The sequence below is a fragment of the Verrucomicrobiia bacterium genome, assembly GCA_026414565.1.
In the GTDB taxonomy this organism is placed as follows: domain Bacteria; phylum Verrucomicrobiota; class Verrucomicrobiia; order Limisphaerales; family Fontisphaeraceae; genus Fontisphaera.
On sequence record JAOAIT010000009.1, the window covers coordinates 1 to 114,761 of the forward strand.

The following is a 114,761-nucleotide window of genomic DNA, read 5'->3' on the forward strand; positions in this document are numbered from 1 at the left end:
GGTGTATTTTACGTTTTATGATGGGAATGGGAACGTGATGGGGTATGTGCGGGGGGCGGATGGCTTGTTGGTGGCGCAATACGAGTACGGCCCCTTTGGCGAACTCCTCCGCGCCACCGGCCCCCTCTCCCAGACCTTCAATTATCTCTTCTCCACCAAATACCACGACTGGGAAACCGGCCTCTACTACTACGGCCATCGCTACTACAATCCCACCACTGGGAGGTGGCTAAGCAAGGACCCGGTGGAGGAACGAGGTGGTCTGAATCTCTACGGCTTTGTCCATAACGATCCTGTTGATTTCGTTGATATCTTTGGACTTTGGAAGAGCAGACCCTGGGGGCCTCAGCACATGGACCTTACTGTAAACGCTCTCAACACAGCATTAGCTTCCATTCGGGATAAGCCCAACGCCAGTTGTAAGGACAAAATGGCGAAGATTCTCGTTGAAGCGAACGAAGGCCAGGACAGTGGAGATGGGTACAGTGACTTCGCCCGACATTTCAACCATCAATATTTCAAAGGAGAAACAGCACAACAGGCCCAGCAAAGGAGTACTGCTTCCCGTAATGCCTACACTACCTATTTGGCAAACGAGGAGATTAGCTTCTATTTCATTCCAGAATGCTGGGAGCGTCTGAAGGCGCTCGGCAGGCTCAGCCACAGTTGGCAAGACTTCTACGCTCACGGTATTCACACGTCTCGTGGTTTTGTGGACCCGATGAGCGGCTCTCCGTCCAATCCCGGAGAGTTTTGGCCTTCCAGCTACAATTCCTGGCAGGGGTGGGACCAGGGAGAGCATCCAAACCGCGAAGAGCCAGTGGCGGTCACGTCACAGCGGTATAGCCAGGCCGAGGCTTACACTGCACTTCGCTTTCGGAGAATGCTCGATAACTGGTTGGCATCATGCAAATGCCTATGCCAATGAAAACGGTGTCCGCACTTCGAATGTGGCCGGCGGGACTGTTTTCCTTGCTCGGAGCGGCAGCCGCCGTGGTTTTGTGGACAGCGTCACAGCTAATGGGGGCTGGCGGACAGGGCATCGGCATCGGCTTTACGCTATCCTTCCCGTATAGCGAGGTCCTGCACCGCATTAACCCGGTGGTCCCCAACTGGCTCTTCCTCTTGGTCGGGTGGGGGCAATGGCCGTTGTATGGTTTTATTATCGGGCTGGCGTGGAGCAAGGGGGTGCGCACTCCTGTCTGCTTGGCTATTTTAGCCCTGCACGTGCTGGCGGTGGCGTGTTGCTTCTTGCCTCAAAAATTCTACGAATCATTCTGGTAAGTTAGGACACTGCCGCCCCGCGTCAGCCAGCCCTTCCCTCACGAAGGGAGGGCGCTAACGGCCTATGTCCTGGGGATAAATTTTTGGGTTTGTCCCCGCGCACCTGCATTTTGGTTTTTGGCCGTGAAGGTGCGGTGGGGGTTTTTGTCGTAGTATGCCAGTAACCCGTTGGACTTGGAACGCAATGCGCGGCGGCAGGGTGGGGGCTGGTTTTGACAAGCTTTTGGCGTGCTATACAAGCCAAAACCAAACCTGAGGGGATCACCCAAGAGAGCTATACTCACCTTCACAAATTCGCCTGCGACGCTCCCGCTTTGCATTTTTCATTTTGCACTTTGCATTTTGCATTTCCCTATTCCCCTAAATGGCCTTGAACGAAAAGAGGTTTTGATGGATATTGGCTTCGGGTCAGCCGTAAACAAATGCAAGCGTGGGGAACCATAGGCGCGTTTGATGCAACGGAGGAGGCAAATACCATCCCGCAGAATTCCTCACCTCTGAACGATGCTTGTAACGAGGGCGAGTTGTTGGCGACGGTGATTCATAACGGCCCCAATGCAGGGGTGTATTTTCCGTTTTATGATGGGAATGGGAACGTGATGGGGTATGTGGGGGGGGCGGATGGTGTGTTGGTGGCGCAATACGAGTACGGCCCCTTTGGCGAACTCCTCCGCGCCACCGGCCCCCTCTCCCAGACCTTCAACCATCTCTTCTCCACCAAATACCACGACTGGGAAACCGGCCTCCTCTCCTACGGCCACAGGTATTACAACCCTTCCACCGGAAGATGGCTAAGCAGAGACCCCATCGAAGAGAAAGGTGGACTCCTCCTCTATGCGTTCATCAACAACAACCCGGTGAACGGCTATGATGCCGACGGAAGAGTTCCACAAATAGTCGGCGGGGCAATCGTTGGCTGTGCGGTTAATGCCGGTTGGTCTTTGTTCACGAGCTTCTTGAGCGGTGACAATGCTTGCCAATGCACCTGCAAAGCGTTCGGGTCTTGTGGCGTAGGCGCGATTGCTGGAGCAATAGCGGCAGCCAATCCAGCTTGGTCGAAATGTATGATTGGCTTCGCATCAGGGGTGTCGTCAAAATTTGTTGGTGATGCCTGCAATAAAGCCTGTGGCAAGGCCGATCCTGGTAAGCCGATCTGCTCCCTTATTTCTGGGATTGCCCAAGCAATAATGGGATGTGCAATGCCAGGGAGCGGTGACGTATCGGCAGTTGAGCGAACGCTCATGGAAATCATCGTGAAGGTGGGTGGTTCAGACCTCAAGCAGTTCTGCAAAATTGTGCATCCGTGACGCGAGAATGAAAGCGATCCGAAAACTCACCCTCGCTGGCGGCGTTGCGGCACTTGCTTTTCCTGTGTTCATGCTTGTTCTGTATTTGGATTCAAGACTGTCCACGAAAAGCTTCGGGACGCTCACGCTGGTGTTCATGGTCCTCTACTTTCTGGTGTGCTTGTTGATTCGGCGTTTCAGCAAATCAGGAACGTGAACGCCGGTGTCCCGCTAAAAGGTGAAAGGAAAATCAGCCGCGCTCAGACGGCGCGGGAGGAAGGTTGGCCGACCGCGCGCGCGCCAGAGCGCTGGTTTCGCGGTGCGTGATAACGGTGATGAACTGGGCTGGGGCGAAGGTGAATCAACGGCAAGTTGGTGGCGGGGAGGGAGGCTTCGGCGGGGGCCGTAGTCGGCACGCGGGACGCGTGCGCTCCCCGAGATCGAAGGGAAGAATATGGCATGATGCCATTCGGGGATGGGTCTAGGCTTCAGCGGGGCCGATGGCGGCACGGGGGGGAGGCTGGCGGTTTCCGAAAGCGAGGTGATGCGTGCGTCACCCGTGATTGCCAGCGGTTGGAGCGCTAATGAACTGGTTCACTGACTGCATTTGGCTTGAGAGGGGGCAGCCGGTAAGGTTATTTTCAGGTGGATGTTCCGGTTACTGGCAACGGTTTTGGTTGGCTTTGGTCTGGGCGTCGTGCTGTTCGTGGGCCGTGCGCTGGCGGCTCCCGAGGTGTTGCCGGAGAATCTCGCGCTCAAGGCCAAGGTCTCGGCCAGCTCGGAGCACAGCGCACAGTATCAGGCGCGTTTCGCTTGCGATGGCAAAGTTCCGAGTGCCGGTTCGCAGCAGGATGTGAATGAGGCATGGTGCGTGAAGGGGCAAACGCACCGCCAGGGGGCGGAGTTTGTGCTGGAATGGCCGGCGCCGGTGACGGTGGCGGAGGTGATTTATTACGCGCGCACGGCCTGGTTTGCCGAGGAGGGATGGAAGGATTACGAGGTGTGGGCGGAAGGGGCGGCGGCACCCGCGCACCGGGGCCAGTTGGCCATGGGGCATGGGCCGCAGCGCATCACCTTGCCGGCGCCGGTGCAAACCCGGAAGTTGCTCCTGAAATTTACCAGCTCGTACGGCGGGATGAATCCCGGCGCCTCGGAAATTCAGGTGTTTGCCCGCCGTGTGCCGGAGGCCGCGCTGGGCCGGTTTCATCCGCTGCCGCCAGGACGGCCAGAGCTGCTGGCTGAGGACGTGGTGGAGTCGCCTGCGCTCAAGGCGCGGTTGGCGCGTGGGGAACTGGGCTTTGAGCGCCTGGTGGTGATCCAGCGGCGCGAGCTGAATCCGAGCCACGTTTACACCTACCATGTGGAGGGTTTTGGCGCGGGGGGCGGGTTGTATCTGTTCACCCCGGCCACAGGCGAGCTGCGGTGCTTGGTGGAGTCGCCACAGGGGCAAATTCTGGATTGCGACGTATCCTACGACGGGCGGCAAATCCTGTTTAGTTGGCGGCGCGAGCAGGCGGCGGGGTATCAGGTGTTTGTGATCAACGCCGACGGCACGGGCCTGCGGCAACTGACCGACGGCCCGCATCACAATTACAATGCCTGCTGGCTACCGGATGGCGGCATTGCTTTTCTATCCACCCGCGCCTCGCGGTTTGCGTATTGCTGGGTGTCGCCGGTGGGCATTTTGTATCGGATGGAGGCCGATGGCCGCCAGGTGCGGCGGTTGTCGGCGAATATTGTCAATGATTTCACCCCCAGTGTGATGGAGGATGGACGGGTGATTTATTCGCGCTGGGAATACGTGGATAAACCGGCAATTCCCATTCAAAGCCTTTGGACGATTCATCCTGACGGCACCGGGCTGGCGGGATTTTTTGGCAACCGTGTGCTCAGCCCGGCCACGTTCATGGAGGCGCGGAGCATTCCCGGCACCACCAAGGTGTTGTGCACGCTGACCAGCCACAACGGTCCGGCGCGCGGGGCGGTGGGGATCATCAATCCCGCGCTGGGCAACAACGCGCAGGCCGCGATTGAGAATCTTACGCCGGAGGTCAACATCGGGCGCGTGGACCGCGGCGACGGCAATCACATTCGTGGGCCATACGAGAATCCTTTTCCGCTGGATGACCGCCATTTTCTACTGTCCAAGCGGGGGACGGTGGTGGTGCGTGATTATGCGGGCACGGAGCAGGCGGTGGGGCTGGGGCCGCGTGGGAACCTCGGTTTTTACAGCCCGATGCCGTTGCGGGCGCGGCCGCGGCCGCCGGTGCTGATGCCGCTGGGCGAGCCGCGGGTGACTTCGGAGGACTATGAAACGCTGGAATGGGCCACGGTGGTGCTGCAAAATGTGCAGCGCGGCCTGGAGCCGCATGTGCAGCCCGGGGAGGTGACGGAAATATGCGTGGTGGAGGAAGTCCACAAGCCGGTGCGCACGGATGTGGCCAACCGCGCCTTTGGTTTTCAATTTCCGGTGATCTCCTGCGGGGCCACGTACGCCGCCAAGCGCGTGTGGGGCTTTGCGCGGGTCAGCGCGGACGGCTCGGCCTGCTTTCAGATTCCCGCGCGCCGGCCGATTTATTTTCTGGCGCTCGACGCCCAGGGCCGCGCGGTGCAGCGGATGCGCACATTCACCCACTTGATGCCGGGCGAGGTGCAGGGTTGCGTGGGCTGCCATGAGCCGCGCCAGCAAACCACGCTGGCGGTGCATCAGCCCCTGCGCCATGCCGCGCCGCAACCGCTGCGCCCGCCGGAGTGGGGCCAGGGGGTGGGGTTCGATTACTCGACCATCGTGCAGCCGGTGCTCGATCGCTATTGCGTGGCCTGCCACAGCGGCAATCAACCGGCGGGCAACGTGGACTTGTGCGGGGATAAGACCGATTTCTTTAACGTGTCCTACGAAGTTCTGGCGCGCGGGCGCAAACGCGCCGGCGAAGCGGAATGGGACAATCCGTACACGAGCTGGATTCCCACCTATAACGGGATGGAGCAGAACATTCTGCAGATTACGCCCAAGGCTTGGGGTTCGCCCGCCAGCAAATTAACCGAGCTGTTGATCAGCGGGCATCCGGGCACCAATGGGCAGCGCCGGTTCACGATGGATGCCGACAGCCTGCGGCGGATTTTCATGTGGATAGATTTGAACGTTCCTTACTACGGCACCTCGGAGACGGCGTACCCGGAGAAGAAAGGCTGCCGGCAGTTGTATCCGGCCGATTTGGACAAAACCCTGGCCGAGGTGGCGGCGCGGCGGTGCGCGTCGTGCCATCAAGAGGGGCGGGTGCCGCGCGCATTTTGGACGCGCCTGCAGAATCCGCAGCGCAACTCGTTTTTGCTGGCGCCGCTGGCGGTGGCGGCGGGCGGCTGGGGCCGGTGCGGCATGGAGGTATTTGCAGATACCAACGATCCCGATTATCAAGCGATATTGCGCACGTTTGATCCGATTCTTGAGCTGATGCAAAAACGTCCGCGCATGGACATGCCCGGGGCACGGCCGGCGGAGGTGGATCGGTCCTGTCTGGGCAGTGTGCCGTAACAGGCGGCGGCGGTTGGAGGAGATATTTTCTTGGACATAAACCTGGCGAACATATTCCGTCCAGGCAGGCCAGTTTATTTGGCTTCTCGTGGACAAGGGCGCGCAAAGGCGGGGGGTAGGATGGTAAAACAAGGCTAATAAGTGGTGCCCCGGCAAGGACTTGAACCTTGAACCAACGGATTAAGAGTCCGCTGCTCTACCATTGAGCTACCGAGGCACGATCTGCCGTTGCGGCAAGGGCCGATTGGTTAGCGCCATGGCCTTAAATTGTCAAGAGCTTTGGCGCCTTGCGGCCGTGCAAGTAATGTGCCCAAGCGCGGGCGGGGGCGCAAGTGATTTGTACTCCGCCCGCTCCGCACGAGTCAGGGAGGAGCGAGGCCGGTTTTGGCTAGACCAGCTCCTCATTGCCCAAGGGGGCGGGAGGCACCTTGGGGGCAGGGCCGAGGCGATAGCCGTTTTGCTTGATTTCCGCGGGGGTCAGATCGAGCTGGGATTCATTGAGGACAAAGTCCCAGGTGACCGGCTGGCCGCTATAGGCGCTCATGCGGCCCATGATGGCGGTGAGGGTGGCCTCGGCCACGGTGCGGCCTTCATTCAGGGGCTGGCCTTTGCGGATGCTGGCGATGAGATTGGCGTGCTCCTGTTCGTAGGCGTTGACGGACGGGCCGTCATATTTGAAGGCGTTGGCGCCAGTGATGTTGCCGGCGCTGGCCCGGCCTTTGGTGCCGATGACCAGCTCGGACACGTTGGGCTTGGTTTTGTCTATCTGGCGGGCCATGGAGATGACGATGGCGCCGTTGGGATAGCGGTAGCGGACGGCAAAGTGGTCATAGATGTTGCCAAACTGAGGCTCCGTGCGCCACTGGCGGCCGCCCACGGCAAGGGCCTCGACGGGAGTGGCGCCCATGGCCCAGTTGATGACGTCGAGGTTGTGGACGTGTTGTTCGACGATGTGATCGCCCGAGAGCCACGAGTAGAAGTACCAGTTGCGGAGCATGGTTTCGAAACCGCTCCATTCGGGTTTGGGTTCGTGATAGAAACCGTAATGGCGGACGCAGCCGCCGTTCCAGTAACATTCGCCGGCCAGAATCTCGCCGATGGCGCCTTCGCGCACGCGGCGCATGACTTCGATGTAGGGGGGATGATGGCGGCGCTGGGTGCCGGCCACGATGGCGAGGCCCTTCTGTTTGGCCAGGTCACTGGAAGCGATGATGGAGCGGATGCCCACAGGGTCCACGCCGACGGGTTTTTCCATGAAAACGTGTTTGCCGGCCTCAATGGCGGCTTTCAGGTGAGCGGGCCGGAAATGGGGCGGGCCGGCAAGAATGACCAGGTCCACCCCGGCAGCGAGGACTTTCTGATAGGCGTCGAAACCGCTGAAGCAGGTTTCCGGCGTGGCGGTAACACGGTCGGCCTTGGTCCAGGCGGCGGTCGCGCTCCAATCCTTGCCGGCGTTGTTGTCTTTGAGGCGTTTGAAGGCGGCCTGCACACGATCGGGGAAGATGTCGCCGAGAGCGGCGATTTCGACGCCGGGACTGGAGTCCACGCAATTCATGGCCGCGCCGATGCCGCGGACACCGCAGCCGATCAGGCCGACGCGGAGGCGGTCGGTGCCGGCGGCAAAAACAGCCAACCGGCTGCTGCTCAGGGCGGCGGCGGTGAGGGCGAGGGTGGTGGTGGAGGCCGAAGTTCGCAAAAAATGTCGTCGGTTCATGGGTCAGTTTATTTGCTTATCAGTAATAGCGAGGTTTGCCGGAGTTTTTAGCCCGACGGGGTAAAAAACTCAACCGTTTTTACGAGATGGACAATGATTCAAGATTTGTGTAACTACTAAACAGACCAGCCAAAGATTATGAAGACTGATGTTGAGCCGCGTGAACTGCCTCGTTTTTCGGCCTCGCGCCGTGTTTTTTTACGATTTACCGCCCAGGCCGCGTTGGCGGCGGCCTGGTGGCCGGCTCTGGCCGCGGGAGCCGGAGCCGCTGAAACCCCGCTGCGCCCCACCGGGCCGGGAGCGCGGTATGTGCCGCGGGTCAAGGCGGCATTTGTGCGGCGGAAGGGAGATTATGGCATTTTGTGGCCGGGGGCCATCTATGATGGGGAGACGGCCATGCGGCAATATCGGCGGGAGATCGAAGCGGCGGAGAAAAGCCTGGGGATGAAGATCGAGCTGCGGCCGGAGCCGCTGTACTCGCTGGATGAGGCGCAGGCCTGGCTGGCGGCGGCAAAGCAGGAGGCGGTGGATGGTTTGTTAGTGGTGGTGATGGACCGGCAGCAACATGCCTGGCCGACAGTGGCCAAGGCCGTGGAGAGCGGCCTGCCCACCGTGGCTTTTTCGCCGGTGGGCACTTCCTTCACTACCAACACGGTGACGGTGGCGGAGAAGCCGGGGGTGTTTGTCGCGTCCACCAGTGATTTTGCGCAGGCGCGCTATGGTTTGAAGATGCTGCGGGCGGCGGCGAAGCTGCGGGAGATGCGCTGCCTGGTGATCAAGGGCAACCAGCGGCTGGATACGCGCGTGGAGCAGTTTGGGACGCATCTGCGCTATGTGCCGGCGCAAACTTTTCTGGAGGAATACCAAAAGACCGCCACGGACAAGGAAATTCAGGCGCTGGCGACGGATTACTTGCGGCGGGCGGTGAAAATCGTGGGGGCGGCGCGTGAGGATCTGGAGAATGGCATCAAGAGCTACGTGGTGGCGCGGCGGTTGTTGGAGCGCGAGGAGTGCGATGGCATTACAATGGATTGTTTGGGGGCACTCGGGAAAACCAAAGTCAGCCTGCCGTGCATTGCGTGGTCCAAAATGCTGGACGTAGGAATCCCGGCAGCCTGCGAGGCGGATCTGGGGGCGATGGTGACCCATGCGCTGGTGCAATTGTTGTTTGACCGGCCCGGCTTCCAACAAGACCCCGTGGCGGAGACAGCGCGGGAGTGTCTGATTGGGGCGCATTGCTCGTGTCCCACCCGTTTGCGCGGTTTTGACCAGAAGCCGGAGCGGTACGCCATCATGCATCATCACGGGGCACGAGATGCGGTGCCGCGGCCTTACTGGCCGGTGGGCCAACGGGTGACGATTGCGGACGTGGTGCTGTCCCAGAAACAGGAATACACGCGGGACATGGTGGTGCAGCGCCCGCGGCTGGTAATTGGCACGGGCACGGTGGTGGACAATGTGGCGGTGCCGCCGGCGGGTGGCTGTGTGGTGTCGGTGATGGTGAAACTGGACACGCAGACCAATCTGCTGACCTATCCGGGATTCCACCAATTATTTTTCTACGGCGACTTCAAAAAGGAATTGCTGGCCTATTGCCAGTTGTTCAACGTCGAGCCGCTGGTGGCGTGAGGGGGGCGCCCGCCGCCGTTTTTAGGGGCCAAGGAGTTCGTCCTGTACCAGAGCCAGGGCGGCGAGGGCGGCGGTATCCACGCGGAGCACGAGGCGGCCCAGGTTGATGGGGCAGGCGCCGCGCCCGCGCAAGGCCTCAACTTCGGCGGGGGAGAAGTCCCCCTCGGGGCCGATCCAAATTCCCACGGAGGCAGGCGGGCGGCCGTGCGTTTGGGTGAAGGCGATAAAGTGATCGCGCACGCGGGCGAGGCGGTGGCTCAGCAAACCGGCCAGATGCAGCTCGCAGTCCGGCCATCGTTGCAAGGCCTCCTCCCAAGGAAGCGGTCCCAAGATTTCCGGCAGCCAGGGCTGGCCGCATTGTTTGCAGGCCTCGATCGCCGCCTGCTGCCAGCGGGCGCGCTGGCGCTCCTGGCGGTCGCTGGAAGCGTGGGGGACGGTGTGCTCCGTGAGGACGGCAACGATACGTGAGACGCCCAACTCCACGGCTTTGGCGAGCAGGGCATCCCAAGTTTTATGTTTGGGGAGGGCCTGGAAAAGGGTGATCAGGGCGGGGGAAGGGGGCGCCGTTTCCTCGCTCAACACCGCCAGCTCCACGCGGTCGGGAGTGATGGCGGCCACCTGACAATGCCACAGGCGGCCACCACCGTTCAGCACCGTGACCTGCTCCCCCCGACGCACGCGGAGCACCCGTGCGGCATGATGGGCCTCGGCGCCGGTGAGTTGCAACGGGCGGCAGGCGCATGCTTCCGTAGGCAGAAAAAAACGGTGCATAGCATCGCGGCTAGCAGCCAGCTTAACGGAAAAAGTCTTTGGCCTTCTCGAAGAAGCTGCGGCTGATGGGGTTGACATCGTTGCCGCACATGGCGGCGAACTCCTGGAGTTTGGCCCGCTGGGCGGCGTTAAGTTTGGTGGGCACCTCCACCTGGATGCGGACAAGCAAATCGCCCGTGCCTTCGCCATGCAGGTTTTTGATGCCGCGGCCCTTGAGGCGGAAGAGGGTGTTGGGCTGGGTGCCGGCGGGGATTTTGATACTGGCCTTGCCGGAGAGGGTGGGCACTTCAATCTCACCGCCAAGGGCGGCTTGGACGAAGCTGATGGGCACTTCGCAAATTAAATCGTCGCCCTCGCGCTGAAAGATGGGATGCGGTTTGACGTGCACAACCACGTGCAGATCGCCTGCCGGACCGCCGCGCACACCGGCCTCGCCATTGCCGCGGGAGCGCAGGCGCACGCCGGTGTCCACACCGGCGGGGATGGCGATGCGGATGGTGGCAGGTTTTTCACGGCGTCCTTCGCCGTGGCAATGACGGCAGGGGCGGTCCAGAACGTAACCTGCGCCTTCACAGCGGGGGCAGGTTTGGCGGATGCTGAAGATGCCGTGGGAGGCAATGACCTGGCCATGGCCGCCGCAGGTGGAGCAGGCGCGGCGCTGCGCGCCCGGCTCGCCGCCGGAGCCGTCGCAATGTTCACAGACTTCCAGGCGGGTGAGGCGGATTTCCTTTTCACAACCGCGGGCGGCCTCCTCGAGGGAGATTTCCAGGTCGTAACGCAGGTCGGAGCCGCGTTGGGCGCGGCCGCTCTCGCGCCGGCCGCCGCCGCCAAACATTTCCTCGAAGATGCTGCTGCCCCCGAAGACCTGGCTGAAGATGTCGAAGGGATCGTGAAATTCGCCGGACCATCCGCCGCGGCCGGCGGCGGCCGAGGCGGCGCGCGCCCGGGGATCGAAAGCGGCGTGGCCATGCTGGTCATAGGCGGCCCGTTTTTCCGGGTCGCTCAGGACTTCATACGCTTCGGCCAGCTCCTTGAATTTCTCCTCAGCGGTTTTGTCGCCGGGATTTTTATCCGGATGGTACTTAATCGCCAGTTTGCGATAGGCCTTTTTAATGTCCTCCGCCGAGGCGTTTTTATCCACCCCCAGGACCTCGTAATAATCCCTTTTGGCCATAAATGTATCAGGCTTTGGATGCCGCAGGCGCCGGCGGCACGGCGACGACAACACTGGCGGGGCGCAGCAGGCGTTCTTTCAAGCGGTACCCTTTGCGCAGTTGTTTCACGACCTGGCCTTCCGGCGCTTCGGCGGTGGCCTCTTGAGCCACGGCTTCGTGCAGTGATGGATCGAAGGTTTTGCCCAGCGCATCAATTTCCTCCAGCCCGGCCTCGAGCAGGAGCTGGCGCAACTGTTGATAGACCATGGTGATGCCCGCCTGCAAGGTTTGGGTGGCGGCGGTGTTGCCGTTGGCCGGTTGCGCGATGGCCGCCAGCGCCATTTCAAAATGGTCCATGACCGGCAGCAGTTTTTCCAACAGGCCGGCGTTGGCGAATTTGATGGCTTCCTGTCGCTCGCGGGCGGCGCGCTTTTTGAAATTGTCAAAGTCGGCTGCCAGGCGCAGGAGGCGGTCGTAATATTCTTCGGCTTTGGCGGCTTTCTGGCGCAGCTCCTCCAGGGCGGCGCCCTGAAGAACTTCCGCCTCAAACGGCGCCTCCACCGGAAGGGGGCCCTGATCCTGTCGTGCCGCTTCCGGGTTGGGTGAGGCCTCGGGAGGCGTCTGATTGTGCATTTCTTGCTCCATAATCTGCATCATCCCTTTGTTACCACTCAATAATCCTTAAACTAAAAAGCTAGTGTACCAGAAAAAAAGCCGCTCGGCAACCGGTGCGAAGCGGGACAACAGGCGGCCGGTGGCCGGAAGGGGGGCGGTGCAACCCCGGCTTGCCAGCGCCGGGGCCGCATGGCATCGTGTTTTCCATGAACACCGAGCAGCACGTTCTCCAATTTCGGCAATCCTTTGCGGCGTTGCAGGCGGAGATTCACAAGGTCATTGTGGGGCAGCGGGATATTGTAGAGCTGACGCTGACCGCCATTTTTGCCGGCGGCCATGTGTTGCTGGAGGGGGTGCCGGGGCTGGGCAAGACGTTGCTGGTGCGCACCCTGGGGGAGGTGCTGGACTTGTCCTTCAATCGCATCCAATTTACGCCGGATTTGATGCCGGCGGACATTCTGGGCACCAATATCGTCATGGAAACCAGCGGGGGACGGCGCGAGTTTCAATTTCAACGCGGGCCGATTTTCGCTCATTTGATCCTGGCGGACGAGATCAACCGGGCCACACCCAAGACGCAGTCGGCCATGCTCGAGGCCATGCAGGAGAAAAGCGTGACGGCGGGGGGGGAGATTCGGCGGCTGGAGGAGCCGTTTTTTGTGCTGGCCACGCAAAATCCGATTGATCAGGAGGGCACGTACCCGCTGCCGGAAGCCCAGTTGGACCGGTTTTTTTTTAAGATTTTGGTGGGTTATCCAGCGGCGGCCGAGCTGAGCGAGGTGCTGAATCGCACCACCACGGGCACGGAAAACAAGGTTCAAAAAGTCTTGGACCGGGAGCAGTTGCTGGGCTTCCAGAAGCTGGTGCGCCAGGTGCCGGTGGCCTCGCACGTGCAGGATTATGCGGTGCGCCTGGTGCTGGCCACCCATCCCAAGACGGCCAGCGCTCATCCGCTGGCCAATCAATATCTGCGCTTTGGCAGCAGTCCGCGGGGGGCGCAAACACTTCTGCTGGCCGGGAAGGTGCGGGCGTTGGCCAGCGGGCGGTTTAACGTCAGCTTTGCCGACCTGAAGGCGATGGCCCTGCCCGCGTTGCGGCACCGGCTGATACTAAATTTCGAAGCGGAGGCCGAGGGCATCACCACTGATCACATTCTCACCAAAATGTTGGAGGACGTGCCGGAAATGGCCACTGCGGCTGCGGCCTGACATGACATTGGCGGGCGTATGCAGCTTTCATCCATGCAAAACGGGACCCGGTTTTTGGGCCGGCAGGGATGGGCCTTCGGCCTTGTTCTCCTGCTGGTGTTGGGGGGGTGGGGGAGGGTCGGCGGAGCCGTGAATCTCACGGTGGACGTGGCGCACACCAACGGAATCATCCGCCCGTTGCACGGGGTCAATCTGGGGCCCTTGTGCTACCGGGGCATGGTGGATTTGACGGCGTATCACCGCGAGCTGGCCGTGCCCTACACGCGGGTGCACGACGTGGTGTGGGTCAACGCGCAGGCGGTGGATGTGAGCACCATTTTCCGGGATTTCCGGCAGGATCCCCGCGATCCGGCCAACTACGATTTTGCCTGCACGGATGATTACCTGGCCGCCATCACCAATACGGGGTCGCGGATTATTTACCGGCTGGGCGAGAGCATCGAGCACACGCCGCGCAAGTATCGGGTGCATCCTCCGCCTGATCCGCAACGGTGGGCGGAAATCTGCCTGGGCATCATTCGTCATTATAATGAGGGCTGGGCCAACGGCTTCCGCCACAACATTGAGTATTGGGAGATCTGGAATGAGCCGGACGTGCGGCCGGCCATGTGGACAGGGACGGAGGAGCAGTTTTTCGAGCTGTACGCCACCACCGCGCGCGCCATCAAACGCGCCTTTCCCCGCTTGAAGGTGGGCGGGCCGGGGTTGGGGGGGACGGGGGATTTTGTGGGCGAGGCCTTTCGCCCTGCGGACTTTGCCACGCGGTTTCTAGCTTTTTGCCGGGCGCAGCAGGTGCCGCTGGATTTCCTGTCATGGCATCGGTACACCAGCGATCCCTGGGACATTCCGCGGCGGGCGGCGGCAATGCGGCGGCTGCTGGATGAATACGGGTTCACGCGCACGGAGAGCCATTTTAATGAATGGAATTACCTGCCCCGGGATGACTGGCGGCCGATGTTCAAGGAGGGGCAGGGGCCGGAGCGGGAGGCGTGGTTTCGGGAAATGAGCGGCCCGGCGGGAGCGGCTTTTGTGGCGGCCGTGCTCAGCCTGCTGCAAAGTGCGCCGGTGGAGGTTGCCAATTTTTACACCGGTGAGATTCAGGGCTTTGGCCTCTTCAATTTTCACGGTACGCCCCAGAAGAATTATTATGCCATGCTGGCCTTTCGGCGGATGTTGGACACGCCCGAGCGATTGGAGACGGAGGGCGGCGTGGCGGGGATGACGGTGCTGGCGGGGCGCCATCTGGCGCGTCAGGCGGTGCAGGTCATGGTCTCGCAGTTTCGTTCTCCGCAACGGGAGATAACGATACAAATCCGCGGTCTGCCGTGGAGCGGGCCGACGGAGTGGGAGTGGCGGGTGGTGGATGCGGCGGCCAGCCTGGAGCGGCGGGCGCAGGGCCGGCTGGTGGAACGTGGGGCCTCCCTGCAACTCAGCCTGCCCGCGCCCGGGGTGGGTTTATTGACGCTGCAGGGGCGGTAGGCCGGTGAATACGAGGGGGAGATAAAAAAAGCCGCCCCGCATCGCACGGGGCGGCATGTTTGACCTGGGCGGCTTGCGCCGGTCAGGCCTCGAAACTCTTGCCGCAGCCGCAGGAGCTGTGGGCGTTGGGATTCTTGATCTTGAATCCGCCGCCGGTCAGCTCGTCGCTGTAATCAATCACGCTGCCTTTCAAATAGCTGGCACTGAACGGGTCCACCACCACGGCGACGCCGTCAAATTCGGCACTCAAGTCGTCCGGTCGTTTTTCATCAAACGTCATCCCGTACTGGAGGCCGGAGCAGCCACCGGCTTCCACATAAACCCGCAGGGCCTTGCCGGCATTTTCCTTCTCACTGTCCAAGATGCTCCGTACCTGCCGGGCTGCACTGTTGGTCAGGGTCACCACGGGGGTGGTCTGTGTTTCTGTGCTCATAAAAGTTATCGGTATGTCTTCAGCAACCTTAAGTCCTAATCGAGCTGTTTTTATCAGCTAATGCAAACGTAGGCGCGGCCGGGGGGAATGTCAAATGCCAGCCGCGGCCAAAAAAATCGCCCGGCCAGAGGCGGCCGGGCGATGGCTTCGGAAAAAATCCCACCGCGCTTACTTTTTCCAGGGCGCAGGGATGTAGTGGAAGTGCGGCCCCCAACGCTCAAAGGCGGCCTTGTCGAGCATTTCGCGGTGATTGGGGTGGGCAATGCTGATGATCAGCCGGGCGCGCTCCTGCAGGGATTTGCCGTAGAGATTGACGGCACCGTACTCGGTAACGAGCCAGTGGATGCTGGCGCGGGTGGTAACCACGCCGGCGCCGACTTTGAGGGTGGGCACCAGCTTGCTGATGCCCTTGTCCGTCTGGGAGGGCATGGCCAGGATGGGTTTGCCGCCCTTGGACAGGGAGGCACCGCGCAGGAAGTCAATCTGCCCGCCCACGCCGCTGAAGTGCTTGGTGCCGATGGAGTCGGCGCACACCTGGCCGGTGATGTCCACTTCGATGGCGGAGTTGATGCTGGTGACCTTGGGGTTGCGCTTGATGACGTCGAGGCTGTTGGTATAGCCCACGTCCATCATCATGACCTCCGGGTTGTCGTGGATGAAGTCGTACACCTTGCGCGAGCCCATGAGGAAGGTGGCCACGATGCGCCCGCGGTCAATGGCTTTTTCCTTGCCGTTGATGACGCCCTTTTCCACGAGCGGCAGAACGCCGTCGGCAAACATTTCGGTGTGAATGCCCAGGTTTTTGTGGTTGCCCAGTTGGGCCAGGACGGCGTTGGGGATGGCGCCGATGCCCATTTGCAGCGTGGCCCCGTCTTCCACCAGGGCGGCCACATGCTTGCCGATGGCCTGCTCAATTTCGTTGGGCTCGGCAAAATTGGCCTCGTACAAGGGGGCATCATCCTCACACCAGATGTCAATCATGTCGGACTTGATCATGGCATCGCCGAAGGCCCGGGGGATGTTGGGGTTGATGGTGGCGATGACGGTGTCAGCACATTCCACCGCGGCCAGGGTGGCTTCGACGGACGTGCCCAGGGAGACGTACCCATGCTTGTCGGGGGGGGAGACGGAGATCAGGGCGACATTGACGGGGGTGTAGCCTTCGCGGATCAGGCGTTGCGTTTCCCCCAGAAAAACCGGGATGTAATCTGCATAGCCCTCCTGGGTGGCCTTGCGGACGTTGTGGCCGACAAAGTAGGAGTTGAGCTGGAACACCCCTTCCAAATCCCGCTCCACGTAATGGGCCGGCCCTTCGGTGTGGAGGTGCCGGATGGTGACATTTTTGATTTCGCCGGCCCGGCCGCGGTCCACCATGGCCTGCACCACCTTGTGGGGCACACAGGCAATGGCGTGAATATGCACGCAGTCGCCGGATTTGATGACTTTGACCGCTTCCTGGGGAGAAACAATTTTCATATCCGTAATTCGTTCAAACCATTGTGCTCAAGATTTCGTCCGATAAAAACAAATCGGTGGCCAACCCCGCAGTACCCACGTAGGCAAAACTAATGCACGTTGGCGCGTGATTAACCGCAACTGATGGGCATCTTTCCCAGCCCCCGGCCCTTTGTCAACCGCTTTAAGGCTAAAGCCAAAATCTGAACAAACTTGGCCAAATCCCGTTTATTGGCGGTTGTCCGGGGGGGCTTTGCAGAGCATAATAAGGGCATGGCGGTGTCGGATGCTCTCAGAGCCAAACTGGCGCAACTGCCGCACAAACCGGGCGTGTACCTGATGAAGGACCGCTTTGGGACGGTGATTTATGTGGGCAAGGCGCGGGATTTGCGCAAGCGGGTCAGTTCTTACTTTCAGCCCTCCCGCCGGCTGGCATGGGATTTGAAGTTGAATGCGCTGGTGGAGGCGATCCACGACCTGGATGTGCATGTGGTGCGCAGCGAACCGGAGGCGTTGTTGCTGGAGGGGCGGCTGATCAAGGAGTTCAAGCCGCGCTATAACATCAGTTTCCGCGATGACAAGCGCTTCCCCCTGATCAAGGTCAATCTGCAGGATCCCATTCCACGTTTCACGCTCACCCGCCTGCGGACGGAGGATGGGGCGCGGTATTTTGGGCCGTTTCCCAGCGGGCGGGCATTGCGGACGACGATGACGCTGGTGCGGCGCCAGTTCAACCTGCGGGGGTGCCGTCCGCTGCACCCCGGCCCGGCGGATTACAAGCACTGCCTGTATGGTCATCTGAAGTTCTGCACAGCGCCCTGCATTGGCAATGTGACGCTGGAGCAGTACCGCGCCCAGGTGGCGGCGGCCTGTGATTTTCTGGCCGGCCAGTGCGACGAGCTGGCGACCAAGCTGGAGCAGGAGATGCGCGAAGCGGCGCAAAGGCTGGAATTTGAGCGCGCCGCCGAGCTGCGGGATTTGTGGACGGCCCTGCGCGAGACCACGCGCAAGACGCGCACCTTTGTGCGCACGCCGCACAATCTGCCGGTGGCGCTGAATCCGGAGGCGGATCTGGCGGATCTCGCTGCCGCGCTGGGGCTGCCGGAGCCGCCGCGGGTGATCGAGGGGTTTGATATTTCCAACATCAGCGGCACGCTGGCGGTGGCTTCGCTGGTGCGGTTTCTGGAGGGCCGTCCGGAGCGGGCGCGATACCGGCGTTACCAAATCAAAAGCGTTACGGGCCAGGATGATTTTGCCTGCATGGCCGAGGCGGTGCGGCGGCGCTATACCCGGCTGCTGCAGGAGGGGGGGACGGCGGATCTGCCGCACTTGATCCTGATTGATGGCGGCAAGGGGCAGTTGAACGCGGCAGTCAAGGAATTACAGGCCCTGGGGCTGGGGCATCTGCCGGTAGTTGGTCTGGCCAAGGAGTTTGAGGAGATCTACCGGCCGGGGGAGGCGGAGCCCTTGCGGCTGTCCCATGAGCGGGGCGCCCTGAAACTCCTGCAGCGGGTGCGCGATGAATCGCATCGGGTGGCCAACACGTACAACGCCCAGTTGCGGCTGCGGAAGATTTCCGAGAGCATTCTGGACGAGTTTCCCGGGATTGGCGAGCAGCGCAAGATGGCGTTGCTCAAGAAATTTGGGTCCGTGCAGCGACTCCGCCGGGCGACGGTGGAGGAAATTGCGGAAGTGCCCGGCTTTGGAGGAAAGATGGCGGCGGATTTGGTGGCGTTTCTGGCGGCGCGGGATCCGCGGGGGAGCGGCCCAGGCTCGTGACTTCAGGGTTTGCTGGTGATTCGCTTCCAATCCCTTTTGTGCCGCTGGGCATAGGCGGCAAAGGCCTTCTCGTTCTGAATGAGAGCGGCCCGCACCACGCTGGAATCATCTGCGTGGCCGAGGGTGGCCATGAAATCGGGGATGATGTCCACCTTCTTGTGGGCATACATGAGCGCAAACAAGGCCTCGGCCACAGCCACGTAGGGCAGTTCCTTGTCGGCGCCCTCGGCAAAGTCCTCCACCGCATCCACCAGGAATTCCAGTTGGGTGACCAGATGGGGGTACTTGGGCGCCTGGATCTGGGTGAACTCAATTTTCCACAGGGGAAGCTGCCGCAACACCTTTTCCATGATGGCCGGCGTGATCAAACGCGCCCCATGGCTCACGTAATTTGCGATCTCTGGCATGGCGGCACCGTACCAAAATCCGCGGCTCCGGCCAAGCGGAATATGGGCGGGGCGCTTTTTGGCTTGCCTCCGGCGGTGAGATTTTGAGAATCAGCCCGCCATGAGATCAAAGGCCAAAATTATCTCGGACATCAATTTTCTGGGAGTTGTGGCTGTCATTCGCGCGGAGCAGCCGGAGCAGGTGCTCCCGCTGTGTGAAGCGCTCATCCAAGGGGGCGTCAGCATCCTCGAAATCACCATGACGGTGCCGGACGCGGTGAACGTGATGAAGAACGTCATCAAGTCCGTGGGGCAACATGCCATTGTGGGGATGGGCTCGGTGCTGGATGGCGCGATGGCGCGGGCGGCGCTCGACGCGGGGGCGGAGTTTATTGTGTCCCCCATCACCAAGGTGGAGGTGGCCGCCGCTGCGCGGGGCGCCCAACGGGTGTGCATGTTGGGGGCCTACACGCCCACCGAGGCCCAGTTGGCCCACACCTCGGGCGCGGATTTTGTTAAGATTTTCCCGGCGGACAACCTCGGTCCCGTGTATCTCAAGGCGTTGCGCGCGCCCATGCCGCATTTGAAGATGGTGCCCACGGGAGGCGTCACCCTGCAGAACGCAGCCGAGTTCATCAAGGCCGGCGCGGCGGCGCTGGGGGTGGGATCTTCGCTGATCAGCAAGGAGATTTTGCGCGATTCCAACTGGCCGGAACTGACCCGGCTGGCGGGCGAATACGCCCGCATCGTGCGCGAGGCCAAGGCCGGACAGGCCTAGGGCTTGCGCAATTCCACGCGCCGCACCATCAGGGCGGGGGCTTGGACGACGAGCCGGAAATCGGCGCCTTTGTTTTGTGAATTCAGCAGCCGGGCGTCAATCAGTTGAAACTGCGCCGTCTTCCAGATCTGGCTGCCGGTGAGTTTCACGGTTTCCTTGGCCCGGGTGTAGGCACCGCCGAAGGGGGCCTGGGGATCACTGCCATCGTACTCCAATCCCAATGCGCCGGGGGCGGCGTCGAAGTATTCCACCTCCACCGTGCCCTGAAATTTGCCGGGGGTCTTGAACGAATCATCCACCACAAAATAGAGGTAGGTGCCGCCTTTGGGAGTGATCTGGGCTGCGCGGCAGGGCTGGCCGCCGGCCTGGGCCGGGGCGGTTTTGCCGTCTTCATTTTCAATCCATTGCAAACCGCGCTCGGTGTTTTTTTCCGCCAGCATGATGCTGACGGAGCGTGCCTTGTCGTACGCCCCCTTGGGCCAGGGGGGCACGTAGCCCTGCTTGAAGAGCCGCACATATTTTTTGGTCAGATTGATGTATTGCCGGCCATATTCGCGGGATTCACAGATATCGGTGCCCTCATGGAATTCATTCCAGGTCTCGAGGGTGACGAAGTTGGAGGGGCGGCGGAGGAACTTGAGCCATTGCTCCTCGTAAAACTTGCCGCCCCGGCGGTCCACGATGAGCGGCGCGCGGCCGGGCACGGCGGAATGGTCATAGCCCGGCCCGAGCGAGGCCACCCCGGGGTTGACCAGCCCCAGAGCGCCGCCCCAGGCCACTGTGTTGTCGGCCTTGACGTTCCAGGAATTTTGGCGGACGAAATAGGGCCGGCGCCCGCCGAAGTCTTTGGGGAATTGTTCCATCAAATAATCCACACAGGACTGGTCATGGGCCTTGGCGAAGGCGGAGGCGTAAAGCAGCACCAGCGGCTTGCCGTCAATCATGGCCCAATGCCTCGGCGGCACCATGGAAAAGAAGTCGCGGATGGTGGCATAAAACCAGCGGCGGCCGTAATCGGTGGTCAAATCCACATGCACCCCCCAATGATTGTATTGCAACGTGCTGGTGTCGTAGAACAAGCCCAGCAGCGGCGGTTTTTTACCGGCTTTGAGCAGTTCTTCGCGCGCCTGCACCATGACCTTCAAGCCTTCATAGCTCCAGTGCAGACCGGCCTTGGGGTCCTGTTCACTGGGCGCGCCCCAGAAGACCGGCAGCGCCACGTCAATGCCCGCCTCCTGCATGTCGAGAAACTGCTTTTTATGCCAGGCGGGGGACTTGTAGGAGAAATCCTCCAAGGTGGGCGGATGCGTGGTCAGGGCGTCGGTGCCGTCGTGATCAATGATGTGGCTTTTGGTGTAGATGTCGTACCAGTAGAAATAATAGGTCGCCACGATCTTATCTTTGGCCGTAAAGCTGCGGGTGCCGGCGAAGTCGGCCTCCTTAAGGTTGATGTAGGGGCCAAAGGCGGGGGGAATTTCGCGCTCTGCTGCCGCCATGGGCTGCAGCAGGGCAAGCAGCAGAACCGCCACCGCCGCAGGGCAATAAAAAGGCTTTTTCATGCAGCGAAGCATGAGGCAAGTCAGGCCGTTCGGCAAGCCGGATGGCTGGGCTTCAACGCCGCTTCAAGCTTGGGGTTTCAGGTGCACGATGGTGGCGCCGTGCCCGCCAAAAGAGGGGGTGGCCAGGGCGAAGCGCTCGACTTCGGGCAGGCGGTTCAATTGGGCGTGGACGGTGCGACATAGGACGCCCTGGCCCTTGCCGTGGATGACGCGCACTTCCAGGATGCCGCGGGCGCGACACTCGGCCAGGTAATGTTGCAGGACATCGGCCACGTCCTGCGGACGGAAGGAGTGCAAATCCAGCACGCCGTCAATCGGCCACTCGACGAGTTCGTTGTTCATGGCGCCGGCGCGAATCAACTGGAGGCGAAGAGGTCCAGTTGCGGATTGGGTTCGAGCGACTGCAATTTTTCGCGTTCGGGGCGGTGCCGGGCGGGCTGGCGGACATTGCCTTCAGGGGTCAGTTCTGATTCCTCCAGGTTGCGCAGGATGACTTTGGCGCGGTCAATGACCGGCTTGGGCACGCCAGCGAGGCGGGCCACCTGGATCCCGTAGCTCTTGTCCGTGCCGCCCTCGACGATTTTGCGGAGGAAGAGGATTTTGTCCTGCCATTCCCGGACGGCCACGTTGAAGTTGGCAAGGCGGGGCAGGCGGGCGGCCAGTTCGGTGAGCTCGTGGTAATGGGTGGCAAAGAGCACCTTGGCGCCCACCACGTTGTGCAGATGCTCAACGATGCTCCAGGCCAGGCTCAGGCCGTCGAAGGTGCTGGTGCCGCGGCCAATTTCATCGAGGATGATCAGGCTGCGCCGGGTGGCGTTGTTGAGGATGTTGGCTGTTTCGCTCATCTCCACCATAAACGTTGACTGGCCGCGGGCCAGGTCATCGCTGGCGCCGATGCGGGTGAAGATGCGGTCCACCAGATCAATGCGCGCCTCGGTGGCCGGGATGAAGGAGCCGGTATGGGCGAGCAGGACCAGCAGGGCCACCTGCCGAAGATAGGTGCTTTTACCGGCCATGTTGGGGCCGGTGATGAGGGCGATCTGGCGGGTGACGCCGTCCAGAAAAACGTCATTAGGCACAAACCGCTCCTCCACCAGGGTTTGCTCCAACATGGGATGGCGGCCGTCGCGGATGGAGAGGATGCCCTCATCGCGCATTTCGGGCCGGCAGTATTGAAAGAGGCGGGCATTTTCCGCAAAGGTGGCGAGCACATCGAGCTGCGCGAGGGCGGCGGCGGTCTGTTGCAGCCGGGGCAGATGGCGCAGGACCTCGCCCCGCACCTCTTGAAACAGCTCGTACTCCAGCCGGGCGGCCCGTTCCTCGGCTCCCAGGATTTTGGCCTCCATCTGCTTGAGTTCGGGCGTAATAAAGCGTTCGCCGTTGGCGATGGTTTGCTTGCGCTGGTATTCTGGCGGCACCTTGTCGAGGTTGGCCTTGGTAACTTCGATGTAATAACCGAAAACGGAGTTGAAGCGCACTTTGAGCGACGCGATGCCGGTGCGTTCGATTTCCCGCTGCTGCAATTGGGCGATCCAGTCCTTGCCTCCGCGCAGGGCGCTGCGCAGCTCGTCGAGCTGGAGATGGAAGCCATCACGGATCAGGCCGCCTTCCTTCAGGGCCAGGGGGGGATCCTCGACTATGGCCCGGCCGATGAGGTCGGCCACGTCCGGCAGTTCGGTGATCTGGGCGGTCAACTCCTCGAGCAGTCCGGGGGGCTGGTCGGCGGGTGGTGCCGGGGGGGGCAGGAGGGTGGGTTCGGCGGCGCGGGACTGGGCGACGATGAGTTGTTGGAGCACCTCGCGCAGGGCGGGCAGCCGCAGCAGCGCCAGGCGGAGGGCCAGCAAATCGCGGGCGTTGCCGGCCCCGGTGCTGAGGCGGCTCAAAGTACGCTCCAAATCCCGGATGTCCTCCAATTGATCCCGGAATTGTTCGAGCAAAGTCGGGTTTTGGACCCAGGCCGCCACGACATCCTGGCGGCGGCGGATGGCCGGAGCATGGGCCAGCGGTTGGGAGAGCCAGTCCCGCAACCGGCGCGCCCCCATGGGCGTGCGGGTACGGTTGCAGGCGCCGTGGAGGGTGGCGGCCTTGGGGGCGTCCCGGTGCAGCGGTTCCAGCACTTCAAGGTGCCGCAGGGTGGTGGCGTCGAGCGTGAGAAACTCGCTGTTCTGGTAGTAGGTGAGCGCGGTTAAATGCGAAACATCGCGCCGCAAATGTTGGGTGAGATAATGCAACGCGCCGCCGGCCGCCCCCACGGCGGCCAGATGGCCGCGGAGACCGAAACCGTCCAGCGTGGCCACTTTGAAGTGCTCGCGGACGGTGTGGATGGCGGTTTCCGGGGCGAAGACCCAGTCCTCATAGCCGGTGAGGAAGCGATGGAGGGGGCGCAGGAGGGTTTGCAGGGAGGCGGCCTCGGCGGGGACGATGATTTCCGCGGGTGCCAGGCGCTCCAACTCGGCGGTGAGCTCGGCTTCGGTGGTCAGTTCAGTGGCGCGGAAACTGGCGGTGGTCAGGTCCACCACTGCCACGCCGAAGCGGCCTTCCAGGTGACAGACAGAGGCCAGATAATTATTGCGCTCCGCCTGAAGGAGGCGCTCATCAAAATGAGTGCCGGGGGAGAGAATCTGGGTGACCTCCCGCTTGACCAGATGCCCGGGGCGGGCGTCTTCCATCTGGTCACAAATGGCCACCTTGTGGCCGGCGCGGAGCAGCTTGGCGATGTAGCCGGAGGCGGCGTGGTAGGGGATGCCGCACATGGGCACCTGCTGGCGGCGGGTGAGGGCCAGATGGCAGACCTCGGCGCCGATTTGGGCGTCTTCGAAGAACATTTCATAGAAATCGCCCAGGCGAAACAGCAACAAGGCATCCTTGGGCAGCTCGCCTTTGATGCGGCGATACTGCGCCATCATGGGAGTCAGTTGTGTTTCTGAAGCCATCGCGGCGAAAGTTTAATCCTGCCGGCAAGGGGTAAAAGGAAAATCTCGCCCGGCAAATAAGAACTTGCGGGGGGCGGGGAGGTGGGGCTAAATGAGGGGGTGAATTTGGGAATTTGCCAGGGCCCATGGAATGCGGACTTACAAACCCCGTGAGGGCCGGAAGGCAGCAGCGGTAGTATGCTCAGCATGCGCCGTGGTCACCCTGGCATCCCTTTTAATTTAACTTCAGGCGGCGGCGGCAACGCCCCCGCGCGGCGTCCGGTAATTTCATGTCATACCAGGTTTTAGCACGCAAATACCGCCCGCAGCGTTTCAGCGAGGTGGTGGGGCAGGAACATGTCACGCGCACCCTGGCCCAGGCCATCCAGCAAAATCGCATTGCCCACGCCTACCTTTTCTGCGGCCCGCGGGGCACCGGCAAGACCACCATTGCCCGCATCTTCGCCAAGTGTCTGAACTGCACCGGCGGGCCGAAGGTGGACTTTGACGACGCGGACCCGAAGGTCATCGAGATTACCGAGGGGCGTTCCATGGACGTGCTTGAAATTGACGGCGCGAGCAACAACAGCGTCGAGCAGGTGCGGGAGCTGCGCGAGACAGTGAAGTACGCGCCGGCGTCGTCCCGTTTCAAGATCTACATCATTGACGAGGTGCACATGCTCTCCTCCTCGGCGTTCAACGCCCTGTTAAAGACGCTGGAGGAGCCGCCGCCGCACGTGAAGTTTTTCTTTGCCACCACCGATCCGGAGAAGGTGCTGCCCACCATTTTGTCGCGCTGCCAGCGGTTTGATTTGCGGCGGATTCCCGCCGCGCTCATCGTGCGGCAACTGGCGCGGATTGCGCAGGCGGAGGGTGTGGAGGTGGAGGAGGCGGCGCTGCAGGCGATTGCCCGCGGTTGCGACGGCGGCATGCGCGACGCGGAGTCGGCGCTGGACCAGCTCATCAGTTTCTGCGGCCGCAAGATTGTGGAGGCGGATGTCCTTTCCATGTACGGCCTCACCGCCCAGGCGCAACTGCTGGCGCTAGCGGGGGCGGTCCTGGCGGGGGACGCGGTGACGGCGCTGCGCGAGCTGGACGCCGCGGCGCAGGCGGGCAAGGACCTGGCGCGGCTGGTGGGGGATTTGTTGCGGCATTTCCGCAATCTGCTGATTTACCAGGTCTCCCAGGGCGATGTGAGCCTGCTGGAAGTTTCCGAGGCCGAGCTGGAGGCCTTGAAGACGCAATTGCAGGGGGTTTCCACCGATGCCCTCACCCGCATCATGGAGGTGTTGAGCGAATGCGAGCTGCAACTGCGGGAGGCGGCTTCGCGTAAAATCTTGATCGAACTGGCCTTGTGGAAGGCCTGTCAGGCGCGGCAGGCGGTGAGCGTGGAGGCCGTGCTGCAACAGTTGCAACGGTTGCGCACGGAGGCGGCGGGCAGCGGCGGCCCGGCCACCGCCCCGGCGGCGGCCATGCCGTCAGTGGCTTTGCGCGCCGCGGTGGAGGCGCAGGCCGCCAGGGCTTCCCGGCCCGCGCCGGTTTCCGCGCCGGCCAACGGCCCGGCCATGCCACCTTCGCCGGCGCTGCGTTCGCTGGACAATGGCCGGCTGGAGGGAGCGGCCTTGCAAGAGCTGTGGGCGGCGCTGATGGCAGAGATGCAACAACAAAAGCCCGTATCTTATCCGAGTTTTGCTCCGGCTTTCCCGGTTTCCTTTGAGCGGGGCGATTTGGTGATTGGGTTTCCTCCCGCCTATGCGGCCCAAATGAATCTGGCCAGCGCGCCGCTCAACCAGACGTGGCTGGTGCAGCGGCTGGCGGCCATGGGTTATCCGGAGGTACGGCTGAAATTGGTGACGGCCGAGCCACCCGCGGCGGCGGTTGCTCCGGCTCCCGCGTTGCCGGCTTCGGCACCGGCTCCTGCCGCCCCGGCGGCCGCTCCGGCACCTGCGGCAGCCCCCCGGCCGGCGCCGATGACCCTGAACGATTTCAAGAACGATCCGCAGATTGCGCGCGCCTTGGAGTTGTTTCGGGGCGTGCTGCGCCAGGTGGCTTATCCTTCGGCCCCTTCCTAAACCGAGGCTTCCGGCCTAAACTCTACACGCATGTCGAGCATTGGAAAACTCATGAAGCAGGCTGCGCGAATGCAGCAGCAGATCACTTTGATCCAACAACAACTGGCCCAGCAAACCGTGGAGGCGACCAGCGGGGGCGGCGCCGTCAAAGCCGTGGCGACCTGTGACGGCCGCCTGAAGTCCATTCGTCTGGACCCGCAGGCGCTTAATCCTGCGGATGCCGAGGTGCTGGAGGATCTGGTGTTGACGGCGGTGAATCAGGCGCTGGATCAGGCCCGGAAAATCAATGAAACGGAAATGCAGAAGGTTACCGCCGGATTTAACCTGCCGGGGCTGACCTGACCGGCCGGAGCGTGGCGCTGATGCGAGTGCTCCTCTTTTTCCATGGCCGCTCTGCCTGAATCCTTGCAGCGCCTGGTGGGGGCGCTGAGCCAGTTGCCCGGCATCGGGCCGCGCTCGGCGGAGCGGCTGGCTTTGCATCTGGTCCAACGCGAGCCGGAGGCCGTCAAAGTGCTGGCCACGGCACTCCTGGAAGCGCGTGAGAAGGTGCAGGCCTGCAATCAATGCGGTGGATTAACGGAAATCCAGCCCTGCCCCTTGTGCGCCGACCCCCGGCGGGATGCCTCGCTCCTCTGCGTGGTGGAAACGCCGGTGGACATTTTGCGGCTGGAAAAGGCCGGCGCGTATCGGGGGTTGTACCATGTTTTGGGAGGGCGGCTGTCGCCCACCACTGGCATTGAGCCGGAAGATTTGCGGATAGCAGAATTGGAGGCCCGAGTGGCGGAGGGGGCGGTCAGGGAGGTGATCCTGGCGCTGGGGAGTGACGTGGAGAGCGATGCCACCTGCTATTATTTGGCCCGGCGGCTGGCAGGGCAGGGGGTGCAGGTCACGCGGCTGGCTCAGGGCCTGCCGGCCGGAGCCGGGCTGGAGCTGGCGGATGAGATCACCCTTTCCCGGGCGCTGGAGGGCCGCCGGCAGGTGGAATGATGGCATGAAACCGAAGATTGTGGTTTTTGATTTGGGGAACGTGCTGGTGGATTTTGATTACCGCGAATCTGCGCGGGCGCTGGCCGGGCAGGCGAGCGTTTCGGCGGAGGAAATCTACCGATTCCTGTTTGCCGATGGCTGGCTGGTGCAATACGAGATCAGCGCGATTTCCTACGAGCTGTTCTACACCGGGTTCTGCCGGGCCACGGGCTACCGCGGCACTCGTGAGTTTTTTGAGCGCTGGCTGGGGCGGGTGTTTGTGCCCATTGCCCCGATGGTGGAAATGCTGGAGCAAATCCGGGCGCGGGGATATCCCACCTGGTTGTTCAGCAACACCAATGATATCGCGGCCCGCTGTGTGCATGAGGATTTTGAGTTTTTCCGCCATTTTACCGGCTACATTTATTCCTACGAAATCCGCAGCATGAAACCGCATCCGCCCATGTATGAGGCGCTGGAGCAGCGCTCCGGCTGCCGGGGGGCGGAAATCCTGTATCTGGATGACCGCCCGGAAAATGTGGCGGCCGGAGTGGCGCGCGGCTGGCAGGGGCTGGTGCATGAGGATCCGGCCCGGACAGTGCCGGCGGTGTGGGCCATCCTGGACAACCAGCCGGCGGAGCATGCATGAGCGCGGTCCCCCCAGCCGCGGAGGCGGCCCTGCCGCCCTTGACGCCCGCAACGTTGTACCTGGTGGCCACGCCCATCGGGAATCTGGAGGACATAACGCTGCGGGCCCTGCGGGTGTTGCGGGAGTGCGATGTGGTGGCGGCGGAGGACACCCGGCATTCGGCCCGCCTGTTGCAGCATTACGGCATCCGCAAGCCCATGCTGAGCTGCTTCAAGTTCAACGAGGCGCGTCGCAGCGAGGCCATTTTGCAGCGGCTGGCGCGCGGGGAAAAAGTGGCGCTCATCACGGACGCCGGCAGCCCCGGCATCAGTGATCCCGGGGAACGGGTGGTGCAGGCCGCGCGCGCCGCGGGTTACCGGGTGGAAGCGGTGCCCGGCCCCTGCGCGCTGGTGGCGGCGTTGACGGTGAGCGGACTGCCGACAGATGAATTTCATTTTGTGGGATTTTTGCCGCACAAAAGCGGGGCGCGGCGCCGGCGGTTGGAGACGCTGCGCGATCTTCCGGGCACGCTGGTGCTTTACGAATCCCCCTTTCGCATCCAGCGGTTGCTGGAGGAATTAGCCGAAGTGTGCCCCGGGCGGGAGGTGGTGCTGGCACGGGAATTGACCAAGAAGTTCGAGGAGATTCTGCGTGGCCGTCCGGCTGAACTGCTGGAGCGCGCCCGGCAGCGGCCGTTGAAGGGGGAGTTTGTCGTGTTGGTCTCAGGGCCAACATATCCGGCTTGCCCGGCCTCCGATGAAACCTTAGCATGAGGCGGTCTCCCCGCCCGGGCGTCAGGCTGGCAGCGGGGGGTGCTACTTATGCGCAAGACAGGCAACGCAGGGCGCAGCGGATGGCTCGCCGTGGGCTTGCTGGCGGGTGCGATTTGGGCGCGCGCCGAAGCGCCGGTGACGCGCCTGGAGGCGACGGCCTGGCGGCAACTGATCACGTCCAATTACCTGCTGGAGGCTTATGCCGATCTGGCGGTGGCGCAGCATACCAATCTGACGCGCGAGGCCGATGCCGCAGGCGGCTGCGATGGCGTCATCAACGGGGGCTGGGGCTTCCATACCGGCGAAGATGCCACGCCCTGGTGGCAGGTGGATTTGCAGCAGATTTACAGCCTGGGGCAGGTGGTGATCTGGAATCGCACGGACGCCGCCGAGCGCGCGCGCGAGCTGGAATTGTATTTGTCGCTGGACGGCCAGCAGTGGCGGCGCGTTTATGCGCATGATGGGCGGGTCTTCAAAGGCCATGCGGATCGCAAGCCGCTGGACATCAAGTTGAACGGTGAGCGGGGGCGCTACGTCCGCGTGCAACTGCCGGCGCGAGGGTTTCTGCATCTCGACGAAGTTGAGGTTTTTGCGGTGGGGCATCCGCGGCAAAACGTGGCCTTGGGCCGGCCGGCCAGTCAATCCAGTATTTCCCGCTGGTCCCGCAACAATCTGGCGCCGCAGGAGCCTGACTGGCGCGCCGTCACCGAGCGGGTGCATGCCTACTGCCGGTTGCGGCTGGCCGAGCTGCGGCAGGAGGGGGTGGATACCACGGCGCTGGAAGCGCAGTGGCAGCGGCTATTGGCGGAGTTCGGCGCGGCGCCGGCCCGTGCCTACACACGCGAGCATTACGTGGCGGCGCGGTGGGTGCAGCGGCAGATCGTCCTGGCCAATCCGTTATTAAACTTTGACACGCTGGTGTTCAACAAACGGGCCCCAGCTTCGTTCAATCACATGTCCGACCAGTATTACGGCTGGTGGAGCAAACCCGGCGGCGGCATTTATCTGTTGCGGCATTTCAAGAGTGAAACGCCGGAAGTTATCTGTTTGACCACGGCCTTCACTGCGCCGGGCAGTTTTCTGCGGCCCACCTTGTCTTACGACGGGCGTAAAATCCTCTTTGCCTGGTGCCGGTATTACCCGCATTTGCACAAGGAGACCAACAAGCTCGACAAGGCCAACGTGCCGGAGGACGCCTTTTACCATCTCTTCGAGATGAACGTGGACGGCTCCGGCCTGCGGCAGTTGACCTTCGGGAAATATGATGATTTTGACGGGCGTTATTTGCCGGACGGGCGCATTGTCTTTTTGTCCACGCGCCGCGGCCAGGCGCTGCAGGTGAACAAGGCCACGGCACGCCAGTCCGTGGAGCGAGCGGCCCAGCCGGATATTTATGTGCGCTGCGGCGGCGGGCCGGAGCGGCCGGTGGCGGTGTACACCCTGCACACCATGAAGGCCGACGGCTCGGACCTCACGGCCATCTCGCCGTTTGAAATGTTTGAGTGGACGCCGGAAATCGGGCACGACGGCGCGATTTTATATTCCCGGTGGGACTATGTGGATCGGGACAACATGCCGTACATGGGCTTGTGGGCGATGAATCCCGACGGCACGAATCCGCGGGTGGTTTATGGCAACTACACCGTGGCGCCGCATTGCGCATTTGAGCCCAAGCCCGTGCCCAACAGCCGGAAAATTGTGTTCACGGCGTCCGGCCATCATTCACAAACGATGGGCAGCCTGGTGCTGCTGGATCCGAGCGTGGGCACTGAAGGGCCGGCGCCCATCACGCGGCTGACGCCGGAGGTGCCGATGCCCGAGGTGGAGACGTGGCCTAAAACTTATTATGCCAGTCCTTGGCCATTGTCGGAGCGGTTTTATTTGGTGGCCTGGAGTTTTGAGGGGGTGTCGGTGCCCGGGCCGGAGGGGTGGGAGCGATGGCATGCCGTGCAGCGGCCGGACAACAGCATGTCCTTGTACCTTTATGATGCCATGGGGAGCCGGGAGTTGATCTACCGCGACCCTCTTATTTCCTCCCTGGAACCCATCCCGCTGCGGCCGCGGTCGGTGCCACCGGTGCTGGCCAGTCAGGCGCAATGGGACGTTGCCAGCGAGGGGCGGTTTCTACTGACAGATGTGTACCAGGGCTTGCAAACGGTGCGGCGGGGGGACATCAAAGCGTTGCGCGTGGTGGCCATTCCGCCCAAGACCCACCCCACCATGGATTATCCAAACATGGGGCTGACCAAGGACGATCCGGGCAAACTGCTGCTGGGTACGGTGCCGGTGGAGGCCGATGGCTCGGCTTATTTCCGCGCGCCCGCGGGCGTCATCGTGTTTTTCCAGGCATTGGATGAGCGGGGGCTGGCCGTGCAAACCATGCGCAGCGCCGCGCATGTGCAGCCGGGGCAGACGTTGAGCTGCGCCGGATGTCACGAGCATCGCTCCACGGCACCGGCCAGCCGCCGGGTGCTGGCGGCCCTGCGGGAGCCCTCGCGTCTTACGCCTGGCCCCGAGGGCACTTGGCCCCTGCGTTTTGATCAGCTCATTCAACCCATGTTAAATCGGGATTGTGTCGGCTGCCATTCGCCCACCTCTGTCCATGGGGCCGCGCGCAAAATCAACCTGACCCCGGAGGCGGCGTATGAGCAGCTCACCCGATACGGCAAGCCCAGCCTGCTCAAGCTGGTGAAGGACGGTTACGCGCGCGGCTACTCGATTGAGGGGGAGGGCGTGGCGCAACGCAGCGCGCTTTTGCAATTTTTGCAGAAGCCGGACACCCCCTGCGGCAAACCGGCCCTGACGCCGGCGGACTGGGAGCGGTGGGTGGTGTGGATGGACCTTTACGCCCAGCGCCGCGGGGCGTTTGACGAGCAGCAGGAAAGGGAGCTGCGGCGTTATCGCCAGCAGTGGGCGGATCTCCTCCAAGAACGCCCGAGCGTCCCGGCGGGCCAGTTGTCTTCACGCTGATTTTTATGCATCGCATGTTGAGGGTCTGGTTCTGCTGCCTGGCGGCGGCCCTGGCATTTGACCACGCCGGCCTGAACGCGCAAATCACCCGGGAGGACTACCAGCGGGCCTTTCAGTGGTCGCGGCTTTGTGAGGGCAAGGTGTTAAACGCGCGCCTCACCCCCAACTGGTTTGCCCAGGGTGAGCGTTTCTGGTATCGCAAGGAGCTGGCAGGTGGCGGGCGCGAATTTATCGTGGTGGATGCGGTGCGCGGCGAACGCCGGCCCGCGTTTGATCATGCCCGGGTGGCGGAAGCCCTGGGACGCGCCTTGAACCGGGAAATTCCTGCCCGCCGCCTGCCCCTGGATGCCCTGGAATGGGAGGATGGCGGGCAATGGGTGCAATTCCGCGCCGAAGGGAAAAACTGGCGGCTGACGTTATCCAATTACGCGCTCGTTGAAGTGGCGCGGGAGGCCCTCAACCCGCCCACCCTGGCCGAGTCGCGCAATGTGCGTCCCTCCCGCCGCACCGGCGCGGAAACCTCCATCCGCTTCATCAACCGCACCCGTCAGGAAGTCCGGCTATTCTGGATCAACCCGGAGGGCCGTCCGCAGCCGTATGGGTCCCTGGCGCCCGGGGCGGAGCGGGATCAGCACACCTTTGCCGGGCATGTCTGGCAGGTGACCGACGCCGACGGCAACACGCTGGCAGTGTTTGAAGCCACGGAGGACGGCGGCGATGCCCTCGTGGAAAACAACCGCCCGGCCGCCCCCGCCAGCGCCCCCGAGCCGGCCCGGCCCGTACGCCCGCGTGAGGGACTCTCGCCCGACGGCCAATGGCAGGCATTTATACGGGATGATAACGTGTTCGTGCGGCGGATGTCCGATCAACAGGAGTTTGCGCTGAGCACGGACGGCCGCGCCGAAGACCGCTACCAAGGCCGCTTCTATTGGTCTCCAGACAGCCGCAAGCTGGTGGTCATGCGCACCCGGCAGGGGGACATGCGCAAGGTTTACTATGTGGAATCTTCCCCCAAAGACCAGTTGCAGCCCAAATTACATTCGTACGATTACCTCAAACCGGGCGATCGGGTGCCGCAGCCCATGCCCCAACTTTTTGATGTGGTGCAACGCCGGAAAATCGAAATCAACTCGGAGCTGTTTGAGAATCCGTGGTCCAATCAGGAGGTCCGCTGGGCGGCGGATTCGAGCCGTTTCACCTTCGTGCACAACCGCCGCGGCCATCAAATCCTGCGGTTGATTGCCGTCAATGCCACCAACGGCCAGACCCGCGCCATCATAGACGAGCGCAGCGCCACGTTCATTGATTATTCGGGCAAGTACTTTTTGCATTATTTGGACAGAACCGGCGAGCTGATCTGGATGTCCGAGCGCGATGGCTGGAATCATCTGTATCTCTATGACGCGCACACCGGCACAGTGAAACACCAGATCACCCGCGGCCAGTGGGTGGTGCGCGGCGTGGAGCGGGTGGACGAAGAGCGCCGCCAAATCTGGTTCCGGGCGGGCGGCATTCACCCAGGCCAGGACCCTTACTATGTGCATTACGCGCGGGTCAACTTTGACGGCAGCCAGCTTACCCTGCTCACCGAGGGCAACGGCACCCACAGTGTGCAATTCTCGCCCGATCGCCGGTTTTTGGTGGATACATGGTCGCGGGTGGATGCCCCGCCAGTGCATGAACTGCGGCGTGCGGAGGATGGCCGGCTGGTCTGCGTGCTGGAACAGGCCGATGCCTCCGCCATGCGCCAGCTCGGCTGGCGGCCGCCGGAGCCGTTTGTGGCCAGGGGCCGCGACGGCCAGACGGAGATTTATGGCGTGATCTGGCGGCCCACCAACTTTGACCCGGCCAAAAAATATCCGGTGGTGGAACGTATCTATGCGGGCCCCCAAAGCGCCTTTGCCCCCAAAAACTTCCAGCCTTCCCATCAGGGACAGGCTTATGCCGAGCTGGGCTTCATCGTGGTGCAACTGGACGGCATGGGCACCTCCCATCGCTCGAAGGCCTTTCATGACGTGTGCTGGAAGAACCTCGGCGATGCGGGGTTTCCTGATCGCATTTTGTGGATTAAAGCCGCCGCGCAGAAGTATCCCTACATGGATCTGAGCCGCGTGGGCATTTTCGGCGGCTCGGCGGGCGGGCAGAATGCCGCGCGGGCGCTGATTGCCCATCATGACTTTTACCGGGTGGCGGTGGCGGATTGCGGTTGTCATGACAATCGCATGGATAAAATCTGGTGGAATGAGCAATGGATGGGCTGGCCGGTGGGGCCGCATTACGAGGAGCAGAGCAATGTGACGCAGGCGCATCGCCTGCAGGGGAGGCTGTTGCTGATTGTGGGCGAAATGGATGAGAATGTGGATCCGGCCTCCACCATGCAGATGGTGAATGCCCTGATCAAAGCGGACAAAGACTTTGATCTGCTGGTGATTCCCGGCGTGGGGCATGGCGCCGCCGAAACGCCTTATGGCAACCGGCGGCGCGTTGATTTTTTGGTGCGCCATCTGCACGGCATCGAGCCGCGCAATCTCTGACGGCGGTCAGGGCCGGGCCTGCAGCATCCGCAGCGCGAGATCAGGATCGTAGGCCGGCGTGGTCAGTGTGAGCAGCCCCCCGGCGTGCTGCACCGGTTGCGCGGGGGTTTTCTGGCCTGTGCGCGGATGCACCCATTCCACAGTGTAGGCGCCCGCCGGCACTTCCAGTTGCAATTGGGCCGCCTTGCCGCCAAAGAGATAAAGAGCGTACTGACGCCCCGGCTCGGCCAGCATTTGCACGTGGGCCTTTTCGGGAATGCCACCCTTCACCAGCTCCCGGGCCGGCCGCATTTTTACGAAATCCAGCGAATGAATGAACTGGGTGAGGATGCGCATCTGGCGGCGAAACTCCGGGTTGCCGCCCCCTGGTTGCTTGGCCGGATAGGCAAACGTGCCGTCCTCAAAGCCCACGGCAAACGAGTAATCCAGGTTGTTGTATAATCCGCCCCCGGCTAGAATAAATGCCCAGCCTTCCATGCGGTAATGAGTGTCATTGGTGCCCTTGAAGCCTGTCTCGTTGTCGCCGATGACCTTGTTCAGTTCGTAATTCATGGCCACTGTGTCCGGCGGGAAAGCGTAGTGGAAATTGAAGATGGAGACTGCAGGATGGGGGTCGGTCACTTTCGCCTTGTCATTGGCAATGTTCATCGAGATGAGATGTTTTACCCCCAGCTCCTTCTCGGTGGCCACAATGACATCCGCCATGTGTTTCTGCCAGGCCATGGTCACCCCGCCAAAGTACGGCTCATTACAAATCTCGTAATACAGGTTGTCGAAATCCTTCAATTCCGTAACGATTTTGCGGGTCATGGCCTCATGCACCGTCAGCAGCCCGCCGTGCCGGTCGAGCGTGTACACATTGGTGCGGGCCACGGCGCCGAGGCCCTGGATGTTATTCATGGCGTTTTGCGGACTCAGCCGCCATTGCGCCTCCTCGTAAAACGGGCAGAACAGATTCATTTCCACGACAATCCCATACCGCGAGGCGGTGGCCATGAAGTCCTTGAGCCGCCGGAAATAATCCTCATCCCAGCGATTTAGATCAAATTTGTTGCCCCCGTTGGCGTAGCCGGGCACATCGCTCCGCGCCCACGGGCAGAGGAACCGGCCGGCGGCGGGGGCGAGGGTGTTGCGGGTGATGTTAAAAGCACCCTGCGGCTCAACATACGCCCCGGTGAAAACCCGCGTGTTGTTCAGCCCGTCCTGGGCCAGGGTGTGGAGATATTTCACATAATTAAAATCACGGTTTAATACCGCGCCGTAATGCTCTGCCGAGGTAATGAGCACGGTGGGTTTGCCGCGAAAGAGAAAATAATGCGGATTTTCCGGATGCAGGGCCAGGGGAGTCAACCCGGTGGCGGCGCAAAGATTTACGGAGATTGCGGCGCAACTTAACCAGAAAAACAGAGATTTCATGGTCTGGTTTATACAATCAGACCAGGGTGCCGGCCAAGGGCATTGATGGGGGATTTGCGCCCACCTCACGGCCATGCCTCCAGGCTGATAAAGGGTGTGTGTCTTCCCGGCTGTTCGGCCCCGGGCCGTTGCAGGTCGCCGTCGGCGCATCCATGCTTGCATGGGGGGGGCGCTGTTTCTACCTTGCCTGCATGAATGAACGAGTAGTCACGCTGGGGCATTCGCCGGACCCGGACGATGCTTTCATGTTTTACGCGCTGGCCCGGGAGCTGCTGCCGACGCCGGGTTTTCGTTTTCAACACATTTTGCAGGACATCCAGACGCTCAATGAACGCGCCACCCGCGGCGAGCTGGATGTCTCGGCCATCAGCATTCATGCCTACGCGTATGTTTGTGACCAATATGCTTTGTTGCCCAGCGGGGCCAGCATGGGGGATGGTTACGGGCCGATGCTCGTGGCCCGGCAGCCGCTAAGCCGGGAGGAAATCGCCCGGCGGCGCATCGCGGTGCCGGGAGTGATGACCAGCGCCTTTCTGGCCTTGCAGCTTTGGCTGGGACGTTCCGCGCGGGAGTTTGATTATGTGGTGGTTCCCTTTGACCAGATTTTTGCGGCGGTGCGCCGCGGCGAGGCCGAGGTGGGGCTTATTATTCACGAAGGCCAGCTTACCTATCAAAACGAGGGCCTGGTGGTCTGTGAGGATTTGGGCGTGTGGTGGGGCCGGCAGAACGACGGCCTGCCGTTGCCGCTGGGCGGCAATGTCATACACAAACGTTTCTCGGTGGCAGACCGTCAGCGCGTCAGCCGCTGGCTGAGCGATAGCATTCGTTACAGTCTCGAGCACCGGGCGGAGGCGGTGGAGTACGCCCTGCAATTTGCCCGCGACATGGGCCGCGAGCTGGCGGACCGCTTTGTGGGCATGTATGTCAATCATTGGACGCTGGATTACGGCGAGCGCGGGCGGGAAAGCATCCGGCGTTTTCTGGGCCAGGCTTCTGCCCGGGGGTTGATCCCCCGCGCGCCGGAGCTCGAATTTGTCAGTTGAGCGCATTTTGCGCCTAATCAGGATTGGACAGGCGCGGGGCTTTGGGTTATCCTGTGGCCGAACAAAGAACCCAGAGCTTATGGAAACGACTCGCCGCGTTTTTTTACGTACATCAGCCAAAGCTGTCACCGGCGCCGCGCTGGCGGCCGCCGTGGCCCGTCCCGGTTATGCCGCCGAAAACAATACGATTCAGGTGGCGTTAATTGGTTGCGGGGGCCGGGGCACCGGGGCGGCAGATAATGCGCTCTCCACCCGGAGCGGCCCCATCAAACTGGTGGCCATGGCGGATGTCTTTGAGGCCAAACTCAATCGCAGCTTTGAGTCGTTGAGCAACAAATACGCCAACTCCGGGAAGTTTGATGTGCCGGAAGATCGCAAGTTTTTGGGCTTTGATGCGGCCAAAAAGGCCATGGATTGCCTGCGCAAAGGGGACATCGCCATTTTTGCCACCCCGCCGGCCTTCCGCTGGCCCTATTTCCAATATGCCATCGAAAAAGGCCTCAATGTATTCATGGAAAAGCCGGTCACGGTGGACGGCCCCACCACGCGCAAGATGCTCGAGCTGGCCGAGCAATCGGAGAAGAAAAACCTGAAGGTGGGCGTGGGGTTGATGGTGCGTCACTGCAAGGGACGCCAGGAATTGCACAAACTCATCGCCGACGGTCAGATTGGGGACATCATCCTCATGCGTGCCTATCGCACCGGGGGCACGGCGGCCACGGCCGGGCGCCGGCCGGCCAACATGAATGAAACGTTGTACCAGATTCAACGTTTTCATGCCTTCTTGTGGGCCAGCGGCGGGGTTTTCAGCGATTACAACATCCATCAAATTGACGAATGCTCGTGGATGAAAAATGCGTGGCCGGTGCGGGCGCATGCCGTCGGGGGACGGCATTTCCGCGGGGATTCGCTGGATCAGAACTTTGACAGTTACTCCATCGAATACACCTATCCCGATGGCACCAAGCTGTGGTTCACCGGCCGGCACATTCCCGGCTGCCATAATGAATTTGCCAGTTATGTGCATGGCACCAAAGGCTCGGGGATTGTCAGCACCAATGCCCACACGCCGGGCCGGGTGCGGTTGTTCAATTCGCACAACATCTCCACCGATTCCTTGATCTGGGCCTTTCCGCAGCCGGAGCCGAGCCCGTATCAACTGGAATGGGATGATCTGGTGGAGGCCATTCGCAAAGATCTGCCCTACAACGAAGCCAAGCGGGGCGCCATTGCCAGCTTGGTGACTTCCATGGGCCGCATGGCAGCGCATACCGGCCAGATCATCACTTACGAAGACATGCTCAACTGCGAGCATGAATTCGCCCCGGGCATTGATAAAATCACTCTGGACAGTCCCGCACCGCTGCAACTGGGGGCGGATGGGCGTTATCCGGTGCCGCAACCGGGTAAATTGGGCAAGCGAGAGTACTGAGCCGATATTCAAGTGCTGCGTGGCGTTGGCGCCATCGGCTCATGCAGGTGATCTCGGTGGATGATCCACCCCTTCTTCCCGAGCTGGGGAGATACGTGCCACCCGCAGGGCATATTATCAGCCCGCCTTTTGCCCGGCCGTGGTCATCGTTGTTCGGGCGAAATTGCAGTAGCCCGGAATCGAGGTGGGGGCTGGTGCGTGGTTGCTTCTGCTCCTTGTGCTTATTTTGGCCTTGGGCCGGCCCGGGCTTGCAGGCAAAATCCGCCCATGCGGTATTACCTGCTGGTCAACCCGGTTTCCGGCAACCGTTCCGCCCTGGAGACAGCGCAACGGGTGCAACAGCTTTTGCGGGAAACCGGCCACGCCGCCGAGCTGGAGACCACCACCAGCAGGGGGGACGCCGAACGCCGGGCCCGCGCGGCCGTGGCGGCAGGATGCGACGCGGTGGTGGTCTGCGGGGGTGACGGCACTTTGCAGGAAGCCGCCACGGCATTGGCGGGGACGCCGGTGCCGCTCGGCATCCTTCCCCGGGGGCGGTGCAATGATTTTGCGCGGGCGTTGGGGCTTATCCGCCACGATGCTCCTGAGCGTCTGGCACAAATCATTATGGCAGGCCGGACCCGGGCGGTAGATTTGGGCTGTGTGGGTGCGCGTGTTTTTTTAACGGTGGCCACGCTGGGCTTTGATTCCGAGGCCAGCCGCTTTGTGGAAACCCGCCGTTTATGGTTGCGCGGCACGGCTGCCTATCTGTATGCCGTGTTACGGGTGCTTTCGTATTATAATTTCCCCGTTGTGCGTTTGCGCGGTGATTTTGGACAATATGAAGGGCGCATTTTGCTGGTGGCCACCGCCAACTCGCCCAGTTACGGCGGGGCCATGATGATCGCTCCCGGGGCGGTGCCCGATGACGGACGTTTTCACCTCACGCTGGTAGAGCAGGTCTCGCGCCTGACGGTGGTGCGGATGCTGCCCCGGGTCATGCAAGGGACCCACCTCACCCATCCCCGTGTGCGTGTGCTCACCAGTTCGTGGGTGGAGTATGAAACACCTTCGGCCCCCTTGTGGGTGTGTGCGGACGGCGAATCGCTGTGCCAGACACCCTGCCGTTTTGAGGTGCGCCCGCAGGCGTTGCGCGTGTTAACTCCCTGAGCCTGCGCCGGCTTCAAACCAGGTGTTGGATGACATCGCGCAGAGGCGCCAGCGACGGGTCCTCCAGCGCGCGCGCCTTCAACGCCTCGCGCTCCTGGGGCTGGGCGGCCAGCTCGAAAGCACGCGCCAGCCATTCCTGGCTTTCGGATAGATGACCCAGACGACAGGCATAACACGAGAGGTCCAGCGCCATGCGTGAATCCGGCTCGAGCATGTCCATGACCTGCAGCAACAGGTCATGGGCTGCGGCCGTCTGGCCCAACTGGTGCAAGCTGTGAGCCAGTTGCATCCACCCGAGACCGTCCTCGGGCGCCACCTGGGTGAGGCAGCGCGCCGCCTCGGCACATTGCCGCCATTGTTGACGGCGGGCGGCAATTTGACACAGCAGGCGCAATACTTGCGGATGCCGGCGATACCCGGGTGAAACGTTTTTCAGTTCTTTTTCGGCCTCGTGCGGGAGCCCCAACTCGAGCCAGCCACAGGCGGCGGCAAGATGGTGCACGTCGGGAAAATCCAACGGTTTCATAAACAAGCTGGCCAGCCTGGAGATGATTGTTTGTTTCCGTCGTCTGCGGACGAAGGGTCAGGCAAACCAATATACTTCAACATCGGTTGGCGGGCAATAATCTGAAGGGGATTTTTTGCGCGATGAACCGGCTTTCACCTCGTCAACGGCGCGCGCTTTTTTTAAGCTGTGGCTGTGGAAAGCACGAAGGCCACACCCGCCATTTTGGAGCAGCCCGTCACCGTGTTGTGGGGGGTGGGCGCGGAGCGCTCGGAATTGCTGGCCAAACTGGGGATTCGGACCGTTGCTGACTTGCTGTTGCACTGTCCCCGGCGTTATGAAGACCGGCGCCACACCCTGCCCATTGGCACGTTGCAACAGGGGCAAACGGCCCTGGTGCGGGGGCGTGTGCTGGCACATGGAGTCAAGTACTTCAAGCGCCGCACGAAATCCGTGTACGAACTCATCTTGGATGACGGCACCGGCCGGCTCTACTGCCATTGGTGGAATCTTCCGTTCATGGAGAAATATTTCCGGGTGGGTGATGAGGTTGTCGCTTATGGCACGGTGCGCCAACTGCGTCCTCCCACCATGGATCATCCCGATACGGAGGTGCTGGAGGCAGATGAGGAGGCTGGCGCCCATTTCGAGCGCATCACCCCCATTTACCGGCTGACGGAGGGGGTCACGCAACGCTGGCTTCGCGGGTTGATCTGGCGCACCTTGCGGCAGGTGGAGGGCCAGATTCCCGAGACGCATCCGGTCCTGGTGGAGGCGGGTTTTCTGCCCAAATCACAGGCCTTGAATGCTCTGCATTTTCCCGCCGAAGCCGAAGAGGCCGAGCGCGCCCGCCAGCGGCTGGCGATGGAGGAATTGCTGGCATTGCAAATCCAACTGCAAACCCGGCGCTGGAAGTTGCAACAGCGCGCCGTGCCCCTGCCTTGCGGCGGGGACAACAACCGGCTCATCAAACCCTTCCTCGCCCGCCTTCCTTTCAAACTTACCGCAGCCCAAACCCGGGTGTTGCGGGAAATCCGGCAGGACCTGGGCGGGACATGTCCCATGCGGCGCTTGTTGCAGGGGGATGTGGGCGCGGGTAAAACCGTGGTGGCGGCTTGCGCGGCGTTGATGGCCCTGGAAAGCGGGCATGATGTGGCGCTCATGGCGCCCACCACCATTCTGGCCGAGCAACATTTTCGCACTTTTCAAACGTGGCTGGCGCCCTTGGGGGTGGCGGTGCATTTGTACCTTTCCGGGCGCCAGGCGGAGACGCTTGGCGCGGCCTCTCCCCAGTTGGCCATCGGCACCCACGCCTTGATTACGGAAGATTTCAGCCTTCCCAGACTGGGACTGGTGATCATTGACGAACAGCACAAGTTTGGCGTGGCCCAGCGCGAGGCCCTGGTGCGCAAGGGGCGCTATCCGCATCTGCTCATCATGACGGCCACGCCCATCCCGCGAACTCTGGGGTTGACCTTGTATGGGGATCTGGATGTTTCCGTGCTGGATGAGCGGCCGGCCGGGCGGGGGGCCATCCGCACTTTTGTCCGTGCGCCGGATAAAGCGCCCAAGGTATGGGAATTTGTGCGGCAGCAGCTCGCGGCGGGCCGGCAGGCTTATGTGGTTTATCCGCGCCTGGAAGAGGGGGATTCCGAGAACGGTTTGAAAGCGCTGCAGGAGGAATATGATCACGTGTGTCAATGCTTGCGGCCGTGGCGCGTGGGCATGGTGCACGGGCGGATGCCGCCAGCCGGGCGGGAGGAGATCATGGCCGATTTCCGCGCCAACCGGGTGCAGGTGCTTCTGGCCACCAGTGTCATTGAGGTGGGGGTGGATGTCCCCAATGCCACGGTGATGGTGGTGGAGAATGCGGAGCGGTTTGGCCTGGCCCAACTGCACCAACTGCGCGGGCGCATCGGCCGCGGCGCCCACACATCTTATTGCATATTGCTGGCCGGCGTTAAATCGCCCGAGGCCCTGGAGCGCCTGGAGGTGCTGGTGCAGCATCAGGACGGTTTTGCCATTGCCGAGGAGGATTTGCGGCTGCGCGGGCCGGGTGACCTGTGCGGGCAGGCGCAAAGCGGGCTGCCGGATTTTCGTTTTGCGGATTTGCGGCGCGATCTGAAACTGGTGGAGCAGGCGCGGGATTTGGCGCGCAAGCAGTTGGTGGGGCCGGGAGGGGCGAGGTGATCAACCGGGGGCGCGTTCCGCCAGCAGTTGCAGCAGGGACGCGCAGAGGGCCTGCTGGTCCCGGCAGTGTTGGGGGGGGCGTTGCGACGTGACCAGGGCAAAGCCGGGGCCGTAGGCGCGGCCGTTGAGGACGCAGGCATGGGAACGGGCCTCCTCTAGCTGGCGCCGGGCTTTGGCGAGGGCTTCCTCCGTTGTGCCTTCCAGCTCGTATTTCCAGCCAATGATGATGGCCCGGGGAAACCAATCGCGCAGAAGCGGCAGAAGTTTGGGCGTGGGCACCAGTTCAGCCAGCAAAGGCGCGCCGCGTGATTCAATTTTGGCGCCGCGCACCTCCTGCGTGGTGCCATCGGGCAGGCGGCGGTAAATGCGGCCAAACGTAAAGTCGCTGACGGCGGCAGCGTGAAAAACCGCCTCGATGGCCCCGCCGGCGCGGGCGGCCAACTGTTCGCGCAGGCTTTGCGTGGAGGTGAAACGCTGGATTTCGCTCCGCGGCAGCTCCGGGGGCGGCACGATGGCCTGCTCGCTCAGCAGCAGACACACCTCATGACCGGCGGCGGTCAGGGCGGCGGCCAGGCCACAACCCAGCCTGCCGGTGGAAAAATTGGTTAGGCGGCGGACTTCATCCAGCGGCTCAAACGTGGGGCCGGCCGTGACCAGACAGCGCATGCGAAGGTTGGACTGGCGGGCGGTTAACCGCGGAAATAGATGATCAGGCCGTAATCTTCCACCAGTTTTTGGGAGGTGGGATCGATGTGGGAATAACTGACTGGATAAAGCCCCAGAATGTGTTTTTCACCGATTTTTTGCAGGATCTCGGTAACCGTCTCATCGAATTTATCCTTGCCAAACTCCAGGCACTCGGAGCGGCGGATGGTTTTAATGCGCAACACGCGGTCGCTTTCCTGGGCGGCAAACTCCAGCGGGCGCGAAGCCTTTTTGATGAGGGCCTGGACCGGCGCCTTGCCGGTGGGCACCTTGAAATGCTTCTCCTCCTTGGCCGCAGCCGATGTGGCGATGGGATTCAACACCGTCTCCGGCGTCGGCGCTGCAGCTTCGGCGGGCGGGGCGGGAATGATAATGGGCGTGCCGCAGGAGGGGCATTCAATCTCACTGCCGGCGCCGGAAGCGTCCACTTCCAGCTCCTGCTCGCAGGCGGGGCATTTGAAGGTGATGTCCATAGGTTGAGCGCTGTTTTGTTCGCAGTCATTATAAACCTGCCAAAGGGCGTTGGCCAGCACAAGATGCAGGAGACTCCCCGCCCGGTGCAGGCCGCGGCGCGCCCCACGCGCCGGGGAGGGTGCATGGCTTTTAGGTTGCGCGGGCAGGAAGCTCAGGCACAATGAAGTTACGTTCCGAGGCCGCTTATGAAAAAAGAATTAGCCGCGCGTTTTACGGTAAGTCTGCCGCCCGGGCTGCTGCAGCAATTGGATGACTGGGTGCATGCCAAAGGGTTTGACAACCGCTCGCAGGCGGTGGCGGATATGATTCGGGATCGTTTGGTGGACCAGTTGCAGGAATCCCCCGAGCGCGAAATTGCCGGCACCATCACGCTGGTTTATGACCATCACAAGCCGCATTTGACCGAGGAATTGACCGATTTCCAGCACGATCATCATCACGCCATCATTTCCACGCTGCATGTGCATTTGGATCATCACAACTGCCTGGAAGTCCTGGTGGTACGCGGCAAGGTGGCAGAAATCCAGCGCATGGCGGATCGCCTCCTGGCCATCAAGGGACTCAAACACGGCAAACTGACCGTGACCACTACCGGCAAAGACATTCCGGCCTGACACCATGACCATGGACGCACGACTGGATTTTATTTTTGGACGGCGCAGCATTCGGGCCTACACGGCCGAGCCGGTGTCTCCCGCCCAGGTGGAGGCCTTGTTGCATGCGGCCATGGCGGCGCCCAGTGCGGTGGCCAAGGATCCGTGGCGGTTCATCGTGGTGCGTGATCGGGCCACGCGAGTCCGGCTGACGGAAGAATTGCCCAACGGCAAAATGCTGGCGGATGCCGCGGTGGGCATCGTAGTGTGTGGGGATATCGAAGCCGCCCATGACCGCCAGTTGAGTTACCTGCTGCAGGATTGCAGCGCGGCCATTGAAAATTTGCTGCTGGCAGCCCATGTGCTGGGGCTGGGGGCCTGCTGGCTGGGGGTGCATCCGCGGGAAAATCGCATCCGGCACGTCCGCCAGGTGTTGGGCTTGCCGGAGCACATCATTCCAGTATCCGCCATTGCGATAGGCCATCCGGCCGAATTCAAAGAACCCCGCTCGCGGTACCGGGCCGAGTACGTGCATTATGAGCGCTGGTAAGTTGAGGCGGGCGGTCTGTCTGGGGTGCCTGTGGCTGTGCCTGGCGCTCGCCCAGACGTGGGCTGCGCCGCGGCCGCCCAACTTTCTGATCATTGTGGCCGATGATTTGGGCTTTTCAGATGTGGGCTGTTATGGCGGAGAAATTGACACACCCCATCTGGACGCCCTGGCCCGGGACGGATTGCGGTACACCCAATTTTATTCGACGGCCCGCTGTTGGCCCTCGCGGGCCTGTCTGCTGACCGGTTATTATGCGCAACAGGTGCGCATGGATCCGCCACAAGGGCGGCTGCCTGAGTGGACCCGACTGGCCCCGCATTATCTTCGGGCGGCCGGTTATCGTTCCTATCACAGCGGCAAATGGCACATCCAAGGCGCGCCCCGGCGGGTGGCCGACGGGGGCTTTGACCGCTCTTACTCGGTGGAGGATCATGATCGTTTCTTTTATCCGCGCAACACGTTGCTCGATGATCAGCCGCTGCCGCTGGTGGCCACCAATGCGGGATATTACTCCACCATTGCGATTGCCGAGTATGCCATACAATTCTTGCGCCAGCATCAACAGCAGCATCGCGACCGGCCCTTCTTCCTGTACCTGGCCTTTCTGTCCCCCCATTTCCCCTTGCAAGCGCTGCCGCAGGACATCGCGAAATACACCGGGCGTTATCTGGCCGGGTGGGACGTGGTGCGGCGCCAGCGCTGGCAGCGCGCCACGGCTCTGGGGCTGACGGCCCATCCTTTGCCGGAATTGGAGCCGCATTATTTTGCGCCGTGGAGCCTGGCCGAGGCCGAGCTGCAGCGGCAGATTGGGGCCGGTGAATCGGCGTATGCCGTGCCCTGGCAGGCGCTCACGGTGGAGCAAAAAATATTTCAGGCCCAAAAAATGGCCGTGCACGCGGCCATGGTGGATCGCATGGACCAGGAAATTGGCCGGGTGTTGGCCCAAATCAAAGCCATGGGACAGGCGGATAATACCCTCACCTTTTTTGTGTCCGACAACGGAGCGAGCGCCGAGCAGATTATTCGCGGGGATAAACATAATCCGGAAGCTCCGGTCGGCTCCGCCCAAACTTTTCTCTGCCTGGGGCCAGGGTGGGCCTCGGCGGCCAATGCCCCGTTGCGGCTGCACAAGTTCTGGGTGCATGAAGGCGGCATCAGTTCGCCCCTGATTGTGCACTGGCCAGCCGGCATTAAAGACCGCGGGGGCCTGCGGCGCGCGCCGGGGCATTTCATTGATTTACTTCCTACCATGCTGGATTTGGCGGGCATTCAGCCCGCGCCCGAATGGCAGGGCAAAGCCGCGCCGCCGCTGGCCGGGTGCAGTCTGGCGCCCACCTTCGCGCGCGAGGCGCCGTTGCCGCGGGAGTATTTGTTTTTTAGCCACCAAGGCAACCGGGCCTTGCGCGTGGGCGACTGGAAGCTGGTGGCCGCCGGCGCCCAGGGGCCGTGGGAATTGTACGATCTGAGCACGAATCGCGGCGAAAGCCGGAATCTGGCGGCGGAGCAGCCGGCCAAAGTCGCCGAGATGGCGGCGCTGTGGCAGCGGCTGGACACGCAATTTCGCGAGCAGGCTGGCCTGCCGCCATCTAAAACCACCCCGGCTGGGGTGGAAAAGCAGAAGGAGCCCTGAGGTGCGCCGGGGCCGTTTTAGGCCGTGGTGGCGGCGGCCAGGGCCTGATCCAGATCCGTCAGAATATCGTCAATATGTTCCAGTCCGATGCTCAGCCGCACCAATTCCGGCGTGATGCCGCCCGCCCGTTGGGCCGCTTCATCAAGCTGGGAATGCGTGGTGGTGGCCGGATGGATGGCCAGGCTTTTGGCATCGCCCACATTCGCCAGGTGGGAGAAAAGCTTGAGCGAGTCAATGAACTTGCGGCCGGCGGCGGCTCCCCCTTTGATGCCGAACACCACCATGGAGCCGCCCTTGCCGCGCAAATATTTTTGGTTCAGGGCGTACATGGGATCGTCCGGCAGGCCGGGGAAGCGCACCCATTCCACGCGGGGATGCTGTTTCAGATGTTGCGCCACGGCCAGCGCATTCCGGCAATGCTGCTCCATGCGCAGCGGCAGGGTTTCGATGCCCTGCAGGAAGAACCAGGAATTGTCCGGCGCAATGCAGGCGCCCAGATTGCGCAGCGGCACGGTGCGCATCCGCAAGATGAAGGCCAGGGGACGCAACGGCTCCGGCAGGTCCAGGCCCCAGCGCAGGCCGTGATACGAGGCATCCGGCTCGGTGTAAAGCCGGTGCCGGCCGCCAGCCCAGTTGAAACGCCCGCTGTCCACCACCACGCCGCCAATGCCCACCCCGTGGCCGCCAAACCACTTGGTCAGTGAATGCACCACAATGTCCGCGCCGAAATCCAGCGGGCGGGTCAGGTAGGGCGTGCTGAAGGTGGCGTCCACAATCAAGGGCAGGCCGTGCGCGTGAGCAATGCGGGCGACAGCCTCGAGGTCGGTGATTTCAAGGGCCGGATTGGAGACCGTCTCGCAGAAGAGCGCGCGGGTTTTCTCATCAATGGCCCGGGCAAAGTTGTCCGGGTCATTAGAGTCCACAAATTTGACCTTGATGCCCAGGGACGGCAGGATGTCGTTGAACTGCGTGTAGGTGCCGCCGTACAGGTTGCGGGCGCTGACGATGTTGTCGCCCGCCTCGGCCAGATTGATGATGGAATAAAACACCGCGCTGGTGCCGGAAGCCAGGCCCAGTCCGCCCAGCTCCGGGGCGCCTTCGAGCAGCGCCACCCGTTTTTCGAGGACATCCGTGGTGGGGTTCATGAGCCGGGTGTAGATGTTGCCCAGCTCTTTCAGCGCAAACAGATTGGCGGCATGTTCCGTGTTGCGAAAAACGTAGGAGCTGGTGCGGTAGATGGGGACTGCGCGCGACAGCGTTACCGGGTCAGGCTGCTGACCGCCATGAAGGCATAAAGTTTCAAATTTCATCGGCCCACAATCTGAACATTGGCCGGGTCCCGCGCAAATCTTTTTTCGGGGCGGAAGGGGGCACGAAAAAAATCGTGAAAATCGGCGCGACAAGTCTGGATTTTTCCCTGCCGATGAGGCATGTTTCAAGTGTATGAAATTAGTTCTCTCGACGCACAATCTCTCCCTCACCGAAGCGATAGAGAACCACATCATCAAGCGGGTGCAAAAGCTGGAGAAATTGCACCGGCGGGCCGTGGATGTGCGGGTGACGCTGGAGTACAATGCGACCCGCGCGCCGGAACGCCAGTTTACCTGCAACATGCGGGTGGGAGTGCGCGGGCCGGACTTGTTTGCCGAGCACACCGATGGCGACATGTACGTGGCGATTGACAAGGTGGTTAAAAAGCTCGAACAACAAATCCGGGAGCGCCACAGCAAGGCCAAGGCCCGCAAGCACAAGGAAGCCGTGCGGCACAAGGTCAAGCGTCTCACTGAAGGCCGCCTGTTGTAGGCCGCGTAAAAAAAGAAATTTGCTGCCATTCTTGGGGGGATGGCAGGCGGGACAAAAGCAAACCCACCGGCGATGGGGCATCGCCGGTGGTGTAGTCAGGTCGGAAAGTGGATTAGCGCATCAACAGCATGGCCCGGGCGCGTTTGATCATCCGGGTCAGGCGGCGCTGGTAATGAGCCGGCAGGTTGGTGTATTTGCGCGGCAGGATGCGGCCCTGTTCTGTGACGAAATTACGCAGCAAGGCGGTGTTGCGATAGTCCAGGGCGTCCACAGTGAAATCAATCTTGGGCTTGGGCCGCGGCGTGCGCGGGGTCAGGCGGGAGGGATGAGCCCGTTCTTTGCGATCCGTGTGAGTTTTACGAGGCATAGGTCATTACTTGATTTCACGATGCACCGTGTGCCGCCGGAGATGGGGGTTGTACTTCTTGATCTCCAGGCGTTCGGTTTGCAACTTCTTGTTGCGGGTCGTGACGTACCGGGAGGGAGGTTTGCCCTCCTTCCGGGCTTCCGTGCATTCCAAGGTGACGATTTCTCGTGGCATAGGCAAAATTATTCACGTTCTTTGGCCGGACGTTCCTCTTCCTCGGCCTCCGCATCCTCGACCTCCACCGCGCCCACGGTGTCCACCGTGCCCAGCGCGCCCAAGCGCCGCTGGCGCAACTGGCCGTCACGCTCGAGCTGGATTTGGGCCTCCACGGTGAAACGGGTCCACGGGATGGCATCCAGCCGGGCCTTGGGGATGGGTTTGCCGGTGAGTTCACACACGCCGTAGGTGCCGCGCTCAATGCGCTTGAGCGCCTCCTCAATCTCGTAGATGGCGTCCTGGTCGCTGGAGAGCAGGCTCAGCGCAAAGTCACGGTCAAAGGTGTCCGTCCCGGTGTCGGCCATGTGCAGACTGTAGCCGGGCAACTGTTCGGCGCTATCCTTGGCCAGCCCGCTCATCTGTTGTTGCAGGCGCTCCCGCAAATCCATCAAAATATCGTAATATTTCTGCCATTCCGGCTTGATTTTAACCGGCACCGCCGGGCCTTGCTTGTTCAGCGGGCGCCCCAGAATGGCGGCGGCCGTGGCGGCCACCCGTTTGGCCGGCCCCGTGGATTTATTGGGACCGCTCATTTTGGCCGGGACAGCCGGCTTGGCCGGGGGTGCCGGCCGGGCAGGCGCCGGTTTTTTCTCGGCAACCTTGCTTGCGGTTTTGCCGGTGGCCTTCTTTTCAACCGTTTTTTTCTTCGCGGTCACGGTACTTATCCTCAAGCCAAAAGCGTTCGATGTCTTTCTCTCCATCTGCTTCAACCAGGCCAACCGGCCTGGTCCTGCAAGAGCGAGGGAATGTACCAAACTTCTCCCAAATATCCACTAAATTTTTCAAAAAAATTTTGCCGCTCCAGCCCCCTGGGACGAGGTCATTCCCGCGGGCGTAGGTCGTAGCAGGCCAGGCGCTCATGATAACGCAGGTAAAGGCGGCCCTGCCAGATAACCGGGTGCGCCCAGACGTCGTTTTTATGTTTCTCCACAAACCGGAACTGGCTCACCAAGGCAAACTTCTCGCGGTCGGCCTCCACGAGGGCCAGGAGGCCATCTTCGGTAAGCCAGTAAAAGCGACCGTCGGCAAAAATCTGGCTGCCTTTGGCCAGGGCGTTGGTTTGGTGGAGCAGTTCACCGGTTTGGGCATCCAGACAGGCCCAACCGCGGCGGCCACGATACCAGGAACCCACCAGCAAATCCTTCACTTGAATGATGCCGCCGTGGCAGGTATCCAGCTTGGAAATCCACTTGGGACTGACCGAGACCTCCCTGCCGGTGTCCCGTATCCGCAACAAGGTGCCGCCGGGACTGTCCGGGCCGGTGACGAATACCCCGTCGCCGATCAACACCGGCGTGGCGGCCAAGACTTTGTAGGTGGTGGGCATGGGGTAGGTCCACAACAGCGCACCGGTCGTGGCATCCACCCCAAACGCATGGGTCTGGGAACAATTCACCAGATGCCGCCGTCCCGCCCATTCAAAGAGGATGGGCGAGGCATAACTGGCGCGGTCGGCAGCGTTTTCGGGGCTGTTCAGCCGCAACGGCGGGCTGGCCCAGCGGGTTTCCCCCGTGTTCTTGTCCAAGGCCGCCATCAGGGCCGCATCTCCGCCGGCGGTGACATAAACATGCCGCTCGTCCACCAGCAGGCACTCGCTCAAGGCCCAGGTGATGTTGCGCGCTTGGAAACGCTGCAAAATGTCCACCCACCACAATTCGCGGCCGCTTTGGGCGTCCAGGCAGACCACCCGCCCATGAGCATTCATGTGATAGAGGCGCCCACGGTCATAGGCCACGGCGGCGCGGGCCCCCGGATAGGGGTCTTTCCAGGAAGCGCCATTGGTGACCTGCCACCGCAGTTTTCCCTCCATATCCAGCGCATAAATGACCAGATGCTCCCCCACATCGCCCGTGATAAAGATTTGGTTGGCGGCCAGTACGGGAGCGGAGTATCCCCGGCCCAGGAAATGGATTTCCCACAGCCGCGGGGGGCCGCCCTCCGGCCATTGTTTGAGCAGATTGGTTTCACGGGCAATGCCATCCCGGTAGGGGCCGCGCCATTGCGGCCAGCCCGGTTCTGCGGCAGCGATGAGGCGGGGCAGGGACGGGGGAGCAGGGGCGGGGGCGGCCTCGAGCAGCAGCCCAAGCCCTGCCAACAATCCTAATAACCCCAGAGCGCCAAGTCGCAGTGCGGTCATCATGGCACAAATCGTAACACAGGCGGGTGGTCTTGGCGAGTGTCGGAGGCCCGATTTTCCTGCCTCAGCCACGCGGCCAGAGCCGGAACCAGAATTTCATGGGGGCCCGCAATAAGAGGTCCCGCAACAGCTCTTCGAAACTGGCGGCCTTGGGCTCCACCAACCGGCGGGTGCTGCACAGGGCGGCCAGGGTTACCAGCGCGGCGGCGGCAAAAAAGATGCTGTAACGATTCCACTCCACGCCGCCCCAGCGGGTGCGGAACTCCCCGATGGCATCAATCATCATGCCCCAGAGAATGGGGGCCACCCCCTGGGTGACATTCCACGCCACAGAGAAAAGGGCGAAAAAATGATTGCGCCCCATAGTGGGCACGGAGGCCATGGCCAGGCGCGTGAACGCCATGTTGGCCGAGGCGGAGAACAGGCCCATGCACCCCAGCAGGGCGATCAGCGGCGCGGTGGAGGCCTGCAGGGCCTTGCCGGACATCAGCCACCACCCGCCTAAAATCAGCACATAAACCCCGAATGCCAGGGCCAGCACCGGTTTGCTGCCGGCCGCATCCAGGCGGGAGCCAAACAGCCACAGACTGCCCATGCCCCCCAGATAGAGCGTGGTGGAAAGCAGCAGAATCCGTCCTTCGGAAAGGGCCGCTTCGGTCTTCAGAAAGGCCACGGGAAAGGCTTGCATGCCGCCATAAACCACCGCCCAAAGCATGACGGTGACGAGCAGCCGCTGAAAAGGCGCATGCCGCAAAATCGCCCCCCAGGGAACTTCGCCGGTGCTGCCGGCGGGTTCTTGCGGCACGGGGACATCCGGGATGCGTTTGAGGAAGCTCAGGCTGGCGGCGCCGGCCACGGCACTGAAGGCAAAGAGCAAACTGAATTGATACGGGTGGGGTTCGCTGCCCAAAAACAGCGCGGCCAGTAAAAAAACCATGATGCTGCCCAGATTCACCACGGCGGCATCCCGTGCCAGGTAGCGGCCGCGGATGGATTCCGGTACGAGGCTGGTGATCCACGGCAGCCACGCGCAACTGGATATGCCACGCGAAAGATTGAAGCCAAACAGCAGAAACAACAGCAGCGCCAACTGGGTACCGCGGTCCAGGAATGCCCCCAACAAGGGCACTGCGGCCATTGCAAAGATGAAGGCCACCCGGATGCCCCAGCCGGCATACACAAACCGGCGAAAACCGAGGCGCGGGATGTATTGGGCGGCGGGGATTTGAAAGATGACCAGCAGGGGCATCATGCTCACCACCACCCCGAGGACGGTGGCACTGCCGCCGAGGCTCTTGGCATAGAGCACCATGGGGCTGCTCAACACAATCTGGAATGACAGCGCGTTGAACAGCGCAAACCAGTAGGCATGATGAAAGCCGGGCGGCAGGCGGGGCTTTTCTGGAGCAGCGTCAGACATGGGGGTGGGGTTGCGCCCGCGGCGCCATGCTAAAACCCGCGCAGGGCGGTGCTGGAGCGGGCCGGCAGCCCGGGCGCGGGTGTTCGTTTGAGCACCACATACTCCAGCCCGTGGGCCTCACAATAGGCGCGTTTTTCCGGTTTGTCTCCGTCTTCGTTGACGGCATAGATGTGCGGTTGCAGACGCCGGATTTCCGGCTCGGCATCGAGCCAGCCCCACCCCGTGGTGAGCACGGCTTGCGTGACGTAGCGGATGCTGCCCACCATGTAGCGGCGTTCGTCCTGGCAGAGCAGGGGATGCCCCGCGCCTTTCAAATGGCGCACATTCGCATCATTGCCCACCGCCACGTATAGATCCCCCAGGGCCGAGACTTCCTCAAAAAAACGCACATGCCCGGAGTGCAGCCAGTCGTAGCAGCCGGTGACAATGACCTTTTTTCTTTCCGGATGAACGGGGCCGGCCGGCGGCTCGGGAAAACCGCTCAATGCCGCCGCGGCCAGCGGCATGGCACGCCATCCGTGCCGTGCGCAGAATTGTTGGCGCGCGGGTGAATCTTCCTCCTCAGGATAAACCCAGATGGCAGGGGGGACGGGCGCCGCCCGCTCCAGGACCGGCAGCCCGCTGGCAGCCTGAATGACTGTCACCGAATCCACATAACGGATGGCGCTTAAAAAATAGTGGCGCTCTGCCAGGGGAAATTTCACGGGATTGCCCGTGGCCTGGGCCGTCGAGGCATCGTCCCACAACAGCACCCGCACCGGCCCCAGCCGCGCGGCCTCCTCCAAAAGGCGCACGTGGCGCGAGCGCAGATCATCAAAAGGCCCCGAGACAATGACCTGAACGTTGTGCTTCATGGTTCAGAGGCGCAGGGAGGCATGAAAGGCGCCGGGCACAGGCTTTACGGAGACCACGTAAAGATAACCCCCACCACAGCCGGAATACATTGCGCCGGCGTAACGGGCCTGGTAATAGCGTAAAATGGCGCCCAGGTCCACCGTCAGCGTGGGATGCCGCACGGTGTGGGGCAGCAGATGCTCCCAACACTCCATGCACTCATTAAAGGAGCGTCCCAGTGCGGCGGCATCCCGCGCCAGAATGGCGGCGAAACAATCTTTGCCGGTTTGGCCCAGCCGCCGCACCCAGGCCGGCTCCAGATTTTTTTCGCCCAAAGGATGGTAGCCCTCCGGTCGCGGCGCGATGGGGATAATGTGCAGGACCTGGGCCAGCCAGTGGACGATATCCGGATCACGGCAGGTTTCGATATGTTGGGGAAAGATGCCGCCTTCGTGCCGGGCATCGTAGTCCAGGCGGTTGATGCCGGGGTAGAGCAAACCGATCATGTCCTGCGAGCCGGAAGGATCCGGCCGCCCGGCGTTTTCTGCGGCATACAATGTCCGCACCAAATCAGCGGGATTACCGTCAGGCAGGCGATCCTGCCACAACCGCCGGGCCACCGCCCGGGTGCCGGTGGCCAGTCCGGAGCGGTCCATCCAGGGGGCATCCGGCTGCACGCCCACCACCACCATGCTGCCGGGCGGCTCCGGATTCAGGCGGGACACAAAGGGCTGGTCAATCCAGCCCCCCGCCAGGGCCAGCCGATACGGCAGGTGGCCCCACGGCGGGGGCGGCGGAATGGGGCCGGTGGGACTCAGGTTGGCGTCCGACATGCCCATCGGTTAGTACAAGTCCTGCACCGTGTGCTCGCCTGCCTGGCGCTTGCGGTACTGCTCTTCAATCCACTGGTAGGTGGTTTTCAAGCCCTCCCGCAACGGAATGGACGGCTCCCAGCCGAGCATTTGTTTGATGAAGGTGTTGTCGCTGTTGCGCCCCGCCACGCCGCGGGGGGCGTCCAGTTTGTAATGCCGCTGGAGTTTGACGCCGCCGATGGATTCCACCAGCGACACCAGATCATTGATGGAGATCATTTCACTGGTGCCGAGGTTGATGGGCGTAGCCTTCAGGGCATCCGTGTGCATGATCATGTCAATGCCTTTGATGCAATCATCAATGTACATGAAGCTGCGGGTCTGCGTGCCGTCGCCCCAGATTTCAATTTCCAGCCGGCCGGTGGCCTTGGCTTCGATGACTTTGCGGCAGATGGCGGCCGGGGCCTTCTCGCGCCCGCCATCCCACGTGCCCCAAGGGCCATAGACGTTGTGAAAACGGGCAATGAATGTGGCCAGCCCGCGCTCGGCGGTGTACTCCTGGCAGAACATTTCTGACATCAATTTTTCCCAGCCGTAACCGCGCTCGGCCATGGCCGGGTAGGCATCGGACTCTTTGAGGGCGCGGCAATGGGGGTCTTTTTGCAATTCCGTGTTGTAGGCGCAGGCCGAGCTGGAGAAGAAATACCGGCGCACGCCGGCGCGCCAGGCATGTTCAATCAGATGGGTGTTGATCAAGATGCTGCGCAGGCATTCGACGCGGAATCGCTCGATGAAACCCATGCCGCCCATGTCGGCCGCCAGATTATAGACTTCGGCGGCGCCTTCCACGGCGCGGCGGCAGTTCTCCTCCACCCGGAGGTCCAGGCATAATTCCTCCACCCCCGGCACGCGCTGATACCAGTGCGGCAGGGGCTTGCGGTCCACGGCCCGGATGCGCTGGTAGCCGAGGTCTTTGAAATAACGCACCAGCGCCCCGCCAATAAACCCCCCGGCACCGGTAACCAAAATCAGCTCGTCTTTGGCCGCGCGGTTTTCCACCCAGGGACGCGCCGCCGGCTGGCCGGGGGCGGCGCAGGTGTTTGGATTTGCGTGTGGTTGCATGCTCATATTGCGTTAAAAAACCACGCCAAAGTATCACTGAAAGTCCGTCCTTGGCAATATGGCAGATTTCCTTCTTTTGTTTGCGCCGCCGCCTTGTTATCCGTGGGGGCCGATGGTCGCGCGTGTGACATTGGAAATCGCCCTGCAGAAGGAGTTTGATTACCTCGTTCCGGCCGACATGGAGCCGCTGGTGGCGGTGGGGACGCGCGTCAAAGTGCCCTTTGCGGGGCGGGAGGTCTTGGGCTGTGTCACGGCGCTGTTGGAGCGGTCCCCGCATCCCCAACTCAAATCCATTATCAAAATCATTGGCCGGCCCGGACTGGTGACGCCCAAGGTGCTCGCCCTGGCCCGATGGATAGCCGATTACTACTGCTGCGCGCCGGAGGTGGCCCTGCGCTCGGTGCTGCCGCAGGCGGTGCGCCGCGAGAAAGAAGGCTGGCGCGAACGGCTGTTTGTGCGGGTGGCCCCGCGCGTGGGAGAAATGCCGGAGCTGACCCGGCGCCAGGAGGAAGTCTGGCGGGTGGTGGAGGAGATGCGCGGTTTGCCGCTGAAGCAGCTGGTGGAATTGACAGGCGCCACCCCCCAAACCATCCGGCGGTTGGAGGACAAAGGACTGATCCTAATTTCGCCCGAAGTGGATGAGCGTGATCCCTACGCGGCGGAATTGATTTTGCCCACGCAGCCCCTGCCTTTGAATGCCGAACAAGCGCGGGCCTTGCAGGCCATTACGGGGGCCATGGGGACGCCGGGGCAGGCCGCACCTCCCCGGCCGGCGGTTTTTCTGCTGCATGGGGTGACCGGCAGCGGCAAAACGGAGGTTTATCTGCAGGCCATTGCCCACGCCTTGAGCCTGGGGCGGGGCGCCATCGTGCTGGTGCCGGAAATATCGCTGACGCCGCAAACCGTGGAGTGTTTCAAGGCGCGCTTCAGCAGCGGGCCGCTGCAAACCCTCGTGGCCGTGCTTCACAGTCATCTTTCCGAGGGCGAGCGCCATGATGAATGGCACAAAATCCGCCAGGGCCGCGCCCGCATCGTGATCGGCGCGCGATCAGCCATCTTTGCGCCGGTGGAACCGCTGGGCCTGATCATCGTGGATGAGGAGCATGAACACTCCTACAAGCAGGAGGAGGCGCCCCGGTATCACGCGCGCGATGTGGCCGTGGTGCGCGGCACCCGCGAAAATGCCGTGGTGGTGCTCGGCTCGGCCACGCCCTCGATGGAGAGTTACTACAATGCCCGGCGCGGCAAATACACCCTGCTGGAGCTGCCGCATCGAGCCGATCACAAGAAAATGCCGGTGGTGCGGGTGGTGGACATGCGCGCAGAGGCGCGGCGCGAGCGCGGCCAGCCGCCGGTGTTTGCGCAACCCCTGCGTGAGGCCATTTTGCGGCGACTGGAGCGGCGCGAGCAGGTCATCCTCTTTTTGAACCGGCGCGGTTACGCCACGGCGCTGGAGTGTCCCCTGTGCGGTTATGTGGCGCGGTGCCCGCATTGCAGTGTGGCCCTCACCTATCACCGCCCGCAGGTGCGGCTGCGCTGCCACATCTGCAATTACGATGCCGAGGCCCCCGCGGCCTGCCCCAATCCGCCGTGCCGCAACCCCGGCATCCGTTATGCAGGACTGGGCACGCAAAAGGTGGAGCATGTATTGACCCGGTTATTCCCCACCGCGCGCATCTGCCGGATGGATTCCGACGTGCTGCAGCGCAAGGAGGATTACCGGCGCATCCTCGGAGATTTCAAGGCCGGCAAAGTGGACATTTTGGTGGGCACCCAGATGATCGCCAAGGGCCTGCACTTTGAAAACGTGACCCTCGTGGGTGTGATTTATGCCGATTTAAGCCTGCACCTGCCCGATTTTCGCGCGGGCGAGCGCACCTTTCAATTATTGACCCAGGTGGCCGGTCGCGCCGGCCGGGGCGAGGTGGAAGGAGAAGTTTTTGTGCAGTCTTTCACTCCTTTTCACCCGGCCATTCAATACGCGCGCCGCCATGATTTTGCGGCCTTCTACGAGCAGGAACTTGAGTTTCGCCAGCAATTGCATTACCCGCCCTTCAGCCGGCTGGCCCGCTTGTTGTTCCGCGGGCGCAACGAAGAAAAAGTCGCCTTCTTCGCCGGGCATTGCCGCAAACAGATGGAGGCCTTGGCCAAAGATCTGCCGGATTTGCAAATTGCCGGCCCCGCCCCTGCGCCCCTGGCGCGCGCCGAAACATTCTACCGTCATCATCTCACCTTGCGCACGCGGCACATGACCAAACTAAGTGCCGCGCTGGCCGCTCTGCTGCCCAAGCTGGCCTTGCCGGAGGATGTTCTGATGGCGGTGGACGTGGACCCCGTGGCCCTGCTGTGAATGGACAAACGGGCCGGAGGAAAATAGGCCCGGTTGATTATCCTCCCGCGGCGGGCAGGCGTTTGAAGGCCTCCAGCGCCACTTCGCGGGCGATGGTGTGATTCACTATCGGACGCGGATAAGTGTCGCCCAAATGCACGCCGGCGGCGGCCAGCACGTCTGGCGGCGCTTCCCAAGGGTGATGGATCCACTGATCCGGCATCCGCGCCAGTTCGGGCACCCAGCGGCGGACGTAGTCGCCGTGGGGATCGAATTTTTCGCCCTGGGTGACGGGGTTGAACACGCGGAAATAGGGGGCGGCATCGGCGCCACAGCCGGCCACCCATTGCCAGCCCAGGGTGTTGCTTGCCAGATCGGCATCCACCAGGGTGTCCCAAAACCAGCGCGCGCCGTGCCGCCAGTCCAGCAGCAAATCTTTGACCAGGAAAGAGCCGGCAATCATGCGCACGCGATTGTGCATCCAACCCGTGGCCCACAGCTCGCGCATCCCCGCATCCACGATGGGGTAGCCGGTGCGCCCTTTCTGCCAGGCGCGCAACGTGGCGTCCGCCTCCGGGCGCCAGGGAAAATGCTTGAAGGCCGGGCGGAGCGGTTCTGTCGGTGTGTGGGGGAAATGGTACAACAAATGGTAGGCAAATTCACGCCAGCCCAGCTCGGCGACGAAGGGAGAGGACGCCCAGCCCGCCTGCGGGGGTTTTTGCGCCTCCGCCCACTGGCGCAGGCGCTGCCAGATTTGCCGGGGGCCTATTTCTCCAAAATGCAGATGGGGCGAGAGCCGGGAAGTGCCGGCAGCGCCGGGGAGGTTGCGTCCCTCCGCATAGCGGGCGAAGGCGCCCGCCAAAAAGCGCTCCAGTTGCATCGCCGCCCCCTCGGGGCCTGGCTGCCAGGCGGCGCGCATGCCGGCGGCCCAGTCAATTTTGGGCTCCAGCTCCAGGGCTTCCAGAGGGAGTGAGACGGGCCAGGTTTTGGGCGCCGGCAGGGCGGTGGGAGCAGGGAGGGGCGCTGCGGGCGCGGGTTGGGAAAGACAATGCTTCCAGAAAGGCGTGAAGACTTGAAAGGGCGCTCCACTGCGGTTGTGGATGGTCCACGGTTCAAACAGGAGGGCGGCATTATAACTTTCCACCTGGACGCCCTGGGCGCGCAAGGTTTCCTTGATGGTCTTGTCTCGGGCAATCAGCGCCGGCTCGTATCGGCGATTCCAGAACACCGCATCCGCGCCAGTTTGTTGGCGCAACGCTTGCAGCGTGTCAAGGGAAGGTCCCCGCTGCAGAATCAGGCGGCTGCCAAGGCGCCGCAAGCCGGCATCCAGCGCGCGGAGGGATTGATGCAGCCACCAGCGCGAGGCTCCGCCGGGGGGCCAGGCGCCTTCCTCCTCCGGGGCCCATATAAACACGGGAATCACCGGACGGCCCCGCAATGCGGCCGCGTGCAAGGCGGGCTGGTCTTCCCAGCGCAAATCCAGACGGAACCAAACCAAGGTGGCACTCATGCCGGGTAAAAGTGGCGCAGGGCGTGGAATTCCTCAACCCCGTGGCACCGTTCAGGGAGCGACAGTGAGCGTGCCGGGGGCTGCGGTCATGCGGTGGCCGTCAGAAAAGGTGACGGTCAGCGGCTGCGCCTGAAAGTTGTACACGGCATAGGTTTTGCGGCCGTTTTTTTGATAGACATTGAAGAACGGATGATCTGCGGTCAGGCCGGTGTCGTTAAGCCCAAGCCGGTTCAAGGTGTGTATCCAATGATACATGAAGGCGTGGGTGTTGCCGCTTTCGATTTTGCATTGGGGCTGGGCCTCGAGGTATTCCGCCGCCGGTGCCGGCTCGGCCAAAGCCCGAAACATGATGACCAGGTCCCCCCAGCCGTTGTTGTAATCGGCGCCGCCTTTGCGCCGGGCCACGATGCGATCGTGGTTTTTCTTCACGTAGGCCGGATGCCGTCCCATGTAAATACTGGCCGGGGTGAAGGGCAGCCAGTTGATGCCGTGAATGCAATCAATGTCTCCCGAAAACCAGGTGGCAAACGCCCCCTTGCCTCCCCACACCATGCCCAGCGCCACTTCCGGAAAATCCCGGGGGAAGTTGGTGCCCGACACATCAAACCAATATTCCTCCACGGCCGTGCGCTCGAGGTTGAACAAGGCCAGGCCCACATCACGCAGGCGGCGGTTGCCGGTGGCCTCGCCCCAGAGCATCATGCCGTACCACGCATTGAGGGATTCACTGGAGGATTCCTGATTGTTGCCATCCGCGAAATTGGCATCGCCCGACGCCCACGAGTGGCCGGCGTACTTGTCAAAGCAGCGCAGATAGGGAAACAACGGATCCTGCCGGTCTGGCGAGGCGATGTCGCGAATTAACAGTTCCACCATGGGCGCCCACTGACGCGCCCAGGCTGCATCCCTGCGGGCCACCTCCGCGGCGGCACGGATGAAATAGCCGTAATGAAAATGATGGTCATTCAGGGGACGGTCGCTGCCGTACGAGGGCCGGCTGCCCACCAGCGTGCCCCAGAGATTGTTGTAGTAGAAAACCACCTGCTCCTTGCCCGGAGCAGCCGTGAACCACTGCTCCAGGCGGCGTTTGATTTCATGGAGAAAAGTGGCCTGCAGCTCCGGGGCGCCGGCCGCCTCCGCCACCCCGCTCAAGGTGGCCAGCCTGCCCAGATGTTTGCCTTCCCAGTAGGTATCGCCAAACCCCGCCGGTTTTTTCGCGGCTTCGGCGCGAAGATATTGCAGGGCGCGCTCGCGCTCGGGAATGCCTTGCGGTGGCAGCAGCGGCAGCAGGCCTTGGACCGGCACCGTGGTGGCAAAGCCCCCTCCTTCGCCCACTTTCATGACGCCACGAACCGAGTTGTAGGTCATGGGCGTCAAAGGCGTGGAGGTGTATTTCCATTGGTGCGGATACAGCGCGAACAACGTGCCAGTGTCGCTGCCTTCCTGGGGCCGGCAGGTGAAGCGGTAGTTAACGAGCAACTGGCCGTTCTGATAAGCTAATTCCAGGCGGGTATCAATTACGTGATTGTAGGCATGCTGGCGAAACCGGGCGAGGGTCTCCGGGCGATCATCCGGCAGCACGGCCACGCTGAAATAAGATTTGCCGCCGCTCAGATTAGTCCATCGTCGCCCCTCCAGTCCGGCCCACGTGGAGCCGCCCGGCCCAAATAGTCCGTAATGATGCCCGTTCACCGTGAGGCCCAGCACGGCATCGCGGGCGCTGCCGGCCCACAGTCGCGGGGCTTGCGCGAACGTTACCACCGGCTGGCCGCCGGAGTACTGGCAAAAGACGTAAGGGCTGCCATGGCCAAAACTGGCCCGCAGGACCATGTCATTTGTCGCGAAGACTGCGGTGACGAACCAATCGGAATAGCCGCCGCAAAGGGCCTCGGGAAACACGCCTGCCGCCGAGTGTTCCAAGCGCAAATCTCCGGGCCGCCCGCCGCCGCTGCCAAAGATGCCGGCAGAGGTCCCATGCACCCGGGCGCCGTGTTGACTGACAACCAGCCCGTTGGAAGTGCAGAGCAATACCAGCGGATGCGCAAACAGATTTTGGGAGAAGGGCTGCCATACCAGCGAACTCCACCACTGGCCGGTGAGCATGGGGCCGCGCACGTCTGCGGTGCGATAAATCCGCTCCGGCAGCGGTTTGCAGGGACGGGGCAGCGTAGTCAAATAGCCGCCGGGGCCTACGGTGACCACCGCCGTGTCGTTTGTGGTCTGGGCGGCCCGGGCGTGGCCAACGGCGCCCGGAAGCAACGCGATAACGCCTGCGCAAACCAGGGACGTGAGCCAGCCCGGCGGGAGGCGTTTCCCTGCTGCCGGGAGGGGACGAGGCATTTTCATACCCCCATTTTATGACCGCGCCCGCGCTCCTGTCCAAACAAACTGTGCCGGGGCGGGTGCCTGCGACGTCTTCAGCCGCCAGCGACGATTTTGACGATTTCGAGACGGTCGCCCTCCTGCAACTGGCGCCGGGAAAACTCGGAGGGGGCAATGGCTTCCCCGTTCAACTCCACCACCACGCTGCGGGGAAAGAAGTTTTGGGCGCGCAAAAATTCCTCCAGCGTACAAGGGAGATTGGCAGGGACGGGCTGGCCGTTGGCAATGACCTGAGCCATACGCAATTTTACACGCCGGCCAGTGCCGCGGCCGGAGCGGCGGCAATTTCGTCCATGGTCAAATAACAACCGGGGTCTTCCGCCCAGGGGTCGCCGAAGACTTGTTCGGCGCGCACACGGAAGCCGCCGCCGCAGATTTCCTGAAAACGGCAGATGCCGCAACGGCCTTTGAGCAGGGGACGGCGGTTGCGCAGGCCGTTGAGGATGGGATGATCGGTGCGGGTCCAAATCTGGCTGAAGGGCTTATCTTTAACGTTGCCCAGCGTCACGCTCTGCCAGAATTGATCCGGATGGACATTGCCCTGGGTGTCAATGTTGCCTATGCCGACGCCCGAGCTGTTAGAGCCGCCGCCGTTCCATTTGAGCAGATCGTACACCTCTTTGGCCCGGGGGGATTGCTCGCGTAGGAGACGCAGGTACAAAAACGCGTTGTCCGCCGGTTGATCCACGGTGAGCACTTCGCGGGTCTTGCCGTTTTGATTCCATTGGACGGTGCGGTCAATGATGCGGTCAATGGCGGCGCGCGTCCGCGCCGGGGGCACGCTGACCAGATTGGCGCCGCGCCCGCTATAAACAAGGTGGTAGAAACAGACCCGGTCAATGTTCTCGAATTCGATGAAGTCGAGGATACGGTCCAGGTCATCCACCGTGTTGCGGGTAAGCGTCAGGCGCAGGCCCACCTTCTGGCCCACCGCCTTGCAATTGCGGAAGGCCTCAATGGTTTTTTCAAACGCCCCTTTGCGGCCACGGAAATAATCATGGGTGTCGCCGATGCCATCGAGGGAAATGCCTACGTAGGAGAAGCCCAGCTCCTTGATTTTTTTGGCCGTGGGCAGGTCAATCAACGTGCCGTTGGTGGAGAGGGTAAGCCGCAGGCCCTTCTGCACAGCGCGATTGGCCAGGTCAAAGAAGTGGGGGTGAATGAGCGGCTCGCCGCCGGAGAGCAGGACCGCCGGCACCTTGAAGGCGGCCAGGTCATCGATGACCGCATAGCACTGTTCCAGGGTCAGCTCGCCCGGATACACCTGCGCGGTGGAGTCTGAGTAACAATGGATGCAGTTCAAATTGCACCTACGGGTGATGTTCCACACCACAATGGGGCGCCGTTCGGCCGCGGAACGCGGGGCGCCGTGCCCCTGGCCATAGCGCAAATGATCGGCGGGCTGGGCCACGCCACAGTACAAACGAGTCAGATTTAACATGGCACTACCTAAAAACGAGGGGGCTTACGTGGCGGCTGGTGCGGGCGCGGGTACTGGATGGTAATTGGGTGAAACGTAGGCACAGAGGGGTTCTTCCCCCAAATAATCGCCCGTCAGCGCATAAGCGCGGGCGCGGGAGCCGCCGCAAATATCCTTGTACTCGCACACCCCGCATTTGCCCTTGAGGAGGCTGGAATTGCGCAGATTGCGAAACACTTCGTGATGACGGTACACGTCGATCAGTTCATCAGTGCGGGCGTTGCCCCCGGTGATCGGCAGGAAACCGCTGGGCTGGATTTCGCCGATGTGGGAGACAAACACAAACCCCTTGCCATCATTGATGCCGATGGGGGCGCGTTTTTTCAGGGCCTTTTCATCGTGCAACTGCTGCAACACCACCCGCCGATAGTGATGGCCCTCGGTGGTCTTGATGTCGTACGGCACCCGGGTGGAAAGATGGGCCAGTTTGACAAACAGCTCCTCCATTTCAAAGGCGTTCAGCAGATCGGCCACCTTGCCCCGGCCGGTGGGCACCAGTTGGAAGACGCTCCACAGGACGGGCCGGATTTCCTCCAGCAGTTTTACAAAGCCGTCGAAATCTTTGAAGTTTTGCCGGGTGAAGGTGGTGTTGACCTGCACTTCAATGCCGGCCTCGCGAATGTTTTGCAGCGCCTGCATCGTCATGTCCCAGGTGCCTTTAATGCCGCGGAAACGGTCATGGCTCTCGCGGTTGGCGCCGTCAATGCTGATGGAGATGCGGGCGCAGCCGGCTTCCTTCAGCCGCTTGAGGTCGGCCTGCAAGAAGAGGGGCGTCACACTGGGGCTTAAGGCCACGCGCAGCCCCTTGCCCGAAGCATAGGCCACGAGATCATACAAGTCCGGACGCTGCATGGGATCGCCGCCCGTCAAAATGAAGATCCCGGGCCGTGCCCGCACCACTTGATCCACAAAGCGATAGGCCTCCTCCCCGTCCAGCTCCTGGGGATGGCGGTGGATTTTGGCGGCGGCGCGGCAGTGGCGGCAAACCAGCGCGCAGGCGCGGGTCATTTCCCAGACCACCAGGAAGGGGTGGTCGTTGAAATCAAACATCGGTTGACCAAGCATCGGTATCATTTTCGTCAGTGCGTCCGGCTTGCGCCATGACCTGCATCAAGCATAGTCCCCGGCGGCAGCAACTGCAATGAATACCATCAACACAAATGATGATGGCCGGGGCGGGAAGGGGGGTGGAGAAAAAATTAAAAAAATATTTTGACAAACGTAGAAGGAGGGTTGAGATTAACGACGTAATAAGTCGTTATTCTTTACGATAACGGTGGTGACTGAGGCCAAGGCGGTGTGGAAGCCTTTGGCCAAATTTAAGTCGGATAATAACGACAAAATTAGTCGTATATATGGAAAACAACGTTGCTGAGCCGAAGCTCTCGCCCAACGAGCACTTGAAGGCGGGTTGCCCCACCCTGGCGGGCACCCTGGCCCAAACGCTCGCCAACCCTGCCGAAGATCATTTTTCCGAGGAGGACGCCCAGTTCCTCAAGTTTCATGGCTGCTATCAACAGGATGACCGGGACGTGCGCAAGCAGGGCAAGAAATTCATTTTCATGGTGCGGGTGCGGATGCCTGGCGGAGTATTGAAACCAGAGCAATACCTGACCATGGACCGCCTGGCCACAGAGTACGGAAATGACTCCCTGCGGGTCACTTCGCGACAGGGCATCCAGTTCCATGGCATCATTAAATCCGGGCTGGCGCGGACCATCCGTGGGATTCACGAGGCCATGTTGACCACCTTGGCGGCCTGCGGCGATGTGGTGCGGAATGTTGTGACCCCGCCGCCGGTGTTGCACGGGGAGGTGGGCCGGGAGGTGCTGGCGGATGCGCGGCTGTTGTCACAATCCCTCCTGCCCCAAACGCCAGCGTACCATGAGATTTGGTTGAACGGGGAAAAATTGGAGATGGAAAAGGCGGCGCTTAATGATTTCGTGGACCCGCTTTATGGGAAGACCTATTTGCCGCGCAAATTCAAGATTTCCTTCGCCATCCCACCCGTCAACGACGTGGACATCTTTGCCCAATGCCTTGGTTTTATTGCCATTGAGGCCGGGGGCCGGGTGGTGGGCTACAACGTGGTGGCGGGCGGCGGCATGGGACGCTCGCACGGCAATCAGCAAACCTTCCCCCGGCTGGCGGATCTGATTGGTTTTATTCCGCGGGAGGCGGTGGAGGCCACGGCGCGGGCGGTGGTGGGCATTCACCGGGATTTTGGGGACCGGGCCAACCGCAAACACGCCCGGTTGAAATACGTGCTGGCGGATCGTGGGGTGGAATGGTTTCGGGCCGAGCTGGAGCGGCGGGTGGGCTTTGCGCTGGAGCCGGCGCGGCCGTTTGTCTTTACGCGCCAGGGGGACCTTTACGGATGGCGGCAGCAGGCGGATGGCTCATGGGTGTTGGGTATGTTCATTGAAACGGGGCGCATCCGGGATACGGAAAGCCGTCAGCTCAAGACAGCTCTGCGCCGGGTGGTGGAGAGGTTTGGACTGGAAGTGCATTTGACCCCGGCCAACAATTTGTTGCTGGTGGGCATCAAGGATGACCAGCGCGAGGCGGTCACCCGCCTGCTGGCGGAGCATGGAGCGGATCCGGCCCGGCGGGTCAGCGCCGTGCGGGGGGCTTCCATGGCCTGCGTGGCGCTGCCCACCTGCGGGTTGGCCCTGGCGGAGGCCGAGCGTTATCTGCCACACTTGATGGGCGAGATTGAAAAAGCCATGGAGGAAACGGGTCTGGGAGATCAGGAGATCATCATTCGCATGACCGGCTGCCCCAACGGGTGCGCGCGGCCGTACATGGCGGAAATCGCCCTGGTGGGCAAGGCGCCGGGGCGCTACCAGCTTTTTGTGGGGGGGAATCCGGCAGGCACGCGGCTCAATCGCGTGTACCGGGAGACGTTGAAGGAGACTGAAATCATACCGGAATTACGGGCGTTGTTTGAGCGCTACCGGCGCGAGCGGGTGGCCAACGAGCGCTTTGGTGATTTTGCGGCCCGGGTCCTGTGGGTGGAAAACGGAGTGGAAGGGGCCCAGGCGGCGGTGGCGGTGTAACGGCAATCCAGACCCATCATGTTCACCGAAGCGGAAATCAAGCAGTGGAATGAGCGCTGGCGGGGGAAGCCGGCCGCCGAGATTGTGGAATGGGCCATTGTGCTGGCCAAAGGCCGGGCGGTGGTGACGACGAATTTTCGTCCCTATGAGGCCGTGTTGTTGCATCTGGCTACGCGCGTGCAGCCGGATATTCCGGTGCTCTGGGTGGATCATGGATGGAATCGGCCGGCGACGTATCGTCATGCCGCGGAGCTGACCCGGCAGTTGCGGTTGAACTTGAAAGTTTATGCGCCCTCGATGACCGTGGCGCGCTACCAGGCCCTGCACGGCGCGCCGCCCACACCCGAGCAGGAGGAAGCTCTGCGGCAGTTCAGCCAGATTTTCAAGCTGGAGCCGTTCCAACGGGCGATGCGCGAACTGGCGCCCACGGTCTGGCTCACGGCCTTGCGCCGGGTGCAGAATCCGCATCGCGCGGGAATGGAAATCGTGGCCCCTGACACCCATTTGGGCGTGGTGAAGGTCAGCCCCTTGTTGGAGTGGACGGATGATCAGATGGAGGGGTATGTGAAAGAGCACCACCTGCCGGTGGAATGGGATTATTTTGACCCGGCCAAAGGCGATGAAAAACGCGAGTGCGGTTTGCATGTGCGGTGGGGCAAAACCACGGAAAAGGAATCCTGAGACGGCGCCGGCCGGACCGGAAAGTCCGGGCCACTTCAGTCCCGGCCCGGGCGGACGAGCTTATTCATGACCATGACATCGTATCATCTTGATCATCTTCAGTACCTGGAAACCGAAGCCATCCATGTCATGCGGGAGGTGGCGGCGGAATTTGAGCGGCCCTGCCTGTTGTTCAGCGGCGGCAAGGACTCGATCTGCTTGCTGCGGCTGGCAGAGAAGGCCTTCCGGCCTTCGGACATTCCCATGCCCCTGCTGAATGTGGATACAGGTCATCATTTTCCCGAGCTGAACGAATTCCGTGACCGCCGCGCGCGGGAGCTGGGCGCCCGGTTGATCGTGCGGAAGGTGGAGGACGCCATCGCCCGGGGGCTGGCTACGCCGGCGCCGGGGGAGATCAGCCGCAACAAACTGCAAATCCCCACCTTGCTGGCGGCCATCGAGGAGTTTCGTTTTGATGCCTGCATTGGCGGGGCGCGGCGGGACGAGGAAAAGGCCCGCGCCAAGGAGCGATTCTTCAGTTTCCGCGACGCCTTTGGCCAGTGGGACCCCAAAAACCAGCGCCCGGAGATTTGGAATCTCTACAACGCCCGGGTGAACCCGGGGGAGCACATGCGGGTGTTTCCGTTGAGCAATTGGACGGAGCTGGATGTGTGGCAGTACATCCGCCGCGAGGGGCTGGAGGTGCCCTCGATTTATTTCAGCCATCGGCGGCGGTGCGTGCGGCGCAACGGCCAGTGGCTGCCGGTGAACGACTTTTTGCCGCCCCGCCCGAACGAGGAAGTGCGCGAGCTGGTGGTGCGGGTGCGGACCATCGGCGACATCATCAGCACTGGCATGATTGAATCGCGGGCGGACAGCCTGGATGACATCATTGCCGAAATCGCGGCGGCGCGGGTGACCGAGCGCGGCTCGCGCGCGGATGACAAGGTGTCCGAAGCCGCCATGGAGGATCGGAAGAAGGCCGGCTATTTTTAAGTTTTGGGTGGGGACAACAGAAGGGAAAGTACATGCAAACAACTTCAGTCATGGATCACAGCGCTCCGGCGCCCGGCGTCGGGGCGGGGGAGCGTGCGCGCGCTCTGGCGCATGCGGTGGAAATTCTGCGCTTCAACACGTGCGGTTCGGTGGATGATGGAAAGTCCACCCTGATTGGGCGGTTGCTCTACGACTCCAAATCCCTGATGGAAGATCAGATTGAGTCGCTGGAGCGCTCGGCCGAGATCACCGGCGGCGGCCAGATTAACCTGGCCAATCTCACCGATGGCTTGCGGGCGGAGCGGGAGCAGGGCATCACCATTGATGTGGCCTACCGGTATTTTGCCACACCCCGGCGCAAGTTCATTGTGGCGGACACGCCCGGGCATGTGCAGTACACCCGCAACATGGTTACCGGCGCCTCCACGGCCAACCTGTCAGTGGTGTTGGTGGATGCCCGGCAGGGCGTCAGCGAGCAAAGCCGCCGGCACACCTTCATTGCGTCGCTGCTGCGCATTCCGCACCTGATCATCGCGGTGAACAAGATGGACCTGGTGGACTGGTCGGAGGAGCGTTTCTTGGAGATACGGGCGGAGTTTGAGGCGTTTCTGCCCCGGCTGGACATCAAGGACGTGAAGTTCATTCCCATCAGCGCCCTCAATGGGGACAACGTTGTGGAGCCGTCGCGGCACACGCCGTGGTACTGCGGCCCCTCGCTGCTGGGTCATCTGGAGACCGTGCACATCGCCAGCGATTACAACCTCAACGGTTTTCGCCTGCCGGTGCAATGGGTCAACCGCCCGCAGGCGCCCCGGGATCCACGTTATCATGACTTCCGCGGGTACAGCGGGCAGATCGCCGGGGGCATCGTGCGGGTGGGCGATGCGGTGCTCGTCCTGCCGGCGGGTTTGAAAAGCCGGGTTAAGGATATTTGGACCTATGACGGAAGCTTGCAGGAGGCTTTCTGCCCGCAATCCATCACCCTGTTGTTGGAGCATGACATGGATGTGAGCCGGGGCGACATGGTGGTCGGCTTTCAACATTTGCCGGGCATGGACAACGAGGTGCGGGCCCAGGTGTGCTGGATGCATGGCCGGCCGCTGCAGGCGGGGCGCAAGTACCTGCTCAAGCACACCACCGCCACCGTGCAGGCGGTGGTGATGGAGGTGGAGCATCGCACGAACATCCTGACGTTTGAGCCGGAGCCGGCCAGCGAGCTGGGGCTGAATGACATCGGCCAGGTGCGTCTGAAAACTGCCCGCCCCCTGGTCTATGACGGCTACGCCACCAACCGGCTCACCGGGGCGTTTATCCTGATTGAGCCGGGCACCAATGCCACCGTGGCCGCCGGCATGCTACTGCCGCCGCCGCGCGCGATTACGCCGGAGTACCACGATTTTGTGATTTGAAGCCGCCCGCTGCTCAGCCGCCGCCGCCGTTTTTGCGGGGATAATCATCCAGATTGCGGGAGAGGTACACGTGGCGGATTTCCTGGCCGAAACCGTTTTTGCGGAAAAAAGCCAGGGCCTCATGGTTTTCCTCGTCGGTATCCACCAGCATGATGCGGGCTTCGCGGGCGATAAACCGCTCGGTCAGTTGATTGAGCAGCCGGCGGGCCAGCCCGCGCCCCTTGAACCTGGGGGAAACGCCCAGCCAGAGGAGCCAGCCATATTTCCAGGCATTTTGGGGTTTCTCCATCACGCGGCCCAGGGCAAAGCCCACAATCCGGTCTTCGCTCTCGGCCACCAGACAAAATTCCGCCTCGGAGCTGAAAAGCTGGGCCAGCTCGTGATCATCCCAGGAACGGTAAAGGGTGGGGAGTTTTTCGGCCGTGAAGAGCTCCTGGCCCAACGCGAACACCTGGGGGACATCCTCCAGCCGCATTTCACGGATTTCCACCGCCGGCAGCGGAGCGCGTGGGCGCCGTCGCGGGGGGCGTTTTCGTGGTGAAGGCTCACTGTCGTCGTTCATAGGTCTGCCATGCGTTAAAAGAAGAAAAACGGCCGCCCGAGACAGGTCTCCGGCGGCCATGAAAAATGAAATTAGATCAGGGTTGCCGCTTTGGCCAGGGCTTCATCCAGACGGCCCACCTCCTTGCCTCCGCCGCGGGCGAAGTCTGGTTTGCCCCCGCCTTTGCCGCCGGTGATTGGGGCGATTTGCTGGAGGATTTTGCCGGCCTGGACGCGCTGGGTGTAGGCCGGGGAGACGGTGGCCATGAGGGTGACGGCCTGGTTGGCGGCGCCGCCGAGCACCACCACCCCCTGGAAGCAGCCTTTCAATTCATTGATCATGGCTTGCAGGGTGTCGCCATCGGCGTCCACGCGTTCGATGATGACGGGCACGCCATTGAGGGTGCGGGCCTTGGTGGTCAGGCTGCGCGCCATCTCGGCGGCCTGCTTTTGTTGGAGGGCGCGCCATTGTTTTTCGAGTTCTTTCTGCTGCTGCAACAGGTTGTCGAGGCGTTTTTCCAGCTCGCCAATCGGCGTGTTCAATTTTTCGGCAAGCGCCTTCAGCCGGCGCGCTTCCTCCCCGGCACGGCGGTAGGATTCCAGGCCGGCGACGGCCTCAATGCGGCGCACGCCGGCCGCGATGGCGGTTTCGGCGACGATGCGAAAGAGGCCGATTTCACCGGTGGCGCGGGTGTGGGTGCCGCCGCACAACTCCATGGAGTAACCATCCAGGCGTCCGGGATGCCCGCCAATCTGCACGACGCGGACGATGTCGCCGTACTTGTCGCCGAAGAACTGCATGACGTCCCTGCGGCCCTTCACCTCCGTGTAGGGCACTTCGGTCCAGCTTACGCCGGCGTTTTCCAGGATGCGCTCATTGACCAGCTTTTCGACATCCGCCACTTGTTGCGGCGTGAGGGGCGGGCAGTTGAAGTCGAAGGTGAGCTTGTCCGGGCCGACAAAGGATCCCTTTTGCGACGCCTCGGGGCTGACCACCTCGTGAATGGCCCAGTGGAGGAGGTGAGTGACGGTGTGATGGCGCTGGATGCTGGCGCGGCGGGGCACATCCACCTGCAGCAGGACGTCCTCGCCGGGTTCGGGCAGGCGCATTGCGCCCTGGGGCGGCAGGTCGAGATAGTGCAGCCACACGGCGCCCGATTTCTGGGTGTCCGCAATGCGCCAGGCCAGGTCCCCGGCGCGCAGCTCGCCGGTGTCGCCGACTTGTCCGCCCATCTCGGCGTAGCAGGCGGTGGTGTCCAGGAGGACGGCGGTTTTATCCTTGACCTGGACCACCTCCAGGACGCGGGCGGGGGTGTGCAGCGTGTCAAACCCAATAAAGCGGGTGGGCGTGGTGGTCTCGATTTGGGACAGCTCGATGATTTCGCGTTTTTGGGCCTTGCGGGCGCGTTCGCGCTGTTCCTCCATCAACCGGTTGAATCCGTCCACATCCACCTTCAGACCCCGTTCGCGGGCCATCAACTCAGTCAGATCAAGCGGGAAGCCGTAGGTGTCGTAAAGTTTAAAGGCAAAGTCGCCGGAAATGCCGGAGGCGTTGGGGGTGCTGGCCGCCGCCGCCACGTAATCGTTGAAGAGTTCAATGCCGCGGTCAAGGGTGCGATTGAAGGCTTCCTCCTCCATGCGGATGACTTCCTCCACCTGGCTTTGGCGGCCGCGGATTTCCGGGAAAACGTCGCCCATAGTTTCGGCCAGCACGGGCACCAGCTTGAAGAAAAAGGGCTCGTGGAAGCCGAGCGAGCGTCCGTAGCGCACGGCGCGACGCAGGATGCGCCGGAGAACATAGTGGCGGTCGGTGTTGCCGGGCAAAATGCCGTCGGCGATGGCAAAACTCAGGGTGCGGATGTGATCCGCAATGACGCGGAAGGCGACGTCCACCCGTTCCTGTTCCGTGGCCGGCACCAGGTTGCCCGCGGCATCCGGGCGGGGCAGGGTGGCTCCGTATTTTTTGCCGCTTAACGATTCCAGGCGATCAAAGAGCGGGCGGAAGATGTCGGTTTCGTAATTGGAAATGATGCGGCTGAAATCGGTAAAACCGCGGGTGTTCTGGATGATGCCGGTGACGCGCTCGAAGCCCATGCCGGTATCCACGCTTTTGGCGGGCAGGGGCGAGAAGGAGCCATCGGGATTGGCATTGAACTGCATGAACACGAGGTTCCAAATCTCGATGCACTGGGCACTGCCCTTGTTCACCAGCGCGCCGCGGGTGTCGCCCGCCGGGGTGAGGTCCACGTGCAGCTCCGAGCAGGGGCCGCAGGGACCGGTTTCGCCCATCATCCAGAAGTTGTCCTTTTTGCCGCCGAAATGGATGTGCTCGCGGGGATCCAGGCCGGCCTGGGTAAAGATGGCTGCCCAGAGGTCATAGGCCTCCTGATCAAACTCGGCCGGTTCGCCGGGGCCGGGTTTATAGACTGTGGCGTAAAGGCGCCGGGGCGGAAATTTCCACACGCCCACCACCAGCTCCCACGCCCACTCGATGGCCTCCTTTTTGAAATAGTCCCCAAAACTCCAATTGCCCAGCATTTCAAAGAAGGTGTGGTGGTAGGTGTCCAGCCCCACATCTTCGAGATCGTTGTGTTTGCCTCCGGCACGGATGCATTTCTGGGTGTCGGCAGCGCGGCCGGGCGTGTAAGGGCAGGGAATTTGTCCCAGAAAGATGGGGACAAATTGATTCATTCCGGCGTTGGTAAAGAGCAGGTTGGGGGAATCCGGCAGCAGGCTGGACGAAGGCACAATGGTGTGCTGCTTCGACCGGAAAAAGTCGAGGAACGACTGGCGAATTTCACGACTTGTCATACACAAGACCCAAATCAGGGGGCTGAAGATAGGGGAAAACGCGGGAGAGTGCCAATGGATTTTTAGCCCTCGCGGGGCTGGCCGGAAGCGGGGTGCCGGCCTAGTTCATGGGCTTCATGGCCGACTGCAAACGGCGCATGTCCTTGAGGTCCTGGGCGTTGGCCACGGATTGCGGGGTGCGCTGGTACACCTTGGGCCAGGCCCATTTCCAGTGATCCACATGACCATCGGCAAAACTCAAATTAGCCCCCTGGTTGTGGCGGTTGGCGGGCAGGTCAAACCACATGTTGCCAAAATAAGAATTGGGCTGGCAGAGGCCAAAATGGGCGTCGAGGATGGAATCCTCATGCGTGTCGATGAACACGAAAAAGCGGTCGGGAGTGGGCCGGGTAATTTCGCTGTATTTCTTGTAGGAGGGGATAAGCCCAGCCGCCACATCGCAGTTGATGGCGCTGCTCATGTTGTAACTGCGGGTCCGCGGCTGGTCGAGCGGGTTGCCGTTTTCGTCCTCGATGGTGGATTTGTCTGAAGGACAGCGGTAGATGCTGGTGTTGCGATTGTATTGGAAAAGCACGCCTTGTTCAATGTTGCGGGTGTCCGTGTCCAGGCGGGTGTTGCCGGGGCACCAGGAGACACCCCGCATGATTGAGTCCTTGCGGTTGACGTCGTACACGTAATTATTGGGCGGGAGCCAGCCTTCGTTGTCGTCCACGTACATCAGCCAGCACATCTGCAACTGCTTGAGATTATTCAGGCAGGAGAGGCTCCGGCTTTGTTCCACGGAGCGGTTGACGACCGGCAGAAGCAAGGCGGCCAAGATGGCGATGATGGCGACGACGACGAGCAGTTCGATGAGCGTGAATGCCGCACTCCCTCCTCCCCCGGAGGTTATGCCACGCCCATTTCCCCGACTTTGGCGCCACAAGACCAAAGCGGGCAAATGCTTTTGCAAGCTCATCAAGTCGTCGGTTGGCTAAGTAGTTGCTACATTCCTATATCCACTATCGGCTTTGTGCAAGGAAAATTTAAGCTTTTTTTAAGTTATTGCAAGCCGGGCTGATGGCCTACAGTCTGATACCTAAATCCCGGTAAGACAACCACTTACAAAATAAAATCGCCGGAATGCATGGCATTCCGGCGATAAGTGGGCAGTTAAAAATGCAACCGTCCGCCCCGGGCTGTGCCCTAGGACTTGGGCCGTGGGCCTTTGGCGGCATCCTCGGAGCGGGAGGGTTCCATCAAGCGGGCCGGGATGTTGCGGTATTGGCGATTGATCCATTCGTTGGCCGCTTCGTTTTGGCGGCGCTCGCGCAAGTTCGCCAGGAACACAGGCAGCTCCTTCTTCAGTTTGTTTTCGTCCACGGGCAGGCGACGGCGGAGGTAAGCCACCCAGTAGCCGTGCTGCGACTCGCGGATGGCCGTGACATTACCGGGGGCCAGGTCAGCCACGAGGTTGCGCACTTCATTCAGGGACACACCGGGGGGCAGGTTGGTGACTTCGCCCGTAACGCGGGAGAACGGCGGCAACACGATGGGCAGGTGGCCATGGTCCAGACAGATTTGGGTGAAATTCTGCCCCTGAGCCAGTCCGTTGGTGAGGGTGTTGTAAAAAATGTCGGCGCGCAACTTGGCCATGGCCATGGCCTGCTCGCGCTTGTAGTCCTCGATGACCTTGTCCCGCACGGCGTCCAAGGAGGGGATTTGCCGCGGCAGGCGTTGCTTGAGGGCAAAAAGGTAGGCGCCGTCCTCGCCCGGAATCGGGTTGATCAGGACCGGGTCTTCGGGCTGGAGCCGGTACAGGATGGGGACGGCCCGTTCCGGCAGTTTCAAATCTTTCGGGCCTTCCAGGAGGTCAAAGGGCTGGGCGGTGTGCACGGTGAGGTTGCTGCGGGCAGCCAGTGCGAGGAAGTCCTGGAGGGAATTGGTTTTATCCAGATTAAAGCCGTGGGTGTACTCGTTAACGGCGCGCATGGCCAGGCGGCGAGCCTGGTCTTCGATGAGGTCTTTTTCGATACGAGCCTTGGCCTCAGCCTCGGGCAGGGGATTGCCATCCTTGTCCTTCCAGTAATTGGTGGGCTGCCGGGAATAGACGGAGTTGACCAGGGCGGCGATGTTGGTCTGGCGGGTCAGATTGGTCAGAGCCAGGGAAAGGTAATTGGTGAGCGGGAAGTGCACGTAAACCAGCTCGACGCGTTCGGGGATAGCATATTCGGCAAGGCGGTTGCTATACAACTGGCTGATGGCCTCGGGGGGAAAATTGGTGATGGCCGCAAGGTAGTTGGAGGCGCTGAAGTACACCAAGGCGGCATCCAGCTCCTCGTGTTCGCGGCGGAAGATGGCTTCGGCTTCCTGAGGAGTGGTGAGGCGTCCGGCCACGCCGCAAAGTTCCACCAGGTGTTGAAGGCCGGCCTCGTGGCGCAGGAAACGCTCGAAGTCCAGCAAAGTGAAGCCGTTTTTGCGGAGGATTTGTTCTTCAAAAGCGTTGAGGGCGGCGGCCATGTCACGGGTCTGGCCGCCGGTGGCCAGGGTCAGCAGCTCATCGCGCAGGCGCAGGGTGGCATCAATGCCCACCTGGATGTTCATCTGGCGCAGCATTTCGGCCAGGAGCAGGCGGCTGTTGGCGGCTTCCTCGGCGCGGAAATTTTGGCGGGCCATTTCGTCGCTGCGGTCCGGGAAGGTACCATAGCGGAAAAAGAACTGGAGCTTGGCCTCCCGGAGCGCATCCTCATATTCGGGGCCGGTGATGGGGCGGTTGTTGACGTGGTAGCCGGATTTGCTCCGGCGGCCGAGCACGTGGTAGCGGGCGTCAGGCGAGAAGTAGATTACGAAACTGATGACCACCACCACGATGATGATGGCCCACATCCAGGTTGAATGTTTGCGAATGGTCCCAAACATAAGGTTATTAATCACTGTGGCTTTAACGCGCCAACAGACCGCGCAGCCTACCCGCGGGGTGGGCGGCAGGTCAAACGCAAAAAACAAAAATCAGGACTTGCCAACCGGCGCGGCGGGGACTAGGCTTTGCGCTCTTTGGACGGGCAGGTGCCGTCCGGCGGCAAGCTCAGCCGGGCACCGGAGCGTCCAATATGGTGGATTTTGGAATAACACAGCTATATGGCAGTACGCATACGACTGAAACGCATCGGAGCCAAGAACAGCCCCGTGTACCGGGTGGTGGTGGCCGACAGCCGCAGCCCGCGGGATGGCCGGTTTATTGAAGAACTGGGGACGTATCATCCCGGGCGCAAGGACCAGAAGGTGACCTTGAATTTGGAGCGCGCCAAATACTGGCTGAGCGTGGGGGCGCAGCCCACCGACACGGTCAAATCTTTTCTGCGTAAGGCGGAGCAGGCGACGGCGGGTTAAGCCGCGTGGGAGGGCCACGATGCAAGCCTTTTTGGATTACGTGGTCAAGGGCGTGGTGGACCACCCGGAGCAGGTGACCATCACCCCGGTGGAACGGGGCGGCCTGACGGTGTACGAGCTGCGTCTGCATCCTGAGGATGTGGGCAAGGTGATTGGCAAGCAGGGCGCCATGATCAATGCCATCCGGGCCCTATTGCAGGCCGGTGCCGCGCGCAAAGGTCTGCGCTGCGCGGTGGAGATTGTGGAGGACGAGCCGGCCGCCCCCGAGAGCGGGGCGTAGCAGCCGGGCGGCCCGGGCCGCCCCCCAGCGGCCATGAAAATTGATGTGCTCACCCTGTTCCCGGGGATGTTTGCGGGGCCGCTGGATGAAAGCATCATTCGGCGGGCGCGCGACAAGGGATTGCTGGAATTGCGGATCATTAATTTGCGGGACTACACCCATGACCGCCATCAGACGGTGGATGATCGTCCGTTTGGCGGCGGGCCGGGGATGTTGATGAAGCCCGAACCGATCTTTGAAGCTGTGGAAGCGCTGGCCACCCCGGAAACCCGGGTGATCCTGATGACGCCGGCCGGGCGTCTGTTTCGGCAGGCCATCGCCCGGGAACTGGCCCGGGAGAAGCACCTGTTGCTGGTGTGTGGCAGCTATGAGGGCTTTGATGAACGGGTGCACGAGCACCTGGCGGATGATGAACTGTCCATTGGCGATTATGTGCTGACCAATGGAGCGTTGCCCGCGATGGTGGTGATTGACGCCGTGACCCGTTTGCTGCCGGGCGCGCTGGGGGACGATCAAAGTGCCGTAGAGGAATCCTTCAGCCACGGACTGCTGGAGTGTCCGCACTACACCCGGCCGGCTGAATTTCGGGGCTGGAAGGTGCCCGAGGTCCTGTTGTCGGGCAACCATGCCGAGATTGCCCGCTGGCGGGCCGCCCAGGCACTGGAACGCACGCGGCAGCGGCGGCCGGATTTGCTGGCCGGTGGGGCAGCCCACGAACCCAAACCCGAGCGGCGGACGAAATCGCCGTCGGACAGAAAGAAAGAATAATTTATGAATCAGGCAATATTGGATCGCATTGAGTCGGAACAACTGAAGAAGGACCGCCCGGATTTCCGGGTGGGGGACACCGTGCGCGTGCACACCCGCGTGGTGGAAGGTGACAAGGAACGCATTCAAATCTTCACGGGCGTGGTCATCGGCCGCCGGGGGCGCGGGCTTAATGAGACGTTCACCGTGCGCCGCATCAGCTACGGGGAAGGGGTGGAGCGCGTGTTTCCCCTGCACTCGCCGCGGATTGAGAAGATCGAAATCGAGCGCCGCGGGGTGGTGCGCCGGGCCAAGCTGACCTACCTGCGCAAACGCATTGGCAAAGGAGCCATGCTCGTCCGGGAACGCAAGGACCGGGCGGTGGTGGTGCCGGGCACGCCTGCGGACGCGCCGGCGGGCGAAGCCAAGGCTTGAGCTGGATTTTACGCCAAGGGCGAGGGGGCGGCCTCTCGCCCATTTTTTTTGTCAGGGGGGAACCATGGCCGCTGGTTGGACAATCAACAAGGCTGGCCCGCCGGGCTGGGCGCTGCTGAAGATTTGGCTTGCCCTGATTTTTCCGGTTGCCGCGGCGCAAGCAGCCTGGGAGGAGGTGTATGCCCGCGCCACCCAGCCGGCCGGGGCGGTTCTCTTGTTCAAACCCGTGACTCAAGACACCCAGCGGCTGGCCAGCGTCCTGGCCCCGTTCATTTTGCAGAGCACGGGCACCGACGGAACCGAGGTCACTCGCCAACGTGCGGCGTTTGGCGTGCCCCTCTCAGGACGGCGGGGTACCAACCCGGTGGTTTATTATCGGGAGGGAAAACTGCCTTGGGGAGGTTTAATCCATACGCAAATGACGTACCTCTGGATTTATTCGGCGAGCAGCCCGGGAGAGGAGCTGCCGGTGCAGGGGGTGCGCATTACGTTGAACCAGCAGGGTTTTCCGGTGATTTGGGAAATGCTGGCCGCGCCCCAGCGCCGGCAGGAGGTGTATGTGGCCGGCTCGGTGGAGCACGCGGCGTTGCAGCAGTGGGGTGGCCGCCTGGCCGGGCGGCGTTTTGTCGTGGAGCCGGCGCCGGAAGCGGCCCCCTCGCTGGTCATGCCGTTGGTGGTGGAGGATGCGCCGGTAGTGTTTGGACCGATGATCTATCTGGAGCGTTCCACCCGCGGCCCGCATGCCGTCATTTGCCGGTGCATGCCCGCTCTGGCCACACAGATTGTGGACACCGTTTATTACGACCTGGCGGCCTGGCCGGCGGATGCCTGGAAACGCCTTCGGCAGCGGCGGGAGGGGTTGGAGATGGTCAAACGGCTGGAGGCCTTTGAGCGTCAGCCGCCGGTGCTGCAGTTGCGGCTGCCGGCGCCCGCCGGCACGAAACCCTGACGGCGGCGGTGGGCGGCGGATGAAGGATTGACGCCCCGGGGCAAAACTGGTTCATTGCGCGGCAGACATCCCTATGAGCAATGAGCCGGAGCAGACGGCGGAGGCTGTCCCGTCAGGCGGCCATGAGTTCGAACGCGTGCCCGTGCCGCCGGGCCATTGGAAGAGCCTGCGCTCGTTTCTGGCGATGTATGCCGGCGAGCATGTGGCGGGGACGGAGTTCATGATTGGGCCGCTGTTTCTGGCGGCGGGGGTGAGCGCGTTTGATCTGATTTTCGGGCTGCTGGCCGGCAATGCGCTGGCCACGCTGAGCTGGTTGTTCCTCTGTGCGCCGGTGGCCACACGGCTGCGGATCACGTTGTACCGCAAACTGGAGCAGGTGTGCGGCGTGCAACTAGTAACGCTCTACAACGTGGTCAATGGTTTTCTCTTTTGCATTCTGGCGGGAGCCATGATTTCCGTGGGCGTTACCGCCCTGGGGGTGCCCTTGAATTTGAAAATGCCCGGCTTGCAGGATTGGATGCCCAACAGTGTGGCCTGGGTGGTGGGGGTTCTGGCGGTGGGCGCGGTGTTCACCTATGTGGCCGCCCGCGGCTACGATGCCATGGCCAGGGTGGCGGAAGTGGCGGCGCCGTGGATGATTGTGGTTTTTCTGGCCTGCGGGCTGGTCACCCTGCCGGCGCTGGGGGTGCACTCGCCGGGGGATTTTTGGGAGGTGGCCAAAACCCGCATCTGGAAAGGAGGCGAGCCGTTTCCGGGGCAGCCGAAATTCACCTTCTGGCATGTGATGTTTTTTGCGTGGACTTGCAATGCGGCCATGCATTTGGGGTTGGTGGACATGGCCATCTTCCGTTACGCGAAAAAATGGACGTATGGCGCGGCCTCCGGCGTGGGCATGTTCATTGGTCATTTCATGGCCTGGATTGCGGCATCGCTCCTGCTGGCGCTGCAAATTGCGCGGGACCCGAACAACACCACCGTGGCGCCCGGCCCGATGGCCTATGACGCCGTGGGAGTGGCAGGGGTGCTGTGTGTTTTAATTGCGGGCTGGACGACGGCCAACCCCACTTTGTATCGTGCCGGGCTGGCGTTTCAGAGCATCTTCCAGAATCACTCGCGTTTTGCCTTGACGCTGGTGGCAGGCGGGGTGGCGACGGCGGCGGCCATATTTCCGGCGCTGGTGATGAAGTTGCTCGATTTTGTGGGCCTTTACGGCACGATTCTGGCCCCCATGGGGGCCATTGTGCTGGTGGATGTTTATCTGCTGGAAAGATGGGGCCTGGCCTCCAACCTGGCGGAGCGCCGAGGATTAAAGTTCAACCTGGCGGCCGGGCTGGCCTGGGTGGTGACGTTGTACTTGTGCGCGGGTTTGAATGTGGGATTGGGCATTCAGGTTTATTTTCTGGCGGTGCCGGCCTGGCTGATGGCGGGCGCCTTGTACCTGCTTTTTTCCAAACTGTTGCAATCGCGTTTATGGGCAAAATCTGGCGAGTGATTGCCGTGGCCGTGGCCGTAAAGGCGCTGGTTTTGATGCTGGCCGCCACCGGCTTGTATTGTGCCGGGGTGTGGAGCCAGGAGGCGATGAAGCACGCCTTGTCCGCGGGGACGGTGATCTGGTTTGGCGCGGCACTGCCGTTGCGTTTCCTCGGCAACCGGGAGCCGTGAAAGATCGGTCGGCATCATCGTTGAAGCGCCAGGGTGTGCAACCATTCGGCGATCCACACCAATCCCACCAGGAGGGCCACCAGTATGACCGTCAAGACCAGCAACTTGAGGTAACTGCGCCGGAGCCGGCGCTGGACGGGATCAGGTTCAGGAGCCGAGGATGAAGCCGGTTGAAGGGCTGGGGAGGGGGAGGGTGCCCCCGGCTCCGGCGGGGCTGCTTCGAGGAGCTCCACCGGGGCTGGTTTCAAACGGGTGGTCCGGCCACAATGGGGGCAGGTGGCGGATTGCCCGCTGTGTTCGGAAGGAAACTCTACACGCCGGCCGCAGACCTGGCACACACCCATGAGGTTTTCCGCCATGCCGCAAGGATAAGGGCGGAGGCCGGGGGCGTCCAGCCGGGTTTGGCGGGGGCGGCTGTTTTGCGCTTTGCCAGGCGTGGCGTGCATGACACAATCCGCGGGCATGAAAATTTTGGTAGTGGGTTCGGGAGGGCGTGAGCACGCCCTGGTCTGGAAGCTGGCCCAGTCACCGCATGCCCGGCAAATGTGGTGTGCGCCGGGCAACGCTGGCATCGCGCAGGAGCGGCTGGCGGCCAATGGCGCGCCGGTGCAGTGTGTGCCGATTGGAGCGGAGGATTTGCCGGCGCTGCTGGCGTGGGCCAGGGAGCATCAACCCGATTTGACGGTGGTGGGGCCGGACAACCCGCTGGCGCTGGGGATTGTGGACCAATTTCAGGCGGTCGGCTTGCGCATCTGGGGGCCTAATCAACGGGCGGCTCAATTTGAGGCTTCCAAGGTGTTCTCCCAGCAATTCATGGAAAGATATGGGATCGCCACGGCCCGCAGCGGCATCTTTGACGAGCCGGTGGCGGCCTCGCGTTTTGCCGCCAGCCTGGGAGGCCGGTGCGCGGTGAAGGCCGACGGGCTGGCCCTGGGCAAGGGGGTGCTCATCTGCCGGGATATGCAACAGGCCGATGCGGCCATTGAGGAAATCCTGGTGCGGCGGGCCTTTGGAGAGGCCGGACGACGGGTGGTCATTCAGGAATTGCTCGAAGGCGTGGAGGTTTCCTTGCATGCCCTGTGTGACGGCAAGACGGCCAAACTATTTCCGGATGCCCAGGATCACAAGCGCGCCCTGGATGGGGATCAGGGATTGAATACCGGCGGCATGGGCACTTATTCGCCCACGCCATTTTTTGGACCGGGCGACGCGATTGTCGTGGTGCGCCAGATTTTGGAACCGTGGCTGAAGGGCTGCGCCGCCGAAGGCATTGATTACCGCGGCGTTTTGTACCCGGGCTTGATGTTGACGCGGCAGGGGCCGAAGGTGCTGGAGTTTAATGCGCGTTTTGGGGATCCCGAAACGCAGGTTTATCTGCCCCGGCTGGAGAATGATTTACTGGAGTTGATGGTGGCGTGTGTAGAAGGGACTTTGGGCAGGGTGGAGCTGAAATTTAATCCTCTGACCGCCGTCTGCGTCATCATGGCCAGCGGGGGTTATCCGGGAAAGTACGAAAAGGGCAAACAAATCACCGGCCTGGAGGACGTGGCTTCCTGGCCCAATACCAAGGTTTTTCATGCCGGCACGGCTCTGGTGGATGGGCGGGTGGTGACCAGTGGCGGGCGCGTGCTGGGGGTGACGGCCTGGGGCAGGGATCTGCCGGCGGCGCGGGAGGCGGCGTATGCCGCCGTGGAGCGCATTCGCTTTGAGGGGGCTCATTACCGGCGGGACATTGCCGCCAAGGCGTTAAAAAAGTAGGCCGGTTTTCGGCCTTAGCGCCACAAGCGGTTGCCCTCCAGGTCGTGGTAAATGACCCGGCTGCCGCGTCCCTTTTTGACGGCCAGACGCTCCAGATAGAACAGGGTAGGCTCGGCGATGTGTTGATTGTTCAGGAATGGCTCGGTGTATTGGATGGCGCCGTACTTGGCCTGGTTGATGTGGTGTTTCTGGCCTACATGGTCATTCCAATCCACGCCTTCTGTTAGAAAACCGTGGGGGCCGTAGTGATGTTTGGCTATGGCGCGCAGGATGGTTAGGCCGTCCAGTTCCCACTCCCGGGCGCGTGAGGGGTTGTCCAACCGGGTGTCCGCCGCCGCTTCAAAATAAGCCAGGGCGGCCTCGGCATTTTCCCAGAGGTAGGCGGTGTCCCAGGATTTTTCCATGTAAAGCAGCCCGCGGGTGGCTACGCCGTTGCGGTCCTCTTTCATCTTGAACTGGTCCAGCCCGGCCAGGCAGACATCGTAAGCAAAGCGCCGGATGGCCTCGTCGTGGAGCACGCGGGCGGCCAGCCGCAAGGTGCGGAAAGCCACGGCATAAGCCACGTTTTCATGGGGATCGTAAGTATCGTGATTGATGCTGCCAAAGATGCCGCCCGCCTGCATGAACACGGCAATTTTCTGGCGCAGGGCGGCACGGTAATCGGCGAGGCCGCGCTCGGTGAGGGCGGCCTGCAGTTGCAGAATAAACAGGCTGTCCGCCGAAGTCTGCCAGAAAGGATCGTTGCCGCCGTCCGGGGATTTGCGATAGATGCGGCCGTCGGGCGTGGTGCGGCGGGGGAACCAGCCGTTGGGCACCGGCTCGACGTTTTGGGCAATCCACTGGGCGGTGCGGGCGGCGGTTTGCATCATGCGCGGGGCACGCGGGTCGGTGCCCAGGTCGTCAGCAAAAATCAGCAGTTGAAAAGCCACCTTGGCCATGGAGCCGGGGCAGAACCATTCCGAGTGGTGCTTGTAATTGAGACAGAACTTGCCGGTGGTGGTTTCGCGGTAACCTGTGATGAAGCCATTGGTTTCATTGATAAAACCGCAGTCGAGCACATGGTCCAGAATGCGCAGGGCGGCTTGCTGCCATTGCGAGTTATCCAGAAAACGGCCCCAGCGAAAAATCTCGTGTGCCCCGCCGACGGCATTGGCGGCCCAACCGGGGCCTTCGAGGTTGCCGAAATCATGCCAGCCCATGATTTCCCCCTCCGGATTGACGAAACTGGAAATGGACACCAGGTGCCCGCGGTCATCGGGCTTCAAGGTTTTATTGAGCGTAAATCGGAGCGAGTCCACCACGCTGCTGACGATGGTATAGCGCGGATTTTCCGGGACATAAAACAACCGTTCTGGCGCCGCTGCATGGGTTGCCAACGCGCTTGCAAGCCAGACGGCGCCCCAGGCCCAAAGGCGAATTTTCATGGTGAGCATGTGCATAATACTAACGGGCAATCTTTGCGGAGGAAGTCAGAAAATGCTGCTTTGAGCAGATTGCATCGGAACAATAAAAAACCCCTCCGTTGCCGGAGGGGTATGTTAAAGATCAGGTATTTCAACCCTCGCTTTATGCGCCAGGCGAGGACGGCGACGACGGCGAGGATGGCGCGCCCGTCGGGTGTCCCGGCTGCTGCGTGGGCCGCTCAGTCGGATTGGGCGTCGGCAGCGGCTCCACTTGGAGGCCCGGAGGCGGGGCGATGGGCGGCATATCCCGGACCTGCTGCCACACCGGATCATTGGGTTCCACAGTGCGCACTTGCGGCTGCTCACCCGCTGCGGCCGGCGGGATGAACACCTGACCCGCCTGCACATCACGCACGATCGGCTGGCCACCGGGCGGGGTGTAAGTCACCCGAACCACACCGCTGATGACATAGACCACGCCGCTGGCGCTAATCTTAAATTCGGTACCCCGGATACCGCATACCCCGTTGGGGATCTTGACATCATAGCGGGAGGCGGCGGCGAGCTTTTTGACGTTGCCCAAGATGGTGCCCGCCTTGAGGTTCAATTCGGTTTCCACAATGACTTCATCCTCGGCCCGGCTGTAATTGAGCTTGTCAATGCCCATGGTGGTCAATTCGGTGATGCGCACCACCGAGCCGATGTCACTGAGGAAAAGATCCACCTGCGCGCCGCGGCCGGTCTCGACGATAGCCCCGGGATTCAGCACCATGCCAGTCTTCAATGGGGCCCAGTCGGCGGCGGCATTGGCTTTATATTGAGCCTCCCCCCGGACCTGGCGCACCTTGGCCTTGCTGGCCTTCATGGCCTGCGCTTGAGCTTCCATGGCCACGACGGCCATGATCATCGCCACCCCACATGCGATAAGACGTTGAGCCAGTTTCATAAATTATCTCCCGCTGATTGGTTGCACTACTGTGTACTTAATTCGTGCCGCAACATTACCTTTTTGGCGGGGCTTGTCAACCGATTTATTCGCAAGAATTTGTAATTTTTTCGGCGTTGACGCCCCCCGCATTGTCTCCTATGTTCACCGACTCGCCGCGGGGCGGGCCGGCTGTGGTCCGGCTGGCCGCCGTGGGCATTAGAAAGGCACGATTTGTGAACGTAACGGTAGAAAACATTGGCCCCTGCAAACGTTTGTTGCGGGTGGAAGCAGACGTCAACGAGGTGGAGAAAGGTTTTGAGGAGGTCATCCGCGATTTTCTCAAACATGCGACCCTGCCCGGTTTTCGCCCCGGCAAAGCCCCCAAAGACATGGTGGTGCGGCGGTTTGAGAAGGAAATTAAGGAAGAGGCGCAAAATGCCTTGCTGCGAGACCTTTACAAGCAGGCGGTGGAGAAGGAAAACCTCAAGGTGTATCACCTGCAGGATGTGGAGGTGGTGAGCTTTGGCCGGGGCCAGCCCATGCAGTTTACGGCCACCGTGGAAATTACCCCGGAGTTTCAACTCCCCAATTACAAGCAGATTCCAGTCACCGTGGAAACCCGCCCGGTCACCGAGGCGGATGTGGACAAGGCCTTGGAGGCCCTGCGCCAGCAACAGAAGAAGTATCAGACGGTGGAGCGCCCGGCCACGGCGGAGGATGTGGTGGTCATTGATGCCAGGGCCATGATTGATGGGCAGCCGCTTTCTCAGAAATTAGGGGCCAACCTGGCCCCATACGAAACCATCAAGGGATTTTGGGTGGGGGCCAAACGCGAGCTGGGGCCGAATTTCTTTGCCCAACTGGTGGGAGCCAAAGCCGGAGACAAACGCACTGTTCAAGTCACGTACCCGGCGGATTTTTCCACCAAAGAGCTGGCCGGCAAAACCGTCACTTATGAAGTGGACATCCGCGAGGTGCGGTGTGAGGTGGTGCCCCCCATGGGCGACGAACTGGCCAAGGAATACGGAGCGGAAAACCTGGCGGCCTTGCGGGAGGGAGTGCGGAAAGACCTGGAAAACGAGGCGAAATACCAACGGAAAAACCAGATTTCCAACCAGGTGGTCAAATACCTCATTGAATCGGTCAACTTTGACCTCCCTGAAACCGCCGTGCAGGAGGAAACGCGCGGGGAAGTGTACAACCGGGTGGCCCGCCTGCAGCAAAGCGGATTGTCTCCGCAGGACATTGAGCAGCAGAAGGACAAGATTTTTTCTGCCAGCCAAGGCATGGCTTATGTTCGGGTCAAGCTCGATTTTATTTTGGGCAAGATTGCCCAGGCCGAGAATTTGAACGTCACCAAAGAGGAATTGGGCAGGTATCTGAGCGTGCTGGCTTATCAACGGCAGGCCAATCCGGCCCAGTTTCTGAAGGAGATTGAGCAGTCGGGCGAGATCAACACCATCGTCCATCGCCTGTTGATGGACAAGACGATGGACTTTTTGGTGGAGCAGGCGCAGGTTACGGAAGTGGCCGCCGCCACCACGGAAACGCCAGCCACACCTCCGGCCGGCGGGGCCTAAAGGCTCACGCCTGCGGGGAGCAGGGCTGCCGTCTGGTGTTCCATGAGCATGCCCCATAAAATTTCGACCCTGCTATACGGATTGGATGCCGGGGGGCGGGTGCTGCTCATGGAACGGGCGCAGGAGCCTAATCTGGGTTTGTGGAGCCCGCCGGGTGGCAAATTACATACCGCTGAGGGCGAATCTCCGCACATGTGTGCCTGCCGGGAGGCGCAGGAGGAGCTGGGGCTGGCCCTGGCACCCGCTGATTTGCATCTGGTGGGCATTGTCAGCGAGCACGGTTACGCCGGCCAGGCGCATTGGTTGATGTTTCTCTTCGAGATTCTGCCGGTTTTAACCCACGTGCCACCGGCCATCCGGGAGGGACGGTTTGCCTTTGTCTCCCGCGAGCAGTTGGAGCGTCTGCCGGTGCCGGAGACGGATCGGGAGCAAATCTGGCCGTTGTTCTGGCGGCATCGGGGCGGTTTTTTTGCCGCGCACTGCCATGTGCACGCCGATGGCCGGCGGGATTGGACGCTGGAGGAGAGCCGCCCTGCGCATGTCTGACCCTGAGCCTATCGATTTGCACAGTGATGCCTACTTCATGGGCGAGGCCCTGCGGCAGGCGGCGCGGGCGTTTGCTGCGGAAGAGGTGCCGGTGGGGGCGGTGATCGTGCGTCAGGGACAGATCATTGCCCGGGCCTACAACCAGGTGGAGCTGCTCAAGGACGCCACCGCCCACGCGGAAATGCTGGCGCTGACGCAGGCGCAGGAGGCGGTGGGGGATTGGCGGCTGAACGATTGCACGCTGTATGTGACCAAGGAGCCTTGTGCCATGTGCGCCGGGGCGCTGGTGCATGCGCGGGTGGGGCGGGTGGTGTATGGGGCCCCGGATCCCAAGGCGGGAGCGGCCGGCGGCGCCTTAAATTTGCTGCAGTTTCCCACCTTCAACCACCGTTGTGAAATCACCGGGGGAGTGCGCATGGAGGAATGCCGCTCGCTCCTGCGCGAATTTTTTGCCCGGCAGCGCGCCCTCAAGGGAGGCGCCGGTTCAGCTAACGGCGATTAGGGAGACGCGCTCATTCTTTTCGTTGCGGGCGATGCCCTGAGCGCGGGGATCGAGGTGGGGCTGGTTGTCCACCATGAAGACATAACGATGATGCCCATGAGCCAGCTCGATGGTGGCCATCCAGGCCCCGTCGGGCATGCGCCGGAGCGGGTGGGAGGTGGGATTCCAATCGTTGAAGTCCCCGCACACCGTGACGGAATGGGCCTGCGGGGCGACAAAGAGGAAATTGATGGGTTTCTTGACCTTCTGAGGCGTGGCCCGGCGGAGCGGGCTGTATGTGTTCACATCAAAATGCCGACTCATAAATCAAACTGTCCAAAGCGCAGGGCAATAAGGAATGGCGTCGAAATGGGCGCACGTCAAAGTTATTTTTTAATTTTGTTACTTAAAGTCGGGGGTGAGGTCAAAAAACGGGCCAGGAGCGGCCGCAACTCCCGGATGGTTTGGGCGGGCCAGAGGCGGCGGTCCGTGAAGATGGCGTGCTCCAACGCCCGATGACACTTGCAGCCGGGCTGGCGCGGAATTTCCGGGATGGCCCGCGCGATGATGGCCCGGGCCAGGGCGGTGTTGTGGTGCAGGTTGTCCAGAATCATGGACAGCGACACGTGCTCCTCCTCCGGGCTCCAGCAGTCGTAGTCCGTGACCAACGCCATGTTGGCGTAGGCAATCTCCGCCTCGCGGGCACATTTGGCCTCACCCAGGTTGGTCATGCCGATGACCGCGCCCCCCAGTTGATGATTGCGCAGCGATTCGGCGCGGGTGCTGAAGGCCGGCCCTTCCATGCAAACGTAGGTGCCGCCGTTGTGGACGCGGGCCTTTTCCGCCCGGGCGCAATCGTACAAAATGAAGCGCAGCTCGTGGCAGACAGGCTCCGCAAAGGAGATGTGAGCCACAATACCCCGCCCGAAAAACGTGTGAGCGGTGGATTGCTTGGTGCGGTCCAGAAACTGGTCCGGCAGGACGATGTCGCGCGGGCGGTATTTTTTTTGCAGGGAGCCTACGGCGCTGACGCTGAGAATCCAGGCCACCTCCAATTTTTTCATGGCCCAGAGGTTGGCACGGTGATTCAACTCGCTGGGCAGGAGACGGTGTCCCCGGCCATGGCGGGGCAGAAACACCACCCGCCGGCCGGCAAACTGGCCGGTGAGCAGTTGATCGGAGGGCGGGCCGAAGGGCGTTTTAACCGTAATCCATCGGGTCTGGGACAGACCCTCCAGCTCGTAGAGACCCGTGCCGCCAATGACGCCAATGGCCGGAGCGGTGTCGGACATGGTGGAAAGGTGGGTGGCTGCCGATGGCGGGCGCAGCCATCGGCAGGTTCCGTTTGCCTTAGGCGCCGGTCGCCGCAGGTTTTCGACCCGCCGCCGCCGCGCGGGCGGCCGCTTTGCGGCGTTTGATGTAGGCCAGGCGGCGGCGCCGTTTGATTAGTTTGTTGTATTGCTTGCTCATAGCTCGTTTTCGTGTTTCGTTTTGCTTTACTTCAAAGCAAGAATAACGTTTGTTAGCCCGCGATGATGAAGATTTGCCCGTTGCGGTTCAACACCAATTTGTGGCTGAGCCTCGTCCTCGGGCTGGCTGTCTGGGGGACCGGCTGCCGGACGGCCGAGCCGGAGGCCAAAACCGGCACTGCTCCCGCCCGCACGTCCAAGAGCCGGAAAGAGGCCAGCACGCTGCGTTTTCACTACGTCATCAACCCTGACGGCACGCCGCGGTGCATCCCCATCACGGTTTATCGAAACCACCCCATGACGTTGTACATTGATCGTTCACCGTTTTTGTGGGAAGCCAACATCGTGAAGGCGGAAGTGGTCACCAACCTGGGCACGTATGCGTTGCGGGTGGAATTTGATCGCTCCGGGGCGATCGCTCTCGAGTCGGTGACCACCGCGCAGCGAAGCCGGCATATTGCGATATACAGTGATTTTGGCGAATCGCGCTGGCTGGCAGCGCCCCTGATCACTCAGCCGGCCACCAACGGGGTGTTTGAATTTACGCCGGATGCCTCGTTGGAGGAAACTCAGCGCATTGCCCGCGGTCTGAACAACCTGGCCCGCAAGAAGGGGACCTGGTTGGACCGAAGCAAACCCATGCCATGAAATGGGCGTTGGTGAGGTGGGCAGTGGTGGCTGCCAGTGTGGCGGGGGCGGGCCTCGCAACGCACGGGGCGGAAATGTTTCATTTGCCCACGCCCAACCAGGCCATTTATCAGGTGGGCGACATGGAGCGCTATTATGTGCCCACCACGGGCCGCACGTGGGAGAGTGGCACGTTTGGTTGTGTGCGCTCGGAGGGGCGGCAATTCCATGAGGGCATTGACATTCGCCCGGTGCGGCGGGATCGCCGCGGGGAGGCGGCCGATCCCATCTATGCCACGGCGGATGGCACAGTGGCCTATGTGAATCCCCACGCGCATCTGTCCAACTACGGCAAATACCTCATTTTGCGGCACGTCCTTGAGGGGGTGGAGTTGTACAGCCTTTATGCGCACTTAAGCCAGATTGCGCCGGAGCTGACACCGGGGCGGCCGGTGCGTGGCGGCCAGGTGATCGGCATCATGGGCCGCACGGCCAATACGCGCGAGGGCATCAGCCGCGAGCGCGCTCACCTGCATTTTGAGCTGGCCTTGCTGTTGAATGATCAGTTCAACGAGTGGTTTCGTAAAAACCACCCAGGCGAGCGCAATGATCATGGCGTGTGGAACGGCCAAAATCTGGCGGGGCTGGACCCCACGCAGATTTTGGTGCGGCAGCGCCGGCCCGATTTCAGCTTGTTGCAGTTCGTGCGCGGGCAGACGGAGTTGTGCCGCATCTGGGTGCGGCAGCGGGATTTCTCCTTTGTGCGCCGTTATGCCGTCTTGATGCGCCGCAATCCACTGGCGGAAAAGGAGGGTGTTGCGGGCTATGAGCTGGCTTTCACCTACAATGGCCTGCCCTTTGAGCTGACCCCGCGGGCGCCTTCGGAGACACGGCATCTGGGCGAAACCGCCCTGCTGTCGGTCAATGCGGCGGAATTCCGTCGGCAGCCCTGCCGCAAACTGGTGGAGGAACGGGGGGGACAGTTTGCCCTTTCCGCCGCCGGGCAGAAGTACCTGCAACTGCTTTTATTTTCCGGTCGCTGAGGCGGGGGCCTCATTTGCGCCACCATCTCTGTAGTTTTTCACGCCAGCCTTTGGCCGATTGGCGCTCCACGGGGGAAGCCTCGGGGGGTGGCAGGTCCCGGGGAGGTTCTGAAGGAGAGAGGGCATAGAGGCCCGGCACAATCATCCCGGCAAACAGCCCTGCCTTGCGCAAAACCGGCAGCAGCGAGCTGCCCGGAGGCGCGGCCAGATACACCCAGCTTTGCGGTGTTAACAAGGCCAGCAAGGCCTGGGCATCCTCGGGCTTAAATGCAGCATGGCGGCTTCCGGTGTCGGGCCACAGAAAACCGGGCAGGCATACCACCTCCAGGGGAGGGGCACCAGCGGGCAGGCAGGAGGCTCCGGTATCGGCCAGCCGTAGAAATTGCGGGAGCCGGGCAAAGACCTCCAAGCCTTCCGGTGCCCGGCGCAAAGCGCCCACCGCCACACCGCGCAAGATGCCTTGTTGCTGGCGCACTTTGGCCACGGCTTCGGCGCCGGCGTGATCCAGGTGGGCCAGAAGCAAAAGCTCGCGGTCCAGCAGTTCCAGGAGGTTGAACAGCCCGTAGAGTTTGGCTTCGCCAAAACCGGCCCCTTGCGTGAAATGCTCCATCCAGCGTTGGAGCGCTTCGGCCTGTTCGTGGCGGGTCATCTCGGGAAAGAGATGATCGGCCAGCACCTTGACGGTGGAATCGTAGCGGGCCAGTCCGCTGATAAGCTGGCGCAGCATGACGCAGGCCAGCTTGAGCTCATCGGCCTGGCGCTGGGGGGCGTAGGTGGTGAATTTGGCCAGGTAGGCCTCCTTGCTCAGCACCCGGACGCGCGTGGGCTCCAGCGCAAAAGCATCGGCGGTGCGCTGGACGGGCAGCAGAAAGGGCAGGTTGCCGAAAAACTCGTGGCGTCCCAGGTGGACGACGGGGCGGCCGTTTTTGGAGATGAGCACCCGCCCGCTTTCCACCAGAAATGCCTCGTGGGCCTCCTCGCCCGCGGCAAAGAGGCGGGTGCCGGCAGGATAGTCGCGGGCAGGGGTGCCAGCAAAATCCTCTGACAGCAGGCCCACCTGAAACGGGGCAAAGCGTTCTTTGACCAGCGCCCGGGCCGGATTGGCGACTTCGTCCACGAGCCGGGCCAGCCGCCAGCGGTCCATGACGTTCATGGCCTGCAACACGCGGCGGGCCTTGTCAAGCAGGACAGTGTCAGGCGAGGCGATGGCATGCAGCAAGCCAAAATCCACGCTGGTTTTGTGGGCTTCGGGCGGCGGATGCCCGGCCAGGAGGGCATCCAGGTACTGCTCCAACAAAGCGGGTGGCAGGGGCGCAGGAGGGGCCGAAGCGAGGGCGGAAAGGTCTTTGTTGGCGGCGGCCATGGCCTGGTGTTGGTGCGGGTTGGACCGCAGGTGGAGCTTATCGGCGGAAGGATTTGAGGCGCAATCTTTTTTTCCAGACTTGACCTCTGGCGGGCGTTGGGTAGGCATAAGGCGGCTTTCAGGTGATTGAGGGATTGAAGGACATGAAAAAAAAGACGGAAACCAAGCCGGTGCGCCGGGTGTTGGTCATTCTGACCAACCGCTTCACCCCGCTCAAACCCGGAGTGTATGTGGAGGTGGAGTGCAATCCGAAAGGGGACATCCTTTCGGAGAAAACCTTGAAAAAGGAGCCGAAGGAGCCGGTGTATGATGAGGTCTGGATTAATGATGAGGGCAAGAAGAGCCTGAGCGATTGCACCAGCTTCAAGCGCGTGTACCGGCACAAATTCGAGCGCAAGGCGTGAAGCGGGCGGGGGCTGCCCCGGGGCTCTTCGCTGATGCTCCGGCCCCTCCAGTCTTGCGCCGGGGCCGGCGTGGCGTATAAAGGGGGCATGAACACGCCTCGCTGGTTGACGATCGGTCTGGTTTGTTTTTGGGGGGGAGTGCATGCCGGCTTTTCTGCCGCCGCTCAAATTCCTCCAGAGTGGGAACTGGCGCAGAAATACACCAACATCCACCGGTTTTCCACCCTGTTCACCGCGCAGGATGTCCGCCGTTATCTGTCCTCGGACGAGGGCTTGCAACAGGCGATCCAGTGGTGCAAACAGACGGCCATTACCAAGGTCTATCTGGAGTCCTATCGGGATGGCTATACGGCTGAGCGGGAGGCGTTAATCAAGGCGCGGGACGCTTTTCAGCAGGCGGGTTTCCTCGTTTCCGGCTGCGTGACCCCCACCAAGATTGGCAAACTCATTCCCGGTTGGGGCAACAACATCTCCTGTTATACCGATCTTCCCACCCAGCAGCGGGCGCGAGAGATCTATACTTACGCGGCCGCGCTGTTTGATGAGACGATGATTGATGATTTCTGGTTCACCGAGTGCACCTGTGCGGAGTGCGACACGGCGCGGCGCGCAAAGGTGGTGACGATTGGGGACCAGAAATTTCCGGTGGCAGGGGATACCTGGGCGGATTATCGCGGCGAGCTGATGCTGCAGCTTTCCCGCCTGTATGTGTTGCAGGCAGGCCGGCAGGTCAACCCGCGCGCCACGTTCATCCTCAAGTATCCGCAGTGGTATGACTACTTTCACGTGCGCGGCTACGATGTGGTGCGGCAGACGGCCGAATTTGATCGCATCTGGGTGGGCACCGAGACGCGGGATTATCAGGACAAACGCTGGGGCGGCACCGTGCAATACGAGGCGTATTTCATCATGCGCTGGCTGGGCGGCCTCGGTGGCGCCAAGTGCGGGGGCGGTTGGTACGACTGGCTGGGCACGACGGAAAAAACCTATCTCGAGCAGGCGCGGCTGACCATCCTGGGCGGCGCGCGGGAGAGCCTCCTGTTTTGTTACGGCGGCTTGCAGGGCGGCACCGGCCCGAAGAACATCGAAGCCCTGCGCGGACACCTGCCGCGGCTGTTCAGCACGGCGGCGGACGTGGCCAAACGCCGGCCGGTGGGCATCGCGGCCTACAAGCCGCCGGGCAGCGATCCCGGCAAGGAGCGTTATGTGTATGATTTTGTGGGGATGCTTGGCCTGCCCCTGCTGCCATGTCACGAATTTCCCACCCAGGCGGAGGCCGCGTTCTTTTCGGTGCATTGCTTGAAGGACGAACAGTTGGTGCCCAAGTTGCGGGCGTTTCTGGCGGCGGGCAAACCGGTGTTGATCACTGATGGCCTCAAGGCCCGCCTGGAGGGGCAGGTGGACTGGAGCAAAGGGGAGGTGCAGGTGTTGGAAGTCAAAGGAGATCCCAAGCGGTTGTTGGAACTGAGTCGGGAAGAGCTGGACAAATTGCGGCTGCCGCTTTTGCGTCCGCTCAAGGTGCGCTTCAGCGCTCCCGGCAAGGTGTCGCTCCATTTGTATGCGGATGGCAGTTGGGTGATTTGCAATTTCAATGATGATTTTGTGGGGGTGGAACTGAATGGCGTGCGGCATCCGGTGGGCGAGCGCGGCTGGCTGCAACTGTGGAAGTGAGCAGTGGCGGGGCAACGCCCAAACCCCAACCCTAGGAAATTTCCCGGGTCAGGGGCGACGAGGGCAACCCGCCGTGGCGATGGGGCCACGGGCGGCATTTACTTTGGATTCGACAGGGGGCCGGAAGGTGATTAGCATGGCGAGGCTTATGAAACACCTTCGCGCGCTTCTGATTCTGGCTTTGGTTTGGGGGGGTGGCGCGGGAGCCGCCCGTCTGTCGGCCGCCACGCCAGGGGGTTGGGACAAGGTGGATCCCGCCCGGCCCAAACAGGTTCTTTATTTTACCAAGTCCTCCGGCTTTGAGCACAGCGTGGTGAAGCGTCCGGCCCCTGATCAGCTCAGCCATTCGGAAAAAGTCCTCACCGAGCTGGGGGAGAAGCACCGTTTCAAGGTGACCTGCACCAAGGACGGGCGCATTTTTACGCCGGAAAACCTGGCGCGTTTTGATGTCATCGTGTTCTACACCAGCGGCGATCTGCTGGAGGCGGGCACGGACAAGCAGCCGCCGATGACGGTGGAGGGCAAGGAGGCGTTTCTGCGTGCCATTCGTGAGGGCAAGGGCTTTGTGGGCATCCATGCCGCCACCGACAACTGGCATCCCCAGCCGGACCCGCCGGATAAATCAACACGGTTTCAATCGGTGGGGGACCGCCTGGATCCCTACCTGCGCATGATCGGGGGTGAGTTCATCCGCCACGGCCCGCAGCAGGTGGCCCGCAACCGGGTGGTCAGCCCGCGTTTCCCCGGCTGCGAAGGCCTGGGCGAGGGATTCTCGTTGAATGAGGAATGGTACACCTTCAAGGATTTTGCGCCGGATTTACACGTCATCCTGGTGCAGGAAACGCGGGGGATGAAGGGCATTGATTATCAGCGGCCGGATTTCCCGGCCACTTGGGCGCGCAAGGAGGGCCGCGGCCGCGTGTTTTATACTTCGCTGGGGCATCGTGAAGATGTCTGGACCAATCCGCTGTTCCAAAACCTCCTGCTGGGCGGACTGGGCTGGGCGGCGGGTTTGGTGGAGGCCGAGATCGCTCCCAACCTGGAGCAGGTCACGCCCGGCCATCGGCAGCTTCAACCCAAGGACGATCCCAACGCCAAAAAGGCCGCTGCCCCTGCGCCGGCGGCCAACCCCAAATAAACCCTCCGCTCTATGCCGCGCCGCCCGCCACCCCTGACGGACACGTTGTGCCTGCGGTGCGGCCTGTGTTGCAATGGGGTGCTGTTTGCAGATGTGGAATTGCGCCCCGGTGACGATCCCGCGGCGCTGACCGAGGCCGGCGTGCCATTGACCTGCAAACACGGCAAAATCAAATTTCCGCAACCGTGTCCGTGCCTGGAGCAGGGGCGTTGCCGCATTTATGAGCAGCGTCCCATGCGGTGCCGCGCCTTCGACTGCCGTTTGCTGCAGCGGGCGCAGGAGGGGAAAATCGCGCTGAACGAGGCGCGCTACCTCATCCGCATCACGCGGGAGCAGGCCGAGCGCGTGCGCCGGCTGGTGCGCGTGCTGGGCCAGCGCGACGAACAAATGCCTCTGAGCCGCCGTTACCAGGCCGTGATGCGCGAGCCGCTGGACCTGTCCCAGGGCGAACGCCATCAACGCCGCCGCGGCGATTTGCTGCTGGCGGTGTATGAGCTTACCCGCCTGCTCGAGCAACATTTCCTCGGCACCCCGCCGGTGTCGGACAGATAAACCACGAGAGCTTGGGGAATCCCTGAAGGACCTGAAGCAGCACGATGACCCACGGACAAGAAGCCGAAACTTTTGGTTACCCAGTATGTGCCGAATCCTTCCTGCTGGAGGTTGTTGGGCACAGACTGAAACAGCTTGTGGGCTTGCACAGAAAGTGACGGGTTGAGGTAGAGCTGGCGACGATAACTGTTCACAAGAACAAACGGCCATTAAGTTGTAAAGTCATGCCGAACAACAGCCCAGCACATAACCTTTCCAGGGCATGGTACGGTGCATCCATCGCGGAATTCATGGCCGCTGGGAATGACGTGGTTCTTGGTCAACTGACGCAGAACTGTGATTGCGATATTCCCCAGCCCCAGAAGAATGCCTGGCTTTGCCAAATTGATATACTTCGCAGCCAAATCGAAGGACTGCGAGGGGCGGTCTTTTTCGAATTTAACATTCCGCGCATGGGGCGTCGTGCGGATGTTATCTTGCTTGTTGGCCCCGTGGTCTTTGTACTGGAGTTCAAAGTAGGAGCGCAGAAGGCGGATTCTTCGGCAGTCAGTCAAGTATGGGACTATGCTCTCGACCTTAAAAATTTTCACAAGGCAAGCCATCCCCTTTGCATCGTTCCGGTTTTGATTATTACCGAGGCCAAACACACTCCCTCTCTTCGCTGGCTTGAGGATGCGGATGGAGTGGTCCGTCCGCTTATCACCAATGGCTTCCGACTGCGGGAAGTCATCAACTTCGCTCTGGAAAACAGGCATGGTACTGAAATTGACGGCCACGCATGGATGAACGCGCCCTACCGGCCCACGCCTACGATTATTGAAGCGGCCCGCTGCTTGTATGCCCAACACTCTGTGGGAGCTATTGCCCACTTCGACGCGGAGGCACAAAACCTGGGCGTGACTTCCAAAAGGATTGAGGAGCTGGTGGATGAAGCGCAGAAGTACCGTAGAAAATATATTTGTTTTGTTACTGGTGTGCCCGGGGCAGGAAAGACATTGGTTGGGCTTAATGTGGCAACCCATAGACGTGATGGCGGAAATGCTGCCCATGCAGTGTACCTTTCAGGCAATGGACCGCTGGTGGCAGTTCTGCGGGAGGCCCTTACGCGGGATGAACTTGAGCGCGTGAGATTGAGAGGTGAGAACGTTCGCAAGGGCAGGATTGGCGAAAGTGTCAAAGCTTTCATTCAAAACGTGCATCACTTCCGCGACGAAGGACTGGCGGATGATCGCCCGCCGCCCGAGCATGTGGTAATATTTGACGAGGCTCAAAGAGCGTGGAATTGGAAGCATACAGCCAATTTCATGCGGAGGAAAAAGCGGATCAATTCCTTCCGGCAGTCTGAGCCGGAATTTCTCATTTCCTACATGGATCGTCACCAGGATTGGGCGTTCGTTGTCTGCTTGGTGGGTGGGGGGCAAGAGATTCATACGGGCGAGGCTGGCATTGCGGCATGGCTGGATGCTGTGCAGCAACATTTCCCTCACTGGCACATGTTCATTTCTTCGCGCCTGACAGATTCCGAATATGCCGCAGGCAGGGCCCTGGAGAAGGTGCGCACTCATAGGCATTATTATCTGGATGACAAATTGCACCTGGCTGTCTCCATGCGGTCTTTCCGAACCGAGCGCGTCTCCCATTTTGTCAAAGCTCTGCTTGATGGTGAAAGAGACCAAGCTAGAAAATTATATGAGGAATTTGCCAATCGCTATCCAGTGGTCTTATCCCGGGATTTGGAAGCAGCGAAGGCGTGGATTCGCTCCCGGGCCCGCGGTTCAGAACGCTATGGCTTGATGGCCTCTTCCAAGGCCATGCGTTTGAAACCTTATGCCATAGACATTCGGGTGTCGGTTGATCCCGTGCATTATTTTCTGAACGGGCCGGAAGACATTCGCTCCAGTCTGTACCTTGAAGACGCCGCTACCGAGTTTCAGGTACAGGGACTGGAGCTGGACTGGGTTTGTGTCAACTGGGACGCCGATTTTCGCTTTGAGGAGGGCGCGTGGAAACATCACGACTTTCGGGGCAGCCGATGGACCCGGATTGTTAATCCGGATCATCAAGCTTACTTGAAGAATGCCTATCGCGTGCTTTTAACCCGCGCGCGTCAAGGAATGGTCATTTTCATCCCTCCTGGCAATGGGGCGGATGCAACACGTGTGCCCGCTTATTATGACGGTACATACAATTACTTGCGTGAGCTGGGCATTCCAGTGATTCCGGCATGACCTTTGTCATTCGATCGTTGGCCGATGCCCCATGGCAAGGAACCCTCGGTGTGGTGCACTTGTACGGCGCAAGCATTGATTTTCATTCCCACACCAGGTGAGTAAGACAGAAACCGACTGCTTCAGGCCTGAAGTGAAAAGGTAAGCCAGCTTCCCAAAATTAAGGCCGGGCTTTTCATCGGCCACCGGTGTCGCCGGGAGCAGGGGGATGGCAAAGGAGGCTGGGCAGGCGTTGGGGCTTGGGCTAGGTGGGCAGGGGGGGAGGGGGGCGGCGGATGAGGGTGTCGCGTTTTTCCCAGGCGGGATCGGGATGGGGGTGGTCGAGCGTGTAATGGAGGCCGCGGCTTTCGGGGCGTTGGAGGGCGCAGGCCACGATCAGCTCGGCCACGGTGGCGATGTTGCGCAATTCGAGCAGGTCGGCCGTGACGAGGAAATCCCAATAAAACTCCTGAATTTCGGCCTGAAGATTGAGGATGCGGTTGCGGGCGCGCTGGAGGCGTTTGGTGGTGCGGACAATGCCCACATAGTCCCACATCACGCGGCGGATTTCGTCCCAGTTGTGCGACACCACCACCATTTCATCGGCGTTGGTAGCATGGCCGCTCTGCCATTGGGGCAGGTGCTCGGGCGGGGGGGGGAGGGGGGAGCGCAGAGCCAGTTGGGCGGCGCGATGCGCGCAGACCACGGCTTCGAGCAGGGAGTTGCTGGCCAGGCGATTGGCACCATGGAGGCCGGTGCAGGCCACTTCGCCAATGGCCAGCAGGCCGGGCAGCTCGGTCTCGCCGTCCACCGTGGCCAGCACGCCGCCGCACTGGTAATGGGCGGCGGGGACGACGGGGATGGGCTCCTTGGTCATGTCAATCCCGTACTTGAGCAGGGTTTCGTAGATGTTGGGAAAGCGATTCATGACGAACCGGGCCGAGAGATGCGAAATGTCCAGGAGCACGTAATCCGCGCCGGTGCGTTTCATCTCGCTGTCAATGGCGCGGGCCACAATGTCGCGCGGGGCCAGGGACTTGAGCGGATGCACGTTGTTCATGAATTCCTCGCCGGCCAAGTTTTTCAGCACGCCGCCTTCGCCGCGCACGGCCTCGCTGATGAGGAACGATTTGGCTTTGGGATGGTAGAGGCAGGTGGGGTGAAATTGGATGAATTCCATGTTGGCGATGGGCACGCCGGCCCGATAGGCCATGGCCACGCCATCGCCGGTGGCGATGTCGGGGTTGGTGGTGTAAAGATAAACCTTGCCGCAGCCGCCGGTGGCGAGGACGACCACGCGCGCGGCAAAGGTGTCCACCTGCCCGGTGGTTTTGTTGAGCACGTAGGTGCCCACGCAGCGGTTGGGGCCGGGCAGCCCCATCTTGGCGGTGGTGATCAGGTCCACGCCAAAATGGTTCTCGAAAATGTGGATGTTGGGCTGGCCGGTGCAGGCCTCCAGCAGGGCGCGTTCAAGCTCGCGGCCGGTGATGTCCTGGGCGTGGAGGATGCGGCGCTTGGAATGGCCGCCTTCGCGGGTGAGGTCGAGGGCGGCATGACCGGGCGCGGCGGGATCAGGCCGGACACTGAAACGCGCCCCATATTCGATCAGCTCCGCAATCCGGGCGGGGCCGTCCTGCACAATGGTGCGGACCACTTCTTCCTTGCACAGCCCGGCGCCGGCCACGAGGGTGTCGCGCACGTGTTCTTCAAAGCTGTCCTCCTTGCTCATCACCGAGGCGATGCCGCCCTGGGCATAGTTGGTATTGGACTCCGCGCGATTTTTCTTGGTGACCACGGCGACGGTGCCGCCGGCGGCGGCTTTGAGGGCAAAGAACAGTCCGGCGATGCCGCTGCCAATGACGAGAAAATCGTAATGCTTCACGTTGCCCATACCGGGTTTCACTCATACTCCGTTGGCGGGAGCATCCCAAGCACTTTCTTATAAGCACGGGAACGCTGGGGCATTGTGGCGGCGGGTTGCCCTGGGTGGCGTTTCTTGGGCAGCAGAGGCATCTTTCGGGGCTGGTCGCTGAGTTTTTCCTGCTGCCAGGGCGGGCAGGTTTGGCTTAAATTGGGGCCATGAGCGGTGCCTCCAACCCCCAGGTGCCGGCGCAGGCCGCCCTGCCGTGGCCGACGCTGCTGGTGCTGGGCGGCGTGTGGTTTTGGGTGTGTCTGATGCTGGCGCCGGAATGGGAGATCAATCCGCAGTACAGCTACGGGTGGGGCGTGCCCTTGCTGGCGTTGTATTTGTTTGCGCGGCGCTGGCCGCCCGGCCCGCCTGAGCCGCCTGCCACGCCCCATTGGCGATGGCTGATGGCGGGCCTGCTGGTTGTCTGCCTGCCCTTGCAGGTGGTGTACGAGGCCAACCCAGATTGGCGGCTCCTCACCTGGGCGGCGGCGGTGCTGGGCGTGGTGACCAGCCTGCTCATGCTGTGGGGCGTCGGAGGCCCGGGATGGGCGTGGCGGCTGGCTTTTCCGATCTTTTTCATGTTAACCTCAGTACCGTGGCCGACTGGATTGGAGACGCGCGTAGTCAATGGCCTGCTCAGTTTCATTACAGGCGTGACCACCGAGGCTTTGAACTGGCTGGGGGTGGCGGCCTTTCGTCAGGGCAACATCATTAAACTGGCCAGTGGTTTGAGTGTGGGCGTCAACGAAGCCTGCAGCGGTGTGCGCTCGCTGCAAACGGCGGTAATGGTGACGCTGTTCATGGGCGAGTGGTTTCGGCTGCGCTGGGGGGGGCGCGGGGCGCTGTTGGTGGCGGGCATAGCGTGGGCGATATTTTTGAACATGCTGCGCACGGGCTGGCTGGCGTGGTTGACGGCCCGCCACGGGGCCGAGGCCCAGCGGAGCTGGCATGACCCGGCGGGCCTGCTGTTGTTTGGTTTGTTGGTGGGCGGCGTGGCCCTGATGGGCTGGCTGGCCCAGCGCGGCAGCCGGCCTGACGAGCCTAAAACTTCCGTGACAGATGCCGCCGACGCCGCCTGGCTGCCCCGGGGCTGGGCTTTCGCGTTGTGTGGCTGGCTGGGACTTTGCCTGGGGGTGACGGAGGCGTGGTATCGCTGGCATGAGCAGGAGCGCGGGCCCCGGCTGGCGTGGCGCGTGCGTTGGCCCACGGACGCGCCAGGCTTCCAACTGCGGGCGGTGGACGAAGAAATCCGGGTCTTGCTGCGCAGTACGCAGAGCGAATCGGCCTTGTGGGAGCGGGGCGGGGGGGTGCACTGGATTTTGTTTTTCAACCGCTGGGCGCCCAGCCGGGTGTCGTCGCTCATGGCGCGGGTGCATCGGCCGGAGATCTGCCTGCCTGCCACCGGATTTGAACTGGTGGAGCGGCAGCCAGCGGCGCTCTTCCCCGCGGGCAACCTTGAGCTGCCCTTTCGCACGTATGTTTTTACGGGGCAGGGGCGCACGTGGTATGTTTTCTTTTGTGTGATGGAAGAGCGCCCCCTGCCCGGCGGCGGCTGGCCGGAGGCCGAGCCAACCCGTTGGCAGCGTTTGCGGCAGGCGTGGCTGGGGCGGCGCAATTTGGGCCAGCAAGCCCTGGAGGCCGTGCTGACGGGGTATCCCAGTCTGGCCGAGGCCCAGCGGGCATGGTTGACGGAATTGCCGCGGTTGATTGTAACGGAATAGAGGCATGAGCATTTTTTTACCGGATCCAGAGGCTCCGCCCCGGTGGTGGCGGCGGGTGCTGTGGGTGGTGGTGCTCCTGGCGCTGGTGGCGGGGCTGCTGCTGGCGCCCTCCGCCTATGAGCGCTTGAAAGTCCGCCGCGCCCAAGCCATGGCTGAGCTGGCCCGCAGCCATCTCACGCGCAAGGACTTTAACGCAGCGGTGGAAACCGCCCAGTCGGCCCTGCATTTGAACCCCGCCAACCGCGAGGCCCTGCGGGTGCTGGCACTGGTGTTCACCGAATTCAAGCGCGAGGAGGCCTTTAGTTTGTGGGAAACTTTGTGGCGCGGCCAGCCCCCGCCGCAGGAGGAGCGGGACATGCTGGTGGATCTGGCCCTCTTTTTGCGCCGGTGGGATAAAGCCGAACAGTATCTAATTCAAGCCCTGCGCGAGACTCCTGAGCGGCCGGCCACCCTGCGGCAGGCGGCGCATTTTTTTGAGCAACGCGGACAAACCGCGCAATCCATTGCGGCCTGCCGTGCCTATCTGGCGCTGCAACCGGCCGATGAAGAAATCCAGTTGCTGCTGGCCCGCCAGCTTTTGACCCTCACCAACTCGGCGGAGCAGGCACAGGCCAGGGCCATACTTCGACAGCTCACCACCTCCACCAACCAGGGCACGGTCCTGGTGGCGGTGGGCTTCTGGTCCGGCGCACGGGACATGACGCCGGAAGAGGCGCAATATTGTCGGGAACGCCTCCAAACCCTGCCGGCCGGGGTGACCCGTGACTTTTTATTGCAAGACCTCGCCCTGCGCAGTGCGCCGCAGCGCCGGGAGGAGATTATTGCCGAGACAATCAAACAGTTTCAAAAGGGGGGGGAGGATCGCCTGCTGGGGTTGGCCCGCTGGCTCAATGGCCGGGGCGAATACCTGCGGGTGCTGGAGGTGCTGCCCGAATCGGTGGCCTTCAAGAATCAGGACTTCTTCCTGGTTTTTTGCGATGCCATTGCAGGTCTAAGTGACTGGCCGCGGTTGCAGGCCCTTCTGGCCAATGACCAGGTGCCGCTGCCCGGCTGGCTGCGGGAGCTGTACCGTGCGCGGGTGGCCATGGAATTGGGACGGGAAAACCAGGCCGTGGCCCACTGGGATCAGGCGCAGAGCCAGGCCGCCAATCTGCCGGAGGCCCTACTCTACCTGGGCGAATACGCCGAGAAAATCGGCGCTGTGGCCGAGGCTGCCCGCGCCTATCGGCGGCTGGCCACGTTTCCCACTTATACGCGGCGGGCCTATCTGGCGCTCATTCAACTTTATGAAAATCGCGGTGACACCGCCGAATTGCGGCGGTTGATGCAGGACATGGTGAAACTCTATCCGGACGATGAGGCGCCCCGCAACGATCTGGCCTACTTGGAGCTGCTGCTGGAAATTAACATTGAGGGGGCGCGGCAGGTGGCCGAGTCGCTGGTGGCCAAACGACCGGACATGATGGCCTACCGCACCACGCTGGCCTTGGCGCACCTGCGGCGCAAAGACTATGCGGGTTTACGGGCTGCCTACCAGAAAAGCACCCTGGTTTGGGATCAAGCCCTGCCCGGCTGGCAGGCGGTTTACGTGGCCGCCCTCGGGGCGCTGGGCGAAACCAATCTGGCCCGCCAACTGGCGCCCACCGTGCCCTTGGCCCGGCTTAAACCCGAAGAGCGCGAGCTGTTGCGCCCCTGGTTGTAGAGCAAGGCGCGTGGCGGCTAGCGCTCCTCTGTGCCCTGCGTTTCCAGGGTCTTGACCAGGTCTTTTTCCGCCAGCACCCAATCCTGTAGAGTCAGCTCGGCATGTTTTAATTTATCGGCGTACATGCGAAAGGCATGCTGGCGCACCATGTCCTTGGTAATGCCGGGAGTAAAAGGCTCCGGTTGCTTGATCGCTGATTGTGTTGCGTTGCTCATGCTTTCCTTTCCGCCCGGGGTCTGACGCAATATACGCCAGCGGCCGGAGGATGACAAATGCAACGTTGGGAAAAACCGGATTTCGGAAATCAGGATGCCCCGGCCGGGATGCGCGGGGCGAAGGCATTGTTGCCGCTGAAGGCGCGCGGTTGACGCCGGCATTACTGGGGTTTCAAGACGCAGTTGCTGAGGTTGGGATCGCCGGTTTGCTCCATGTGCCGCTTGAGCTGGCGTTCATTGTATTGATGCACACTGCCTTCAGCCAGGCCCACGTTGCCCTTATTTTTATGAATGTCGCTGCCCCACCCGGAGGTGGTGTAGGCGCCGTTGACGCCAAAAATGGTGATTACGCCGCGAATCCCGGCCACGTCGCAGTTGCTGTTGTCACTGCTGCCAATGATGTTGCGATCCAACACCAGATGCATGTTGGGCAGGCGGACGGAGGCCTCCGGCCCGATGCCAAAACTGAGGGCATTGTTTTGCATGCCGGGCTCGGCAAAACCATCCGGGCCGCGCCCGAAATAGTTGGCGGTGGTCCGGTTGTCATCACTGGGGCAGTGCAAGACCTTGGGCGTGACCAGCTCGTTGGAGATGGCGTAGAAATGCAACCACGTGGAGCCAAAGCCGCGCGTGCCGCCGTCGCTGCTGTCCACCCCCCAGGGGAATCGGTCGCCGTTGTCGTCCGCAAACATGGTGAAGGCCAGCACCACCTGTTTGATGTTGCTGACGCAGGCGATGCGTTTGCCCTTGGCCTTGGCATTGGCAAGCGCGGGCAACAACAGACTGGCCAGGATGCTGATAATGGCAATGACCACCAGAAGTTCAATCAACGTGAAGCCAAAACGCCGGCTTCCGGCCGATAAACGCGAGCTCATGCAGTACTAATACGCCTCGGCTGCGGCCTTGGCAAGCCGCCGCCTTCATCTGGCGGCGCCCTTTGCGGACGCCCCCGGCATCCCGGCGGAGGGGTCCGACGCCCAGTTCGGCATTGCAGCCGGGGAGGGTGATCGTTAGGCTGTCCCCGGCACATGGACAAGGCAACGCGCAACAATTCCGAGGCAGAACCGGCCCCTCCTCCCAACACCTACACCCTGCAGCTGACGCCGGCTCAGGCCAACGCTTTGAAGGAATACCTGGCCGCCCGGAATTATGTGCCGCGGCAGGCGCCCTATGCCGACTTTGCCTATGCCACCCCCGAGCTGAGCCTGGCTTATTATCCCCGGCGGGGCCGGCTGGTGGTCCAGGGCAAGGGAGCTCATGACTTTGTGGAGTTCGTGCTGGAACCGGAGATTTTACAAAGCGCCCGGCTGGGCTACGAGGAGGTGCACTCACCGGAGATGAACATGCCCCGGCTGGGGGTGGACGAATCGGGCAAGGGGGATTTCTTTGGCCCCCTGTGCGCGGCGGGCGTGTATGTGAATGCGGAGATTGTCAAAGCCCTCCAGAAAGCCGGGATTCGCGATTCCAAAAGCGTGGGCAGCGACCGGGAGATTGCACGCCTGGCGGGCATCATCCGCCGCACCCCGGGCTGCGTGTACCGCGTGGTGCCGATTGGCAATGAGGCGTACAACCGGATGTACGTCAAAATGAAAAGCGTGAATCGCATCCTGGCGTGGGCGCATGCGCAGGTCATCGAGAATTTGTGCCTCGTCAAGTATCAGATGCAGCCTCCGCCGGCACTGGCCATTGTGGATCAATTTGCCCATACCGAAGACACGGTGGAACGAGCGCTAAAAGCGTTGGGACGCGAAATCGAGGTCAAACAGCGGCATAAGGCTGAGAGCGACGTGGCGGTGGCGGCGGCCTCCATACTGGCGCGGGATGAATTTGTGCAGCGCCTCAAGAAAATGGAGCAACGCTACGGCATGGTTTTTCCCAAGGGCGCCTCCGATAAAGTGGAGGCGGTGGCCCAGGAGTTTGTCCAGCGCCATGGCGCGGAGGAGTTGCGGAAAGTGGCCAAATTGCACTTCCGCACGGCCTATCGCGCTCAGGGGTTGCCTGAGCCGCCCCGGCAGGAATGGAAGGGACGGCGGAGTTAATTTGCCTCTGCTGCTGGCCCAGAGCCTAGGGACAACGAGAGAGAGCAGGGAATCCGGCTGCCTCACATTTTACGCTGAAGGATAAAGATGTGGGGCGTGGGGCGGTCCTGCGCAGGTGCTCCAAGGCTTACTTTGGCGGGGCGTAGCCGTGGGCGCGAAACCACGCAATGGCCTCAGCAAATGCCTCGCGGGGCGGAGTCTGCGGCAGGCCCAATTCCCGAATGGCCTTGGCGGGGTTGAAAAACATCTTATAGCGGGCCATGCGCACCCCGGCCAGCGGAGCGCGGGGGGGGCGGCCGGTCAGGCGCGCCAGGGTCTCGTCCACGCAGGCGGCCAGGAAGGCCACAGCGTAGGGGATTTGCCAGCGGGGAGCAGGCAGACCCGACAGTTCCGCCAGGGTTGCCAGAGTTTGGCGCATGGTCCAGTTGCCTTCGGCATGCCCGAGGATGTAACGCTCGCCCACCCGCCCCTTTTCGGCGGCGAGCAGATGGCCCACCGCCACATCGCGCACATGCACCCAATTCAGGCCGGTATCCAAATAGGCGGGCATCTGGCGGCGGAGAAAGTCCACGATGATTTGGCCCGTGGGAGTGGGCTTGGTGTCGCATGGGCCGATGGGGGCGCTGGGGTTGACGATGATGACCGGCGCGCCCCGGGCGGCCAGTTCGCGCGCCACCTGCTCGGCCTGCCATTTGCTGCGCTTGTAGTGATTGCTCATTTGCGCTTCGGAAACGGGGGTGTTTTCGTCAGTGGGCACCACCGGATGAACCCCCGGTTGGGGCAGGCCGATACAACCCACCGTGCTGGTGTACACGAGACGTTGACAACCGGCAGACCAGGCCGTTTCCAGAATCCGGCGGGTGCCTTCGACGTTGGTGGCGTACATGGGGCGGTAGTCGGGCAGCCAGAGATGATAGCTGGCGGCGACGTGAAAGCACCAGTCACACCCGCGCAGGGCGGCGGCATACGTTTCGGGCTGGGTGACGTCGCCGGTGATGCGCTCGTACTCCAGGCCGGCCAGCGCCCGGGTATCAGCAGAAGGCCGCAGAAGGGCGCGCACCCGATGCCCGCGGGCAATGAGTTCCTGGACCACATGGGCGCCAATAAAACCCGAAGCGCCGGTGATAAAACAGTTCATGGCTGCGGTTGTAACAGGAATGGCGGTGGTGGCCAAGTCTGGGAACGTTGCCGGGGACGTGGTGCCGCGACCGTCGGCGGACGGTGTTGGGGAAACAACCAGACTGGCAGGCGAGGAGCTTCTGAGGAAGCTCGTGGCGGTTGCGCATCTTCTCCAGCTTTGCCCCGGGAGGGGGGCGTGATTTGCCCAGCCTTTGCCCCACTCGGCACTTTTTGGTTTGACACTATTTTTGAATTAATTAGGATAACAAAACTCTAAGCAAAGCTCTGGCCAGTAGCAAAAAAGGCCCGTGAAGGTTCAAATTCAATCGGAACTCCAAGGAGGAAGTGTATGATGATGCGACGACCATTGCCCCTCACGGCGCACGGCTTCACGCGTACCGATTTGGTGGTGGTACTCAGTGTGTGCGCGCTGCTGCTGCTTACCGGCGCCAGTTTGCTGGGCAAAACGCAGGCTGGTGCCCACCGGGCCACTTGCACCAACAACCTGCGGCAACTGGGTGTGGCCATTTTAAAATTTGCGGCTGAACACAACGACATGCCCCCTTGGTTTACGCCGGTTTCTGAGGGGGGCAGTGGCGGAGCAAGTCTGGTGTATGCACACATGTTTTTCCTGTCCAACTATGTGGACAGTCCGCGGTTGGTGGTCTGTCCCAGTGACCCGGAAAAACGGCCGGCGGTGGATTTTTCCGCCAATCCCAATGGCTTGGCGGGCATGAGCAATAGCGCCGCCGGCTATGTCATCATGACCGAGCTGGATATGAGAACCGGCGATAGTCCCTTGATGGCGGACCGTCTCATGGGGGGGGGAAGTGAAATCGGGTCTTGTCCGGGTTCAGGTTTTACGCTTTCAAGCTTTAAGTCCAATTATCCGGTTAAACGGAATCGGATTGTTTCCGGTTATCCGCCCCCTTTTTGGTTGCCTCAACTGCACGCCACAGCCTTGGGCAATGTCTTGTTTGCGGACGGACGCGTGGACTCCTGTGACTCAAAGGGTTTGGTGCGGGCCTATGAGTACAATCCCTTGGATAGTAATAAAAGCGGCTGCACAATGATTCCTTAAAAACCTTAAAGGAGGACCCATGACTTGCCGCATTTTAAGTTGCGCCATCTTTATTGCTTGCAGTTGTACACTTTCTCTGGTGTCAGCCCCCGGGCCGGTCGGTGTGGCTTCCGCCCTCCCACAGTCGTCGCGTTCGGGAGCCGGACCTTCTTTTCATCCCCAGTTCAACGCCACCGGCCGTTACCTGGTGTTTGTGAGCCAGGCAAACAACCTGGTCACCAATGATGATCGTGGCCCCCATTTGGACGTGTTTGTCCGGGACCCGCAGACCCGGCAGACGACGCTGGTGAGTGTCAGCACCAACGGCTGGGGCGGTGCCAATCAGGATGCCAACTACCCGACTCTCTCGGCTGATGGCTGGGCGGTTGTTTTTGCCAGTGCGGCGTCCAATCTGACGCCGGGGGATACCAATGGCTACAGCGACATATTCCTGCGCGATCTGCGTCAAGGCGTGACCCGTCTCATCAGTGTGGCGGAAGACGGGATTCAAGGTGGCAATGGAGATTCCACCCTGCCTTGTTGGTCGGTTGACGGCCGGTGGGTGGTTTTTGCCTCCCGAGCCACCAATTTGGTCACGGCGGACTATGCCGGGTCTCACTACCAGATCTTTGCCCGAGACTTACAGGAGGGGCGGACGGTATTGGTGAGCATCGGCGAAAACGGCGGCCCGCCCGCCAGCGGTCCCTGTGAGGCCCCTGGCATCAGCGCGGATGGCCGGTGGGTGGTGTTTGTGTCGCAGGCCACCAATCTGGTGGCTGGCGCAACCAACGCCCAGGGGGAAATTTACGTGCGCGATGTCACCCTGCAACAAACGCATTGGGTCAGTTCCAATGCCGCCGCCTGCTTTGCCACCTCCACCAATGTTTTTCGTTGCTTCAACCCCGTCATCAGCCGGGATGGGAGCATGGTGGCGTTCAAAGCGGCTCCGACCAATGCCGCCGGGGCGCTGCTGTTTTGCCATGAACTGGCTACGGGGACCACGTGGCTCATTTCCAGCAACACGCCCTTGGAAGCCTGGCCGGAATTAAGCAGCGACGGCCGGTGGCTGGCCTATGTGGACAGCCAGATCAGGGCTCCCTACGATGCCACCTCCACACACTTGAAGATATGGGATAGGTCGTTGCAAAGCTCGCGGTACGTCGAAATCAGCCATTCCGGCCAGACCAATTATCTGGCGGTGTATTCTCCGGTATTTTCCGCTGACCAACAGTTTGCCGCTTTTCTGGTTGCGCCCCGGCCGCCCACGGTCGGCCTGAATCCCAATGATCTTCGGGTTTGCCAAATCTATATTGCGAATTTATCCCAGTTGGAAAGCCGGCTTCTTACTGTGGGCCGTAACGGACAGCCGTCCCCGGGTTTGTCTGCCGACAATGCGCCGGTGATTTCCCCGGATGGCCAATGGGTGGCCTTTGACAGTGTGAGTGATGCGCTGGTGGCGGGCGATGCCAACGGTGCCTCGGATGTGTTCCTGTGCGATGCGCTGACCGGCCGCCTCGAGTTGGTGAGCCTGCGGCACGAGGACAAACCTCAGCTCACCGCCACCGCCCAGTGTTACATCGAACCGCAAGGAATCTCCGCCAATGGCCGATATGTCATGTTTTCCTCCTTTGCCAGCTCCCTTTCGCCGCAACACACCAATTTCCATCGGGCAGTTTACCTGATGGATTTGCATACTGGAACCAACAACTTGGTCATACCACCTTGGAATGCGGCTACAAACAACAACCCATACCCCCTGCGCCTGCCAGTCATCAGTCCTGATGGGCGTCGCATTGCCATGCTGGGCCGTGTGGCAATAGACGGTGGTTCCGTATCCGCTGGTGCTGGCGCACCAGACGGCTGGTTGTATGATGCCAAATTTGACACTTACAAACAACTTAATGTCAATCCCACCGGGGGTGTGGTAAGCGCTTGTTTTCCGCTTGGTGATTATGTTTTCGAGGCTGACCAAGGGGTAAATATGTGGTGGCGGATGGCTTTTAGTCCCGATGGGAACACGCTGGCCTTTACGGCCAAAAATCTTGAGTTGGTGGGCCAGAGTGGCACGCAGTATTACGATATTTATTTATTCGACCTCTTCGCCCAAACCGCACGACTCTTGACGCAGCCAGGGGTTGGCAGCCTTCCCGGCGGCGGCAACAATCACTCCATGAGGCCTCAATTCTCGCCTGATGGCCGCTGGTTGGTCTTTAGCACGCGGGCGACTGATTTAATGCTAACCAACGATATCGCCGCGCCCACTTACAAGCTGTACGCATGGGATTTCCATCTGGCGCAGTACCGCCGCATCAACAGCTTTGGCACCAACATCTTCATCGGACCAGATTCCCGATTCGTGGTCTATAACAGCCTGCCAGCCAGCCAGCCCAGCTCCGTCTATTTGCATAATCTGTATGAAACACCTATTTACAGCTACCTGATTTTCGCCGGCGGCCAAAAGCCTGTGCTCAGCTCTAATGCGGAGGTTATTGCTTTCCAAACGCAACCCACCAACGGCCTGACCCACATATTTGCCACCAATCGCGTCAGTCGTACCCTGCAGCTCGTCTCGGTCGCCCCGGACGGCGTTACGCCCGGCAACGGGCCTTCCGGGCCGCCGCAAATCACCCCCAACGGGCGTTATGTTCTCTTTGACAGCAAAGCCAACAACCTGGTTTCCCATGATTTCAATCAATACTCGGACGTTTTTCTGCGGGACCTCCAGCTGGGTGTCACCTATCTCCTGAGCGCCAATCCCAGGACCGGCCGCGCCGGCAATGGCCCCTCCACTCAGCCGTTGCTCAGCGCTGACGGCGGCACAATTGTATTTGCCAGTCATGCCAGCGATTTGGTGCAGGGGGATTATAATGCAATGCAGGACATTTTTGTGGTCCGGCTGGCCGGGGGGGACACTGATGGTGACGGATTGGATGACGCGTGGGAGCTGGCCTATCTAAACACGCTGATGTTTAACGGCAATGATGATTGCGATGGCGACACGCTGACCAACGCGCAGGAGCAGCGGGCGGGCACGGACCCAACCAACCGCGGCTCGGTGTTGCGGGCGTTGGTCATGGGGATGCCGGGGGGCGGGAGCACGACGCTGCTGTGGCCGGCGGCGGCAGGGCGAACGTACAAGGTGCAGTACAAGGCCTCCCTGAACGACCCTGCATGGACGGATTTGGAGGTGGCGATTGAGATTACGGGCAACACGGCGCGGGCGGTGGATACGGGCGCTGGGCTGTCGGCTCAGCGATTTTACCGGATCGTGATTCCTTGAGAGTGCAAGCTTCTGAAGCTGTTGCCACGCCCTCGTTGGTTGCCTGGGGTTGGGCCCTGGGGGTGACCTGACCAAGCAGGTGGGCCGGCGCGGCATACCCGCACTGGCCAGAAGGTAAAAAAAAGGCCTTGTCTTAAACTGGCGAGTACTATTTAATATTCTTATGAAAGTCGTGGCCAGCCATCGTCGTCCCATTCTTCTTTTCACCCTTGCTCTGTATGTTTTTACAAACATCCTGCACTCCGCCGCACCGGTGGTTTCCAATGTGCGGGCGTCGCAGCGGCCGGGCAGCAAGCTCGTGGACATCTTCTATGACCTGAGCGATCCCGACAGCAGCGCCATCACCATTTTCATTCAAATTTCCGCCGATGGCGGCGCGACGTGGACCGTGCCGGCGCGCTCGTTTTCCGGGGCACAGGGCGGTGGGGTGACGCCTGGCGTGAACAAATATGTGGTCTGGAACGCGGGAGCGGATTGGGACGGTCAATTTACCACCAACTGCCGGGTCAAGATTTCCGCCAACGACGCCGATCCCCAAGGCTTTGCGCTCATTCCCGCCGGCTCCTTCACCATGGGCGATCCCTTTGCGGAGGGCTACACAGATGAACGCCCCCTCCATTCCGTTTACGTCAGCGCGTTTTACATCGAGAAGGCCGAAGTCAGCAAATCGCTTTGGGACAGTGTTTATCAGTGGGCGGTGACGCGGGGATACACCTTTGATAATGCCGGTGGGGGCAAAGCCGCCGACCATCCGGTGCATGGCGTGAATTGGTTTGATGCGGTGAAATGGTGCAATGCTCGTTCGCAAGTCGATGGGCTTACTCCGGTGTACTATACAGACGCCACCCTCACCAATGTTTATAAGACCGGCCAGCGCGTGCTTTATGTCAAATGGAATGCGAACGGCTACCGGCTGCCAACCGAGGCGGAATGGGAAAAAGCCGCGCGGGGCGGGTTGAACGGCAGTCGGTTTCCCTGGGGAGACATCATTACGCACAACCTGGCAAATTATTTTAGCCAGTACGTTTTTACCTACGATGCCAGCCCCACAAGAGACTACCACCCAACCTACAATACCGGAAGCTTTCCCTACACCAGCCCGGTGGCCTCGTTCCCGCCCAACGGGTATGGCTTGTACGATATGGCGGGTAACGTCGCGGAATGGTGCTGGGACTGGTATGACAGCGGTTGGTATTCCAATTCCGGCGCCACCCAGGCCGACCCCAAAGGCCCAACGACGACGGGCTATCGTGTGCATCGGGGCGGCTCTTGGTACTCTGCTGCCAACATCGCTCGGTGCGCGTTTCGCGGCAGCGTCGCGCCAAGTTTTGTCGCTACCGACCTCGGTTTCCGGTGCGTGAAAGGGTTCTGATTCCAACTTTTCCGTCCTCGGACAGCGAACAGGCTTAATCTGGTTAATTATACAAAAAATGGTAGCGCCCTCAAAAAACGCAAGCCCACCCAAGGTGCGATTTCTTCAGGTTTTGGCCTTGCTGCTTTGGATGCTCGCCACCTTCACCGCCCATGCCGGCGAAGGCCTCGCGCATTCGACGAACTTTACTTTGGACACCCGGCCTTACTTGGGGCCGTTTTTTAACCAGCCGTCAGCCACTTCTGGATTGTTCACGGTGGACACACGGAGTCTCGGCGGCGGCATGGATGGGCCGGTGGTTATTTACCCGACGTTGGCGTTCAATGAGGAAACGCGAACCCTGTCCCTTGCGGCGCGCATCCACGATCCCCTGTATGGCAGGATTACGGCGGGCGATTTTGTGTTTGGGGTGGTCTCGCCGGTGGGCGTGGTCGTTCTGGTGGGTTCCGGAACTTATGAAGCCGTATCGGGCCAATGGCTCGCCAGCGCCACGCTGCCGGCAGGATTGTGGCCTGGCCAGTATGCGGTGGATTGTTTGATCCACACCGACCGCCAACGCCGGGGCACGGCCTCCGCCCCGCTGACCGTGGCAGCGTCCACGGCAACCCTCAACGGCACGGTACGGCATCGGAACACGCCCACCCCTATTGCAGGAGCGCAAGTTGCCTTATTTGAGGCAGGCGGCGTTAACGGGTTTTGGACTTTGGTGCATGGCGAATACGGGGGGCATATTCCGCCACTTGCCACCCTCTTGTCACGATTGACCCCGGTACGCCCGGTGGTCAAGACAGGCGCGGATGGGGTTTACGCGTGGAATGATGTGCCGGTAGGGAGCGCATACGTTATTGTGGTCTCAGCCAACCAATACCAGCAGCAATACGCCAACGTTGCCTACATCAGCCGCGCAGGCGCGGCGATCACCCGCCACATCCGGTTGTGGTCAACGGCGGCCACTTTGGCCGCTTTATCCGGAGAAGTAACAGAGTTGCAGGAGGCCGCGGAAGCGGTGCTGAATTATAACGCGGGCCGCATGGCAGCCCTCTGCAAAGCCGTGCAGGACGACAATTTGCTCACGGAGCCGGAGGCACTAGACGATGCCACGGATTGGGCCGGTTACATCAGCACGCTAAATCCGGGGCGCGAGGTTGTGAATCTGGGACGGACCCTTGGCGGCGTCTCCATGAAAACGGCGGTGAAAGTCGTGCTGGCGTCCGCGCTGGAGCGTTACGCGGAGGGCATGATGATGGATGCGGTTCGTAGCCTCCATGAGAAGCTGAGCCTTGATTTGACCAACAAAACCTTTCCCGTGACCAAGGGGGATTTTATCGCCTCGGCTTATCATGTCGGGCACCAGAATCTCCTCAACGCCAAAGCGAGCAATTTCCTGACGGCTGCGGCAACCACTTTGCCCAGGGCGGATTTTGATTTTGGCCAGGCCCGGAGGCTGCTGCGTGAGCAGACGGCCAGCCTCCAGGAGGTTCCCCGTGGCAAAGCGGTTTTTATCGCCTATCCCCGGGCGTCAGATGGTATCGGAGTCTTCAAGCTGGAAACCATGGTCAACCAATATCACCGGCTGGCGGCCATCGAACATACTGCGGCGGCGGGCGAAGCAGTGCTCGGAGCAGTGCAAGCGGTTGGATCGGCGGTGGTGTTGGGTTGCCTGGTGAGCAAGGTAGCCGCCCCGCTGGCCGGCATCAGCGCCACGGTCGCCAAAGGCGCCGGTTATGCCGAATACGCGGTATCCTCGGCGCGCATCGGGCTCAAGCGGCAGATGGCGTTGGTGTTTATCAGCTCTTTTGGCGCGTACTATGAGGACAACAATGCGGCGGTCACAAGTTTTGGCAGCGCCAGTCAATTTTTGCTGAATGAGGCCGCCGCGCCGGTGTATTTGAAGGCCGCAAGCACCTTCTCTGCAGATACCACGGTTGATTTAAAACTATCGAGCGCCTTCGGCGATGAGTACCTGTTCTCCTGGGGCCTGCCCAACCTGGATGTGGCCCGGGGCACCGCGCGCGTTACCGTGCGCAACACCGGCAACACGCCTGCTGATTACCGGGTGGTGGGCTATACCATCTGGTCGCCGATGACGATCAAAAAGTTGGTGGGTTTGGATCAGGCGACCCTCCTGACATATAGCTCATGGGCCGGGACCAATCAGGTGCCCGCTGGAACCAGTGTTGAGCTTCCCCTTGATTTTCAAGGATACAGCCGCAATTTCCTGAGTCAGTTGCGTCCGCATTATCTGACGGTGGACATTTACAGCGGCCCGTGGCGGGCGGGCACCCAATGGAAGCCGTTTTATGTCTTTGGGCTGGGAGAGGTGTTGCGCCCCAAGACATGGAGTGCCTCCGCCCTACAGCCGCCCCAAGGCGAAGTGGTTGCCCCGGCGGCGTCCCGCCACGGGCAGTTGCGGATGAGGGAGGTGCGTGCCAAGGTCAGAAACGCGGCGCCGTTGATGCTGGAAACCTTGTCTGCGCAAAACAACGCCCGAAGCGTGGAATTTGCCGCCGGAACCAATCTCTTCGCGCTGGATCTGCAACTGTTTGCTCCTCCCGAAGCCGAGGTTTCTTTGCTGGTTACCGATAGCCAGGGGCGGCGGCTGGGTTTTTCTTCCACCCATGGTCTGACTCACAACGAAATCGCTGGCCACTTAACGGACACCTCCCGCCGGCCCGTTTCATTGCGTTTGCAGGAACCGCCCCCTGGAGAAAACTACCTGGTCACCGTGGCGTGGCTGAATCCGGGCCCAAGGCCGGTGACAGTTGGATTGTTTCAGGAGCCGGTTGAGTACACGGATGCCTTGCTGGTCGTCAATCCAGCGCGGATTGTGGTGGACTGCGCCGGGATGGCGCAACCCACGGTGGATTTGATGGTGGCCGAAGGTTCGCAGCAGCATCCATTGACCAGCGTCACCGCCACCCTCACAAATCTGGTGCGTGTTGGAGGTGCCGAGCAACTGACGTTGCTGACCAATGCGGTTCAAACCGTGGCAGATCTCGGCGCGGGCGAAACCGCGATGGTATCGTGGCCCATTCATTTGCCCCCCCATGCCGGGCGCGGCAAGTACACCAGCATGGTGAAGCTGACAAGCGCACAAACGGCCGATTTGTCGCTGCCGGTGATTGCCTTGGTCCGCAAGGCATCCAACATCGTCAGCCTTCTGGGTGGAACCCAAGTCAACGAGGGAACTCAGCAGAGCATCATCATGCTCAACACCCATGGGCAGGGATTCACCTGGCTGCACGTGCCGAAAGGTTATTACGTCCTTCACGCGCAACTGGGCGTGGCCCCCGGCTCGACCAATCTCCTTCATCCAGCCATTGATATCGGCGCAGACGGCCAGACGGAGTGGAGTTTCACAGGTCTCTTTGACGCCGGGGTGGTGGTGGACAATCTTGAAGCTGCGATCAATCAATACCTGGTGGCGCATCCTTCTTCTTCGAATTCAACCATGGTTCCCATCCATGTCACGGGCAACCCTGGCGCTGCCGTACAACTGGCGGGCCTGCAAGTTTACCTGGAAACCCTGCCGGCCGAATGGCGCAGCATCGCCGTACAGCCGGACGGCCAGGCGCGTCTGGAACTGGCCGTGCAGCCCGGCTGGCAATACCGTGTGGAAGCTTCAACAAACCTGATAAGCTGGCAGTTGTTGGAAACCTTTACCGCCACCAATTCCGTGATGCCATTCACCGATGTGAACGCCGCCGGGGCGCGCGTCAAATTCTATCGCGCAATCGCACATTGAGGCGGCCTGCTTTAAACCTGCGCCCGATTTTCCTTAGTTCCGCCAGCGGCACCAAAAAACGGCGGGAACAGGTTCGATTGCCACCAACTGGCTGGCCTTATTGGTAGCGCACTATATGCGGAGTGGCCCTCAGAGGGGGCTTTGTTCCTATTTCGCCACCAAAAACTATCAGCGCCCCCGCACGTAACCCATCACGTTTCCATTCCCATTATAAGCCGGAAATTACACCGCCGAATTCGGCCTATTATGAATCACCGGCGCCACCAAATTGCTAATGCTGAAATCATCGTTCAGAGGAGATGAATTCTGCAGGATGGTTATTGCCTCTTGTTTGGCTTCAAATGGGCCGAGGGTTTTACGCGCTTGCATTTTCTCCGGCGGACCCGAAACCGCTATCCCCCAAAACCATCTCTTCCATAAAGCCTCCTTGCCCGTTGGGCCCGGCGGGACGCCGAAGCTGGCACGCAAGACGCATGCGCTCACACCCGGTCAGGGC

Annotated in this window: 98 protein-coding genes, 1 tRNA gene and 1 other RNA gene (1 of these 100 running past the window's edge); 56 read left to right on the forward strand and 44 right to left on the reverse strand. The window is 61.6% G+C overall.

Annotation, left to right across the window (positions count from 1 at the left end):
- The 5 genes from N3J91_01260 to N3J91_01280 form a co-directional block, all read left to right on the forward strand.
- Positions 1–928 (forward strand): RHS repeat-associated core domain-containing protein (locus N3J91_01260; protein MCX8155074.1); only part of this gene is annotated, 928 nt, incomplete at its 5' end.
- Complete coding sequence (locus tag N3J91_01265) at positions 925–1,284, forward strand: hypothetical protein (protein MCX8155075.1); 360 nt, start codon at positions 925–927, stop codon at positions 1,282–1,284. The genes N3J91_01260 and N3J91_01265, both read left to right, overlap by 4 nt.
- Before the next feature lie 422 nt (positions 1,285–1,706).
- A complete protein-coding gene (locus tag N3J91_01270; GenBank protein ID MCX8155076.1) occupies positions 1,707–2,591 on the forward strand; it encodes an RHS repeat-associated core domain-containing protein in 885 nt (294 codons plus the stop codon).
- Between the two features lie 7 nt (positions 2,592–2,598).
- Complete coding sequence (locus tag N3J91_01275; protein ID MCX8155077.1) at positions 2,599–2,787, forward strand: hypothetical protein; 189 nt, start codon at positions 2,599–2,601, stop codon at positions 2,785–2,787.
- Positions 2,788–3,219: 432 nt separating this feature from the next.
- The gene (locus tag N3J91_01280; GenBank protein MCX8155078.1) at positions 3,220–6,102 is read left to right on the forward strand and encodes a hypothetical protein; all 2,883 of its coding nucleotides are present in this window, start codon (positions 3,220–3,222) and stop codon (positions 6,100–6,102) included.
- Positions 6,103–6,244: 142 nt separating this feature from the next.
- On the opposite strand, the gene N3J91_01285 is transcribed toward N3J91_01280, so the two are convergent.
- Positions 6,245–6,319 (reverse strand) — tRNA-Lys (locus tag N3J91_01285).
- A 171-nt stretch (positions 6,320–6,490) separates the two neighbouring features.
- A complete protein-coding gene (locus N3J91_01290; GenBank protein ID MCX8155079.1) occupies positions 6,491–7,816 on the reverse strand; it encodes a Gfo/Idh/MocA family oxidoreductase in 1,326 nt (441 codons plus the stop codon).
- A 138-nt stretch (positions 7,817–7,954) separates the two neighbouring features.
- On the opposite strand from N3J91_01290, the gene N3J91_01295 reads away from it, so the two are divergent.
- Positions 7,955–9,445 carry a hypothetical protein gene (locus N3J91_01295; GenBank protein MCX8155080.1) on the forward strand — a complete coding sequence of 497 codons (1,491 nt, stop codon included), beginning with the start codon at positions 7,955–7,957 and terminating at the stop codon, positions 9,443–9,445.
- Positions 9,446–9,466: 21 nt separating this feature from the next.
- Here the strand turns inward: N3J91_01295 and N3J91_01300 are convergent, their stop codons facing one another.
- The 3 genes from N3J91_01300 to grpE are packed head-to-tail and all read right to left on the reverse strand — an operon-like array spanning position 9,467 to position 12,015.
- Positions 9,467–10,216, reverse strand: coding sequence for a 16S rRNA (uracil(1498)-N(3))-methyltransferase (locus tag N3J91_01300; protein ID MCX8155081.1), 750 nt, complete (start codon positions 10,214–10,216; stop codon positions 9,467–9,469).
- A gap of 22 nt (positions 10,217–10,238) precedes the next feature.
- Positions 10,239–11,390 (reverse strand): molecular chaperone DnaJ, encoded by a 1,152-nt coding sequence (gene dnaJ / locus N3J91_01305; GenBank protein ID MCX8155082.1) that lies wholly within the window; start codon positions 11,388–11,390, stop codon positions 10,239–10,241.
- A 7-nt stretch (positions 11,391–11,397) separates the two neighbouring features.
- Entirely contained in the window at positions 11,398–12,015 is a 618-nt protein-coding gene (gene grpE, locus N3J91_01310) for a nucleotide exchange factor GrpE (GenBank protein MCX8155083.1), read from the reverse strand.
- 176 nt (positions 12,016–12,191) lie between these two features.
- On the opposite strand from grpE, the gene N3J91_01315 reads away from it, so the two are divergent.
- Positions 12,192–13,193 carry a MoxR family ATPase gene (locus tag N3J91_01315; GenBank protein MCX8155084.1) on the forward strand — a complete coding sequence of 334 codons (1,002 nt, stop codon included), beginning with the start codon at positions 12,192–12,194 and terminating at the stop codon, positions 13,191–13,193.
- Positions 13,194–13,226: 33 nt separating this feature from the next.
- Entirely contained in the window at positions 13,227–14,672 is a 1,446-nt protein-coding gene (locus N3J91_01320; GenBank protein MCX8155085.1) for a hypothetical protein, read from the forward strand.
- A gap of 82 nt (positions 14,673–14,754) precedes the next feature.
- Here the strand turns inward: N3J91_01320 and erpA are convergent, their stop codons facing one another.
- Both erpA and N3J91_01330 read right to left on the reverse strand, forming a co-directional pair.
- Positions 14,755–15,105 (reverse strand): iron-sulfur cluster insertion protein ErpA, encoded by a 351-nt coding sequence (gene erpA, locus N3J91_01325; protein ID MCX8155086.1) that lies wholly within the window; start codon positions 15,103–15,105, stop codon positions 14,755–14,757.
- Positions 15,106–15,273: 168 nt separating this feature from the next.
- Positions 15,274–16,581 (reverse strand): 4-hydroxybutyrate CoA-transferase, encoded by a 1,308-nt coding sequence (locus tag N3J91_01330; protein MCX8155087.1) that lies wholly within the window; start codon positions 16,579–16,581, stop codon positions 15,274–15,276.
- A gap of 252 nt (positions 16,582–16,833) precedes the next feature.
- Here N3J91_01330 and N3J91_01335 point away from each other — a divergent pair, with 252 nt between their 5' ends.
- Positions 16,834–18,339: an excinuclease ABC subunit UvrC gene (locus tag N3J91_01335; protein MCX8155088.1), complete on the forward strand. Its 1,506-nt coding sequence runs from the start codon at positions 16,834–16,836 to the stop codon at positions 18,337–18,339.
- A gap of 2 nt (positions 18,340–18,341) precedes the next feature.
- Here N3J91_01335 and N3J91_01340 read toward each other — a convergent pair whose 3' ends face one another.
- Positions 18,342–18,746, reverse strand: coding sequence for a hypothetical protein (locus N3J91_01340; protein ID MCX8155089.1), 405 nt, complete (start codon positions 18,744–18,746; stop codon positions 18,342–18,344).
- Between the two features lie 100 nt (positions 18,747–18,846).
- On the opposite strand from N3J91_01340, the gene N3J91_01345 reads away from it, so the two are divergent.
- Complete coding sequence (locus tag N3J91_01345; protein ID MCX8155090.1) at positions 18,847–19,503, forward strand: bifunctional 4-hydroxy-2-oxoglutarate aldolase/2-dehydro-3-deoxy-phosphogluconate aldolase; 657 nt, start codon at positions 18,847–18,849, stop codon at positions 19,501–19,503.
- On the opposite strand, the gene N3J91_01350 is transcribed toward N3J91_01345, so the two are convergent.
- From N3J91_01350 to mutS, 3 genes are all read right to left on the reverse strand, one after another.
- Positions 19,500–21,062, reverse strand: coding sequence for a DUF5010 domain-containing protein (locus N3J91_01350; GenBank protein MCX8155091.1), 1,563 nt, complete (start codon positions 21,060–21,062; stop codon positions 19,500–19,502). The genes N3J91_01345 and N3J91_01350 overlap by 4 nt on opposite strands.
- 63 nt (positions 21,063–21,125) lie before the next feature.
- Complete coding sequence (locus tag N3J91_01355; protein MCX8155092.1) at positions 21,126–21,404, reverse strand: Smr/MutS family protein; 279 nt, start codon at positions 21,402–21,404, stop codon at positions 21,126–21,128.
- A 14-nt stretch (positions 21,405–21,418) separates the two neighbouring features.
- Positions 21,419–23,995 (reverse strand): DNA mismatch repair protein MutS, encoded by a 2,577-nt coding sequence (gene mutS, locus N3J91_01360; protein ID MCX8155093.1) that lies wholly within the window; start codon positions 23,993–23,995, stop codon positions 21,419–21,421.
- A 114-nt stretch (positions 23,996–24,109) separates the two neighbouring features.
- Between mutS and ffs the strand changes: the two genes are divergently transcribed.
- The 8 genes from ffs (at position 24,110) to N3J91_01400 (ending at position 33,917) form a co-directional block, all read left to right on the forward strand.
- An RNA gene (gene ffs, locus N3J91_01365) (signal recognition particle sRNA small type) lies at positions 24,110–24,206 on the forward strand.
- A gap of 58 nt (positions 24,207–24,264) precedes the next feature.
- Positions 24,265–26,046: a DNA polymerase III subunit gamma/tau gene (dnaX, locus tag N3J91_01370; protein MCX8155094.1), complete on the forward strand. Its 1,782-nt coding sequence runs from the start codon at positions 24,265–24,267 to the stop codon at positions 26,044–26,046.
- A 30-nt stretch (positions 26,047–26,076) separates the two neighbouring features.
- Entirely contained in the window at positions 26,077–26,388 is a 312-nt protein-coding gene (locus N3J91_01375) for a YbaB/EbfC family nucleoid-associated protein (protein MCX8155095.1), read from the forward strand.
- A gap of 42 nt (positions 26,389–26,430) precedes the next feature.
- Positions 26,431–27,033 (forward strand): recombination mediator RecR, encoded by a 603-nt coding sequence (gene recR, locus N3J91_01380; GenBank protein ID MCX8155096.1) that lies wholly within the window; start codon positions 26,431–26,433, stop codon positions 27,031–27,033.
- 4 nt (positions 27,034–27,037) lie between these two features.
- Positions 27,038–27,661, forward strand: a complete 624-nt coding sequence (locus N3J91_01385; protein MCX8155097.1) for an HAD family phosphatase — start codon at positions 27,038–27,040, stop codon at positions 27,659–27,661.
- A complete protein-coding gene (gene rsmI / locus N3J91_01390; protein ID MCX8155098.1) occupies positions 27,658–28,413 on the forward strand; it encodes a 16S rRNA (cytidine(1402)-2'-O)-methyltransferase in 756 nt (251 codons plus the stop codon). The genes N3J91_01385 and rsmI overlap by 4 nt, the downstream gene beginning before the upstream one ends.
- Before the next feature lie 48 nt (positions 28,414–28,461).
- The gene (locus tag N3J91_01395; GenBank protein MCX8155099.1) at positions 28,462–31,383 is read left to right on the forward strand and encodes a discoidin domain-containing protein; all 2,922 of its coding nucleotides are present in this window, start codon (positions 28,462–28,464) and stop codon (positions 31,381–31,383) included.
- Positions 31,384–31,388: 5 nt separating this feature from the next.
- Positions 31,389–33,917: a prolyl oligopeptidase family serine peptidase gene (locus N3J91_01400; protein ID MCX8155100.1), complete on the forward strand. Its 2,529-nt coding sequence runs from the start codon at positions 31,389–31,391 to the stop codon at positions 33,915–33,917.
- Between the two features lie 6 nt (positions 33,918–33,923).
- Here the strand turns inward: N3J91_01400 and N3J91_01405 are convergent, their stop codons facing one another.
- Entirely contained in the window at positions 33,924–35,333 is a 1,410-nt protein-coding gene (locus tag N3J91_01405; GenBank protein ID MCX8155101.1) for a cellulase family glycosylhydrolase, read from the reverse strand.
- 191 nt (positions 35,334–35,524) lie between these two features.
- Between N3J91_01405 and N3J91_01410 the strand changes: the two genes are divergently transcribed.
- The 3 genes from N3J91_01410 (at position 35,525) to N3J91_01420 (ending at position 38,957) form a co-directional block, all read left to right on the forward strand.
- On the forward strand, positions 35,525–36,376 hold the full coding sequence (locus N3J91_01410; protein ID MCX8155102.1) for an ABC transporter substrate-binding protein: 852 nt from the start codon (positions 35,525–35,527) through the stop codon (positions 36,374–36,376).
- 79 nt (positions 36,377–36,455) lie between these two features.
- Positions 36,456–37,808: a Gfo/Idh/MocA family oxidoreductase gene (locus tag N3J91_01415; GenBank protein ID MCX8155103.1), complete on the forward strand. Its 1,353-nt coding sequence runs from the start codon at positions 36,456–36,458 to the stop codon at positions 37,806–37,808.
- 267 nt (positions 37,809–38,075) lie between these two features.
- Positions 38,076–38,957 carry a diacylglycerol kinase family lipid kinase gene (locus N3J91_01420; protein ID MCX8155104.1) on the forward strand — a complete coding sequence of 294 codons (882 nt, stop codon included), beginning with the start codon at positions 38,076–38,078 and terminating at the stop codon, positions 38,955–38,957.
- A gap of 13 nt (positions 38,958–38,970) precedes the next feature.
- Here the strand turns inward: N3J91_01420 and N3J91_01425 are convergent, their stop codons facing one another.
- On the reverse strand, positions 38,971–39,483 hold the full coding sequence (locus tag N3J91_01425) for a tetratricopeptide repeat protein (GenBank protein ID MCX8155105.1): 513 nt from the start codon (positions 39,481–39,483) through the stop codon (positions 38,971–38,973).
- Positions 39,484–39,657: 174 nt separating this feature from the next.
- Between N3J91_01425 and recG the strand changes: the two genes are divergently transcribed.
- Entirely contained in the window at positions 39,658–41,652 is a 1,995-nt protein-coding gene (recG, locus tag N3J91_01430; GenBank protein MCX8155106.1) for an ATP-dependent DNA helicase RecG, read from the forward strand.
- Here the strand turns inward: recG and N3J91_01435 are convergent, their stop codons facing one another.
- The gene (locus N3J91_01435) at positions 41,653–42,318 is read right to left on the reverse strand and encodes a phosphopantothenoylcysteine decarboxylase (protein MCX8155107.1); all 666 of its coding nucleotides are present in this window, start codon (positions 42,316–42,318) and stop codon (positions 41,653–41,655) included.
- A gap of 23 nt (positions 42,319–42,341) precedes the next feature.
- Positions 42,342–42,830 (reverse strand): hypothetical protein, encoded by a 489-nt coding sequence (locus tag N3J91_01440; GenBank protein MCX8155108.1) that lies wholly within the window; start codon positions 42,828–42,830, stop codon positions 42,342–42,344.
- A 186-nt stretch (positions 42,831–43,016) separates the two neighbouring features.
- Here N3J91_01440 and nikR point away from each other — a divergent pair, with 186 nt between their 5' ends.
- The 3 genes from nikR to N3J91_01455 are packed head-to-tail and all read left to right on the forward strand — an operon-like array spanning position 43,017 to position 45,604.
- Positions 43,017–43,445 carry a nickel-responsive transcriptional regulator NikR gene (gene nikR, locus N3J91_01445; protein MCX8155109.1) on the forward strand — a complete coding sequence of 143 codons (429 nt, stop codon included), beginning with the start codon at positions 43,017–43,019 and terminating at the stop codon, positions 43,443–43,445.
- 10 nt (positions 43,446–43,455) lie between these two features.
- Positions 43,456–43,974, forward strand: a complete 519-nt coding sequence (locus N3J91_01450) for a nitroreductase family protein (GenBank protein MCX8155110.1) — start codon at positions 43,456–43,458, stop codon at positions 43,972–43,974.
- On the forward strand, positions 43,961–45,604 hold the full coding sequence (locus tag N3J91_01455) for an arylsulfatase (GenBank protein MCX8155111.1): 1,644 nt from the start codon (positions 43,961–43,963) through the stop codon (positions 45,602–45,604). Before N3J91_01450 ends, N3J91_01455 begins: the two co-directional genes overlap by 14 nt.
- A gap of 17 nt (positions 45,605–45,621) precedes the next feature.
- Here the strand turns inward: N3J91_01455 and N3J91_01460 are convergent, their stop codons facing one another.
- Complete coding sequence (locus N3J91_01460) at positions 45,622–46,914, reverse strand: O-acetylhomoserine aminocarboxypropyltransferase/cysteine synthase (GenBank protein MCX8155112.1); 1,293 nt, start codon at positions 46,912–46,914, stop codon at positions 45,622–45,624.
- A 133-nt stretch (positions 46,915–47,047) separates the two neighbouring features.
- On the opposite strand from N3J91_01460, the gene raiA reads away from it, so the two are divergent.
- Positions 47,048–47,407 carry a ribosome-associated translation inhibitor RaiA gene (gene raiA, locus N3J91_01465; protein ID MCX8155113.1) on the forward strand — a complete coding sequence of 120 codons (360 nt, stop codon included), beginning with the start codon at positions 47,048–47,050 and terminating at the stop codon, positions 47,405–47,407.
- A gap of 112 nt (positions 47,408–47,519) precedes the next feature.
- Here the strand turns inward: raiA and rpsR are convergent, their stop codons facing one another.
- The 8 genes from rpsR to N3J91_01505 all read right to left on the reverse strand — a co-directional run bounded on the left by rpsR (position 47,520) and on the right by N3J91_01505 (position 54,315).
- Positions 47,520–47,774 carry a 30S ribosomal protein S18 gene (gene rpsR, locus N3J91_01470; protein MCX8155114.1) on the reverse strand — a complete coding sequence of 85 codons (255 nt, stop codon included), beginning with the start codon at positions 47,772–47,774 and terminating at the stop codon, positions 47,520–47,522.
- Between the two features lie 6 nt (positions 47,775–47,780).
- On the reverse strand, positions 47,781–47,948 hold the full coding sequence (gene rpmG / locus N3J91_01475; protein ID MCX8155115.1) for a 50S ribosomal protein L33: 168 nt from the start codon (positions 47,946–47,948) through the stop codon (positions 47,781–47,783).
- 8 nt (positions 47,949–47,956) lie between these two features.
- Positions 47,957–48,523, reverse strand: a complete 567-nt coding sequence (locus N3J91_01480; GenBank protein ID MCX8155116.1) for a TraR/DksA C4-type zinc finger protein — start codon at positions 48,521–48,523, stop codon at positions 47,957–47,959.
- A 287-nt stretch (positions 48,524–48,810) separates the two neighbouring features.
- Positions 48,811–50,130, reverse strand: a complete 1,320-nt coding sequence (locus N3J91_01485; GenBank protein ID MCX8155117.1) for a PQQ-binding-like beta-propeller repeat protein — start codon at positions 50,128–50,130, stop codon at positions 48,811–48,813.
- Between the two features lie 61 nt (positions 50,131–50,191).
- On the reverse strand, positions 50,192–51,547 hold the full coding sequence (locus N3J91_01490) for an MFS transporter (GenBank protein MCX8155118.1): 1,356 nt from the start codon (positions 51,545–51,547) through the stop codon (positions 50,192–50,194).
- A gap of 29 nt (positions 51,548–51,576) precedes the next feature.
- On the reverse strand, positions 51,577–52,401 hold the full coding sequence (locus tag N3J91_01495; GenBank protein MCX8155119.1) for an adenylyltransferase/cytidyltransferase family protein: 825 nt from the start codon (positions 52,399–52,401) through the stop codon (positions 51,577–51,579).
- 3 nt (positions 52,402–52,404) lie between these two features.
- Positions 52,405–53,214: a hypothetical protein gene (locus N3J91_01500; GenBank protein ID MCX8155120.1), complete on the reverse strand. Its 810-nt coding sequence runs from the start codon at positions 53,212–53,214 to the stop codon at positions 52,405–52,407.
- A 9-nt stretch (positions 53,215–53,223) separates the two neighbouring features.
- Complete coding sequence (locus N3J91_01505; GenBank protein ID MCX8155121.1) at positions 53,224–54,315, reverse strand: NAD-dependent epimerase/dehydratase family protein; 1,092 nt, start codon at positions 54,313–54,315, stop codon at positions 53,224–53,226.
- Between the two features lie 58 nt (positions 54,316–54,373).
- On the opposite strand from N3J91_01505, the gene priA reads away from it, so the two are divergent.
- A complete protein-coding gene (gene priA / locus N3J91_01510; GenBank protein ID MCX8155122.1) occupies positions 54,374–56,665 on the forward strand; it encodes a primosomal protein N' in 2,292 nt (763 codons plus the stop codon).
- A 37-nt stretch (positions 56,666–56,702) separates the two neighbouring features.
- Here the strand turns inward: priA and N3J91_01515 are convergent, their stop codons facing one another.
- The 5 genes from N3J91_01515 to N3J91_01535 all read right to left on the reverse strand — a co-directional run bounded on the left by N3J91_01515 (position 56,703) and on the right by N3J91_01535 (position 63,066).
- Positions 56,703–58,154: a DNA photolyase family protein gene (locus N3J91_01515; protein ID MCX8155123.1), complete on the reverse strand. Its 1,452-nt coding sequence runs from the start codon at positions 58,152–58,154 to the stop codon at positions 56,703–56,705.
- Positions 58,155–58,205: 51 nt separating this feature from the next.
- Complete coding sequence (locus N3J91_01520) at positions 58,206–60,500, reverse strand: glycosyl hydrolase (protein MCX8155124.1); 2,295 nt, start codon at positions 60,498–60,500, stop codon at positions 58,206–58,208.
- A gap of 71 nt (positions 60,501–60,571) precedes the next feature.
- Complete coding sequence (gene thiS / locus N3J91_01525; protein ID MCX8155125.1) at positions 60,572–60,775, reverse strand: sulfur carrier protein ThiS; 204 nt, start codon at positions 60,773–60,775, stop codon at positions 60,572–60,574.
- Positions 60,776–60,783: 8 nt separating this feature from the next.
- Positions 60,784–61,977 (reverse strand): radical SAM protein, encoded by a 1,194-nt coding sequence (locus N3J91_01530; GenBank protein MCX8155126.1) that lies wholly within the window; start codon positions 61,975–61,977, stop codon positions 60,784–60,786.
- 24 nt (positions 61,978–62,001) lie between these two features.
- Positions 62,002–63,066 (reverse strand): radical SAM protein, encoded by a 1,065-nt coding sequence (locus N3J91_01535; protein ID MCX8155127.1) that lies wholly within the window; start codon positions 63,064–63,066, stop codon positions 62,002–62,004.
- Positions 63,067–63,371: 305 nt separating this feature from the next.
- Here N3J91_01535 and N3J91_01540 point away from each other — a divergent pair, with 305 nt between their 5' ends.
- The 4 genes from N3J91_01540 (at position 63,372) to N3J91_01555 (ending at position 68,140) form a co-directional block, all read left to right on the forward strand.
- On the forward strand, positions 63,372–65,075 hold the full coding sequence (locus N3J91_01540) for an NADPH-dependent assimilatory sulfite reductase hemoprotein subunit (protein MCX8155128.1): 1,704 nt from the start codon (positions 63,372–63,374) through the stop codon (positions 65,073–65,075).
- 18 nt (positions 65,076–65,093) lie between these two features.
- Positions 65,094–65,756 carry a phosphoadenosine phosphosulfate reductase family protein gene (locus N3J91_01545; protein MCX8155129.1) on the forward strand — a complete coding sequence of 221 codons (663 nt, stop codon included), beginning with the start codon at positions 65,094–65,096 and terminating at the stop codon, positions 65,754–65,756.
- Between the two features lie 72 nt (positions 65,757–65,828).
- Positions 65,829–66,731, forward strand: a complete 903-nt coding sequence (gene cysD, locus N3J91_01550; protein ID MCX8155130.1) for a sulfate adenylyltransferase subunit CysD — start codon at positions 65,829–65,831, stop codon at positions 66,729–66,731.
- 32 nt (positions 66,732–66,763) lie between these two features.
- Entirely contained in the window at positions 66,764–68,140 is a 1,377-nt protein-coding gene (locus N3J91_01555) for a GTP-binding protein (GenBank protein ID MCX8155131.1), read from the forward strand.
- 13 nt (positions 68,141–68,153) lie between these two features.
- On the opposite strand, the gene N3J91_01560 is transcribed toward N3J91_01555, so the two are convergent.
- The 4 genes from N3J91_01560 to N3J91_01575 all read right to left on the reverse strand — a co-directional run bounded on the left by N3J91_01560 (position 68,154) and on the right by N3J91_01575 (position 74,389).
- Positions 68,154–68,702 (reverse strand): GNAT family N-acetyltransferase, encoded by a 549-nt coding sequence (locus N3J91_01560; protein MCX8155132.1) that lies wholly within the window; start codon positions 68,700–68,702, stop codon positions 68,154–68,156.
- Positions 68,703–68,773: 71 nt separating this feature from the next.
- Positions 68,774–71,491: an alanine--tRNA ligase gene (gene alaS, locus N3J91_01565; GenBank protein MCX8155133.1), complete on the reverse strand. Its 2,718-nt coding sequence runs from the start codon at positions 71,489–71,491 to the stop codon at positions 68,774–68,776.
- Between the two features lie 100 nt (positions 71,492–71,591).
- The gene (locus N3J91_01570) at positions 71,592–72,431 is read right to left on the reverse strand and encodes a prepilin-type N-terminal cleavage/methylation domain-containing protein (protein ID MCX8155134.1); all 840 of its coding nucleotides are present in this window, start codon (positions 72,429–72,431) and stop codon (positions 71,592–71,594) included.
- A 245-nt stretch (positions 72,432–72,676) separates the two neighbouring features.
- Positions 72,677–74,389 (reverse strand): peptidylprolyl isomerase, encoded by a 1,713-nt coding sequence (locus N3J91_01575; GenBank protein MCX8155135.1) that lies wholly within the window; start codon positions 74,387–74,389, stop codon positions 72,677–72,679.
- A gap of 219 nt (positions 74,390–74,608) precedes the next feature.
- On the opposite strand from N3J91_01575, the gene rpsP reads away from it, so the two are divergent.
- From rpsP to N3J91_01610, 7 genes are all read left to right on the forward strand, one after another.
- Positions 74,609–74,860: a 30S ribosomal protein S16 gene (gene rpsP, locus N3J91_01580; GenBank protein ID MCX8155136.1), complete on the forward strand. Its 252-nt coding sequence runs from the start codon at positions 74,609–74,611 to the stop codon at positions 74,858–74,860.
- Positions 74,861–74,879: 19 nt separating this feature from the next.
- Positions 74,880–75,140, forward strand: coding sequence for a KH domain-containing protein (locus N3J91_01585; protein MCX8155137.1), 261 nt, complete (start codon positions 74,880–74,882; stop codon positions 75,138–75,140).
- A gap of 33 nt (positions 75,141–75,173) precedes the next feature.
- Positions 75,174–75,908, forward strand: coding sequence for a tRNA (guanosine(37)-N1)-methyltransferase TrmD (trmD, locus tag N3J91_01590; GenBank protein ID MCX8155138.1), 735 nt, complete (start codon positions 75,174–75,176; stop codon positions 75,906–75,908).
- Positions 75,909–75,911: 3 nt separating this feature from the next.
- A complete protein-coding gene (rplS, locus tag N3J91_01595; protein ID MCX8155139.1) occupies positions 75,912–76,322 on the forward strand; it encodes a 50S ribosomal protein L19 in 411 nt (136 codons plus the stop codon).
- 64 nt (positions 76,323–76,386) lie between these two features.
- Complete coding sequence (locus tag N3J91_01600) at positions 76,387–77,271, forward strand: hypothetical protein (GenBank protein ID MCX8155140.1); 885 nt, start codon at positions 76,387–76,389, stop codon at positions 77,269–77,271.
- Between the two features lie 73 nt (positions 77,272–77,344).
- A complete protein-coding gene (locus N3J91_01605) occupies positions 77,345–78,763 on the forward strand; it encodes a hypothetical protein (protein ID MCX8155141.1) in 1,419 nt (472 codons plus the stop codon).
- Complete coding sequence (locus tag N3J91_01610; GenBank protein MCX8155142.1) at positions 78,742–78,933, forward strand: hypothetical protein; 192 nt, start codon at positions 78,742–78,744, stop codon at positions 78,931–78,933. The genes N3J91_01605 and N3J91_01610 overlap by 22 nt, the downstream gene beginning before the upstream one ends.
- A gap of 14 nt (positions 78,934–78,947) precedes the next feature.
- On the opposite strand, the gene N3J91_01615 is transcribed toward N3J91_01610, so the two are convergent.
- The gene (locus N3J91_01615) at positions 78,948–79,292 is read right to left on the reverse strand and encodes a hypothetical protein (GenBank protein ID MCX8155143.1); all 345 of its coding nucleotides are present in this window, start codon (positions 79,290–79,292) and stop codon (positions 78,948–78,950) included.
- Between the two features lie 103 nt (positions 79,293–79,395).
- Between N3J91_01615 and purD the strand changes: the two genes are divergently transcribed.
- Positions 79,396–80,691, forward strand: coding sequence for a phosphoribosylamine--glycine ligase (purD, locus tag N3J91_01620; GenBank protein ID MCX8155144.1), 1,296 nt, complete (start codon positions 79,396–79,398; stop codon positions 80,689–80,691).
- 14 nt (positions 80,692–80,705) lie between these two features.
- Here purD and N3J91_01625 read toward each other — a convergent pair whose 3' ends face one another.
- Both N3J91_01625 and N3J91_01630 read right to left on the reverse strand, forming a co-directional pair.
- Complete coding sequence (locus tag N3J91_01625; protein ID MCX8155145.1) at positions 80,706–82,124, reverse strand: hypothetical protein; 1,419 nt, start codon at positions 82,122–82,124, stop codon at positions 80,706–80,708.
- A gap of 133 nt (positions 82,125–82,257) precedes the next feature.
- Positions 82,258–83,040, reverse strand: coding sequence for a FecR domain-containing protein (locus tag N3J91_01630; GenBank protein ID MCX8155146.1), 783 nt, complete (start codon positions 83,038–83,040; stop codon positions 82,258–82,260).
- 140 nt (positions 83,041–83,180) lie between these two features.
- Between N3J91_01630 and tig the strand changes: the two genes are divergently transcribed.
- The 3 genes from tig to tadA are packed head-to-tail and all read left to right on the forward strand — an operon-like array spanning position 83,181 to position 85,650.
- Positions 83,181–84,602 (forward strand): trigger factor, encoded by a 1,422-nt coding sequence (tig, locus tag N3J91_01635; protein MCX8155147.1) that lies wholly within the window; start codon positions 83,181–83,183, stop codon positions 84,600–84,602.
- Positions 84,603–84,644: 42 nt separating this feature from the next.
- Positions 84,645–85,148 carry an NUDIX domain-containing protein gene (locus tag N3J91_01640; protein ID MCX8155148.1) on the forward strand — a complete coding sequence of 168 codons (504 nt, stop codon included), beginning with the start codon at positions 84,645–84,647 and terminating at the stop codon, positions 85,146–85,148.
- On the forward strand, positions 85,141–85,650 hold the full coding sequence (gene tadA, locus N3J91_01645) for a tRNA adenosine(34) deaminase TadA (GenBank protein MCX8155149.1): 510 nt from the start codon (positions 85,141–85,143) through the stop codon (positions 85,648–85,650). Before N3J91_01640 ends, tadA begins: the two co-directional genes overlap by 8 nt.
- Here the strand turns inward: tadA and N3J91_01650 are convergent.
- Together N3J91_01650 and mtnP are read right to left on the reverse strand one after the other, a co-directional pair.
- Positions 85,633–85,935, reverse strand: a complete 303-nt coding sequence (locus tag N3J91_01650; GenBank protein ID MCX8155150.1) for an isoamylase early set domain-containing protein — start codon at positions 85,933–85,935, stop codon at positions 85,633–85,635. The genes tadA and N3J91_01650 overlap by 18 nt on opposite strands.
- An 80-nt stretch (positions 85,936–86,015) precedes the next feature.
- Positions 86,016–86,921 carry an S-methyl-5'-thioadenosine phosphorylase gene (gene mtnP / locus N3J91_01655; protein MCX8155151.1) on the reverse strand — a complete coding sequence of 302 codons (906 nt, stop codon included), beginning with the start codon at positions 86,919–86,921 and terminating at the stop codon, positions 86,016–86,018.
- 240 nt (positions 86,922–87,161) lie between these two features.
- On the opposite strand from mtnP, the gene N3J91_01660 reads away from it, so the two are divergent.
- Both N3J91_01660 and N3J91_01665 read left to right on the forward strand, forming a co-directional pair.
- Positions 87,162–87,746, forward strand: a complete 585-nt coding sequence (locus N3J91_01660) for a hypothetical protein (GenBank protein ID MCX8155152.1) — start codon at positions 87,162–87,164, stop codon at positions 87,744–87,746.
- On the forward strand, positions 87,743–88,768 hold the full coding sequence (locus N3J91_01665) for a M23 family metallopeptidase (protein ID MCX8155153.1): 1,026 nt from the start codon (positions 87,743–87,745) through the stop codon (positions 88,766–88,768). Before N3J91_01660 ends, N3J91_01665 begins: the two co-directional genes overlap by 4 nt.
- Positions 88,769–88,778: 10 nt before the next feature.
- On the opposite strand, the gene N3J91_01670 is transcribed toward N3J91_01665, so the two are convergent.
- The gene (locus N3J91_01670) at positions 88,779–90,131 is read right to left on the reverse strand and encodes a cyclic nucleotide-binding domain-containing protein (protein ID MCX8155154.1); all 1,353 of its coding nucleotides are present in this window, start codon (positions 90,129–90,131) and stop codon (positions 88,779–88,781) included.
- A gap of 143 nt (positions 90,132–90,274) precedes the next feature.
- Here N3J91_01670 and N3J91_01675 point away from each other — a divergent pair, with 143 nt between their 5' ends.
- From N3J91_01675 to N3J91_01695, 5 genes are all read left to right on the forward strand, one after another.
- Positions 90,275–90,535 (forward strand): hypothetical protein, encoded by a 261-nt coding sequence (locus tag N3J91_01675; protein ID MCX8155155.1) that lies wholly within the window; start codon positions 90,275–90,277, stop codon positions 90,533–90,535.
- A gap of 87 nt (positions 90,536–90,622) precedes the next feature.
- Positions 90,623–92,206 (forward strand): hypothetical protein, encoded by a 1,584-nt coding sequence (locus N3J91_01680; protein ID MCX8155156.1) that lies wholly within the window; start codon positions 90,623–90,625, stop codon positions 92,204–92,206.
- Between the two features lie 148 nt (positions 92,207–92,354).
- Complete coding sequence (locus N3J91_01685; GenBank protein MCX8155157.1) at positions 92,355–93,344, forward strand: ThuA domain-containing protein; 990 nt, start codon at positions 92,355–92,357, stop codon at positions 93,342–93,344.
- Positions 93,345–93,356: 12 nt separating this feature from the next.
- Entirely contained in the window at positions 93,357–93,896 is a 540-nt protein-coding gene (locus tag N3J91_01690) for a YkgJ family cysteine cluster protein (GenBank protein MCX8155158.1), read from the forward strand.
- A 224-nt stretch (positions 93,897–94,120) separates the two neighbouring features.
- A complete protein-coding gene (locus tag N3J91_01695) occupies positions 94,121–96,124 on the forward strand; it encodes a DUF2075 domain-containing protein (GenBank protein ID MCX8155159.1) in 2,004 nt (667 codons plus the stop codon).
- 244 nt (positions 96,125–96,368) lie between these two features.
- Here N3J91_01695 and nadB read toward each other — a convergent pair whose 3' ends face one another.
- Positions 96,369–97,994, reverse strand: a complete 1,626-nt coding sequence (gene nadB, locus N3J91_01700) for an L-aspartate oxidase (GenBank protein MCX8155160.1) — start codon at positions 97,992–97,994, stop codon at positions 96,369–96,371.
- Positions 97,995–98,182: 188 nt separating this feature from the next.
- On the opposite strand from nadB, the gene N3J91_01705 reads away from it, so the two are divergent.
- Both N3J91_01705 and N3J91_01710 read left to right on the forward strand, forming a co-directional pair.
- Positions 98,183–99,733, forward strand: coding sequence for an exosortase/archaeosortase family protein (locus tag N3J91_01705; GenBank protein ID MCX8155161.1), 1,551 nt, complete (start codon positions 98,183–98,185; stop codon positions 99,731–99,733).
- 4 nt (positions 99,734–99,737) lie between these two features.
- Positions 99,738–101,435: a tetratricopeptide repeat protein gene (locus N3J91_01710; protein ID MCX8155162.1), complete on the forward strand. Its 1,698-nt coding sequence runs from the start codon at positions 99,738–99,740 to the stop codon at positions 101,433–101,435.
- A gap of 17 nt (positions 101,436–101,452) precedes the next feature.
- Here N3J91_01710 and N3J91_01715 read toward each other — a convergent pair whose 3' ends face one another.
- Together N3J91_01715 and N3J91_01720 are read right to left on the reverse strand one after the other, a co-directional pair.
- Positions 101,453–101,650 (reverse strand): hypothetical protein, encoded by a 198-nt coding sequence (locus N3J91_01715; protein ID MCX8155163.1) that lies wholly within the window; start codon positions 101,648–101,650, stop codon positions 101,453–101,455.
- 161 nt (positions 101,651–101,811) lie between these two features.
- On the reverse strand, positions 101,812–102,525 hold the full coding sequence (locus N3J91_01720) for a prepilin-type N-terminal cleavage/methylation domain-containing protein (GenBank protein MCX8155164.1): 714 nt from the start codon (positions 102,523–102,525) through the stop codon (positions 101,812–101,814).
- 153 nt (positions 102,526–102,678) lie between these two features.
- On the opposite strand from N3J91_01720, the gene rnhC reads away from it, so the two are divergent.
- The gene (gene rnhC, locus N3J91_01725) at positions 102,679–103,689 is read left to right on the forward strand and encodes a ribonuclease HIII (protein MCX8155165.1); all 1,011 of its coding nucleotides are present in this window, start codon (positions 102,679–102,681) and stop codon (positions 103,687–103,689) included.
- A 127-nt stretch (positions 103,690–103,816) separates the two neighbouring features.
- On the opposite strand, the gene N3J91_01730 is transcribed toward rnhC, so the two are convergent.
- Positions 103,817–104,827: an NAD-dependent epimerase/dehydratase family protein gene (locus N3J91_01730; protein MCX8155166.1), complete on the reverse strand. Its 1,011-nt coding sequence runs from the start codon at positions 104,825–104,827 to the stop codon at positions 103,817–103,819.
- A gap of 330 nt (positions 104,828–105,157) precedes the next feature.
- Between N3J91_01730 and N3J91_01735 the strand changes: the two genes are divergently transcribed.
- The 4 genes from N3J91_01735 to N3J91_01750 all read left to right on the forward strand — a co-directional run bounded on the left by N3J91_01735 (position 105,158) and on the right by N3J91_01750 (position 114,265).
- On the forward strand, positions 105,158–105,889 hold the full coding sequence (locus N3J91_01735) for a DUF1559 domain-containing protein (GenBank protein ID MCX8155167.1): 732 nt from the start codon (positions 105,158–105,160) through the stop codon (positions 105,887–105,889).
- Between the two features lie 193 nt (positions 105,890–106,082).
- Positions 106,083–109,148 (forward strand): hypothetical protein, encoded by a 3,066-nt coding sequence (locus N3J91_01740; GenBank protein MCX8155168.1) that lies wholly within the window; start codon positions 106,083–106,085, stop codon positions 109,146–109,148.
- A gap of 163 nt (positions 109,149–109,311) precedes the next feature.
- A complete protein-coding gene (locus N3J91_01745) occupies positions 109,312–110,520 on the forward strand; it encodes a formylglycine-generating enzyme family protein (GenBank protein ID MCX8155169.1) in 1,209 nt (402 codons plus the stop codon).
- Between the two features lie 112 nt (positions 110,521–110,632).
- Positions 110,633–114,265, forward strand: coding sequence for a hypothetical protein (locus N3J91_01750; GenBank protein MCX8155170.1), 3,633 nt, complete (start codon positions 110,633–110,635; stop codon positions 114,263–114,265).
- A 489-nt stretch (positions 114,266–114,754) separates the two neighbouring features.
- Here the strand turns inward: N3J91_01750 and N3J91_01755 are convergent, their stop codons facing one another.
- A protein-coding gene (locus N3J91_01755; protein MCX8155171.1) for a DUF1559 domain-containing protein crosses the window boundary here: on the reverse strand, positions 114,755–114,761 show its 3' portion. The gene runs 725 nt beyond the window's last position; 7 of the gene's 732 nt are visible here — the last part of the coding sequence; its start codon lies off the right edge, out of view; the stop codon is at positions 114,755–114,757.

Bases quoted from the DNA above. Each gene is read 5' to 3' on its own strand.
- N3J91_01290 (MCX8155079.1), bottom strand. From the start codon at position 7,816: ATGAACCGACGACATTTTTTGCGAACTTCGGCCTCCACCACCACCCTC.
- N3J91_01560 (MCX8155132.1), bottom strand. From the start codon at position 68,702: ATGAACGACGACAGTGAGCCTTCACCACGAAAACGCCCCCCGCGACGG.
- recR (MCX8155096.1), top strand. From the start codon at position 26,431: ATGGCCGCTCTGCCTGAATCCTTGCAGCGCCTGGTGGGGGCGCTGAGC.
- alaS (MCX8155133.1), bottom strand. From the start codon at position 71,491: ATGACAAGTCGTGAAATTCGCCAGTCGTTCCTCGACTTTTTCCGGTCG.
- mtnP (MCX8155151.1), bottom strand. From the start codon at position 86,921: ATGTCCGACACCGCTCCGGCCATTGGCGTCATTGGCGGCACGGGTCTC.
- N3J91_01685 (MCX8155157.1), top strand. From the start codon at position 92,355: ATGAAACACCTTCGCGCGCTTCTGATTCTGGCTTTGGTTTGGGGGGGT.
- N3J91_01575 (MCX8155135.1), bottom strand. From the start codon at position 74,389: ATGTTTGGGACCATTCGCAAACATTCAACCTGGATGTGGGCCATCATC.
- N3J91_01665 (MCX8155153.1), top strand. From the start codon at position 87,743: ATGAAATGGGCGTTGGTGAGGTGGGCAGTGGTGGCTGCCAGTGTGGCG.
- mutS (MCX8155093.1), bottom strand. From the start codon at position 23,995: ATGGCTTCAGAAACACAACTGACTCCCATGATGGCGCAGTATCGCCGC.
- nikR (MCX8155109.1), top strand. From the start codon at position 43,017: ATGAAAAAAGAATTAGCCGCGCGTTTTACGGTAAGTCTGCCGCCCGGG.
- N3J91_01540 (MCX8155128.1), top strand. From the start codon at position 63,372: ATGGAAAACAACGTTGCTGAGCCGAAGCTCTCGCCCAACGAGCACTTG.
- N3J91_01520 (MCX8155124.1), bottom strand. From the start codon at position 60,500: ATGAAAATGCCTCGTCCCCTCCCGGCAGCAGGGAAACGCCTCCCGCCG.
- N3J91_01495 (MCX8155119.1), bottom strand. From the start codon at position 52,401: ATGAAGCACAACGTTCAGGTCATTGTCTCGGGGCCTTTTGATGATCTG.
- N3J91_01500 (MCX8155120.1), bottom strand. From the start codon at position 53,214: ATGTCGGACGCCAACCTGAGTCCCACCGGCCCCATTCCGCCGCCCCCG.
- N3J91_01690 (MCX8155158.1), top strand. From the start codon at position 93,357: ATGCCGCGCCGCCCGCCACCCCTGACGGACACGTTGTGCCTGCGGTGC.
- N3J91_01715 (MCX8155163.1), bottom strand. From the start codon at position 101,650: ATGAGCAACGCAACACAATCAGCGATCAAGCAACCGGAGCCTTTTACT.
- nadB (MCX8155160.1), bottom strand. From the start codon at position 97,994: ATGGGCAACGTGAAGCATTACGATTTTCTCGTCATTGGCAGCGGCATC.
- N3J91_01280 (MCX8155078.1), top strand. From the start codon at position 3,220: ATGTTCCGGTTACTGGCAACGGTTTTGGTTGGCTTTGGTCTGGGCGTC.
- N3J91_01735 (MCX8155167.1), top strand. From the start codon at position 105,158: ATGATGATGCGACGACCATTGCCCCTCACGGCGCACGGCTTCACGCGT.
- N3J91_01585 (MCX8155137.1), top strand. From the start codon at position 74,880: ATGCAAGCCTTTTTGGATTACGTGGTCAAGGGCGTGGTGGACCACCCG.
- N3J91_01350 (MCX8155091.1), bottom strand. From the start codon at position 21,062: ATGAAAAAGCCTTTTTATTGCCCTGCGGCGGTGGCGGTTCTGCTGCTT.
- N3J91_01545 (MCX8155129.1), top strand. From the start codon at position 65,094: ATGTTCACCGAAGCGGAAATCAAGCAGTGGAATGAGCGCTGGCGGGGG.
- N3J91_01400 (MCX8155100.1), top strand. From the start codon at position 31,389: ATGCATCGCATGTTGAGGGTCTGGTTCTGCTGCCTGGCGGCGGCCCTG.
- N3J91_01435 (MCX8155107.1), bottom strand. From the start codon at position 42,318: ATGCGCTGTCTGGTCACGGCCGGCCCCACGTTTGAGCCGCTGGATGAA.
- N3J91_01375 (MCX8155095.1), top strand. From the start codon at position 26,077: ATGTCGAGCATTGGAAAACTCATGAAGCAGGCTGCGCGAATGCAGCAG.
- N3J91_01335 (MCX8155088.1), top strand. From the start codon at position 16,834: ATGGCGGTGTCGGATGCTCTCAGAGCCAAACTGGCGCAACTGCCGCAC.
- N3J91_01405 (MCX8155101.1), bottom strand. From the start codon at position 35,333: ATGAAATCTCTGTTTTTCTGGTTAAGTTGCGCCGCAATCTCCGTAAAT.
- rpsR (MCX8155114.1), bottom strand. From the start codon at position 47,774: ATGCCTCGTAAAACTCACACGGATCGCAAAGAACGGGCTCATCCCTCC.
- N3J91_01355 (MCX8155092.1), bottom strand. From the start codon at position 21,404: ATGAACAACGAACTCGTCGAGTGGCCGATTGACGGCGTGCTGGATTTG.
- N3J91_01410 (MCX8155102.1), top strand. From the start codon at position 35,525: ATGAATGAACGAGTAGTCACGCTGGGGCATTCGCCGGACCCGGACGAT.
- N3J91_01710 (MCX8155162.1), top strand. From the start codon at position 99,738: ATGAGCATTTTTTTACCGGATCCAGAGGCTCCGCCCCGGTGGTGGCGG.
- erpA (MCX8155086.1), bottom strand. From the start codon at position 15,105: ATGAGCACAGAAACACAGACCACCCCCGTGGTGACCCTGACCAACAGT.
- grpE (MCX8155083.1), bottom strand. From the start codon at position 12,015: ATGGAGCAAGAAATGCACAATCAGACGCCTCCCGAGGCCTCACCCAAC.
- N3J91_01440 (MCX8155108.1), bottom strand. From the start codon at position 42,830: ATGGACATCACCTTCAAATGCCCCGCCTGCGAGCAGGAGCTGGAAGTG.
- N3J91_01425 (MCX8155105.1), bottom strand. From the start codon at position 39,483: ATGAAACCGTTGGATTTTCCCGACGTGCACCATCTTGCCGCCGCCTGT.
- N3J91_01730 (MCX8155166.1), bottom strand. From the start codon at position 104,827: ATGAACTGTTTTATCACCGGCGCTTCGGGTTTTATTGGCGCCCATGTG.
- N3J91_01640 (MCX8155148.1), top strand. From the start codon at position 84,645: ATGAGCATGCCCCATAAAATTTCGACCCTGCTATACGGATTGGATGCC.
- raiA (MCX8155113.1), top strand. From the start codon at position 47,048: ATGAAATTAGTTCTCTCGACGCACAATCTCTCCCTCACCGAAGCGATA.
- rpsP (MCX8155136.1), top strand. From the start codon at position 74,609: ATGGCAGTACGCATACGACTGAAACGCATCGGAGCCAAGAACAGCCCC.
- N3J91_01615 (MCX8155143.1), bottom strand. From the start codon at position 79,292: ATGGCGGAAAACCTCATGGGTGTGTGCCAGGTCTGCGGCCGGCGTGTA.
- rpmG (MCX8155115.1), bottom strand. From the start codon at position 47,948: ATGCCACGAGAAATCGTCACCTTGGAATGCACGGAAGCCCGGAAGGAG.
- N3J91_01395 (MCX8155099.1), top strand. From the start codon at position 28,462: ATGCGCAAGACAGGCAACGCAGGGCGCAGCGGATGGCTCGCCGTGGGC.
- rsmI (MCX8155098.1), top strand. From the start codon at position 27,658: ATGAGCGCGGTCCCCCCAGCCGCGGAGGCGGCCCTGCCGCCCTTGACG.
- N3J91_01490 (MCX8155118.1), bottom strand. From the start codon at position 51,547: ATGTCTGACGCTGCTCCAGAAAAGCCCCGCCTGCCGCCCGGCTTTCAT.
- N3J91_01420 (MCX8155104.1), top strand. From the start codon at position 38,076: ATGCGGTATTACCTGCTGGTCAACCCGGTTTCCGGCAACCGTTCCGCC.
- N3J91_01720 (MCX8155164.1), bottom strand. From the start codon at position 102,525: ATGAGCTCGCGTTTATCGGCCGGAAGCCGGCGTTTTGGCTTCACGTTG.
- N3J91_01610 (MCX8155142.1), top strand. From the start codon at position 78,742: ATGGGCAAAATCTGGCGAGTGATTGCCGTGGCCGTGGCCGTAAAGGCG.
- priA (MCX8155122.1), top strand. From the start codon at position 54,374: ATGGCAGATTTCCTTCTTTTGTTTGCGCCGCCGCCTTGTTATCCGTGG.
- N3J91_01295 (MCX8155080.1), top strand. From the start codon at position 7,955: ATGAAGACTGATGTTGAGCCGCGTGAACTGCCTCGTTTTTCGGCCTCG.
- N3J91_01320 (MCX8155085.1), top strand. From the start codon at position 13,227: ATGCAAAACGGGACCCGGTTTTTGGGCCGGCAGGGATGGGCCTTCGGC.
- dnaX (MCX8155094.1), top strand. From the start codon at position 24,265: ATGTCATACCAGGTTTTAGCACGCAAATACCGCCCGCAGCGTTTCAGC.
- N3J91_01675 (MCX8155155.1), top strand. From the start codon at position 90,275: ATGAAAAAAAAGACGGAAACCAAGCCGGTGCGCCGGGTGTTGGTCATT.
- N3J91_01505 (MCX8155121.1), bottom strand. From the start codon at position 54,315: ATGCAACCACACGCAAATCCAAACACCTGCGCCGCCCCCGGCCAGCCG.
- rplS (MCX8155139.1), top strand. From the start codon at position 75,912: ATGAATCAGGCAATATTGGATCGCATTGAGTCGGAACAACTGAAGAAG.
- N3J91_01515 (MCX8155123.1), bottom strand. From the start codon at position 58,154: ATGAGTGCCACCTTGGTTTGGTTCCGTCTGGATTTGCGCTGGGAAGAC.
- N3J91_01555 (MCX8155131.1), top strand. From the start codon at position 66,764: ATGCAAACAACTTCAGTCATGGATCACAGCGCTCCGGCGCCCGGCGTC.
- N3J91_01455 (MCX8155111.1), top strand. From the start codon at position 43,961: ATGAGCGCTGGTAAGTTGAGGCGGGCGGTCTGTCTGGGGTGCCTGTGG.
- N3J91_01680 (MCX8155156.1), top strand. From the start codon at position 90,623: ATGAACACGCCTCGCTGGTTGACGATCGGTCTGGTTTGTTTTTGGGGG.
- N3J91_01415 (MCX8155103.1), top strand. From the start codon at position 36,456: ATGGAAACGACTCGCCGCGTTTTTTTACGTACATCAGCCAAAGCTGTC.
- N3J91_01485 (MCX8155117.1), bottom strand. From the start codon at position 50,130: ATGATGACCGCACTGCGACTTGGCGCTCTGGGGTTATTAGGATTGTTG.
- thiS (MCX8155125.1), bottom strand. From the start codon at position 60,775: ATGGCTCAGGTCATTGCCAACGGCCAGCCCGTCCCTGCCAATCTCCCT.
- N3J91_01535 (MCX8155127.1), bottom strand. From the start codon at position 63,066: ATGTTTGATTTCAACGACCACCCCTTCCTGGTGGTCTGGGAAATGACC.
- tig (MCX8155147.1), top strand. From the start codon at position 83,181: ATGTTCACCGACTCGCCGCGGGGCGGGCCGGCTGTGGTCCGGCTGGCC.
- tadA (MCX8155149.1), top strand. From the start codon at position 85,141: ATGTCTGACCCTGAGCCTATCGATTTGCACAGTGATGCCTACTTCATG.
- trmD (MCX8155138.1), top strand. From the start codon at position 75,174: ATGAAAATTGATGTGCTCACCCTGTTCCCGGGGATGTTTGCGGGGCCG.
- dnaJ (MCX8155082.1), bottom strand. From the start codon at position 11,390: ATGGCCAAAAGGGATTATTACGAGGTCCTGGGGGTGGATAAAAACGCC.
- N3J91_01705 (MCX8155161.1), top strand. From the start codon at position 98,183: ATGAGCGGTGCCTCCAACCCCCAGGTGCCGGCGCAGGCCGCCCTGCCG.
- N3J91_01480 (MCX8155116.1), bottom strand. From the start codon at position 48,523: ATGAGCGGTCCCAATAAATCCACGGGGCCGGCCAAACGGGTGGCCGCC.
- purD (MCX8155144.1), top strand. From the start codon at position 79,396: ATGAAAATTTTGGTAGTGGGTTCGGGAGGGCGTGAGCACGCCCTGGTC.
- N3J91_01660 (MCX8155152.1), top strand. From the start codon at position 87,162: ATGATGAAGATTTGCCCGTTGCGGTTCAACACCAATTTGTGGCTGAGC.
- N3J91_01270 (MCX8155076.1), top strand. From the start codon at position 1,707: ATGCAAGCGTGGGGAACCATAGGCGCGTTTGATGCAACGGAGGAGGCA.
- N3J91_01385 (MCX8155097.1), top strand. From the start codon at position 27,038: ATGAAACCGAAGATTGTGGTTTTTGATTTGGGGAACGTGCTGGTGGAT.
- N3J91_01745 (MCX8155169.1), top strand. From the start codon at position 109,312: ATGAAAGTCGTGGCCAGCCATCGTCGTCCCATTCTTCTTTTCACCCTT.
- N3J91_01605 (MCX8155141.1), top strand. From the start codon at position 77,345: ATGAGCAATGAGCCGGAGCAGACGGCGGAGGCTGTCCCGTCAGGCGGC.
- N3J91_01265 (MCX8155075.1), top strand. From the start codon at position 925: ATGAAAACGGTGTCCGCACTTCGAATGTGGCCGGCGGGACTGTTTTCC.
- N3J91_01460 (MCX8155112.1), bottom strand. From the start codon at position 46,914: ATGAAATTTGAAACTTTATGCCTTCATGGCGGTCAGCAGCCTGACCCG.
- N3J91_01275 (MCX8155077.1), top strand. From the start codon at position 2,599: ATGAAAGCGATCCGAAAACTCACCCTCGCTGGCGGCGTTGCGGCACTT.
- N3J91_01450 (MCX8155110.1), top strand. From the start codon at position 43,456: ATGGACGCACGACTGGATTTTATTTTTGGACGGCGCAGCATTCGGGCC.
- N3J91_01600 (MCX8155140.1), top strand. From the start codon at position 76,387: ATGGCCGCTGGTTGGACAATCAACAAGGCTGGCCCGCCGGGCTGGGCG.
- N3J91_01345 (MCX8155090.1), top strand. From the start codon at position 18,847: ATGAGATCAAAGGCCAAAATTATCTCGGACATCAATTTTCTGGGAGTT.
- N3J91_01530 (MCX8155126.1), bottom strand. From the start codon at position 61,977: ATGTTAAATCTGACTCGTTTGTACTGTGGCGTGGCCCAGCCCGCCGAT.
- N3J91_01340 (MCX8155089.1), bottom strand. From the start codon at position 18,746: ATGCCAGAGATCGCAAATTACGTGAGCCATGGGGCGCGTTTGATCACG.
- N3J91_01630 (MCX8155146.1), bottom strand. From the start codon at position 83,040: ATGAAACTGGCTCAACGTCTTATCGCATGTGGGGTGGCGATGATCATG.
- N3J91_01330 (MCX8155087.1), bottom strand. From the start codon at position 16,581: ATGAAAATTGTTTCTCCCCAGGAAGCGGTCAAAGTCATCAAATCCGGC.
- N3J91_01695 (MCX8155159.1), top strand. From the start codon at position 94,121: ATGCCGAACAACAGCCCAGCACATAACCTTTCCAGGGCATGGTACGGT.
- N3J91_01670 (MCX8155154.1), bottom strand. From the start codon at position 90,131: ATGGCCGCCGCCAACAAAGACCTTTCCGCCCTCGCTTCGGCCCCTCCT.
- N3J91_01315 (MCX8155084.1), top strand. From the start codon at position 12,192: ATGAACACCGAGCAGCACGTTCTCCAATTTCGGCAATCCTTTGCGGCG.
- N3J91_01300 (MCX8155081.1), bottom strand. From the start codon at position 10,216: ATGCACCGTTTTTTTCTGCCTACGGAAGCATGCGCCTGCCGCCCGTTG.
- rnhC (MCX8155165.1), top strand. From the start codon at position 102,679: ATGGACAAGGCAACGCGCAACAATTCCGAGGCAGAACCGGCCCCTCCT.
- N3J91_01625 (MCX8155145.1), bottom strand. From the start codon at position 82,124: ATGCTCACCATGAAAATTCGCCTTTGGGCCTGGGGCGCCGTCTGGCTT.
- cysD (MCX8155130.1), top strand. From the start codon at position 65,829: ATGACATCGTATCATCTTGATCATCTTCAGTACCTGGAAACCGAAGCC.